Source organism: Helicobacter cappadocius, from assembly GCF_030688855.1.
Lineage (GTDB): Bacteria > Campylobacterota > Campylobacteria > Campylobacterales > Helicobacteraceae > Helicobacter_J > Helicobacter_J cappadocius.
This window is the reverse complement of record NZ_JAUYZK010000004.1, coordinates 57393-151782: the sequence shown is the minus strand read 5'-3', so window position 1 is coordinate 151782 and position 94390 is coordinate 57393. Positions and strand designations below refer to the sequence as shown.

General features: G+C 34.1%; 81 protein-coding genes (1 of these 81 running past the window's edge). 42 read left to right on the top strand and 39 right to left on the bottom strand.

All coding sequences use genetic code 11. The annotated features are described in order from the left end of the window. The 3 genes from Q5I06_RS04110 to Q5I06_RS04100 all read left to right on the top strand — a co-directional run. Positions 1–570, top strand: a 570-nt coding sequence (locus Q5I06_RS04110; protein WP_305516759.1) for an amidohydrolase family protein, incomplete at its 5' end; no start/stop codon positions are given. A 25-nt stretch (positions 571–595) separates the two neighbouring features. Then, positions 596–1714, top strand: coding sequence for an alanine dehydrogenase (locus Q5I06_RS04105; RefSeq protein WP_305516758.1), 1119 nt, complete (start codon positions 596–598; stop codon positions 1712–1714). Positions 1715–2026: 312 nt separating this feature from the next. Then, positions 2027–8413 (top strand): autotransporter outer membrane beta-barrel domain-containing protein, encoded by a 6387-nt coding sequence (locus Q5I06_RS04100; protein WP_305520913.1) that lies wholly within the window; start codon positions 2027–2029, stop codon positions 8411–8413. A 174-nt stretch (positions 8414–8587) separates the two neighbouring features. Here Q5I06_RS04100 and Q5I06_RS04095 read toward each other — a convergent pair whose 3' ends face one another. Genes Q5I06_RS04095 through ureA form a run of 7 tightly spaced genes read right to left on the bottom strand, consistent with a single transcriptional unit; the run spans position 8588 to position 14155 of the window. Continuing rightward, positions 8588–9352 (bottom strand): urease accessory protein UreD, encoded by a 765-nt coding sequence (locus Q5I06_RS04095; RefSeq protein ID WP_305516756.1) that lies wholly within the window; start codon positions 9350–9352, stop codon positions 8588–8590. A 1-nt stretch (position 9353) separates the two neighbouring features. Further along, positions 9354–9953, bottom strand: coding sequence for an urease accessory protein UreG (gene ureG / locus Q5I06_RS04090; RefSeq protein WP_305516755.1), 600 nt, complete (start codon positions 9951–9953; stop codon positions 9354–9356). A 21-nt stretch (positions 9954–9974) separates the two neighbouring features. Next, on the bottom strand, positions 9975–10658 hold the full coding sequence (locus tag Q5I06_RS04085; protein WP_305516754.1) for an urease accessory protein UreF: 684 nt from the start codon (positions 10656–10658) through the stop codon (positions 9975–9977). Then, the gene (ureE, locus tag Q5I06_RS04080; protein ID WP_305516753.1) at positions 10655–11179 is read right to left on the bottom strand and encodes an urease accessory protein UreE; all 525 of its coding nucleotides are present in this window, start codon (positions 11177–11179) and stop codon (positions 10655–10657) included. The genes Q5I06_RS04085 and ureE overlap by 4 nt, the downstream gene beginning before the upstream one ends. 11 nt (positions 11180–11190) lie before the next feature. Beyond that, on the bottom strand, positions 11191–11703 hold the full coding sequence (locus Q5I06_RS04075; protein ID WP_305516752.1) for an AmiS/UreI family transporter: 513 nt from the start codon (positions 11701–11703) through the stop codon (positions 11191–11193). Between the two features lie 55 nt (positions 11704–11758). Continuing rightward, positions 11759–13468: an urease subunit beta gene (gene ureB, locus Q5I06_RS04070; RefSeq protein ID WP_305516751.1), complete on the bottom strand. Its 1710-nt coding sequence runs from the start codon at positions 13466–13468 to the stop codon at positions 11759–11761. Between the two features lie 9 nt (positions 13469–13477). Continuing rightward, on the bottom strand, positions 13478–14155 hold the full coding sequence (ureA, locus tag Q5I06_RS04065) for an urease subunit alpha (RefSeq protein WP_305516750.1): 678 nt from the start codon (positions 14153–14155) through the stop codon (positions 13478–13480). Positions 14156–14476: 321 nt separating this feature from the next. Here ureA and htpG point away from each other — a divergent pair, with 321 nt between their 5' ends. The 10 genes from htpG to Q5I06_RS04015 all read left to right on the top strand — a co-directional run bounded on the left by htpG (position 14477) and on the right by Q5I06_RS04015 (position 27019). Next, entirely contained in the window at positions 14477–16339 is a 1863-nt protein-coding gene (htpG, locus tag Q5I06_RS04060) for a molecular chaperone HtpG (protein ID WP_305516749.1), read from the top strand. A gap of 202 nt (positions 16340–16541) precedes the next feature. Beyond that, positions 16542–17825, top strand: a complete 1284-nt coding sequence (locus tag Q5I06_RS04055; RefSeq protein ID WP_305516748.1) for an MFS transporter — start codon at positions 16542–16544, stop codon at positions 17823–17825. Positions 17826–17834: 9 nt separating this feature from the next. Then, a complete protein-coding gene (locus Q5I06_RS04050; protein WP_305516747.1) occupies positions 17835–18815 on the top strand; it encodes an asparaginase in 981 nt (326 codons plus the stop codon). 92 nt (positions 18816–18907) lie between these two features. Further along, positions 18908–19501: a hypothetical protein gene (locus tag Q5I06_RS04045; RefSeq protein ID WP_305516746.1), complete on the top strand. Its 594-nt coding sequence runs from the start codon at positions 18908–18910 to the stop codon at positions 19499–19501. A 51-nt stretch (positions 19502–19552) separates the two neighbouring features. After that, a complete protein-coding gene (gene pgsA, locus Q5I06_RS04040) occupies positions 19553–20095 on the top strand; it encodes a CDP-diacylglycerol--glycerol-3-phosphate 3-phosphatidyltransferase (RefSeq protein WP_305516745.1) in 543 nt (180 codons plus the stop codon). Continuing rightward, on the top strand, positions 20095–21153 hold the full coding sequence (gene rseP, locus Q5I06_RS04035; RefSeq protein WP_305516744.1) for an RIP metalloprotease RseP: 1059 nt from the start codon (positions 20095–20097) through the stop codon (positions 21151–21153). Before pgsA ends, rseP begins: the two co-directional genes overlap by 1 nt. Before the next feature lie 2 nt (positions 21154–21155). Continuing rightward, positions 21156–22436, top strand: a complete 1281-nt coding sequence (gene xseA / locus Q5I06_RS04030) for an exodeoxyribonuclease VII large subunit (RefSeq protein WP_305516743.1) — start codon at positions 21156–21158, stop codon at positions 22434–22436. Continuing rightward, positions 22429–23001, top strand: coding sequence for a site-specific DNA-methyltransferase (locus tag Q5I06_RS04025; protein WP_305520912.1), 573 nt, complete (start codon positions 22429–22431; stop codon positions 22999–23001). Before xseA ends, Q5I06_RS04025 begins: the two co-directional genes overlap by 8 nt. Then, positions 22983–24434, top strand: a complete 1452-nt coding sequence (locus Q5I06_RS04020) for a site-specific DNA-methyltransferase (RefSeq protein WP_370692173.1) — start codon at positions 22983–22985, stop codon at positions 24432–24434. The genes Q5I06_RS04025 and Q5I06_RS04020 overlap by 19 nt, the downstream gene beginning before the upstream one ends. After that, complete coding sequence (locus Q5I06_RS04015) at positions 24434–27019, top strand: DEAD/DEAH box helicase family protein (RefSeq protein ID WP_305516742.1); 2586 nt, start codon at positions 24434–24436, stop codon at positions 27017–27019. The genes Q5I06_RS04020 and Q5I06_RS04015 overlap by 1 nt, the downstream gene beginning before the upstream one ends. A 1-nt stretch (position 27020) precedes the next feature. Here the strand turns inward: Q5I06_RS04015 and Q5I06_RS04010 are convergent, their stop codons facing one another. The 5 genes from Q5I06_RS04010 to purH form a co-directional block, all read right to left on the bottom strand. Continuing rightward, on the bottom strand, positions 27021–27488 hold the full coding sequence (locus Q5I06_RS04010; protein ID WP_305516741.1) for a hypothetical protein: 468 nt from the start codon (positions 27486–27488) through the stop codon (positions 27021–27023). Further along, positions 27488–27766, bottom strand: a complete 279-nt coding sequence (locus Q5I06_RS04005) for an AtpZ/AtpI family protein (RefSeq protein ID WP_305516740.1) — start codon at positions 27764–27766, stop codon at positions 27488–27490. Before Q5I06_RS04005 ends, Q5I06_RS04010 begins: the two co-directional genes overlap by 1 nt. Further along, positions 27766–29061 carry a glutamate-1-semialdehyde 2,1-aminomutase gene (gene hemL / locus Q5I06_RS04000; protein ID WP_305516739.1) on the bottom strand — a complete coding sequence of 432 codons (1296 nt, stop codon included), beginning with the start codon at positions 29059–29061 and terminating at the stop codon, positions 27766–27768. Before hemL ends, Q5I06_RS04005 begins: the two co-directional genes overlap by 1 nt. 112 nt (positions 29062–29173) lie before the next feature. Then, complete coding sequence (locus Q5I06_RS03995; RefSeq protein WP_305516738.1) at positions 29174–29734, bottom strand: YceI family protein; 561 nt, start codon at positions 29732–29734, stop codon at positions 29174–29176. A gap of 86 nt (positions 29735–29820) precedes the next feature. After that, on the bottom strand, positions 29821–31353 hold the full coding sequence (purH, locus tag Q5I06_RS03990; RefSeq protein WP_305516737.1) for a bifunctional phosphoribosylaminoimidazolecarboxamide formyltransferase/IMP cyclohydrolase: 1533 nt from the start codon (positions 31351–31353) through the stop codon (positions 29821–29823). Positions 31354–31532: 179 nt separating this feature from the next. Here purH and Q5I06_RS03985 point away from each other — a divergent pair, with 179 nt between their 5' ends. Beyond that, positions 31533–32504, top strand: a complete 972-nt coding sequence (locus Q5I06_RS03985; RefSeq protein WP_305516736.1) for an SLAC1 anion channel family protein — start codon at positions 31533–31535, stop codon at positions 32502–32504. A 17-nt stretch (positions 32505–32521) separates the two neighbouring features. Here the strand turns inward: Q5I06_RS03985 and Q5I06_RS03980 are convergent, their stop codons facing one another. From Q5I06_RS03980 to tig, 16 genes are all read right to left on the bottom strand, one after another. Further along, entirely contained in the window at positions 32522–33109 is a 588-nt protein-coding gene (locus Q5I06_RS03980) for a hypothetical protein (protein WP_305516735.1), read from the bottom strand. Between the two features lie 49 nt (positions 33110–33158). Next, positions 33159–33776 (bottom strand): hypothetical protein, encoded by a 618-nt coding sequence (locus Q5I06_RS03975; RefSeq protein WP_305516734.1) that lies wholly within the window; start codon positions 33774–33776, stop codon positions 33159–33161. 34 nt (positions 33777–33810) lie between these two features. Further along, positions 33811–34707, bottom strand: coding sequence for a tRNA (adenosine(37)-N6)-dimethylallyltransferase MiaA (gene miaA, locus Q5I06_RS03970; RefSeq protein WP_305516733.1), 897 nt, complete (start codon positions 34705–34707; stop codon positions 33811–33813). A gap of 2 nt (positions 34708–34709) precedes the next feature. Continuing rightward, a complete protein-coding gene (fdhD, locus tag Q5I06_RS03965; RefSeq protein WP_305516732.1) occupies positions 34710–35507 on the bottom strand; it encodes a formate dehydrogenase accessory sulfurtransferase FdhD in 798 nt (265 codons plus the stop codon). Further along, on the bottom strand, positions 35497–36555 hold the full coding sequence (locus Q5I06_RS03960) for a formate dehydrogenase subunit gamma (protein WP_305516731.1): 1059 nt from the start codon (positions 36553–36555) through the stop codon (positions 35497–35499). The genes fdhD and Q5I06_RS03960 overlap by 11 nt, the downstream gene beginning before the upstream one ends. A gap of 1 nt (position 36556) precedes the next feature. Next, positions 36557–37210 (bottom strand): formate dehydrogenase FDH3 subunit beta, encoded by a 654-nt coding sequence (gene fdh3B / locus Q5I06_RS03955; protein ID WP_305516730.1) that lies wholly within the window; start codon positions 37208–37210, stop codon positions 36557–36559. Positions 37211–37219: 9 nt separating this feature from the next. After that, entirely contained in the window at positions 37220–40039 is a 2820-nt protein-coding gene (locus tag Q5I06_RS03950; protein ID WP_305516729.1) for a molybdopterin-dependent oxidoreductase, read from the bottom strand. A gap of 16 nt (positions 40040–40055) precedes the next feature. Next, entirely contained in the window at positions 40056–40259 is a 204-nt protein-coding gene (locus tag Q5I06_RS03945) for a twin-arginine translocation signal domain-containing protein (RefSeq protein WP_305516728.1), read from the bottom strand. 62 nt (positions 40260–40321) lie between these two features. Beyond that, on the bottom strand, positions 40322–40948 hold the full coding sequence (locus tag Q5I06_RS03940) for a molecular chaperone TorD family protein (RefSeq protein ID WP_305516727.1): 627 nt from the start codon (positions 40946–40948) through the stop codon (positions 40322–40324). After that, positions 40945–42549, bottom strand: a complete 1605-nt coding sequence (locus Q5I06_RS03935) for a 4Fe-4S binding protein (RefSeq protein WP_305516726.1) — start codon at positions 42547–42549, stop codon at positions 40945–40947. Before Q5I06_RS03935 ends, Q5I06_RS03940 begins: the two co-directional genes overlap by 4 nt. Before the next feature lie 137 nt (positions 42550–42686). Further along, on the bottom strand, positions 42687–44738 hold the full coding sequence (locus Q5I06_RS03930) for a heavy metal translocating P-type ATPase (RefSeq protein WP_305516725.1): 2052 nt from the start codon (positions 44736–44738) through the stop codon (positions 42687–42689). Between the two features lie 54 nt (positions 44739–44792). Continuing rightward, positions 44793–46304: a YifB family Mg chelatase-like AAA ATPase gene (locus tag Q5I06_RS03925; protein ID WP_305516724.1), complete on the bottom strand. Its 1512-nt coding sequence runs from the start codon at positions 46302–46304 to the stop codon at positions 44793–44795. A 29-nt stretch (positions 46305–46333) separates the two neighbouring features. Beyond that, positions 46334–46849 (bottom strand): peptide deformylase, encoded by a 516-nt coding sequence (gene def, locus Q5I06_RS03920; RefSeq protein ID WP_305516723.1) that lies wholly within the window; start codon positions 46847–46849, stop codon positions 46334–46336. After that, entirely contained in the window at positions 46849–47919 is a 1071-nt protein-coding gene (locus tag Q5I06_RS03915) for a GGDEF domain-containing protein (RefSeq protein WP_305516722.1), read from the bottom strand. The genes def and Q5I06_RS03915 overlap by 1 nt, the downstream gene beginning before the upstream one ends. Positions 47920–47930: 11 nt before the next feature. Further along, the gene (gene clpP / locus Q5I06_RS03910) at positions 47931–48518 is read right to left on the bottom strand and encodes an ATP-dependent Clp endopeptidase proteolytic subunit ClpP (protein WP_305516721.1); all 588 of its coding nucleotides are present in this window, start codon (positions 48516–48518) and stop codon (positions 47931–47933) included. After that, positions 48518–49879: a trigger factor gene (gene tig, locus Q5I06_RS03905; RefSeq protein ID WP_305516720.1), complete on the bottom strand. Its 1362-nt coding sequence runs from the start codon at positions 49877–49879 to the stop codon at positions 48518–48520. Before tig ends, clpP begins: the two co-directional genes overlap by 1 nt. A gap of 82 nt (positions 49880–49961) precedes the next feature. Here tig and fliI point away from each other — a divergent pair, with 82 nt between their 5' ends. The 3 genes from fliI to Q5I06_RS03890 all read left to right on the top strand — a co-directional run bounded on the left by fliI (position 49962) and on the right by Q5I06_RS03890 (position 53579). Beyond that, positions 49962–51263 carry a flagellar protein export ATPase FliI gene (gene fliI / locus Q5I06_RS03900; RefSeq protein WP_305516719.1) on the top strand — a complete coding sequence of 434 codons (1302 nt, stop codon included), beginning with the start codon at positions 49962–49964 and terminating at the stop codon, positions 51261–51263. 131 nt (positions 51264–51394) lie between these two features. Next, positions 51395–52564 carry a NifS family cysteine desulfurase gene (locus tag Q5I06_RS03895; RefSeq protein ID WP_305516718.1) on the top strand — a complete coding sequence of 390 codons (1170 nt, stop codon included), beginning with the start codon at positions 51395–51397 and terminating at the stop codon, positions 52562–52564. 34 nt (positions 52565–52598) lie between these two features. Then, positions 52599–53579, top strand: a complete 981-nt coding sequence (locus Q5I06_RS03890; RefSeq protein ID WP_305516717.1) for an iron-sulfur cluster assembly scaffold protein — start codon at positions 52599–52601, stop codon at positions 53577–53579. A 15-nt stretch (positions 53580–53594) separates the two neighbouring features. Here Q5I06_RS03890 and Q5I06_RS03885 read toward each other — a convergent pair whose 3' ends face one another. After that, a complete protein-coding gene (locus Q5I06_RS03885; RefSeq protein ID WP_305516716.1) occupies positions 53595–54437 on the bottom strand; it encodes a hypothetical protein in 843 nt (280 codons plus the stop codon). A 131-nt stretch (positions 54438–54568) separates the two neighbouring features. On the opposite strand from Q5I06_RS03885, the gene phoA reads away from it, so the two are divergent. Next, complete coding sequence (phoA, locus tag Q5I06_RS03880) at positions 54569–55960, top strand: alkaline phosphatase (protein WP_305516715.1); 1392 nt, start codon at positions 54569–54571, stop codon at positions 55958–55960. Between the two features lie 44 nt (positions 55961–56004). On the opposite strand, the gene Q5I06_RS03875 is transcribed toward phoA, so the two are convergent. Genes Q5I06_RS03875 through pyrG form a run of 3 tightly spaced genes read right to left on the bottom strand, consistent with a single transcriptional unit; the run spans position 56005 to position 60091 of the window. Further along, positions 56005–56904, bottom strand: coding sequence for a pseudouridine synthase family protein (locus Q5I06_RS03875; protein WP_370690912.1), 900 nt, complete (start codon positions 56902–56904; stop codon positions 56005–56007). Then, positions 56892–58463, bottom strand: coding sequence for a single-stranded-DNA-specific exonuclease RecJ (gene recJ / locus Q5I06_RS03870; RefSeq protein ID WP_305516713.1), 1572 nt, complete (start codon positions 58461–58463; stop codon positions 56892–56894). The genes Q5I06_RS03875 and recJ overlap by 13 nt, the downstream gene beginning before the upstream one ends. Next, positions 58460–60091 (bottom strand): glutamine hydrolyzing CTP synthase, encoded by a 1632-nt coding sequence (gene pyrG, locus Q5I06_RS03865; protein ID WP_370690916.1) that lies wholly within the window; start codon positions 60089–60091, stop codon positions 58460–58462. Before pyrG ends, recJ begins: the two co-directional genes overlap by 4 nt. Before the next feature lie 130 nt (positions 60092–60221). On the opposite strand from pyrG, the gene Q5I06_RS03860 reads away from it, so the two are divergent. Both Q5I06_RS03860 and Q5I06_RS03855 read left to right on the top strand, forming a co-directional pair. After that, positions 60222–61436 carry a M48 family metallopeptidase gene (locus Q5I06_RS03860; protein WP_305516711.1) on the top strand — a complete coding sequence of 405 codons (1215 nt, stop codon included), beginning with the start codon at positions 60222–60224 and terminating at the stop codon, positions 61434–61436. 1 nt (position 61437) lies between these two features. Continuing rightward, positions 61438–62289 carry a N5-glutamine methyltransferase family protein gene (locus Q5I06_RS03855; protein WP_305516710.1) on the top strand — a complete coding sequence of 284 codons (852 nt, stop codon included), beginning with the start codon at positions 61438–61440 and terminating at the stop codon, positions 62287–62289. 344 nt (positions 62290–62633) lie between these two features. Here Q5I06_RS03855 and murI read toward each other — a convergent pair whose 3' ends face one another. The 5 genes from murI to Q5I06_RS03830 form a co-directional block, all read right to left on the bottom strand. Further along, positions 62634–63401, bottom strand: coding sequence for a glutamate racemase (gene murI / locus Q5I06_RS03850; RefSeq protein WP_305516762.1), 768 nt, complete (start codon positions 63399–63401; stop codon positions 62634–62636). 7 nt (positions 63402–63408) lie between these two features. Next, on the bottom strand, positions 63409–64722 hold the full coding sequence (rho, locus tag Q5I06_RS03845; protein ID WP_305516709.1) for a transcription termination factor Rho: 1314 nt from the start codon (positions 64720–64722) through the stop codon (positions 63409–63411). Between the two features lie 124 nt (positions 64723–64846). Beyond that, complete coding sequence (locus Q5I06_RS03840; protein WP_305516708.1) at positions 64847–65512, bottom strand: response regulator; 666 nt, start codon at positions 65510–65512, stop codon at positions 64847–64849. Further along, positions 65499–67076, bottom strand: a complete 1578-nt coding sequence (locus Q5I06_RS03835) for a sensor histidine kinase (protein WP_305516707.1) — start codon at positions 67074–67076, stop codon at positions 65499–65501. Before Q5I06_RS03835 ends, Q5I06_RS03840 begins: the two co-directional genes overlap by 14 nt. Next, complete coding sequence (locus Q5I06_RS03830; RefSeq protein ID WP_305516706.1) at positions 67066–68574, bottom strand: coiled-coil domain-containing protein; 1509 nt, start codon at positions 68572–68574, stop codon at positions 67066–67068. The genes Q5I06_RS03835 and Q5I06_RS03830 overlap by 11 nt, the downstream gene beginning before the upstream one ends. A 142-nt stretch (positions 68575–68716) precedes the next feature. Here Q5I06_RS03830 and Q5I06_RS03825 point away from each other — a divergent pair, with 142 nt between their 5' ends. The 11 genes from Q5I06_RS03825 to rpsR all read left to right on the top strand — a co-directional run bounded on the left by Q5I06_RS03825 (position 68717) and on the right by rpsR (position 79527). Then, positions 68717–70363, top strand: coding sequence for a cation:proton antiporter domain-containing protein (locus Q5I06_RS03825; protein WP_394358141.1), 1647 nt, complete (start codon positions 68717–68719; stop codon positions 70361–70363). Positions 70364–70372: 9 nt separating this feature from the next. Further along, the gene (locus Q5I06_RS03815) at positions 70373–72118 is read left to right on the top strand and encodes a M3 family oligoendopeptidase (RefSeq protein ID WP_305516705.1); all 1746 of its coding nucleotides are present in this window, start codon (positions 70373–70375) and stop codon (positions 72116–72118) included. Next, positions 72102–72584, top strand: coding sequence for a hypothetical protein (locus Q5I06_RS03810; protein ID WP_305516704.1), 483 nt, complete (start codon positions 72102–72104; stop codon positions 72582–72584). The genes Q5I06_RS03815 and Q5I06_RS03810 overlap by 17 nt, the downstream gene beginning before the upstream one ends. A gap of 90 nt (positions 72585–72674) precedes the next feature. Next, positions 72675–73670: a phosphoribosylformylglycinamidine cyclo-ligase gene (gene purM, locus Q5I06_RS03805; RefSeq protein WP_305516703.1), complete on the top strand. Its 996-nt coding sequence runs from the start codon at positions 72675–72677 to the stop codon at positions 73668–73670. Positions 73671–73694: 24 nt separating this feature from the next. Further along, the gene (locus tag Q5I06_RS03800) at positions 73695–74465 is read left to right on the top strand and encodes an SH3 domain-containing protein (protein WP_305516702.1); all 771 of its coding nucleotides are present in this window, start codon (positions 73695–73697) and stop codon (positions 74463–74465) included. Continuing rightward, on the top strand, positions 74462–75256 hold the full coding sequence (locus Q5I06_RS03795) for a shikimate dehydrogenase (protein WP_305516701.1): 795 nt from the start codon (positions 74462–74464) through the stop codon (positions 75254–75256). The genes Q5I06_RS03800 and Q5I06_RS03795 overlap by 4 nt, the downstream gene beginning before the upstream one ends. Further along, positions 75257–77245, top strand: a complete 1989-nt coding sequence (locus tag Q5I06_RS03790) for an RNB domain-containing ribonuclease (RefSeq protein WP_305516700.1) — start codon at positions 75257–75259, stop codon at positions 77243–77245. Continuing rightward, a complete protein-coding gene (gene holA / locus Q5I06_RS03785; protein ID WP_305516699.1) occupies positions 77238–78227 on the top strand; it encodes a DNA polymerase III subunit delta in 990 nt (329 codons plus the stop codon). Before Q5I06_RS03790 ends, holA begins: the two co-directional genes overlap by 8 nt. An 89-nt stretch (positions 78228–78316) precedes the next feature. Beyond that, entirely contained in the window at positions 78317–78730 is a 414-nt protein-coding gene (gene rpsF, locus Q5I06_RS03780) for a 30S ribosomal protein S6 (protein ID WP_305516698.1), read from the top strand. 29 nt (positions 78731–78759) lie between these two features. Further along, positions 78760–79263: a single-stranded DNA-binding protein gene (locus Q5I06_RS03775; protein WP_305516697.1), complete on the top strand. Its 504-nt coding sequence runs from the start codon at positions 78760–78762 to the stop codon at positions 79261–79263. Positions 79264–79272: 9 nt separating this feature from the next. Next, the gene (gene rpsR, locus Q5I06_RS03770) at positions 79273–79527 is read left to right on the top strand and encodes a 30S ribosomal protein S18 (RefSeq protein ID WP_305516696.1); all 255 of its coding nucleotides are present in this window, start codon (positions 79273–79275) and stop codon (positions 79525–79527) included. Between the two features lie 62 nt (positions 79528–79589). Here the strand turns inward: rpsR and Q5I06_RS03765 are convergent, their stop codons facing one another. Further along, positions 79590–80909: a M99 family carboxypeptidase catalytic domain-containing protein gene (locus tag Q5I06_RS03765; protein WP_305516695.1), complete on the bottom strand. Its 1320-nt coding sequence runs from the start codon at positions 80907–80909 to the stop codon at positions 79590–79592. Positions 80910–81005: 96 nt separating this feature from the next. Between Q5I06_RS03765 and Q5I06_RS03760 the strand changes: the two genes are divergently transcribed. From Q5I06_RS03760 to Q5I06_RS03715, 10 genes are all read left to right on the top strand, one after another. Further along, a complete protein-coding gene (locus Q5I06_RS03760) occupies positions 81006–81575 on the top strand; it encodes a flagellar FLiS export co-chaperone (protein ID WP_305516694.1) in 570 nt (189 codons plus the stop codon). A 50-nt stretch (positions 81576–81625) separates the two neighbouring features. Beyond that, positions 81626–82975, top strand: a complete 1350-nt coding sequence (gltX, locus tag Q5I06_RS03755) for a glutamate--tRNA ligase (RefSeq protein WP_305516693.1) — start codon at positions 81626–81628, stop codon at positions 82973–82975. Beyond that, positions 82953–83252, top strand: a complete 300-nt coding sequence (locus Q5I06_RS03750; RefSeq protein ID WP_305516692.1) for a YggT family protein — start codon at positions 82953–82955, stop codon at positions 83250–83252. Before gltX ends, Q5I06_RS03750 begins: the two co-directional genes overlap by 23 nt. Next, the gene (locus tag Q5I06_RS03745) at positions 83249–84895 is read left to right on the top strand and encodes a transglycosylase SLT domain-containing protein (protein WP_305516691.1); all 1647 of its coding nucleotides are present in this window, start codon (positions 83249–83251) and stop codon (positions 84893–84895) included. The genes Q5I06_RS03750 and Q5I06_RS03745 overlap by 4 nt, the downstream gene beginning before the upstream one ends. Continuing rightward, complete coding sequence (gene galU, locus Q5I06_RS03740) at positions 84892–85716, top strand: UTP--glucose-1-phosphate uridylyltransferase GalU (RefSeq protein WP_305516690.1); 825 nt, start codon at positions 84892–84894, stop codon at positions 85714–85716. The genes Q5I06_RS03745 and galU overlap by 4 nt, the downstream gene beginning before the upstream one ends. Positions 85717–85727: 11 nt before the next feature. Then, positions 85728–86126, top strand: coding sequence for a hypothetical protein (locus Q5I06_RS03735; RefSeq protein WP_305516689.1), 399 nt, complete (start codon positions 85728–85730; stop codon positions 86124–86126). A 3-nt stretch (positions 86127–86129) separates the two neighbouring features. Beyond that, complete coding sequence (gene murA, locus Q5I06_RS03730) at positions 86130–87398, top strand: UDP-N-acetylglucosamine 1-carboxyvinyltransferase (RefSeq protein ID WP_305516688.1); 1269 nt, start codon at positions 86130–86132, stop codon at positions 87396–87398. A gap of 74 nt (positions 87399–87472) precedes the next feature. Next, positions 87473–88885, top strand: coding sequence for an aspartate ammonia-lyase (gene aspA / locus Q5I06_RS03725; protein WP_305516687.1), 1413 nt, complete (start codon positions 87473–87475; stop codon positions 88883–88885). A gap of 18 nt (positions 88886–88903) precedes the next feature. After that, the gene (locus Q5I06_RS03720) at positions 88904–89542 is read left to right on the top strand and encodes a uracil-DNA glycosylase family protein (protein WP_305516686.1); all 639 of its coding nucleotides are present in this window, start codon (positions 88904–88906) and stop codon (positions 89540–89542) included. After that, the gene (locus Q5I06_RS03715) at positions 89539–90774 is read left to right on the top strand and encodes a hypothetical protein (RefSeq protein WP_305516685.1); all 1236 of its coding nucleotides are present in this window, start codon (positions 89539–89541) and stop codon (positions 90772–90774) included. The genes Q5I06_RS03720 and Q5I06_RS03715 overlap by 4 nt, the downstream gene beginning before the upstream one ends. Before the next feature lie 74 nt (positions 90775–90848). On the opposite strand, the gene Q5I06_RS03710 is transcribed toward Q5I06_RS03715, so the two are convergent. Beyond that, the gene (locus Q5I06_RS03710; RefSeq protein WP_305516684.1) at positions 90849–91907 is read right to left on the bottom strand and encodes a cytochrome-c peroxidase; all 1059 of its coding nucleotides are present in this window, start codon (positions 91905–91907) and stop codon (positions 90849–90851) included. Positions 91908–92139: 232 nt separating this feature from the next. Here Q5I06_RS03710 and dnaE point away from each other — a divergent pair, with 232 nt between their 5' ends. Next, positions 92140–94390, top strand: the 5' portion of a protein-coding gene (gene dnaE, locus Q5I06_RS03705; protein WP_305516683.1) for a DNA polymerase III subunit alpha. The gene runs 1373 nt beyond the window's last position; the window shows 2251 of its 3624 coding nt (coding positions 1–2251); its start codon is at positions 92140–92142; the stop codon falls past the right edge of the window.

Sequence of the window (94390 nt, the reverse complement as noted above, 5' to 3'; positions counted from 1 at the left end):
GTATGTTCCCATGTATATAGCGATGCAGGGGTGAATCGTGCCATTGATGGAGGGGTGAAGTCTATTGAGCATGGACATTTTGCAACCGAAAAAACTATCAAAAGAATGGCAGATGAAGGCATATGGCTTAGCATTCAACCTTTTGAAGCTAATAAATATTTTCCAAAAGCTCCTCCAGGATCAAAAGGTGCGATCTTAGATGGTGCTTGGAGAAAAACACTTGGATATGCTGCGAAAAACAAGTGTAATTATGCTTTTGGGACAGATATATTATTCAGTGCTTTTTATGCAAGTGGTCAAAACTATATGCTTTATTTGTTCTCAGAAGTATTAGGACCTTTGGCAACCTTAAGAGTGGCTACTTCAGGAAATGCAAAATTAATGGCAATGAGCGGAGAGAGAAATCCTTATATACAAGCACCATTAGGAGTTATTAAACCCGGAGCTTGGGCTGATGTAGTTTTGGTAGATGGTAACCCACTCAAGGATTTTAAACTCATCTATCAGTATGAAGACAAATTCAATCTCATCATCAAAGATGGTGATATAATCAAAAATACAATCGCGTAAATTTTAAAGAAAACAAGGAGTTAGAATGATTATAGGTATTCCAAAAGAAACGATGAACCACGAACATAGAGTTGGGCTTATCCCTTCAGATGTAGCAAGACTCAAACAGTCCAATCCAAAACACCAAATATTAGTACAGAAAAGCTTGGGCGAAGAGATAGGTTTTACAGATGAAATGTATGCACAAGCAGGAGCAGAGGTGCTTGCAAATGCAAGTACTGTATGGGAAAAATCCGAATTATTAGTAAAATGTAAAGAGCCACTTGAAGATGAATACAAATATTTGCGTAAAGATATGGTGCTTTATAGCTTTCTTGATTTGGCATATTCAAAAGAATTAGCTCAAGCTCTTGTGGATTCCAAAGTTACTTCTATATGCGGAGAAACTATTCCTGGACCTAAGGGTAATTATCCTGTGCTTTTTCCAATGAGTGAAGTTGCAGGAAAACTCGCAGCACAGCTTGTAGCAGAGTATTTCTGCACTAATCGTGGTGGTAGAGGCATACTCATAGGTGGTTGTGCTGGAGTGCCTCCTGCTAGAGTTGTGGTAGTAGGCGGAGGTGTTGTAGGGATGAATGCTGCAAAAACACTAGTTGGTATGGGTGCTGATGTATGGGTGCTAGATATTGATGTTCATCGAGTAGCTACACATCCTCTTGTGATAGAAAATAAGGTCAAGCTTTTGTATGCTACACAAGAAGGTATTCAAACTGCCCTAAAAGGTGCTGATGCTATTGTAGGAGCAGTTTTGGTAACTGCTACAGCTACACCAAAAGTTATCAAAAGAGAACATCTAAAACTCATGAACAAAGGTGGAGTGATTGTGGATGTAGCTTGTGATCTAGGTGGATGTATTGAAACGATTCATCAGACAAATCATGATGATCCCACTTATTATGTAGATGGCATATTGCACTATGGCGTTCCCAATATGCCAGGTGTTGTGGCAAAAACAGCGAGTATCTGCTATTCAAATGAATCGATGCCTTATGTTCTAACTATCGCAAATTCTGGTTGGAAAGAAATGCTTAAAATGCCTGGTGCTTTGATGGGATTGAATGCTTATGATGGCAAGATAGGTCTTAAGACTGTTGCTGATGCTTTCAAACTTCCTTATGTAGATGCAGCGACATTGATAAAATAACCTTGAATAGATCTCAAAATTTGAGATCTATTTTTTTTTAACTGAGCATTTTGTCACCCCAAAATATCACTCCAAAATTTGATTTAAAAGCAAGTTTCAAAACCATAAAATATTCTTAAAAATGCCTAAAAATGATAATTCTTCGACCATCAATAAGTAATTTTAATTTTTTTAAAAAAAATTATTAATAGATAAATTATATAAATTAATCAATTAGAGATTATTTTGTTAAAATAAATTTTAAGCCATTTTTAATAAATAAGTTATAGAATCATAGATAATTTTATCACCTAAACATGCTGAGGAGAAATAATGCCTAGATTACCTTTAGATTCGCTGTTTGACACTGATAGCCAATCCAATAAAAGAACACAAAAATACTCTTTAGATTACATTCCTACTCTAGTAGCGGGGGGGGGGGGGCGTATTTTGAAAGCCCTACCTTTTTTTCTTCTTTTGCTAGGAGGTGCGTATGCTGCCGAGCCAATCTCTAATGCATCTTGCACAGCATCAACGGATTTTTGTGCTTCTGAATGGGATTTTAAAGAATCTAAAAGTGTCTACACCACTCCTGATCATCAAAATGTTCAACTCAACATTCACAATCCAAGCAACCCAGGTGATACTAAGAATATGTATCTTCAAGCCTATGGAAAAGATGCTAACAATCGCATTAATGTCAATGGTGATATTTATCTAAATGTGCCATACAAACCAAATCCTGCAAATCCTAACAAATCACTGAGTCAAAAATCCGAACTTGGGATTGATTTTAAATATGCCAACTATTATGGAAATATTAACTTTATAAAAGATATTAAAGATGGACTTAGTTATAATTCTCCTCTAACTAACTTAAAAATGTCATTTGATACTGTCAATTTTAATGGAAACATCAATCTAGCTAACTATAAATTGAACGAAAATAGTAATGCAATCACTTTTAAAAACTCCACTCTTAATGGCAATCTTTATATAAAAGCCTATTCCACTACGGGGCTGGACTTTGATCACAGTGTTTTTAATGGCAATATTACCTTTTATTTTGATCGCGATGCTGCTTTTACTGGCCAGTATTTTACTTTCAATGGCTCTACGTTTAATAATTCTAAAATAACATTAGGTTTTTTGCCAGGACTTGAAGTAAGTAATTTTAATACATCTGTGCTTGGTTACTACCCCACTATCAATAACAATGTGTTTAATAATACAACTTTGGATTTTGAATTTCCTAAGGGGAATATTATTTTTAAAAATAACACATTCAATGGCGGGACTATTATATTAAACAACAAAGCTCCAAGTTCAATTCCAGGTAACACTAATAACTCTTTTGATTCTAAGGGATCTGATATTAGGGCAAATATTATCGTCAATGGTGATGGAACGCAGGTTACAAAAACTACGATGACATATACTGAAAAAACCGATCCAAATCCTCAATATCACGATGAAACAACAATTAGTGCTACCGGGGTTGACATTTATTGGGATCAAAAGCCAACTAATTGTCCAGGTGGAGATACGAAAGGAAGCTGTTGGACAGAACATACTCCTGGTACTTCTACTTTGCGTGTAGATAGCACTGGTAAAACCATGACTGGTAATGTTGTAAAAACAACTAAAGTATATACTCCTAGAAGCTATGATACCTATAAAACCTTCCATCTTGGGATGGATTTTACCTTTGAATCACTTGCATCAACCGATTCAGATAATGCTTCAGGAGTGGATAAAACCTCTTCTTTTCAGGGAAATATTTCTTTATCTGGAGGAGGAAATAACTTCACCATCAAAGACAAAACCAAGATGAAACAAGGCACTCTTTCTATTAATGGTGGAACAAACACTTTTAACATATCTGATAATTCAAGTTTTGATCATTTTAATATTGAAATAAGTCGATTACTCAAAGACTACTCTCAGATCCCTGATGATGACCGGACTAATTGGGAGAATTGCACTGAAGGATCTCTTTGTTATCAAGATCCTACAAATACATTCAACATCACTAATAGCAGCTTTACTAATAGTTCTTTTACGATTATTGGAGGGAAAAGCAACACTTTTAACTTCTCTAGTTCATCTTTTACAGATGGAGATATTAGAATATTAGGAGGAAAGAAAAATACTTTGAATTTCAAAGATACTCCAAAAATAGGTGGAGATATTCTTATTTCTGGAGGCAGTGAAAATACTCTTAGTTTTAGTAATACAACCCTTTCTGAAAGCACAAAAAAGCTTATCTCTGCAAATCCTTCAACATCATCTCTATCTAGCAGTGGAAATCCATTTGATCCAGCCAGTATGACTATAGTAAAATCTGCAATTATTACAGGCAAGATGACTCCTGATTTTATCTCTATGCTCAATAATACCCCTGCTGATTTATTTAAGGGCAATCTAACATTGGGCTCTTCTTCGGCTTCTGATACGATGAATTCTATTAGTTTTCAAAATGGTGCTATTTTGGGAGATATTCTGATTGAAAATGGCAATGCTTTGAATATCAAAAAGGTGACTAGTAGCATATCTATGGATACCAATTTATTTTTAGGTGATATCAAATCCAATGGGAATGGAATGACCACTCAAACCACTCTAAAAAATTCGGCTATGGTTGGTAATATAGAGACTTTTCAAGGTATTAATTACACATCATTGGATAATTCTGAACTTTATGGAAATATCACAACACAAGGTGGGACAAACATCACTCAAATAAAAAATGGCTCTGTGTTTGCCGGATCGATGAATACTTATGATGGAATGAATTTTGTGGATTTGAACATGTCTTTATACACTAATCAAAATGGCGAAATCTCCAGAATCAACACTTATGGAGGAGAGAGTAATATCACACTTTCTATTAATGCTGCGATTGCTCAAGTGCTAACAAGTCAAAAAATATATCCTGTATTTCATATTGGTAACTACAATGGAGGTAAGGCAAATATTGCAGTAGAAGGTCCAGTGAGTGGAACTGCTCAGGTTGATTATAGTGGCGGAACTGCCAATATAATTTTTGCAGATGGTTTTGATAGTAGTGTGAAAAATGATTTTTTTGCTAATGGCACTGAATGTGCAACTATAACTGATGCTTGTATTAAAAGTGGAGAGGCACTCATTGATCCTAAAAATCCTACAAAACAAGTATTCAAAATCAATGGCTATACCTATCAAGATGGACTTGCAATTACCCTTGATGCTGCCAAAGCTGATAGAATCCTTAGCCCTTTTAGAAATATTTATGAGAAAAATTACGCTTCGATATTCTTAGATAAGTCAGGAGTATCTCCAAGTGGGGTTAAAGACAACATTTATAGAATGAAAATTAATGGTGTTATCGTGGGAGCTGAATACAACCTACCTTCAAGTAGCGACAAACAATATGAGGTTACTTTTGGCGAGAACTCTGCATTTATTGGGGAGATGTTTGCCAAAACAGATAATACTAATTTTATTCTTTCGCAAGGAAGCAAACTTGTTTTAGATGGAGGGTCAAATTCTGTCATCTCCAAGCTCTCTTCAAACCAAAATTTTACCGCTGATATTGATACAATGTTTGAAGCAACTTTGGGTCAAAAAAATAATACCATTATCGATCTCGCTACTAGTGGAGAGCAGGTTACCCGTGCTTTTCAGAAAAATACTTTTTCTACAATGCATATTTTAGAGATGGATAATTTTAATAATGCTATTTTTAGAGTAGGGATTGATGCAAGTAAAACAGATAGCACACTTAATATCAATAAGATTCCAAATAATACCGATCGTATTATTATTTCAGATGTCGCTACAGGACAACATTTGAGTGATTATTTACAAGTTTATCAAGATTACAATCATCTTATTACAGGGGATTTGAGTGATAAAAACATACTCGTAGCTGTGATAGAAAATAGTCCTAAACCTAATACCTCTATGGTTTTTGATACATCTGCTTCTAATGTTCAGCAAGGGTATGATCAGGTGAGTACGATTTTGACAACCAAGCCTGTAAAAGTGGATAGAAAAGCAGATGGAAGTGGAACTGGAAGTATTGATATTAACCCAGATGCCAAAGATGCTAATGCTATGGGGTATTTTATCCAATCAGCAGCCACGCAAGTAGATCCAAGAAGTTTGGCTGATACAAATAGCGCTATTACTTCAAACTATAGTATTTTTCTAGCCAATATCAATAATCTTAACAAAAGAATGGGTGAGCTTAGGGATAATTCATATGCACAAGGTGCTTGGTCTAGGGTATTTAGTGGTCTTAATAGTAGTGCTAGAGGAGATGATTCTAAGATTTATTCAAACAACATTCAGTTTGGTTATGATTATGGTTGGAACACCAATGTTGGAGAGCAATTTTTAGGAGGAGCATTTACTTATGGATATGACTCTATCAAAGGAAATGCTTATAATGGAAGTGCAAATGTGCTTGAGTTTGCAGGGTATTATTCTTGGGTAGGTACTCAAGGGTTTTTTACTGATACGATTGTAAAATATACTTATATCCGAAATAGGATTTCTCTAAAAGATAATGCTAATTACAATGTGCCATTGAATTCCAATGGAGGAAGTATTGGGCAGGAACTAGGATATCGCTATTATACAAATAAAGATAAAACTCTTTATATAGAGCCTTCAGGAGAAGTTATTTTGGGGCTGATGAATGGCGGAGTTATCAATCAAGTCTCTCAAAGCGGTCTTATGCAAAATAACGATTTTGTTGCTACGCTTAATACAGATCTGAACTATATTTTCAACTTTAGAGGAAAAGTGGGGGCAAATCTTGGCTATCGATTAAAAACTGATAAAAATCAAACCGATTTTAGGATTGGCGCATTTTATGTTGCAGATATTGTTAATGGTGGAGTCATCAATTATAAGACAAATTATTCTTCAGCTCAAACATTAATTGAACCCAATCAACAGTTGATGATAAATCTGGGATTGAATTCTATTGTGTCTGAAAACTGGAGAGTGTATGCAGATATAGATAGCGGCTTTTTGGGGACTTATTTTAATCAAAATTATCTTGTTTCTGTTGGCTTGAGATACGAATTTGGTCATGCACTCAACCCATTGGCTGCAAAACTAGCAGAAGAAAAAAGAATCAAAAATATCAAACTTTACACACAAAGGCTTGATGAGGGTATCGCTAGAGTCAAACTCAAACAAGACAGAATCAGACAATCTGAGATTTTTGAGAAAGAAAAGGCAGATGTTATTGCAACTGCACAGGCAAAACAAGAAGCTAATATTGCGATTAGAAAAAAAGAACGCACTTTAGATACTGCAAAATTTAAGACTTTGACACTTGCTATTGCCAAAGTTATCAATGAGGCTCTTCCTGATAGTGAATTGCAGAAGTTCCAAGCTCAAGAGATAAAAGTATTAGAAGATGCTAAAAACAGAGTTAACAAAAACATAGAAGGTGATGCAGAACTTAATAGAAAAAATAATGAAACTCAACATAGTAAGCAGATAAAAGAGCTTCAAACAAGGCAACCTCAACAACTCAAAGAGCTAGAAGAAAAACAAGCCAAAAATAAAAAAGATATGCTTGATGCACAAGCTCAAACTAAGCAAAACTATGTGGAAAAACAAGCCAAAGAAAAACAAGATTTGATAGCTAAAAATGCCCAAGAACTTAAGGATGTCAAAGCACAGGATAAGGCAAAAATTCAAGCCAAACAGCAACAACAACTCAAAGAGCTAGAAGAAAAACAAGCCAAGGACATGAAGGTGTTTTCTGATAGAGCATCTAAGGACATCAAAGAGCTAGAAGAAAAACAAGCCAAAGCTATCGCAAATCTAAAAAATAAGCAACTTCAAGAGGCACAAGAACTAAAAGCTAGACAAGAGAAAGAAAATAAAATCGTAGAAGATTTTATTGCTAAGCAAGAAAAAGAGAGTTCAGCATATTTACAAAAAATAGAGCAAGAACTAAAAGCTAGACAAATAAGAGATAAAAAAGCTCTCGAAGAAGCACAAAAAAAAGCTCTTTCATTGCAGATAAAAAAAGCTATGGATGATGGAGTTTCTGACGCTGAATTTCAGAAGCTTCAAGATCAAGAATCTGCAGAGTTTCAATCTAATAAATTAAATGCTACTGAAGATATTCAAAATAGGGCGAACGAAAATACAAAACAACTAAAAAACAAACATGCCCAGCAGCTTAAAGATTTTGAAAAAAATCAATCCGAACAATTTAAGGAGTTTTCTGACAAACAAGCTAAAGAAAAGAAAGATTTGCTAGATAAACAAAGTAAAACTAAAGAAGAGTTTGTAAAATCACAGGAACGAGAGATTAAAAAAGCTGATACAAAAACTAAAGCAAAACTTCAAACAAGTCAAAATAAAGCATTGCAAAATTTTAATGCAAAACAAGCCAAAGAGATTAAAGATTTACAGACATCTCAGACAAAGGCATTGAACGATTTTAGGGCAAAACAAGCCAAAGAAAAGAAAGACTTGCTAGATAAACAAAGCAAAGAAACTAAAAATTTGCAAACTAGCATCGCCAAAGAGAAAAAAGACAATGAAGAGTACTGGAAAAATGCCACTAAAGCCCTAGAGGCAAAGCAAAATAAAGATAAAAAAGATATTCAAAGGATGCAAAAGAATTCCCAAAATAAAGTTTCAAAGGAACTAAAATCTGCCAATAAGACTAAAAAAGAAATTCCACAGAAGAAAAAGAAATGATACAAAGATAAGGGTCGATAAGAGACTCTTATCTTTGTTGTGATTTATGGGCATTACAGAGATTTAGAGATTTTATCCTGGTTTACGCACTTTGCTCTAGCAAAAAATAATGAGGCAAAACAAGGTAAATATGATATTAACCAGGTAAAAAGCTTCTCTTTATTGATAAGCTAACTATAAGGAGACTTTTTCTCTTAGCTTGATGAGTTCCTCAGATCCTTTGCAGAGTGCCTTTAGACACAGCCCCCCACTTGATAATTCGCTCACAGCACCATTAAGCTTCATTTCTTCAAGTAACTCTTTAAGATACTCAATACTAATAGAAGAATCGAAGATAAGAAGATTGAGATAGTGTGTGAATTCATCAAACATGCACATATTTTGAAGATTTAATTTTTCTGGTTGCAAAATAGTATTGTCAAAAAAAATGGCTTTGTTGTCCCTATAGATTTTGAGTACAGAAGTGAAATTTTTAAAATTAAATATTTCATCCCTACTGATTCTTCCAGCACAAATGATTTCACTATAGATAAGCTTGGAGTTAGAGTGCATATGGATTGTAGTGCTTGCTCTAAAATCAGAATTTCCAAATGGAATAATAGGCAATGGAGAAAAATCAAATGCCGCATTTTCGCCAATGCTAATATCTGTATCCCTTGAGGCATAGCCATCTTCGGTATTGTGGATTTTTTCGAAGCTTTGCGAACTAAGTTTTACTCTGCAGTTTTCTCCAATTTCTAGGTTTAGCTTTTGGCAATCACCCTTTAAAAGACCCGCACTTACAGATATAAGCATAATGTTTGCTATATCGTCATCTTCATAAAATGGAGACATTAGCTTTAATGGAGGAGTGAAAAATGCATCCTCGATAATGGTTTTGCCATTTTGCCCAACTTTTGTTTTGAGTTTTAAGCTGGTTTCTTGAGCGTAGCTTGTCATTCTAGTCCTCTAGCAATGCATTTTTTTTGATCCAAGAGATGATTTTATCCACGCCTTCTTTAGATCTTATATTGGTAAAAATAAATGGTTTTTCGCCACGCATTTTTTTAGAGTCTCGCTCCATCACTCCAAGATCAGCTCCCACATAGGGGGCCAAATCGATCTTGTTGATGATAAGCAGATCTGATCTTGTGATGCCAGGCCCACCTTTTCGAGGGATTTTATCCCCTTCAGCAACATCAATAACAAAAATAGTAAAATCTGCTAGTTCTGGACTGAAAGTAGCCGAAAGATTGTCTCCGCCACTTTCTATGAGCATTATTTCAATATCAGGGAATCTTGAATACATTTCTTCTACTGCTTCAAGGTTCATAGAAGCATCTTCTCGGATTGCTGTGTGTGGGCAACCCCCTGTTTCTACCCCCATAATCCTTTCTTTTGGCATCACAGAGTTTTTACTCATAAATTCTGCATCTTCTTTGGTGTAGATATCATTAGTGATAACTCCCATACTGTATTTATCTGCCATCATTCTTGTCAATGCCTCTATTAGGGCTGTTTTTCCACTTCCTACTGGACCGCAAACACCGATTTTTACCATATTTTTCCTTTTTTGTTGAGATTAAGACATATAAAGTCTAGAATACAATGTTTCATGCTGCATTGCTTTAATATCATTGTGAATACTGGAAGAACAAAGATGGGTTTCTTCTAGTTTTTCTAGCTCTTGCAATACTTTTTCAAAAGTATTATGAAGTCTTAAAAGTATCTTTTGTCCATCATTTTGAGATAGAGGGATTGTTTTTACGCAATTTGTAACGGTATTTGAACATTGTGCATACAGATAATGCCTGATACTTACAGATAGTTCTAGTCCCATACATGCACAAAATACTGCATATGCACTTGAGTGTGTAGGGGTTTTGGTAGATTGCAAATAGACTTGAAAAAAATCTTTTGCAGACAACTCCATTATTTTGATGGTTTTGAGAAATCTTGCTCCAAGTTTTTGATTTGCAAAACGTAGTTCCATAGGAGAACTTGAGATACACACAAGCTCTTCAATCTCCAGTATTTTTTGTAGATTTTCTTCAATGGCGTATTTATAGATAAGCTTTATCGCTAAAAGCTCGTTATACAAAAAAGCAGTGTGAAGATTGGATTGGATATATTCTAAGGCACTTGAGCTATCTTTGACTTTGCCCATTTGGATATAGCTTTCTAGTCCAAAAGAGTGTGTATAGCTCCCGATAGGAAAAAGTGCATCGTTGATTTGTAGAAGTAAGAAATCTTTATTTAGAATCAATTTTTTTCTCCCGAAATGGTTATTTTAAGATCAGGACTTGCCTTGACCTTGAAAACAGGCTCAGAATGAGCCATGCTTACAGAAATTCTATAAGCTGAATCAAGTATTGAATTTAAGATATCATTTTTTATATCTAGTTTGTCAAATAAAACTTTCAGTGGTTTTTCAAATGGCGTCTTAAATTCAAATTCGTTATCTCCAAAAAACAGACTCGCGTGACGATTTCCTATTTCATAGCAAATTTTTGCTATTTCTGCAGGAGAGGTTGCAATAAGTCTTAAAACAAGTGTAGGCAAAATATTAATAGCAATGATTTCATTCTCATTTTGATGCAAAATATCACCTTGTGAGAAGCCCATCTTGGGTGGATTTGATAATCTTACAGAGATTTCTTTGCCATTTCGAGTTTTCCATCTAGCTATTTTTTTTCTACTATCGTACCATTCAAGATCGACATAGTCAATCTTGAAGGCAGAAAAATCCCTATCTTTTAGGTTACCTTCTAAATGTTCAATAAGCATTCAAACTGCTCTTAGTACCAAACACCGGTAATGATAAGCCAAGCAGGAATCCAAGCAGTAGCGATACCTTCGAAAATAGCCAAATAAGGAACAAATGGCAAATCTTTTTTAAGCACAGTTTCGATCCATCCAGTGAGCCATAAGATACCCCATAGTATCCAAATTATAGCAAACCAAAAGCCTTCATCTGTTCCTTGAGTATAGCTCAAATAAGCTGCTGGGATTGCATTAATAGCTACAAAAAGACTATACCATCCATAAGGTCTTTGGTCAAGTTTGTAGATATTATTCACAGCTACAAATAGATAAGTAAATCCAAATAACAATCCTGTAGCAGCAGCGTATAGATCTTGTATATTGTTTTCAAAATCCCCATGTACCATTACAATAATATTTGCGATTACTGATAAAAGTCCCGCAAATACATTCATTACCGCCGTAGCTTTTCCATCTGCTTTCATTAATCTGCACAAGCCATTGTTCATTAAAACAATTGCCACATACATCAATACAAGTCCTAACATAATTAAATCCTTTTTTATAAATTTGATAGCTTCCCTTTGATGGGAAGCTTAAAAATTAAAACAAGTTATAAAGCTGAGCAAGGCTGAGCTTGTCAGCTGGTTTTGAAGTGACTTTTTTGCCATCGACCTTTACGACATAAGTTTCAGGATCTACTTCAATATGAGCAGTAACATCGTTATTTTTCATATCTTTTTTGGTGATATTTCTGCAGTTTTTCACCGGTAATACTACTCTTTCTAAGCCTAATTTTTCTTTGATACCATCTTCATAAGCTGCTTTTGAAACAAATGTAATACTTGTATCAAATTTCGCTTTTCCATGATGTCCAAACATTTCGCGATAGATTACTGGCTCAGGAGTAGGGATAGATGCGTTTGGATCACCCATTCTAGCAGCTACGATCATACCACCTTTGAGAATCATTTCAGGCTTTATACCAAAGAAAGCAGGTTGCCAAATAACAAGATCAGCAAATTTTCCAACTTCCACAGAACCTACATACTCAGAAATCCCGTGTGCAATTGCTGGATTGATAGTGTATTTTGAAATATAACGTTTAATTCTGAAGTTGTCATTATCGCCTTTTTCTTCTTTGAGTTTTCCAAATTCTTTTTTATTCTTATCTGCTGTTTGCCAAGTTCTTGTGATAACTTCGCCCACTCTTCCCATTGCTTGTGAGTCAGAGCTTGTAATAGAAAAGATTCCCATATCATGCAATGTATCTTCAGCTGCTATGGTTTCAGGTCTGATTCGCGAATCTGCAAAAGCTACATCTTCTTTGATTTTTTTATCTAAGTGGTGGCAAACCATCAACATATCAAGATGCTCATCGGCAGTGTTTTTTGTAAAAGGAATAGTTGGGTTTGTTGAAGCTGGTAGGATATTGGGTTCGCCAGCGATTTTGATAATATCTGGAGCGTGACCACCTCCAGCACCTTCAGTATGGAAAGTGTGTATTGTTCTTCCACCGATAGCTTTGATAGTATCTTCTACGCAACCTGCTTCATTGAGAGTATCTGTGTGGATAGCGATTTGAACATCGTATTGTTCAGCAACATTTAAAGCGTGGTTGATAACAGCAGGAGTAGAGCCCCAATCTTCGTGAATTTTTAGTCCCAAAGCCCCAGCTTTAATTTGTTCAGCAAGTGCCCCTTCATTTGAAGAGTTTCCTTTTCCAAAAAATCCTAAATTCATAGTGTACTCTTCTGCAGCTCGAAGCATTTCTTTGAGATTCCATCTACCTGGAGTACAAGTGGTGGCATTAGTTCCATCAGCAGGACCTGTTCCTCCTCCTATCATTGTGGTAATGCCACTATATAAAGCTGTGGGTATTTGTTGTGGAGAGATGAAGTGAATATGTGTATCAATTCCTCCAGCAGTTACAATAAGCCCTTCTCCGGCAAGTGCTTCAGTACTTGTACCTACAGGTAGATTGTCGCATACACCATCTTGCATATCTTTATTACCAGCCTTGCCAATACCTGCGATTTTTCCATTTTTGATACCAATATCAGCTTTATAAATTCCTGTATGATCAATAATCATTGCATTGGTAATAACAAGATCAAGCTCATTTTCGTCATTGCTTACGCACTGACCCATACCATCACGGATTGTTTTGCCTCCCCCGAATTTGATTTCTTCGCCATAAGTGGTGTAGTCTTTTTCAATTTCAGCGAAAAGTTCAGTGTCTCCTAGTCGAACTTTGTCTCCGACAGTTGGTCCAAACATTGAAACATATTGTTTTCTTGATATTTTTGTCATAATTGCTCCTTATTTAGAAAAGCCCTTGGCTTTAGCATTTTGCATTGCTTGTTTTTTGTTGTCTTCATTGACCTGAGAGTTTGCTAAATCATTAAATCCAAACACTCTCTTATGTCCGCCTATTTCAATAAGTGAAACCGTTTTACTCTCACCTGGTTCAAAACGAACAGAAGTTCCAGAAGCGATATCAAGTCTTTTGCCATATGCTTTTTCTCTATCAAATTCAAGAAGTTTATTGACTTCAAAGAAGTGAAAATGAGATCCAACTTGAACAGCTCTATCGCCTTTGTTGGTGATTTTGAGCTCAATAGCTTTTTTACCTTTATTGAGTTCAATATCTTCTGACTTCAATATATATTCACCCGGAGTTAATTTACCATTATCTTCAATAGGAGTATGCACAGTGACAAGTTTAGTTCCATCAGGGAATCCAACCTCTACGCCCACTTCGTGTATCATACTAGCTACACCATCCATCACATCACTAGCTTTTAGGATTTGTTTTCCATAGCTCATAAGATCGGCAACAGATTTTTTACCCTCTCTGGCAGCTTCCATAATCTCAGCACTTATCAAAGCAACCGCTTCGACATAGTTGAGTTTTATTCCTCGTTCTTTGCGCTTTCTTGCTAATTCTCCAGCGTAGTGGAGCATTAGCTTTTCTAGCTCTTTTGGATTGAGTCTCATAGTGTCTCCTTGTAAAATTTTATGAAGTAGCTTCGTGCTATATCATCGGGTATGATTCTAAAACCATTTTGTTAATACTTGTCCAAATCTTGATAAAAAATTCATAATTAAATCTTTTTTTAACTTATTTTTAATACAAAAAGTAACATTATTATTTATTTAGTAATAATAGGAATACTTTGAGAATTTTGATACACTGCTTTTGCACTAATGAAACTTTATATAGATAGACTAAATAATATTAATATTATTATTATAAATATTATGCAAATTGACTATTCTTATGCTATAATTGCTAAAAAATAACACAAGGAGTTTGTAATGAGTAAGAAACACACTTTCCAGACAGAAATCAATCAGCTATTAGATCTAATGATACATTCTTTATATTCTAATAAGGAGATTTTCTTGCGTGAGTTGATTTCAAATGCTTCTGATGCTTTAGATAAGCTCAATTATCTTTCTTTGAGTGATGAAAAACTCAAGGGGTTGAAATTTGATCCTTGTATTGATCTGAAATTTGATGAAACAAAAAAAACCCTCACCATTGAAGATAATGGAATAGGAATGAGCGAAGAAGAGTTGATCGCTAATCTAGGCACGATAGCAAAATCAGGCACTAAAAGTTTTTTGTCTTCTTTGAGCGGAGATAAGAAAAAAGACTCTGCACTTATAGGTCAGTTTGGCGTTGGATTTTATTCTGCTTTTATGGTTGCTGATAAGGTGATCGTTCAGAGTAAAAAAGCAGGAGAGGCTAAGGCTTTTGCTTGGATGAGTGATGGTAAGGGAGAATATGAAATATCTACTTGTACCAAAGATTCGCAAGGAACTCAAATCACTCTTTATCTCAAAGATGAAGATAAAAATTTTGCTAGTAGATGGGAAATAGAAAATATTGTCAAAAAATACTCCGAACATATACCATTTCCAATATATTTGAATTATACTGAAAGCAAGTTTGAAGGAGAGGGAGAAAATAAGAAAGAAACAAAAGAAGATAAAAGAGAGCAAATTAACACTGCTAAGGCTATTTGGAAAATGAGCAAAAATGAACTCAAAGATGAGGATTACAAGGAGTTTTATAAGAGTTTTGCTCATGATAATACAGAGCCTATGAGATGGGTTCATACGAAGGTAGAGGGAACTTTGGAGTACTCAACCTTGTTTTTTATTCCTCAGGTGGCACCTTTTGATATGTATCGTGTGGATTATAAATCTGGTGTAAAACTCTATGTTAAACGAGTTTTTATCACCGATGATGACAAAGAACTTTTACCACAATATTTGCGTTTTGTAAAAGGAGTTATTGATAGCGAAGATTTACCGCTAAATGTGAGCAGAGAAATATTGCAACAAAATAAGATTTTGGCCAATATCAAATCAGCTTCTGCTAAAAAAATCTTGAGTGAGATTGAAAATATTGCCAAAGACAAAGAGGCTTATGATAAATTTTATAAACAATTTGGAAAAGTTCTAAAAGAAGGTCTTTATGGAGATTTTGAAAACAAAGATAAGATATTAGATCTTTTGAGATTTACTTCTTCAAAGAACGAAGAAAGCGTCTCTTTGAAAGAATATAAAGCCAAGATGCCAAAGGATCAAAAAAGCATTTATTATATGATAGGGGAAAATCTCGATATTTTAAAAGCTTCTCCAATCTTGGAAAAATATATCCAAAAGGGCTATGAAGTTTTGTTGATGGCAGATGAGGTGGATTCTTTTGTGATTCCTAGTGTGGGTGAGTATGACAAAATAGCTCTCAAAGATGCAACATCAAGTGAAACGCTTAAAGAATTAGGCGAAGAAGAGATAGCAGAAGAAGTCAAAAAATCATTTGAGGGGATTGTTAAATCTTTCAAAGAAGCACTTGGAGATGAAATCAAAGACATCACTCTTTCAAGTTCTCTTGCCTCGCCAGTGGCACTCGTAGGTGAGGAACAAAATGCAATGATGGCAAATCTAATGCGACAAATGGGGCAGGAAATGCCACCACAAAAGAAAACAATGGAGTTAAATATTCATCATCCTATTTTAGAAAAACTCAAAAATATCAAAGATAAAGATGTGCTTACAGATACAGCTCATCTACTCTTTAGTTGTGCAAAACTTTTGGAATCTGGAAGCATTGAAAATGCAAAGGATTTTGCAAATAGGCTTAATAACACGATTTTAAAAACTCTCTAATGTATTCAAAATGCCTTTTTAAGGCGTTTTGAATAATACAATATAGCAAATAATCTTTCCATAGAACCGAACTCCATGCTTAATAACTACATTTTAAAAAACAAATAAGAACAAAATTTTTTTTGAATTTTATGATATTTTTAGAGTACATTTCTAAAATATATCTAAGAAGGATTCATATCAGATAAAAAAAGGGGGTCACATGTGGAAGACAAACTATCGGTACAATATTTTCTTTTTGATACTTTTACTCGCGTTGATTAATTATATTGATAGAGGAGCATTATCTTATTCTGGAGAATTTATTATCAATGAATATGGATTAAATAAAGAACAATGGGGAAATGTACTTGGATTTTTTGGCTATGGATATATGTTTGGGGCATTATTTGGAGGGCTGCTCTCTGATAAATTTGGTCCCAAAAAAGTTTGGCTCATTGCAGGAATTTCTTGGTCGATTTTTGAGTCACTCACTGCTTTTGCTGGAAATATTGGTATGATGTTTTTTGGAGGATCGGTTTTGGCAGGGTTTGCGTTGATGAGGATTTTATTTGGCCTGACTGAGGGTCCTGTGTATTGCGTTATCAACAAAACCATCAGCAGTTGGGCTGCTCCTAAAGAAAGAGGTTTTGTGGTTTCAATGGGATTGCTCAGTACCCCACTAGGAGCATTATTGACCGCTCCAGTAGCTGTTTTTTTGCTAAGTTACTCTGGTAGCTGGAGGGTTACTTTTATTGTTCTTGGAATGCTTGGAATTATTGTTTTATATTTTTTGATGCGTATTATGACTGATCACCCTTGTGAAAATCCAAAAGTAAGCAAAGAAGAACTAGCTATTATCAGCCAAAAAGAAATCATTGAAGAAAAATCTCAATCTGGTATTCACTATCATTGGTGGCATTTTTTCAGAAGTAGAACTTTGATGTTAAATACGGCGGGATATTTCGCTTTTAATTATGTGAATTTTTTGCTTTTGACTTGGACGCCAAAATATCTTCAAGATGTTTTTGGTTATAATCTTTTTTCTCTGTGGTATATGGGGATGATACCTTGGATAGGTGCATGTATTACGATCCTTTTAGGTGGTAAAATATCAGATTTGTTACTCAAAAAAACAGGTAGTGCTAGAATTGCTAGAGGTTATTTTGCAGCTGGATTATTGCTGCTTACAACACTTAGTTTTTTGTGCGTAGGATTTAGCTCTTCTGTGATAGTAGCTATTGTAATGATAGCAGTTGGAAACGCACTAAACTCATTTGCCAACACGGTTTATTGGACAGTTGTTATTGATACTTCTCCTAAACAAAAAGTAGGAACATTTAGCGGTATGATGCATTTTTTTGGAAATATTGCTTCTATTCTCGCTCCTTCTATTACTGGTGTTTTGGTTAGTTCAAATGGCTATAATGCAATGTTTGTTGTAGCAAGTGTGGTTACTTGTATTGGGATGATTTGTATGTTGCTTGTGAAGCCAGGTAAATTTTAGGAGTAAAAAATGAAACCAAAAATATCTATAGGTTCTTTGGGTGGAACTATTTCGATGACTTCAAGCAAGTCAAATCAAGGCATTGCACCAAAACTATCGGCAAAAGATTTTATTGAATTGCTTCCAGATATTGAAAAAATCGCCTCCATAGATGCAGAGAGCTTATTTGCTTTACCTAGCGGACATTTGAAATTTGAAATGCTATTAGAGGCACTCAGATGGGCAAAAAAACAAGTAGAGCTTGGAAGTAATGGTGTAATACTCACACAAGGGACAGATACCCTTGAAGAAAGTGCCTTTTTTTGTGATTTATTTTGGGATAAATCTGAGCCTTTGATATTAATGGGTGCGATGCGATCCCCAGAGATGCTTGGAGCAGAAGGTATTAGAAATCTATACAACTCAATTTTGAGTGCGTCTAGTCCTAATAGTAGAAATAGAGGAGTGATGGTTGTGATGAATGATGCTATTCATGTTCCTAGATGGATGAGAAAATCTCACAGCCTTGCGGTGGAGACTTTTTGTTCAGATGGGAAAACTCATGGATTTGTCGCTGAAGGGAGAGTGGAATATTTTTGCCCACCTCTTCAGAGAGTTGTCTTGCCACTCCCATCTTGCTTGTGTAAAAAAATATTTTTATGGGAACAAACTTTAGATGTTGATATAGGGGTTTTAGATTGGGTTAAAGCTTCTGTAGATGGTCTTGTTATCTCAGGATTTGGTGCAGGGCATGTCAGCTTGGAGACAGCGCAGAGGCTAAAAGAGATTATTGAATGTATGCCTGTAATTATAGCCACCAGAACGACCGAAGGACCAACGGCTTATAGCACTTATGGATATATAGGATCTGAAATTGATTGTATCAAACAAGGAGCCATGATGGCGGGATATTTGAGCGCAAAGAAAGCTAGGATATTATTATGGGCAATCTTGAATAACAACTTAGGCATGAAATATTTTCAAGATTATTTGGACAAGATGATATATTGATTTTTTGGCTTTTTGATTTATAAGTTTTTTTGATTATTTTTAGTACAATATATCTAGATATTGAACTCAAAAACAAATACACAAGGATATTGATGTCTGTACCTGCAACCTTGCACATTCAAGATACCCCAGAATTAAAAATAGCGAAAAATTTCTTGATTTTAGGCATACTTGTAAATGCACTTGTATATCCTTTTTTTCTTTTACCTGTTGTTTCTTTGATTTTATCAATTATGAGTTTTGGATTTACTACAGCTGGGCTTTATAAGCTTTCAAAACTAGCTAGAAATCAAGTGTTATTCAAATATTACACATTTTCTGTGATTGATGGTATTTTAATAGTTGTTATTATGAGTGCTATGAATTTGAAACAAATGCCATTATCTCCTAATTTTTGGTTTTTTACAGGTATTTTGGCTGTGATTGTTTGCGGAGGATTTTATTTTTATTTTTTTTATAAAATATGTCTAGAGCTTGGCAAAATTACCACTCTTGGATTTTTTGTTCTTGCATTCAAGGGGATGGCAGCAGGTATTATTATCTTCCTCTTTGCATGTTTATTTTTTTCTATGAAGGAAGTATTTTATTTTCTCACGATGTTGTCATTGGTTGCTTTTTTGATGAGCGGGATTGTCTTTATTGTGGGGATTTTTAGCATAAAAAAGGTTGTTTGTGAAGCATATTAGCACCTTATCATTGGAAATTTGGCTTACTAGTACAATCAATAAGGTCATCTTTTGAAAAATTTACCCAATATTTTGACTATTTCTAGAATATTTTTATCCATATTTTTGTTGATATTTATTTTGTATGGAGATGCCCTTTTACCTACTTGGGCGGATAAGAGTTGGATAAATTACTTTTCTTGTTTGATTTTTTGTTTGGCTTCTTTGACGGATTTTTTTGATGGTTATATTGCTAGGAATTATAATTCAAAATCTACTTTTGGTGAAGTATTTGATCCATTGGCTGATAAAATGTTGATTTTATCAGCTTTTGTTGGGCTTTTGGTTGCTCATAGGGCGAATGCTTGGGCGGTGTATATTATACTTAGTCGAGAGTTTTTTATTACAGGACTTCGAGTTATCGTCGCTAGTAGTGGCAAAAAAGTCGCCGCAAATATGTTAGGAAAATACAAAACAGGTTTTCAAATATTGGCCATTGCATTTTTGCTTGCAGACTTTTTCCCCGGTGGAGAAATATTGCTTTGGATAGCTACCTTCGCCACTTTGTATTCAGGGGGTGATTATGCGATACGATATTACAAGAGTATGAAATAATGTGGATAATTTTATCACTTTTAATCCTTTCATTTTTGGTTTTTTTTCATGAATTGGGACATTTTTTGGTTGCCAAACTTTTTGGCGTTTCTGTTGAGGTTTTTAGCATTGGTTTTGGAAAAAAAATATTCAAAAAAACCTACAAGGGAACACAATACGCCTTATCAGCGATTCCTCTTGGTGGATATGTAAAATTAAAAGGTCAAGATGATACAAATCCTCTAGCTACAAGTGATGATATAGACAGCTATAGCAACAAAAACCATTTCCAAAAAATCGCTATTTTACTTGCTGGACCATTTTTTAACTTTATTTTAGCCTTTTTGATCTATATCGTTGTTGCTTTGATGGGACAGAAGGTTATTTTACCTATCGTTGGAGAACTTCAAGCTGGTATGCCCGCATCTATTAGTGGGCTTATGAGCGGAGATTATATTCGCTATATTAATGGCAAAGAAGTTAAAAGCTGGAAAGAACTCAACATGGCTATTATGGATGCAAAGGGTGAAGTGAAGGTGATTTTTCAGAGAGATGGAGTGTTGAAGGAGACCTCTATCATTCCCAAAATAATGGAATCCAAAAATATTTTTGGAGAAAAGATACAGAGGAATTTTATAGGAATCATTTCAAAAGGCGAAATAGGTGTGGTTAAATATAGTTTTTTGAGTTCGTTATCTTATGCTTATGAACAAACTTTTCAAGCGAGTAAAATGATACTTCAAGGGGTTGAAAAGATGATTTCTGGCATCGTGCCTATCAATCAGGTTGGAGGGGTGATTTCTATCGTGGATTTTATATCTCAAGCCTCCCAGAGTGGGTGGGTTGTGCTATTGACTTTGGTGGCTCTGATATCTGTGAATTTAGGAGTTATGAATCTTTTGCCCATTCCCGCACTTGATGGGGGGCAGATATTATTCAACCTATATGAGATGGTTTCACGAAGAAAAATGTCAGAGAACAGCTTGTATTATCTCACGATTTTAGGTTGGGTGCTTTTGATTGGCTTGATGGCACTAGGAGTTTATAATGATATTCACCGCTTGGTTTTTCATGGGTAATAATGAATTCACAAATTTTATCAGTTAGTCAGATCAATACCCAAATAAAATCCCTTGTAGAGACTACTTTTTTGAATGTGAGCGTTGAAGGTGAGATTAGTAACCTTACCAAACATAGCAGTGGGCATATTTATTTTAGTATCAAAGATGAAACCTCTTCTATTAGATGTGTGATGTTCAAGGGAAATACCATAAATTTGAGGTTTGAGCTAACAAGTGGTCAGAAGGTCATCATCTATGGGGGGCTTAGTGTATATGTGCCACGAGGAGAATATCAGATTATCTGCAAAAATATAGAACCAAGCGGAGAAGGTGCTTTAAGCCTAGCATATGAGCAACTCAAAATCAAACTTCAAGCAAAAGGTTATTTTGATACAGATAGGAAGAAAAAAATCCCTCTTTTCCCAAAAAAAATCGCCCTCATCACTTCAAGCACAGGAGCAGCTCTCCAAGATATGCTAAGAGTAGCACAAAATCGCTGGAATCTTACCCAAATAGTAGCTATCAATACTTTGGTGCAAGGTGAGGGAGCAAAATTTGATATTGTAAAAAATATTCAATATATAGATAGTTTTTTTGGCACAAAAGATGCCTTTGATGTGATTGTGATTGGCAGAGGTGGTGGAAGCAGAGAGGATTTGTGGGCGTTCAATGAAGAAATACTCGCAGATAGTATTTTTGCAGCTAAAACCCCCATTGTTTCTGCAGTTGGGCACGAGATAGATTTCCTCATCAGTGATTTTGTCGCAGACCTCAGAGCCCCTACGCCTTCAGCGTGTATGGAAATGATACTTCCTGATAAGCAAGAGTGGCTTTTGAGACTTGATGAGATAAAGGCCTCTTATGATGGAATGTTAGAAAATCTTTTGCAGATAAAAGAGCAAAAAATCATCTCTTTAGCTGAAGATTTTAAACATGTAAGCGTGGAAGCAAAGCTTAAAAGAGACACTGATAGCATCTATGAACTCAAAAACTACCTGAACAAGGCTTTTGAAAATCTACTTTATATAAAATCTAGCTCTTTATCTTCGCTTGATATAAATCCGTCTATGGAGTATTTTTTGTTAGGCAAGACTAGAGAAATAGAGGATTTGAAAATGGGACTTGAAGCCAAAAATCCCAAAAATTTCATTCAAAGTGGCTATGCACAAGTGATAAAAGAAGGTAAGATTATTTCATTAAAAAACCTTCAAAAAAATGATGAAATAGAGCTGGTAGATACTGATACGCAGCTTAAAGTCAGGGTTTTGGATAAGATAAAATTAGGAGAAGAATATGAATAAAGTCGAAGAAAAAATACTTGAAAAAAACCTAACCAAATACATATTGCAAGTAGAAAATGGATATAGAATCAATCTAAATTTACTCAAAAGGGATGCTAGAGATCTAAATATTGAGCTTTTGGAGTTTTTATTTGATGAATTCAAGGACGAATATTTCAAAATGCCAAAAGAGGGCGTATGGGTGTTTGAAAGAGAGAAATTTTTGGATTTTATCAGTTATAAGAATTTCTTGAGTGATTCTTATACGCGTTTTGCTAATAAAATCGCCCTGTGTGATACAGAAGGAAATAGCATAGCCCAAAATACAGATGTAGTGCTAGATTTTCCTTTTAAAGATTGTGTTTTAGAAGGAGGAGCAAGTAAAGATAGCGATAAGAAAAAAGAAATCTTTTTCAATCAAACCCTAGCAAATGAGGAAATCGACAGGCTATTTTCACCAAAAGTACTGCACAACTTCAGCTATATCACGCAAGAAAATACCGATTTGTCTGTGCAAAGTGATATTTCTAAAATCCCAGCATTTATTCAAAGTGATGACCTTTCTGTATCCCCCCCCCCCCATTAGGTTTTCCTAACTTACTGCTAAAAGGCAATAACCTCCAAGCCCTATATACCCTAAAATCTATACCTTCTATCTATGGAAATGTAAAACTCATCTATATCGATCCGCCCTATAACACAGGCAATGATAGCTTCAACTACAACGATAATTTCAACCATTCCTCTTGGCTGACTTTTATGAAAAACCGCCTAGAAATCGCAAGGGAGTTTCTAAGAGATGATGGGGTGATATTTATCCAATGTGATGATAATGAACAAGCCTATCTGAAGGTGTTGTGCGATGAAATCTTCGGGAGAGAGAATTTTGTTAATAGTGTTGCGGTTAAGACAAGTGAGACGAGTGGAGTTAAAATGGCACATATTGAAACTAAATTACCCAAAATAAAAGAGTTTCTTTTGCTCTATAAAAAGAATAATTTGCAAATCAAACCAATTAAAATTTCAAAGATAGATAATGATAGTTTTAATAAGTATTCCAAATATTATTCAAATATTATAGAAAATTTTAATGATGAAGTAAAAAATTGGAAAATTACCCCACTAAATGAGTATTTAATAAATAATAATCTTAATTTAGATGAAAAACAGGTAGTAGATTTCAAAATTAAAAATGCACATAGAATGATTTATAGGACAAATAATAAGAGTTTTGAAAAATATCAAATTGAAACTAACTTAGCGGAAATAACAAGTTCAACAGGATTAAAGTATGTATGGTGGGAAGGGAAACAAATGTTATTTTTAAGTGATTATTTAACAGAAACATTGGGTGATTTATGGATTGATATAAGTACGATAAATTTAAACAAGGAAGGAGAATGTGACTTTACTAATGCGAAAAAGCCTGAAGCGTTGATTCAACGCATCATCGAAATCTCCACCCAAAAAGGCGATCTAGTGATGGACTTTTTTGCCGGATCTGGCACGACTCTTGCGGTCGCTCACAAGATGGGGCGTAGATGGGTAGGAATAGAACAGATGGACTATATAGAGAGTATCACAAAAGAGCGTCTATGTAAAGTTGTGCTAGGAGAGCAGGGCGGGGTTAGCAAAGCTGTATCTTGGAATCCTATGCAAAAGAACCTCCTAGAAGAAGATAGTCTTCCTAATAGCTTTGTTTATGCTGAGCTGATGCCTTTAAATGAGACTTATAAGAAGCTCATCTTAGAAGCTACTGAAGCAAATATCTCTGAAGTTATTGAGAAGATGCGTGAAAATGCCTTTTTGGATTATCGGGTAGATTTTGTGAAGATAGCAAAAGATAGTGATTTTAATGCTCTAAGTTTAGAAGATAAAAAGAGGATTTTGTTTTCTTGCTTAGATAGCAACCTCTCTTATATCCCATTTTCTGAGATAGAGGATAGTGATTTTAAAATCCCAGAATCTCTACTACAAGCAAATAAAGCTTTCTATAGAATAAACAAAGGGATAAAGTGATGAAGCTGTGCGAAAGAATAGGCATACATCTTGATGATGGACTAGACATAGAAATACCTCTGCATATTTTAGAAAATCTGAATTCTAATATCGAGCTTAGAGAATATCAAATCAATGCGTTGAAATACTATCTCATCAGCCAACAAAAGCAAAAACTCAATCGCTCACATTTGATGTTCCATATGGCTACAGGAAGTGGGAAGACAGTTATCATGGCGTCTTTGATATTGGACTGTTTTGCTAGGGGGTATGAGAATTTTGTATTTTTTGTGAATTCTACAGCAATATTAGAAAAAACCAAGCAAAATTTTTCCAATCCCAAGAGCTCAAAATATCTTTTTGCTAAAAATATCACCATAAATACTAAAAATATTTCTATTAATGTTTGTGAAAATCTCAATACCTGCAAAAAAGGTCAAATCAATATCATTTTTACCACCGTTCAAGCTCTATTTTCGCTTCTAACTTTAGAGAGAGAAAACGCTCTGACAATATCAGATTTTCAAGATCAAAAAATTGTGATGTTAGCTGATGAAGCCCATCACATCAACGCTGAAACCAAAAAATCCAAAAGTCAATCTCAAGCCCAAGATTTGCAGAGCTGGGAAGGAGTGATTAAAGCTATCTATGGTGCAAATAAAGAAAATCTGATGTTTGAATTCTCTGCCACACTCCCAAAAGATAAAAGTGTGCAGCAAAAATATGAAGATAAGATTATTTTTGAATACACTCTCAAAGACTTTAGGAATGATAAATACTCTAAAGACATCAAACTTCTAAAATATGAAGGTTTGGAGCGGATTGAGCGCATTTGTGGAGCGGTGATTTGTTCGCTTTATCGCCAAGAATTAGCAGCTTTAAATCATATTGTCTTAAAACCTGTAATTTTATTCAAAAGCAAAACGATTAAGGAGAGCAAAGAAAATGAAGAGCTTTTTTTACAATGGATTTATGATCTAAGGGTGGAAGATATTGAAAGATTTTTTAACAATATCAAAGAAGATTCAGGGATTTTGTATGATGCGAAAGTTTTCTTTCAAGATAGGGATATGCAAGAGTTATTAAGGCAGATAAGACGGGAGTTTGAAAAACATTTTTTAATCAATATCAATGATACAAATGAACTACAAACCAATCAAATCCTCATCAATACACTAGAAGATCAGGGTAATAAAATACGCGTGATTTTCGCGGTCGATAAACTCAATGAAGGTTGGGATGTGCTTAATTTATTTGATATTGTTAGGCTTATTGAAGGATCAATCAATGATACGCCAAAAGAGGCACAGCTTATTGGTAGAGGAGCGAGGTATTTTCCTTTTGAGGCATCTATAGATGGCAGAGTGATTGGCAAATCAAATCAACGCAAATTCGATGATATTAATTCACCTCTAAAGGCATTAGAAACACTTAGTTATCACGGAGCAAGTGAAAATGAGTTTATCGCAAGACTTCAAAAAGAGCTTGTGGAAATTGGATTAAAAGATGATGAGAAAGAAATCATATTGCTATCTCTAAAAGAAGAGTTTAAAGAAAGTGAAATATACCAAAAATGTTATTTTGCCACTAATAGCGTGATGAGAATCAAAGATGAGGTAAAAAATTCCAAAAATAAGAGTGGGTATTTTACGCTTGAAAGTATACAAAAGCTACCAATTTGTCAAAATCGCATAAAAATTCCTCTCATAGATGCACACAATATACAAGAAGAAGATATGATAAAAGCTATCGATGAAGCCCCTGAAGTGCAGACCACAGAAATACGAAAGGATTTTGAATTCAAAGATTTAGATAAAGCTGTTATTTATAAGGCGATGAACAAGAGTGGAGAATTTTATACATTTGAAAATCTAAAGCTTTTATTTAAAGACATCAAGAGTAGGCAAGATTTCATTGATAAATATTTGAGCATTATCAAACTTACCATACACGAAAAACAAAACATCTCTAATCCCAAGACAAGACTGAAGATCGCCCTTTTGGTTTGTGAGAATTTCAAAAATCAAATGGAGAAAAAACTTCAAAATTTTGAAGTAAAAGCATGGTATCTCACTCCGCTTAAGCTCATAGGGGATAAATTTATCACAAGAACAAAAGGTGCAGTTGTGCATCGAGATATGCAAAGTAGTGCTCAATTTGCATTCAAAAACTTCGTAGGCACAGACTTGGAGTTGGAATTTGTTGACTTTGTGCAAAGAAATGCTACAAAGCTAGATGAAAATTTTTCACAATGGTGGCTAGTTAGAAATGAACGCAATTCACAGATGGCGATTTATACACAAGATAATGAGGAAGAAAATAAGGTCAAAAGATTTGAGCCAGATTTTTATTTTTTTGCTAAGCCAAAAGAGAAGAAAAATTTTGAAATCTTGCAATGCTTTATAGAACCAAAAGGAGGGCATATTGAAGCTATGGATAGATGGAAGGAGGAGTTTTTAAAAACTCTTCTTGAAATCCCGAAAATTGTCGAAAATGATGAGAATGGCTATTATAGACAAAAAGTGCAGGTGATGGGAATGCCATTTTTTGCACAAGACAAGCAGAATGAATTTGAAAAAAGCTTTGTGCGGCTTTTGCAGATTTGATTTATAGACTATTTTGATGTTTATCTGATAAATATTTTAACCCTACTACGCTCATTAAAGAGATTATAATTCCTAGTATATAAGGAATAACTATAAAAATATTTTTGCCCATTAAGATCGTGATTGCTAAAACCAATATTACATAAGCAAATATTCTTAAAATTCCCATAGAAAGCTGCATTCCTAATAGCAGGGTTGAGAAGTTAAAACGGGTTTTGGGTTTTTTTTGTTCCATCTCTTCTTGTGATCTATTATCAGATGATATTTCTAACTCTATTTCAGTCTCTTTGAGTTCCTTTTTTAGTTTTTTTTGTAAGCTTAGATAAGTGCTATAAATCACTAATAGAAAACTAAAAAATCCTATTTCAAAGTTTATTGTCCCATTTGTTCCCCATAATATTGCAGTTCCTATGCCAAAAATAGCATTGATTGCCAACAAAATAATCAAACAGCGATATTTGCATCCCATCATTTTTCTTCAGAAGTTTTTGGTTTGTAAGTGTATTTTGGATCTTTTGCCATCTCATCAAGTCCTTTTTTTACCCTTTTGTAAGCTTTGTAAATATTCAAAATAGCAGCTCCTATCCCCCAAGCAACGCCCAACCAAAATAGCCAAGCGATTCCTGTAAATCTTTGTAATGCCCATCCAACCCCTATACCTAGCAAGATAGCTATGACTATTGAGATTCCTAGGCTCAGATCATTTGCTCCTAGTATGAGTTTTTTGAATTTTGGCTCTTCTTGCATTATATGCCTCTATTAATCTCATCAAATGATGATCTGCAGGCCTCTATAGCCTCATCTATGATGGTTTCATTCATCGCCGTGCAAATAAATCCTGTTTCAAACTGCGAACAAGCTAGATAAATTCCTTTTGAAAGCATTTTTTGATGAAATTTTGCGAACATTTCTACATCACTTTTTTGAGCATCTTCAAAATTGTGGATTTCATTTGGATTAAAAAAGAATCCAAACATGCTTCCTCTTACGCAGGTTTGAAGAGGAATAGAATATCGCATAGCATTTTTTGAAAAGCCCTCCATTAGTCTTTTTGACAAAGCTTCAAGGGTTGTATAAATATGCGGATTTTTTTTGATTTTACAAACAGAGGTCAGCCCGGCACTCACGGCGATGGGATTACCGCTAAGTGTTCCAGCTTGATAAACTCCTCCTAGTGGAGAGAGTAAATTCATAATCTCATCTTTTCCGCCAAATGCAGCCAATGGCATCCCCCCACCGATAACTTTGCCAAAAGTAACCATATCAGGGACAACATCACAATATCCTTGAACACCCTTTATAGAGGCTCGAAAACCACTCATTACTTCATCAAATATCAGCACAGCACCATAGCTATCACAAAGCTTCCGGAGTTCCTTTAGAAATTCTATTTTTGCAGGTACTAAACCCATATTACCTGCAATAGGTTCAATGATTACACAGCCCACATTGCGACTATTTTTAAAGCAAGATTTTACAGATTCTATATCATTGTATCTAGCAACTAAAGTATGTTTGCTAAAATCCTCTGGAACACCTGGAGATGATGGAGAACCAAATGTTGCACAGCCACTCCCTGCACTCACTAAGAGTGAATCGCTATGTCCATGATAATTACCTTCAAATTTTATAATATCATCTTTTTTGCTATAACCTCTAGCAAGTCTTATTGCACTCATTGTCGCTTCTGTACCACTATTTACAAGGCGGATTTTTTCTATCCCTTCATAAAGACTAATGATTTCTTTGCACAACGCGGTTTCTAACTCTGTTGGAGCACCAAAACTCAAGCCATTTTTTATAGCCTTACTCACATTTTCTGTAATATCGCTATCACAATGTCCAAATATTAGTGGTCCCCAACTTTGAACAAAATCAATATAGCGGTTTCCATCTACATCAAAAAGATAGCAACCCTCACCTTTTGAAATAAAAGGCGGAGTTCCTCCTACGCTTTTAAAAGCCCTGACGGGGGAATTTACCCCACCTGGAATAACTTGCTTGGCTTCGTTGAAATCGTTGATACTATGTAATAGATTCAAGACATTCTCCTGTTTTTTCTTTCAGGGATATTATAGCTAGAATTGAGTTAAGTTGTTGGGGTGAAATTTATATAAAGAGAAAACTACGGAATATCCGTAGTTTTTATGATGTTTATTTGATAGGTGCAGAGAAGTTGATAGTTACTTGAGACCAAGTCATTCCCTCGTGCAAATCATGGCAACCTGTAGCTAGTTTTTTGAAAGCATCATTGAGACCAAATTCCATAATATCAAGCAAACCAGTGGCGACGAATTTTCCATCAGTGATAGTGTAAGTCATAGGAACTTTAACGGTTTTTTCATTCATTCTTACCATTGCTAAAATAGTGCCTTGATCTTTTCCTTCCATCACATTTTTGAAAGTAACTTTGATGCCACCTTTTTTAAATCCAGAAAAGAAAAAATTCTTTACATTTTTGTTTTTAGTAGCATCTTTTAGATCTACTTTCATTGGATCAATTGTTGCTGTCGCACCTTCTAGTGTTGAAGCGATACTATCAGATTTTTTTCCAAACTTATATTTAATATCATTAAATGTGCCACCTACGGCTACTTTTGTTGGTGTTTTATAAGCTGTCCAAGTTGTTTGAACCTTGCTAGTGTCGATAGTAGTTGCATTTGCAACGATTCCAAACAATGCGATCGCTAAAATACCCGCGATTGACTTTTTCATTCTAACTCCTTTAATTGTTGTGTTTATCAAACAAGTTATTACTTTAACAAATTAGTATTAATGAATAAGATTTTTTATTTGATATGTTAATGCAAAAAATGTCTTATACCAGTGAAATATAACGCGATATTGTGTTCGTTTGCACTTTGGATTACCTCTTCATCTCGAATACTTCCTCCGGGCTGGATAATAGCCCTAATTCCTGCTGCTGCTGCCATATCAACACTGTCTCTAAAAGGAAAAAATGCTTCAGAAGCTAAAACCGCTCCTTGTGTGGATAATCCCATATCGTTTGCTTTTGCTAAAGCTGCTTTTGCTGCATCTACACGGCTTGTCATACCCATTCCAATAGCTATAAGCGTGGAATCTTTGACATAAACCACACAATTTGATTTTGTCAGAGCAGAGATTTTATAAGCGATTTTTAGGTCATTGTGTTCTTTTTGAGTAGCCTTTGTGTTGCTTACTAGTTTGGCATTTTTGATCTCTTCTTCTGTTATAAAATCGGCTTGTTGATATACAAATCCCCCCTCAATATGTTTGAAATCGATTTTATCTGTGGGAAATTGAAGTTTTGCCCCTCCACAAGCGAAAATTTTCATTCGTTTTTTATTTTCAAAAACTTTCAAAGCTTGGGGGGTTATATCTGCAGCGACTAATACCTCAATAAAGGTTTGATTGATTTCTTTTGCTAATGGCTCATCAATAACTCCATTGACAGCCACTACCCCGCCATAGCTGCTAACAGGATCGCATTTGAGTGCTTGTTTGTAGCTTTCAAGTAGGTTTTCTTTTATCGCAAATCCGCAAGGATTGCCATGTTTGACAATACAAACTGCAGGGGAGTTTTCAAAACTTGTAGCGATTTTTACTGCGGAGTTTATATCGGTAAAGTTATTAAAACTCGCTTCGCCTTTGATAGTTTGAAATGTATTTTTGTAAAAATCTTCAAATTCATACAAAGCTCCTTTTTGATGGGGGTTTTCTCCATAACGGGTTTGAGAAACTTTTGATCCTGAGATGAAAACCTTTTCACCCATCCCTTGATGAAAAACTCCATTCATGTAATTAGCAATAAAACAATCATACTCTGCTGTGTGCTCAAATGCCTTTATCATCATCTCTTGGCGAAATTCTAGGGTGTTAGCGTTATTTTTGAGTTTATTTATCACTAGAGGATAATCTTCAGGCTTTGTGATTACAAGTACATCTTGGAAATTTTTTGCCGCAGCCCTTATCATAGAAGGTCCGCCAATATCTATATTTTCTATAATTTCCTCAAAATTCTTGGTTTTTTGTGTAGTGGCTTTGAATGGATAGAGATTTACACAGACAATATCAATAGCTCTGATATTATGATTTTTGGCTGTTTTGATATCTTCAGAGTTATTTCTTCGATGGAGAATACCGCCGTGAATTTTAGGATGAAGGGTTTTGACCCTACCATCAAAAAGTTCAGGACTTTGCGTGTATGTGCTGACATCTGTAGCAGGGATAGAATTTTCTAATAAAATCTTAAGCGTTCCACCTGTACTTAATATCTCATAGCCTAAAGAGTGAAGAGTTTTTGCAAAATCTACAATATCTTCTTTGTCGCTTACGCTAAGTAATGCTTGCATAGTATTCCTTTTTTTTGATAGATAGAGTTTGTTAAAGTATAGCAAAAGCACTATAAATTTTACAGACTTTGAAATCGTGGATTTTTGAATATTCTTATGATTCATCTTAACTGGAATATATTTATTGTATTATGGATAATATTTATTTGAAGAAATACAAAATCGTATCAAGGAAAAAAATGCAAGAAAAAAACAAAACAGCTTTTGCCTATGTACCTGCGAGTTTGTTTGGGAGTGTGATGGGACTAACGGGTCTAGCTATAGCTTGGGAGTTGGCATCTAATTTATACGAAGTTCCTTTTGTGATTTCACAAATCATCACATTTATCGCCATTTTCATTTTTGTGGTTCTAGTTATTGCCTATGCTTTGAAGATGATTTTAGAATTTGAGAGTTTTTCTTTGGAATTTAAAAGTCCCTTATCGAGAAGTTTTTTTGGAACTTTTATTATTTCTATTTTATTGTTGCCAATTGTGATTTATCACTATGTGCCTATTATGGCTTTTGTGATGTGGGGAATAGGGGTGGTGCTCATGCTAGTATTTGCATGGCATATGGTTAGTTTTTGGATTTGTTCTAAACAGGAGATTGAAAATGTAACTCCTGCGTGGATAATCCCAGTAGTTGGGACTTTGGATATTCCACTAGCATCAAATCTTTTTGGACAGGGTGGTGGATTTGACTATTTGAATGTTTTATCATTAGCAATAGGGTTATTTTTTGCCGTGCCTATTATTACTCTGATTTTATTGAGAGTTTTGATCTCTAGCAAACTTCCAGATAAATTAATGCCCACTTTGATGATTTTAATCGCACCTTTTTCCGTAGGTTTTTCAGCTTATGTAAGCGTAAATACAGAAGTCGATATGTTTGCTTTAGGGTTGTTTTTTCTAGGTGTGTTCGTATTTTTGACTCTTCTGCCGCAAACTATTGCATCAATTAGATGTTGCCCATTTCGTGTGACTTGGTGGGCAGTAAGTTTTCCTATGAGTGCCATGCTAGTATCTATGCTCAAAGTCGCTCAAGCTTTTGATAATGTGTATTTTCATGCTTTAGCTTTAGCGTTCTTGGCTTTTGTGAGTTTGGGTATTTTGTGGCTTTTGATCCGAACCATCAAAGGATTGCTTCAAGGAGAATTGAAGAGTTTTTGATGGTCTTATTGAGATGTTTATTTTGGATTTGATTCCTCTTTGTTTTTTATATCTTTTGGTTTATCTTGCTTTTCTTCAATTTCTACCTGTTCGCTAAGAACTAGATTTTTTGGAATGCTAAGGCGTAGAACTTTTTTATCTGGGGTTGTTAGCTCTATGTAGTATTCATCGCCTATATTGGAGAGGATTTTTGGTTTTTTGAGAGTATTGTTGGAGTCTAGGAAATTTGCTGGAATGATAGCCTTTGCCTTCTCATCCAAGATAAGAACATCAGGGGTGTAGTTACCCAAGTGGAGTGTTTTGATCATATCTGATGATGTTATTATCCAAATAATAATTATAAATATAAAATATATGGCATAAAGCATTAATTCTGCGTATTTTTCATAAATAACAGATAAGGCTAGAAATACATAGACCAATAAAATTATGAGTGCAGTTAAATATTGATGTTCAAGGAGATATTTAAGGAGTCCAGCTTCAGATATAAAGGATATAAAAAAGCTCAATAAAATAACAGCTATAATACTATAGATTGATATTCTAAAACGATTAATATCATTGCTAGAAATTTTATTTGCTACAACAACTATGAAAAATATCATTACTAAAATTACTATTATTTTTATAATATCATTTTGATCCGCAAAAATATCAAATATACCTGATATTATTAAAATAAATATTATAAATAATATTTTTTTTATTTTTATTAATATATTGTATATTAAATATTTTTAAGAATATTTTTTGCACTATAATAGGAATAAATAGAAATAAAAAGGTATATAATATACCAATACTAGATAAAAGAAATAGAAAATATATAAAACTTTCCTTGTTGAGGGTTGGAAAATAACCTATTTCTAGAAAATATATACTGAATACAAATCCACCGATAAGAAAAAATATAAAGGTACTGATAAACTGATGATTGATACCCAAATTGATAATATCTGCAAACTTTAATTTATTATCTTTTGCTGTTAATTTTTGAAGAGTAGGATTGAATTTTCCGCATCTAAGACCAGTGATTTTGTTTCTCAGTATATTTGAAGATATATAGATTTTTTCATTAATAATTTCTAATTTTTTAACTACATCCTGATAATTTTCTACATTCAAACTTACCAATAGGTCTTTTTTGCAATGCAGAAAATATTTTAAATTCTTGGTTTCATCTAGATCGTTAAGGTCATCCAAAGACATTATTAAGTCTCTGTATTCATGAATTTGTCTATCCCTACTCTCAATAATATTTTTTAAATCCATATTCAACTCCTAAAAATAAATAAAATTATAATGATTATTTTAAAATATATAAAATATTTTCATATATTTCTTTAGAAGATAATTGAGAGATATTTTTAAATTGTGTTCTATTAAAAGTAATTTGTCTTTTGGCTAATTGAGATGTATGTGTTGAAATTAGAGGAGCTATTTCTGCATAATTGATATGACCTTCTAAATATGAAATACATTCTTTTGCCCCAATAGCTTTGAAGGGTTGGGAATCTTTAGGATATTTTTGAACCAAAGAAGCTATCTCTTCCACGATACCTTCGGTTATCATTTGATCTGTTCTTTGGGCGATTCTAGCTCTTAGGGTTTCACGTTCAATTTCTATCTCATAGAGTTTAATGGAATAGGGAAAGGGAATTTTAGGATGAGATCTAAAATATTCACTTGGCTTGATTTGGGTATTGAAAAATATTTCTAAAGCCTTGTGTGTTCGATAGGTATCATTTGGTTTAATGCAATTTGCATAGCTTAGATCTATTTGTTGCAGGAATTCATAAGGGTTTTTTATAGAAGTGATATGAGCGTTGATTTCTTCTTTTTGAGCAGATGAAATAGTAGGAATAGGACTCAACCCTTCAATAATGGATTTGAGATAAAAACTACTTCCACCCACGATTAGAAGAGTTTGTTTTTGTGTAGTTTTGATGGTATCCTCTAGGAGGTTTTTGAAAACCATTGCATTGTTGGCTTCGGTGATGTTAAGTTCATCAATTCCATAATGTTTGACTGCCTCAAGCTCTATTTTTTTTGGTTTTGCAGAGGCGATGTCTATTTCTCTGTAAATACTCAAAGAATCTAGCGAGAATATTTCTGCGTCTATGGCCTTTGCGATCTCCAGTGCAAGAGCAGATTTTCCACTTGCTGTAGGTCCTAAAATGGCGATAAGATTGATATTTTTCATTTTTATTCTAATGCAATCCTAGCAGGATGAGTATAGATATTTAGTTTATCATTTCTAGCAAATCCTATAAGCGTAATGCCTAGCATTTGAGCAGTTTTGATTCCAAGTTGCGTACTTGCAGCTCGTGAGATAATGATAGGGATATCGTGCATAGCTGCTTTGATAATCATTTCCATAGACAAGCGTCCGCTTACTAGGAGTATGGCAGTTGATGTATCCAAGCCAGATAGCTTTGCTTTACCTACGACTTTGTCTATTGCATTGTGGCGACCTACGTCTTGAGAGATTACACATTCATTATTTTCTAAAGCTAATATGGCCTGATGAACGCAACCTGTGAGCTTGAAAAGCTCGTTATTAGAGTCAAATTCTTCTAAGAGTTTCCAAATCCTTTTTAGAGATACTTTCATATGTGAGGAAATAAATTTTTCTATGATTTTTCCTTCAAAATTCCCCGTAACACCAACACAACATCCAGAGGTCAAAGTCTTTTCGTGGTAGAGATTTGAAATATTTTCTTCATTGATTTTTGAGTCAATAAACACACTCAACCCATCATCAGATATAAAAATATTTGTTATATCCTCTATTTTTTCAATCACTCCTTCAGATAGTAAAAACCCTACTGCATGAGCGTCTTGATCTATGGGTATGCTCATTGTGGAGATGATTTTTTTGCCATTTAGATATAAAGCAATACGTTCTTCTGTGATAACTGTATCTTTTGTGGTGCTAGTTTTACAGGAATCTTTATAAACTATAACGCAAGGAATCTCTGCGATGAAAGTCTCAGCTTTCATTCATTAGTTCCTTGTAATAAAAACTATGCATAATAGCTAATTCTTCTTCTCCCATTTCTCCATTTAAAATAGATTCTAACGCCCCTTCAATGGCAAATACAGACATATAAATATGGGTGATAAGCATTGCTATAACGCCAAATCCAAGCACATTATGAATAATAGCACTTAGACGCAAAAAATTAATATCTCCATAAAAATAATGCATAACAAGACCCGTTGCACCCATTAAAAATCCACCGATTGTGGCTATCCAAAACCACATTTTTTGACCAGCATTAAATTTTCCAGCAGGAATAGAATTTTGATTTTTTGAGAGGTATCCTCCCATGATCTTGAACCACTCTATATCATAGAGTTTAAACATAGAGGCTCTAACCCACATTAAAAACATCAAAACACCAAATACAAGAAATACAAAAGTGGCAAAAAAATGGATATTTTTAGCGACTCTTATAGGTGTTCCTCCGCCGAGTTTATCTCCAAAAACCATAGCTAAGCCGGTGAGACAAATTATGATAAAGGGAATAGCACTTCCCCAATGCACAATAATATTGTATTTTGAAAATACCTTGAATTTTTTGCTATGATGATCAAACTTTAGAGACCCTATGATTTTGTGATGCCCAAAAAATACAGCGATGGTTAAAATAATCACTGCTAAAAAAATCGGAGCAAAAAACCTATGTTGCAAGATAGTAAAACTTTCACCAAGTCCTTTTATTCCACGAATTCCTGTGATTTTTTCTCCATTATTAAGTACGCTGATATTTAATCCATTCATTTGTGTAACTGGACCACTGACTACACCAGAAGTGGGGGAATGAAGACCCCAATTTTTGATAGCCTCTATCTGATTGGTGCCATAAATTTTTTTGTTATAGTTAAAATCTAGGGATTTTTGAGTGTTGTGTGAGGCTTCAGCTCCTAGAACATTTTTTGCAGGGAATAATAAAAATGCCAATATGAATACAACACCAAAATAGCTTCTAGCAAAATAGCAAAAATAATTTGATATGTCATTGAGTGGAGATTTTGTTTTGATCATTTTATTCTCCATAAGCTTTGCTCCAAATATATGGAGCTTGTACGGTTTCGTGTCCACGTGCAAAAGTTCGTGTTCGGATAATAGAACTGACTTCTTTAGAGCTTCCAGCTAGGAGTGCTTTGGTAGAGCACATGGCTGCACAAGCAGGTACTTTTCCTTCTGCGATCCGGTTTTGTCCATATAGTCTGTATTCTTTCTCGCTATGTGTGGGGGCAGGACCTCCTGCACAGAAGGTGCATTTATCCATCGAACCCCTAGAACCAAAGACATCACTAGTAGGGAACTGTGGAGCACCAAAAGGACACGCATATAGACAATATCCACAACCAATACAGGTTTCTTTGTTGTGTAGCACGATTCCATCAGCTCTTATATAAAAACAATCCACAGGGCATACTTTTGCACAAGGAGCGTCTGAACAATGCATACAAGCGATAGATAAAGACCTTTCTTTTCCTACAATACCTTCGTTGATGGTGACCACTCTTCTACGATTGACTCCTACAGGGAGATGATGAGCTTCCTTGCAAGCAACATCACAGCCGTGGCAGTCAATACAGCGATTGTCATCGCAATAAAATTTAATCCTAGAGTGATCTTGCAAGGTAAAACCCCCAGAATCTAGGTTTGGATTATTTGTGTTTGTAGCGTTCATATTCTCTCCTTATGCTTTTTCTATACGACATAAACCGCATTTGGTTTCAGGACAGGCAGTATTGTAGTCAAAACCATAGCTTGTTATCATGGAGGCTGCCTCTCCTATTGCATAGGGCCTAGTTCCTTCAGGATATCTATCAATAAGATTTTTGCCTTCATAGATACCAGAGAAATTTTGGGGCAAAAATACACTGCCTTCATCTACACGATAAGAATATTTTGCTTTTACAAGGATTTTGGTTCCACTTGTGCCATATACCCAAACATCATCCCCATCATTAATATTCAGATTTAGGGCGGTATTTGGATGGATTTCTACAAACATCTCATGATATATTTCTGCTAGATATTTTGCACTCCTTGTTTCAGTTCCCGTACCCATATGTGCGACAAGTCTTCCTGTGAGCATATTGAGAGGGTATTCTTTTTTCCAATCCTTTTCCTTCTGTCTTGAGATATATTTAAGATTAGCTCTGAAATTATTTTTTTTATCAGGAAAAGTTGGGTATTTCTGTATTAAATCAGGGCGATAGCTATGTAAGGGTTCTCGATGAATTGGGATTTTATCATACCAATCCCATACAATCATCCTAGCTTTTCCGTTTCCATAAGGGCATACCCCTGCCTGAAGGGATTTTTCTACCAGGATATTTGTCGTACCAGTTGAAAATGAAGTCCCCTTGACACTTGCTTTTTCTTTTTCTGTAAGTTTGATACCTAAAACTTCCTCGATATTATCACTTGTAATCGCAGGGTGACCAGCTATTTTTGAATTTGGTAATTTCCTAGGGCTTAATAGATTTGTGCCATCAGGGGCTTTCACTCCCCAATTCACTCTAAAGCCCATTCCACCTTGCATTACGGGAATAGAGTCGTTATACATCACAGGAGTGCCAGGATGTTTTTCGCTCCAACAAGGCCAAGGTAACCCATAGTATTGATTTTTCATAGGCCCCATCCCTGCTAGAGTAACTTTATCAAACATATGCCAATTATCACAATGCTCTTTTAAACGTTTTGCACTCATACCCTGTAATCCTATGCTACGAATACTTTGAGCCATTTCTGTGGTAGCATCATCTGGCCATATAAACTCTTTTCGACCTTCTTTTTTTGCGATGTTATATAGAGACTTTTGGAATTCTTCTTTAAATCCAAGCCTTTGGGCAAGATCAAATAAAATTTCGTGGTCTTCTCTGCATTCAAACATCGGCTTCATCACTTGATATCGCCACTGATATCCTCTATTTGTTGCTGCTACAGAACCGCTTGATTCCATTTGAGAAGCCGCAGGAAGTAAAAATAGATTATCTGTTCTATCTGTAATTACGGCTACATCATTGACATAAGGATCGATAAATACCACCAAATCAAGCTTGTCAAGAGCGGCTTTTGTTTTATCTAGTAGCGAAGTTGTTGAAATGCCATTTCCGATAACTACAAGTGCTTTGATAGGAGTATTGTCGTTGTTAGCAAAATTTTCTTCATCTAAAACTCCAAATCTCCAAGTCGAAAGAGCATAGCCTGTTTTTTGCATCATCTCTTTAGAGGCAAATCGTTTTTGCATCCATTCATAATCCACATCCCAGTGAGTGCAAAAATGCTTCCAAGATCCTTCGCCTAGTCCATAATAACCTGGAAGACTATCAGAGAGATTTCCCATATCCGAAGCTCCTTGAACATTATCATGCCCTCTTAGGATATTTACACCCCCACCATTTTTGCCAATATTGCCTAAGACTAGTTGTAAAATTGGCATTATGCGTGTATTGTTTGTTCCTACGGTGTGTTGCGTGAGCCCTTGATTCCAAATTAGCGATGCTGGTTTGGCTTGTGCCATTTCTCTAGCTACTTTTTTGATCGTATCTACAGGTATTCCAGTGATATTTGCCACCTCATCTAATGGATATTTTTGAGCTTCTCTGAAGATTTCCTCATAGCCATATACTCGCTCTTTGAGATATTTTTCATCGTAGAGTTTTTGAGTATAAATATAATTGAGCATTCCATATACAAATGCCACATCTGTTCCACTTCTGATTCGAACATATTCATCGGCTTTTGCAGCTGTTTTGCTAAAATGTGGATCAACACATACAATATGTGCTCCAGCTTCTTTTGCTCGTAATATATGTACCATTCCCACAGGGTGATTTACGGCAGGATTTGCACCAATAATTAAGATGAATTTGGAAAATTGCATATCTCCTAAGTGATTTGTCATTCCACCATACCCGAATGTATTCGCCACACCGGCGACTGTTGGGCTGTGTCAGATTCTGGCTTGGTGATCTATATTGTTTGTTCCAAAAAATGCAGCAAATTTTCGGATGTAATAACTTTGTTCGTTGCTAACTTTTGCAGATCCAATAAACATCACACTATCAGGACCATTTTTCTCTCGAATATCACTTAATTGAGTGGCAATTTTATCCATTGCAGAATCCCAATCAGTTCTCTCCCATTTACCATTAACTTTTTCAATAGGATAACGCAAACGTGTTTCGCTTCTAGCACGATCTATCATATCAGCACCCTTGCAACAGTGTCCTCCTTGAGAAATAGGATGATCTTGTGCTACTTCTTGTCTTACCCATACACCATCTTTTACTTCTGCAATAATCCCACATCCCACAGAGCAGTGTGTGCAGATAGTTTTTATTTTTACAGAACCTGGATATGCCTCGCTTAATTCTTGTTTGTTTGCTTGTTTGAGAATATCTTTTGTATCATTCCCTAAAGCTTGAGACAAACCAGCCACACCAGCTAATGCGGACATTTTCATAAAAGTACGACGCGATTGTGTCTTGTTGTTGATTTCGCTCATTTTTCTTCCTTTTTGTTTATTTGGCCACTGAATAATATGTTTTCCAGTATTTTGTATTCCCTTGATAGAGGATTTCTTCTTTGTTGGATTTGCCCACTATAACTCCACTTTGTTTGACTTCATTGTTACTACAACTATTGATTACTAGTCCCCCTACAGCAGCTATTGCACCAACCTTTGTAGTATTTTTTAGAAATTTCCGCCGAGAATTTTCTTTCATTTTGCCTCCTTGAAAGTTTTTGGGATAACCCCATAAAAATGCCATTTAGCACTTTTATGCGATTATTCCAGCCATATCTTTTTTTCTAGTTCTAAGAACTCTACAAAGATATTATTGATATGCCCATATAGCATACAATCTTTGCGTTTTGAAATGCCTTGTGTGATGGGCTGCATCATAGGGGCTATACATTTATTAAAAAGTTTATTGGCATTATCATCTTTATTTTGAAGCAAATGTTCCATTGTAAGTAAAAGAACACCTAGATTTTCTTCAGTTTCTTTTAAAAATGTGGAGTTTAGATAAAAGCTTGATGATTTGAGAATATCTTTTGCCATTGAGAGACTTTTGCCCCCAATACAACCTTCTAGGTAATATGAAAGATAGAGATAGACAGGAGAGAGTGGTTGTGCTGAGCGATTATTTGGCACAAAGGGAAGCGAAAATAATGCTGTGAATTCTTGAATAAAAGCACCGATTCCATTTGTATTTAATTCTTTTTCGATTATCCTAAAATCCTCTACATTGCCATCAGTAAAAGCGAAATCTTTGAGAATCTTGATTTGTTTTTTTAAAATCTCAGCGCGATTTTTTAAAAGCTCAAATAAAAATAGACCCGTAAAAAAATCATAATATAATATTCTCGCTTGGATGATTTCTTCCCCAATGTTTTTTTTGTGTTCCATCATATAAATGCCTCAAAATTTTTTTCAAACATTACTTTTACCTTGCAATCAGGGCAACATTCTAAGGATCTGATTTTTGCCTCATCATTCTGGAATACAGGAAGCATAATAGACTTTATTTTTTGAATAGATTTTGTTGTGGCAAAAGGTTTATTACACTCTATACATTCAAACATTTTATCTTGAGCTAATGTTTTGTTTTCAAACCAGCTTGGGTTGAGCGAAATACCAGATAGTTCTAAAGATATTGCATTTTCAGGGCAGGAATCCACGCAATATCCACAAGATGTGCAACTAGATGGGTTGAATTGTAAGGAAAAGTTTGAAGCATTAGCACTTAAACTTCTGACATTACAAGCTCCCACACAACTCATGCATAATGTGCAGGCATCTTGATTTAGTATTATTTCTCCATATGTGCTTGTTTTGGTATTTTTGATTTTTCCATAATCATTGTTTTTTATTAAAAACATCAAACGTTGTGCAAAAATATTTCTCAAAGGTTCTCTCTGGTTTTGGGCATAGGTGTAAAATAGTTCGTTATTGGGCTTAATGGTATTACATAGATGAATTAGAGATTTTGTTTCTTTGACGATATGAACGGTCTGTAAGGAAGCAATAGAGTTATAGATATTATTGATTAGCTTAGCACTTTCAATCAAGTTTTCAGAAGGATTTTTTGTAAAAATGATGATTTGCGAACCACTCTCTTGAATTAAGGTCATCAGATACATTTCATTTAAAAAATTCACTTGGGGGAGTAGCAATGGAACACAATTGCAAAAATCAAAATTTTTTAAAGTTGTAAAAGTTTCAAAATCCATCACAACAGGAGTTTTATTTTTATAAAGCTTAGCGATTTCAAATAAAGCTTCTTTATCATATCCATCTCGTTCTAGTGCACCACTTGGGCAGACGCTTACACAGTTTCCACAACCAATGCAATCAATTTTGGAAAAAACAAGTTCCATTAATGAATCATCTTTTCCAACTCCAAATGTTGGGCAGATATCGGCACATTTATGACAATACCCTTGTTGATGTTTGTTTGGTCTGCGATGGAGATATTGACAATAATCAGGGTTGTAATTGATTTTTTTTTCATATCTATATTCCCCTATACGGGAATCTAAAGCTTGTAAGAGCTCAAGAGCATCATTATAATCATTTGCTTTTTCTATACCCATAAAGCGAGTGAGATAATCATCTTCATAAAAAATAACTGCCTGTGAAAATTCAACTTTTCCAATCTGTGGTTCTAGTGTGCTTTCTGTATTGGAAATTTTGATTTTGGCTTCAAATTCACCTAGATTTCCTGAAATTGAAATAATATCTTTTGCATTTAAAAGACCGACCTGATAAGGGATTTTTGGATAGGATTTAACGGTATCTAAAAATTTTTTAGCTTCCTTTCCTTCACCTATTAGAAGCAAGGTGGGTTGAACTTGCACGGAATAATAATTTAAAAAATCTGAATAGTCTTTTGAAGTTTCAATACTTTGAGAAATAATAGATTTCGCGTCATAATCAAACATAAAATCATCTAAAAAGACTTCACTATGGAGTGTTGAATTACCGAGATCTTTTTGTATATTCTCAGGCATTGGGTTTTCCTATGGTTGTAGTTTGTTATTAAGATTCTAGTTTAAAACCTTAAAAAGTAGGCTTAATGAGTAGTTATTTTTGAGATTTTTTATAGAAATTGGTAATTTGGTAATAAAAATTCTTATAAGATTATTTGTCAAATACGCATTGTTCGCATGGCATTAGCTAGTGCAATAAGAGCTACCCCCACATCTCCAAAAACTGCTTCCCATAAGGTTGCAATTCCAAATAAACCCAGTATAATGAAAATTGTTTTGATCACAAGTGCAAAGACAATATTCTGCCAAATAATTATCTTTGTTTTTTTTGCAATCTTGAAGGCTTTGGAAATACTAAGAATAGAATTATTTGTGATGATGATATCGGCACTTTCTTTGCTTAAATCACTTGCTCCACCCATACTAATACCAACATCAGCAATCGCTAGTGTTGGAGCATCATTAATCCCATCGCCTATAAAGGCACTTTTAAAATTTGTGGAAGTTTTAAGTTCTTCAAATATTTTTGCCTTATCCTCAGGTAAAAGATTTGCAAAATACTTACATCCAATAGCATTGGCTACCTTTTGGGTAGCATAGGCATTGTCTCCACTTAAAATAGTGATATTTTCTATCCCCAAAGATTTAAGCTCTTTAATTCCTGCAATCGCATCTGTTTTTAATTCATCAGATATGATGATATATCCGATATATTCTCCATTTTTTGCTATGTGAGCAACCGTACCTTCAACACTGCAATTATCATGAGGGATGTTATATTTGTGTAGAATCTTATCATTTCCTGCGAGTATTAGATTTGAATTGCAAACCACCCTGATCCCATATCCACTGATTTCTTCAAATTCCTCAATTTGATGTGTATGATTTTCATCATTGTAAGCTTGTTTGATAGAGATGGCAATAGGGTGGTTGGAGAGATTTTGAGCACAAGATGCGTATCTGAGGACATCATTTTTGCTATAGCCATTATAAGCAACTACTTCGGTAACTTTGAATACACCTTTTGTAAGTGTTCCTGTTTTGTCAAAGGCTATATTTTTCACTAGACTTAATGTTTCAAGATCATTAGCTCCTTTGATTAAAATACCATTTTTACTTGCTGCCCCAATCCCTCCGAAATAGCCCAAAGGGATAGATATTACAAGTGCACAAGGACAACTTACCATCAAGGCTACTAATCCTCTATATATCCAATCTTGAAAGCTTCCTAATCCCATTATTGGCGGAACAAAAGCTACACATAAAGCGATAAAAAATACAATAGGTGTGTAGTATCTAGCAAAAACAGTGATGAATTTTTCGGTTTTTGATTTTCTGCTAGCGGCATTTTGAACCAATTCGATGATTTTAGCAACAGAAGAATCTTCATATAGTTTATCAACTTGTATTTCTATGGAACCTTCTAGATTGATACTGCCCCCAAGTACTTTTTCCCCACTTCTCACACTAATAGGCACAGACTCGCCTGTAAGTGCTTTTTGATCTATACTGCTTTCACCTTTGATAACTGTGCCATCAGTGGGGATTTTTTCACCAGGTTTGATAATGATGACATCGCCTATGCACAATTTTTGCGGAATAACTTGGATGATTTGGTTATTTTTTTTCACATACGCGATATTTGGAGCAAGATCAAGTAGGGATTTTATAGAAGATTTGGACTTAGATACGGCTAAATCTTGTAAAAATTCTCCTGTTGCAAAAAACAACATGACAGATACAGCTTCTTGATATGCACCGATAAAAAAAGCAGCAATGGTGGCAGTGAGCATCAACACATTTTCATCAAAAAATTGTTTCTTTTTAAAATTTTCATAAGCACCGATAAATACGCTTTTCCCCGATATGAGATAAACCAATCCTAGTAAAATATAGCTGATGACATTGATCCATTGGGTTTCAAAAAAGTGTAATAACAATAGAGAAATAAAAAAAATCCCGATCAACCCGGCAATGATTTCCCACCGAGGTTTTTCTTCGTTATTCTCAAAATCCTCATTAACGCTAACTTTAGGCTCTATTTTTTTGATAATTTCGCGAAGTTTTTCAATATTCATATTAGGAGCATAAAGAGTGTTGGTCGCAAAAGAAACTGTGCATTCAGAAAAACCATCAATTTCACGAAGTTTGTTTTCTAGTTTATTTGCACAATCTGCACAGTCTAAATTTTGAATGTTATACTTCTGCATTTTTTACTCTCTTAATAATAACGATTATTATAATAATATATTATAAAAACAAGCTTATATTCTACGATAACTCAAAGCTTCTAGTAAATGTGGTTTCTCAATGTGATCGCTTCCCTCTAAATCAGCAATAGTGCGTGAAATTTTTTTGATTTTATGAATAGAACGTTCAGAGAGTGAAAATCTATTGATGGCTTGATCTAGTAGATTTCTAGTATCTTCGTCTAAGACACAAAACCTATCAATTTCTTTTTCATTGAGCTTTCCATTTAGGTGCGTCTGCCCTCTTAAGATTTGCATTTTGAATGCCTTGAAGACTTCTTCTTGCATTTGTTTTGAGCTGATGCTTGATTTTGAATTTTCTTTGGTTTCGCTCATTTGCACAAACAGATCAATTCTATCCATAAAAGGTTCGCTGAGTTTATTTTTATAGGTTTTGATTTCTTTATCTTGACAACGGCAAGTTTTTGTTAGGCTCAAAAGATTTCCACAAGGGCAAGGATTTTGTGCTCCTATAAACAAAAATGAAGTATCATATTCTATTTTGCTTTGCACTCTAGAAACTACAAGCTGATTGTTTTCTAATGGCTCACGCAAAGATTCTAAGATCTCTTTTTTAAAAAGGGGTAATTCATCAAAAAATAAAATCCCATTATGAGCTAAGGCGATTTCTCCAGGCTTGGGTTCATTTTGTGTAGCAGAGCCTAAAATACTTGATTTTGAGGCACTTTGATGAGGGTTTCTAAAACTTCTAAGAGGTGTATAAAAGGCTGAATGATTTCCAAGTGTTTGGATTTTTACAGTTTCTATCATTTCTTTGAGGGTTAGGGGCGGTAAGATGTACTTAAGACGTTTGGCAATCATGCTTTTGCCACATCCAGGACTTCCCTCAAGAATAAGATTGTGAAATCCACTAGCAGCAATCAAAGCAGCACGTTTGGCAATATCTTGACCTTTGACTTCAGAAAAATCAAGTTCAAATTCATTGTGATAATAATATGTTTCATCATTGATTTTAAAAGAAGGAAATTTTAATTCTTCTGCGTAAGTTTCAGGAGTAGGAGATTCTTGTTTGATAAATTCTAAAGCTTCATTAATATCATCAGCATAAAAAAAGTTTAGGTTAGGAATAGGACTAAAAAGTTTTTTCCCTCCTTTGGGGACAATAACATTTGCTTGAGGGCACAGTAATGCTATATCTAGTAGCAAGGGGTAGATATTGTCATTATGCCGTATTTTACCATCAAGTCCTAATTCCCCGAATGCAAACCATTTTTGAGGAGTAAAATTTTCTTTTTGCAATACAATCAAAAGTGCAATAGGCAAATCAAAATGACTACCGCTTTTTGGAAGATCTGATGGAGAGAGATTGACGACGATTTTCAGGGGTGGAAAAGTGAAGTTATTGTTTTGGAGTGCAGAATGTATTCTTTGTTTTGCTTCTTGTATGGAGTTATTTGCAAGTCCTGATATAATAAATGCTGGTAATGCACGAGCGAAGGTAACTTCAACCTCGACAATTTTGGCAGAAGTCCCTGATCTTGTCGCACAAAATATCTTATTTACCATTTCTCAAAACATCTCCTAAGTTTTAAATTCTATTGTTTTTGGGCTTTTTTGAGCTCTTTTTCAAATTTTTTACGTTTTAAAATCGGAAGTTTATCTACAAATAAAACACCATTTAAATGATCCATTTCGTGCTGGATAGCAATAGCTAAAAATCCAGTTGCTTGAAGAATTTTTTTCTCTCCAAAGCGATCATAATAAGCAAGTGTGATTTCTTCAAACCTATCGACTTCTTCATAAAATTCAGGCACAGATAAACAACCCTCATTCCACTTCGTGCTACCTTCTTTTTTTAAGAAAACAGGATTGATGATTTCTAGCAAATCTTCTTTATATTGTTGATTATCTTCTTCTCTTGGAATATTTATTAACAGCACACGTTGATCAACTCCTACCTGAATAGCAGCGATTCCAACCCCCTGTTTTTCATGCATTGTTTCATACATATTATCTAAAAGCGTATGCAAGGCATCATCAAAATTTTGGACATCTTTTGAGATTTTTCTAAGTGTCCTGTTGGGATATTTTAAAATCTCTAAAACAGCCATTACGATTGGTCTTGGGGGTAAATATTGAGTTCCAAATTTTCTTCAAGTGCTGTTTTTAATGCCGAAAGTGCTGCTTCTAAGGAATCTTCAGCATTTCTTTCTGGAACTATTTTTGCGATACCTACTGAAACATTAAGTGAAATATCTCGCTCCCCTAAAAATATATTGGTAGTTTTGACAGAATGAATAAATCTTTCAGCGGCTTTTGTTGCACTAGGTATATCTGAATATTTGAGTCCAATTCCAAAAACTCCATCTCCTAAATACCCTATAATATCGCTTCTTCTGGAGGTTTTTAACAAAAGCTTAGCAATACTTTTTAGCAAAATCATTAGTGTTGATTTATCTTGAATGCTTTCTTGAATATCTTTGGTTAATTGCATAGTAAGAATGCTTGATGAATGGGTGAATTCCTCCATCAATTTATTTTCTTTTTCTATCAGACTCATAAAATAACGTTTATTGTAGATTCCAAAACGAGAATCATAGATAGTATTTTTATTGATATCAGAGATAACTTTAGCAGTCTTTTGATAGAGCTCTTTAATTTGGTTGAGCTGGGTTGATGTAACATCATTGACCTTATCAATATCTTTTAAAAATACAGAAATTGCATTGGAAAGAACAATCTTGTTATCAATTTTTTCCATACTTTTCATGTGTTTTTCTGTAACGGTTTGCACAAGTTGCAAATTTTTGTAAAGCACAGCAATAAAATCTAGGATTTGTTTGATATTTTTAAAACCTTCTTTGACGCTTTTTTCAAAAGCTACAGCTCTGTCTTCTCCCATAGATTGAAGGTCCATGACGCTTTGGATTTTTTGTTTAAATGAAGTTTCCTCTTTTTCAAGAAGTCTTTCAAAATAAAGTTGATAGTTTGCAGGAAAGGCAGGAAGACCTTCTTCTTCAAGTTGTTTGACTGTATTTTGTGCGACCACACTAACTTTCCCTGCTACTTGATCTTCTAAAACAAATTCATCATTTTTTTCAGGATCTGGTAGATCTGGATCTAGTTTTCCAAAAAATATATTACTGCCAAAATCAGATATTTCTTCTTCTTTGTTTGCCATTTCGTGCCTCTTTATTTTAAGCTTTTTTCAAGTATTTTATCAATGATACCATAATCTTTAGCTTCTTTTGCACTCATAAAAAAATCTCTTTCTGTATCTTGAGATATTTTTTTGAGGGTTTGCGAAGTATTTTTTGCCATAATAGAATTTAGAATGCTTTTTAGGCGAAGAATCTCTTTGGCTTGAATTTCGATATCTGTTGCCTGTCCTTGAGCACCTCCTAATGGTTGGTGAATCATAATTCTTGAATTTGGAAGAGAATATCTTTTGCCCTTGCTTCCGCAACTGAGCAAAAATGCACCAGCTGAAGCTGCTTGTCCGATACAAATAGTGCAAATATCAGGTCTGATGTAGTTCATCGTGTCATAAATACTGAAAGCACTTGTAATGACACCACCAGGAGAATTGATATAAAGATTGATATCTTTTTCAGGATCTTCAGCTTCTAAAAATAACAACTGAGCAACTATGGAGGAGGCAACAGAATCGTTTATTTCCCCACTTAAAAGAATAATACGATCTTTGAGCAACCTAGAATAAATATCATAACTTCGTTCGCCCCTTCCAGTCTTTTCTATTACATAGGGAATATAGTTCATTATTTTTCCTCAGTTTTTGATTTCTTAAGAAGCTTTTCTTCTTTTGGCTTTTCTGATTTTGTATTTTTACCAAGTTTTTTGTCCAATAAATGTACAAGAATCTTGTCTTCTATCATCGCCATTTTTAAGGCGGGGAAAAGGTTGTTTTTCTTGTAATACTCTATCATATCTTTTGGGTTTTGTCCGCTCATCATTGATTCATAATAGACAGTTTGGAGAACTTCATTGTCTTCTACAGATATATTTTCTTGTTTGGAGAGAAGATCTACAATGAAAGTTATTTTAACGCTTTTTTGTGCTTCTTCTTTGAAGCTATTACGTTTTTCTTGAGCTTTTTTTGGATCAGATTTTAAACTTTCTAGTTCTTTTGGGTCAAGTATATTTAAAGAATTTCTAAAAAGTAAATCCATTTCTTGTTCTACAATAAGATCAGGAAGATCAAAATCAATACCTTTATTGAGATTTTCAATCAATTTTTCTTTCAATTCTTCATTGTATAGTTTTGTTTTGCTTTCGAGTTCAAGTTGCTCTCTTATCTTTTCTTTCAAGATCACTAAAGAAGGTTCTTTTTCTTCAGGCAGTAAAGATTTGGCAAGTTCATCATCAATTTTTGGTTGATCTTTGACTTGGATTTTGTTTAGTTTGACTTTAAAGACAGCTGCTTTTCCTGCGAGATTTGGAGCTTGATAATTTTCTGGAAAACTCACATCAATATCTTTCTCTTCCCCTACTTTGAGTCCAACAAGTGCATCTTCAAAACCGGGTATAAATTGACCGCTTCCAATATTTAAGTCAAATCCCTTAGCTTCCCCTCCTTCAAACGCTTTATCATCTATAAAACCCTTGAAATCTATGTTTGCTGTATCTCCCTTATCTAGTTTTTTATCTTTCTTTGCTTCAATCAAGGGAGCTTTATTTTTCGCAATATCATTGAGTCTATCCTCGATTTGTTTATTTGTAATTTGCTTTAGTTTTACATCTGGAACATAGGAATCGATGTTGTCTAGCTTGAAATCTGGCTTCAAACTTATCTTGATTGTAGTAGAAATAAAGGTGTCTTTTTTATCGAATTCTGTAATAATAGGATCCCCGATAACATCTTTGGCATCAATTTGCAATTCTTTGAGCCCAAGTTGGAGCATTTCCTCTACAGCTTCTTTTTGCGCATCTTGTTCGATATTTTCTTTGTATCTAGATTTTACGACATTTAAAGGAACTTTTCCTTTTCTAAAACCATCCATTTTGACGGTTTTACTTATTTTTGTAGCTATTTTGTTGAGCTTTTTTTCTAGGTCTTCAAGAAGGATTTCTCCACTCACTGACGCATTCGCACTATTGATTTTTTTTGTCTGTAAATTCATAGAATTCCTTAGCAATATTAAAGTATAATTTCGTATTCTAACAAAAAAATCTTTAATAAAAGCAAAATCATAAGGTTACCTAATGTCGCTTAAAGAGCTTAAGGTCAAACTACAACAAAATATCAATCTTTCTCCTCAATATGGGACAATAAAGAAAATTTCTTCAAGTATTGTATATGCCGATGGCATTACTCCTTCAGTTGGGGATATTGTCAGAATCAAACGAGCTGATGATTTTGAATCTTTGGGAATGGTTACTGTGAGTGAAGATGATAAATTTGCATTCACTCCTTTCTCTTTTATAGAAGGGTATAAAACTGGAGATAAGGTTTTATTGGAAAAAAGTGGTTTGATGTTTCCTGTGGGCGAGGGAGTTTTGGGGAGAGTCCTTGATCCATTAGGAAATCCTATGGATGATAAGGGGGCTTTAGAGAATATCTCTTTTGCCCCTACTATTACCCCACCTATTAGAGCGATGAAAAGAGGGATTATAAATGAAGTTTTTAGCGTGGGAGTAAAAAGCATCGATGGACTTCTGACTTGTGGCAAGGGTCAAAAAATGGGTATTTTTGCTGGAAGTGGGGTGGGTAAATCTACTCTGATGGGAATGATTGTTAAAGGATGTTCAGCACCTATTAAGGTTATTGCACTCATTGGTGAACGTGGTAGAGAAGTTCCTGAGTTTATTCAAAAAAATCTCAATGGAGATTTGAGCAACACTGTTTTGATCGTTGCAACTAGTGATGATTCTGCATTAATGAGAAAATATGGCGCATTTTCAGCTATGGCAGTGGCAGAGTATTTTAAGAATGAAGGTAAAGATGTGTTGTTTATGATGGATTCTGTAACGCGTTTTGCAATGGCACAAAGAGAAATCGGCTTAGCGCAAGGAGAGCCACCTACTAGCAAAGGTTACCCTCCATCAGTGCTTTCTTTGTTGCCCCAACTAATGGAGAGGGCAGGAAAAGAAGATGGCAAAGGATCAATTACAGCCTTTTTTACTGTTTTGGTTGAAGGAGATGATCTCTCAGATCCTATTGCCGATCAAACCCGCAGTATTCTTGATGGACATATTGTTCTTAATCGTGAAATGACTGATTATGGAGTTTTTCCACCTGTTGGCATACTTAATTCTGCTTCTAGGCTAAGCAATGAAATCGTTTCTCCTGAACACAAAGAAGCAGCAAGAAAATTTCGAAGACTTTATGCTTTACTCAAGGAAAATGAAATATTGATACGGATTGGTTCTTATCAAAAAGGAAACGATAGTGAGCTTGATGAAGCAATCGATAAAAAATCCGCTATGGAGGACTTTCTTAAACAAAATGAGAGCGAAAAAATTCCTTATAAAGAGAGTGTGGAAAGATTAATAAATATGATGTAAAATTACCTCTCATTTTTAAAATTTAAACATTTTGTAAGTTTTTTATTGTAGATTTCGCTTGACAAAACACTATTAATTACATCCATAAAAATTTAGTTTTGTCGATCGAAAATGTCTTATTAGGAGAAGAAATGCAAAAGCGAATATATTTAGACAACAATGCAACAACTATGGTTGATCCAAAAGTAAAGGAATTGATGGAACCATTTTTTTGTGAGCATTATGGAAATCCAAATTCATTACACAAATTTGGTACAGAAATCCACCCTGCTATAAGTGATGCCTTCAATAAACTTTATGAGGGAATCAATGCACAAAATGAAGACGATGTTATCATTACTTCTTGTGCGACCGAAAGCAACAATTGGGTTTTGAAGGGCGTATATTTTGACAAAATTTATACAGGAGAAAAAAATCATATCATCACTACAGAGGTTGAGCATCCTGCCGTTGGTGCAACTTGTAGATTTTTGGAAACTTTGGGTGTGAAAGTCACCTATCTTCCCATCAACAAAGAAGGGACTATTTCTGCCCAACAGGTAAGAGAAGCTATTACTCCAAAAACTGCTTTGGTTAGCATTATGTGGGCAAATAATGAAACAGGGCTGATTTTTCCTATTGAAGAGATTGGTGCTATTTGCAAAGAAGCTGGAATTCTGTTTCACACCGATGCTGTACAAGCAATCGGTAAGATTCCTGTGGATGTAGTGAAAGCAAATGTAGATTTTTTATCTTTCTCTGCACATAAATTTCATGGACCTAAAGGTATAGGAGCATTATATATTAGAAAAGGTGTAGAGCTAACGCCATTATTGCATGGGGGAGAACATATGCGTGGACGGCGTAGCGGGACACTCAATGTTCCCTACATTATAGGGATGGGCGAGGCAATGAAATTAGCTTCGCAAGGATTAGACTATGAATACAAGGTTGTAGCAAAGTTGCGCGATAAGCTAGAAGATGCGTTGCTAAAAATTGATGATGTGTTTGTCATTGGAGATAGAGCACATAGAGTTCCAAACACTACGCTTATAAGCGTGAGAGGTATCGAGGGAGAAGCGATGCTTTGGGATTTGAATAAATCAGGCATTGCAGCTTCAACAGGCAGTGCTTGTGCGAGTGAAGATCTTGAAGCTAATCCTGTGATGGTTGCTATAGGTGCGGATAAGGAACTTGCTCATACTGCAATAAGACTTTCTTTAAGTCGTTTTAATACCGAAGAAGAGATTGATTACACGATTGATGTATTCAAAAAGGCGATTGAACGTTTGAGGAATATTTCTAGCTCTTATAGGGCTTAGTTTAATAATTAATGTATATAAATAAGGAAGAAAAATGGCAAAGAATGATTTAATAGGAGGCGCCCTTTGGGATGCTTATTCAAAAAAAGTTAGTGATAGAATGGATAACCCTACACATTTAGGGGTTCTTACGGAGGAAGATGCAAAAGCTAAAGATGCTAAGCTTATTGTAGCTGACTATGGTGCTGAAGCTTGTGGTGATGCTGTGAGATTGTATTGGTTAGTAGACAAAAATGATGTGATTATCAGTGCTAAATTCAAAAGTTTTGGTTGTGGAACGGCTATTGCGAGTTCAGATATGATGTCAGAGCTTTGCTTGGGAAAGACTGTTCAAGAGGCTGTGAAGATTACAAATCTTGATGTTGAACACGCACTCAGAGATGATCCTGATACCCCTGCTGTGCCGGGTCAAAAAATGCATTGTTCGGTGATGGCATATGATGTTATTAAAAAAGCAGCAGGAATTTATCTAGGCAAGAATGCAGAAGATTTCGAAGAAGAAATTATTGTATGCGAATGTGCTAGAGTGAGTCTTAGCACGATCAGAGAAGTTATCAAAATCAATGATCTCAAAACAGTAGAAGAAATTACAAACTATACTAAAGCAGGTGCTTTTTGTAAGAGCTGTATTAAGCCTGGAGGTCATGAAGAGAGGAAATATCACCTTGTAGATATTTTAGAGGATGTTCGATCGGAGATGGAAGCTCAAAAACTCAAAGAAAATGCAGCAAAATCTGCTAATGGTCAGTTATCTTTCAAAGAAATGACAATGGTGCAAAAAGTTCGAGCAGTAGAAAAAACCATTGATGACACGATTAGGCCTATGTTGATGATGGATGGAGGAGATATGGAAATCATTGATATTAAAGATACTAGCGATGATCATATTGATGTTTATATTCGCTATATGGGAGCTTGTAATGGGTGTGCAAGTGCATCTACAGGAACGCTTTTTGCCATAGAGGATGTTTTGCAACAAAATCTTGATAAAAATATTCGTGTGATGCCTATTTAATTTAATAAAAACGTTCTACTTGAACGTTTTTATTTTGATGAATTTTCCTTTTTGCACATCAAAAATTTTTCCATTATTCAAATTTATTCTATAAATCTCTCTTAATACATTTCCTAAAAAACCTAATTCAACAATTGAGATCGTGTCAATTTTTGTGATAATGGGCGTTTCAAATTCTTTATTTAAACTTCTTTGTAATTCTTTCATAGAATCAGAAAGGGTTTTATTTAGTGGAGTTTGGGAATATGAAAGTGTCATATGTGGTCTATAATATTCTTCTTTTTTCCCATTTTTGATTCTATTGAGAGAATTTGAACCCAACTCTAAGATTTGTGATTTGTTATCTGCTGAAAGATCTTCGTAGATATATCCGCTCAAACGAGGCAGAGGAGAAGATCTTAATGGAGCTATATTTTGAGTTACTTTGAAATTGTATTCAGAAATTATTTTGTAATCTAGGTTTTTGCCTACATTGATTTCAAGCCACCAAGGAAAACTTGCATTTGGACTTGCCTTGATAAAGCCATAGTGTTCTAAAGACAATGTGAATGGTTTGGGTGGCTTTGGGAGGGATTTTAAGATATTGTATGGAGTGTTGGGATCTGGATTATGGATGTGTATTACACTGATGTGCGGAATATTGTGGTATAAAGTTTCTTTTATGAGATTGTTTTGTAATAAAGCCTCCTGAATCTTTCCGCCAGAAATTTCTAATATTTTTGATACCGTTTCTTTTGGTACTAGAAACACTACCCCGTAAGTTCTTTGATGTTCGGAAATTTTTTTATCCACAGCTTTATTCTCAAGTGCTGTAGAGACATGAAAACAGAGTAAAACAAACAAAAGTATTTTTTTCATATGAAGCCTTTAATATTGAATTTGCATCAAGGATTGTAAGAATTGTAGATTTCAGATTGATTTCATTGTTGTTATCAAAAAGTTATTTCAAGTTTTTAATATCTCATCAAAATTTAAAACAAGGGAGAAATATGAAAAATATATTTTTAATCATAAGCGTGATTCTTTTTGGTTTTGTTTGCTTTGCTGCTGAAGCACCTTCTTACAACAGACACGCAAAAGGAGATATTACAAAATTTGGAGGTGCAAGAAGGATTACAGGAGATCAGACGCAGATACTAAAAACTTACATTTCAAATAGACCAGTTAAAAATGTTATTTTGCTAATAGGTGATGGTATGGGAGATTCAGAAATCACTATTGCTAGAAATTATTACAAAGGAGCAGGAGGCTTTTTGGATGGGATTGATGCCTTTCCTTTTAGTGGGCAATACACTCATTATTCTTTGGATAAAAAAACCCATAAGCCAAATTATGTTACTGATTCTGCCGCTTCAGCCACCGCTTGGAGCACAGGGGTAAAAACATATAATGGTGCATTGGGGATTGATGTGTATGGAAAACCACATAAGAGTTTAATAGAATTGGCAAAATCTTTAAATAAGGCTACTGGAAACATCACTACTGCAGAAATACAAGACGCCACTCCTGCTGCACAGATGTCGCATATTTCTTCGCGTAAATGTTACGGGGTAGTAGAAACTAGAAGTATTTGTCCAGAATATTCTAGCGAAAATAATGGAGCAGGTTCAATTACTGAGCAGATATTAAAAACTCGTCCAGATATTGTTATGGGCGGAGGTCTTCAAACTTTTTTTCAGAAAGATATTCAAAACAAAACGTTGATGCAGGAAGCCTTGGATCAAAACTACCAAGTGGTCAAAAATCTCAAAGAGCTTGAAAAGATCAAGGTTGCCAATGATAAAAAGCCACTTTTAGGTTTGTTTGCACAGGGGAATATGCCCACTTTATATACAGGTCCTAAAGCGATTTATCACGGAAATATTGATGAGCCACCTATCAGATGCCAGATCAATCCTGATAGAAAAGACTCTATACCCACTCTAGCACAGATGACACAAAAAGCTATTGAACTTTTATCTAAAAATAAAAATGGATTTTTTCTACAGATTGAGGGAGCGAGTATTGACAAACAAAATCACCTTGCAAATCCATGTGGTCAAATAGGCGAGAGCATTGACTTGGATGAGGCAGTTCAGGTTGCACTAAAATTTGCTCGTGAAAATCCTGATACTTTAGTAATACTAACAGCTGACCATGGTCATTCATCTCAAATTATAAGCAATGATGCTAAAGCACCTGGTTTGACTAGATCGCTTATTACCGAAGATGGCTCTATAATGACTGTTAGTTATGGAAATTCTGAAACACAATCGCAAGGGCATACGGGCACACAATTAAGGATCGCAGCATTTGGACCAATGGCATTAAATTTCACAGGGCTTTTAGATCAAACTGATCTATTTTTTATCATCAGCGATGCACTTGGATTGAATAAATAAATCAAGACCGATTTTATATAAACCCAACTATGAGGGAGGGGTGATTAAGATTGGATTTTGCTATTTTGGCAGTTAGTGGCATGAAAATTCATGCAGCTTGTGATGTGATAAAAAATATTTTTATACTCAAAACTCAGGTTTTGTGCGTGTAACATTAGCCGATGAGAGGGGGTGGAAAATTTCTTATCCAAGTAATTTCTAGCATTTTGATTATCTACCCCATAAAGAGGCTCACCCATAATTTTATGACCAATTTCTGAAAGATGCAAACGTATTTGATGGGTTCTGCCAGTGATTGGAATAATCTTCAATAGAGTGAGGTTTTTTTGTTCGTCATAATATATGGGAAATATTTTTGTGATAGAGGGTTTTCCATTTTTAGAAATTTGGCACTTGATGCCAAGATCTGTGAATTTACTTTGTTTGGTAGGGACGAAAATGGGTAAGTCTATGGTTTGAGGAAATTCTATTTCGCCTTCTACAAATGCAAGGTAGGTTTTAGAAATTTTTTTAGTTTCAAAAAGGCTTTTTAGCTCTGGTTCAAATTTTTTATTTTTGCTCACCATGATTAATCCACTTGTTTCATAATCAAGTCTGTGAACAGGGTTAGCTTCCTTGCCAAAACGGACTTTGATGTCATCACATAAGCTCAAATGTTCAAAATATCCCTTAGGATGCACTAAAAGATTTGGCGGCTTGTCATAGATAGCAAAATATGGAGTGATGAAAATAGGTTCTATATTTAAAGAGCTAGGTTGAAAATAGGTTAGAGACACTTTTCCAATAATGGTTTGTGATTTATGAATAGGGATATTATTTTGTTTAAGTCTATTTTTGTCAAGATGTTTTTGAGCTTGTTTTTGGGAACATCCTAAAGTATTCATAATAAATAGAAAAGCTTTTTGTGAATTTGGTAAATTGAAGGTTTTGGTTATAAATGGCATTTTTGAATAGTTTTTAATATCATCATCGCTTCATTGCTGAAATTGTCTTTTTGTAAGCTAAAACTAATATTTACATATTCGTTTGGGGAATAAAACTTCTCTGTAAAAAAAATTATTGCTTTTTTTGTAGTCGTATTTGAAGCTAACTCAAAGCTTTGATGCAATGATTTAATAGTTTTGCTTGAAGAAATTTTGAGGTTTTCGCAAATAAAATTAGGAGGAGGATTGCCTTGCCCATAAGGTTCGAATTCTTCTAATATTTCAAGAAGTTCATTATCTACATCTTTGATATCAATTACCCCCAATATTTCTGCATTTTCTTCTTCTGCACATTGAGGCATTTTAGATACACTGAGTGCTTGAAAAAATTTTTCAAGATTTTCTTCTTTGATCTTTAGCCCCACTGCTTTGGTATGTCCTCCAAATTCTAGTAAAAAATCACTATGTGCTTGCAGAGCTTCTATGAGATTGATATTTCCATAACTCCTTGCACTTCCTTTTAGAACATCTCCTTTTTTGCTCAAGATAATAGCAGGTCTTTTGTGATTTTTTGCTAGATTTGCCGCTACAATCCCCAAAACTCCCTCATGCCAATTTTCTCCATAAGCGATAATACAGTTATCGCAGATAAGAGAGGTATTTTGAGTATAGGTTAATATTTCTTGAGCGATGGCTTTTCTGTCTTTGTTGAGCTTATTGAGTTCGTAAAATAATTTTTGTGCATTGAATGTATCTTCAGAGAGAAGAAAATCTGCAGCTATTTTCCCATCACCCATTCTTCCTGCGCTATTTATTAAAGGAGCGATATAAAATGATATATCTTGTGAAGTTATAGGGCTTTTTTTTGGAAGGGTTTTTAGTAGAATATTGCAAGGAGAATGAGAATTTTGAAATTTTTTTAGACCAACTCTTACAAGAAGTTTATTGATCTGAAATAATGGCATCATATCAGCGATAGTCGCAATAGCTACTAAATCGAGCAGATCTGCAAGTGGAATATTTGTTCCCATTTCTAGTTTGATAGCATTACATAAATACCAACTCACAGCTGCTCCACAAATTTCTTTTTGAGGAAATAAGCAGTCTTTTTGTTGAGGATTGATAATTGCATTTGCTTGAGGAAGTTTTTCTTTTATGATATGATGATCTGTAATGATAAGGGTAATACCCATTTTTGCACAATATTCCCCACAATCAAATGCACTTATTCCATTATCGACAGTGATAATTATATCCGCGGGATTTTTCTCAATGATGGATTTATTGATTCCATAGCCATCGCTGAAACGATTAGGGATGACATAATTCACATTTTTATATCCAATCATTTTAAAAAATTTCATCATTATCACGCTTGAGGTAATTCCATCTACATCATAATCCCCAACAATAAGGATTTTTTGGTTTCTTTTTATTCCTTCTGCGATAAGTTTGGCGGCGTGTTCGCAATGTTTGAGTTTTCCAGGATGGGGGAGTTGTTTAACAGATATGTAAGAATCATCTTTGAATCTGCATTCCAAGAGATTTCTTATTTTCTGTTTGTTGAGCACAGAAGTCATTTTTCTTTAGACTCCAAGCTTTTTTTGACAAACTCTAATATAATTGGATTGGGGCTTTGAAGCCTTGAGGTGAATTCTGGGTGAAATTGCACTCCTACAAAAAAAGGATGGTTTTTGATTTCTACAGCTTCAATAAGTCCATTAGAAGATTCTCCATTTACAATCATTCCATTTTCTTCCAAAGAGGATCTATATTTTGGATTTGCCTCATAACGGTGACGATGTCTTTCTTTGATGGTTAGATTATTGTTGTACGCTTTTGCAAGTTGGCTATCTTTTTTGATCTTGCATTCATATTCTCCAAGTCTCATTGTTCCACCCATAGGCGATTGATGAGTGCGAATTTGTTCATTTCCTTGTTGGTCAATAAAATCTTCAATCAAATAAATCAAAGGATTTTTTGTTTCTGGATCAAATTCAGTTGAGTTAGCGTCTTTGATATTCAAAATATTTCTGGCAAATTCAACAATACATAGCTGCATTCCTAGACAAATTCCCAAAAAAGGAATTTTATTTTCTCGAGCGTATTTTATAGCTTGTATTTTGCCTTCTATCCCCCTTTCTCCAAAACCACCTGGAATAAGTATTCCATCGACATCTTCAAGATCGTAGAGAGTATTGTTATCTAAATTTTCGCTATCTATCCATTTGATATTCACACGTGTATCTGTATTCGCTCCAGCGTGGGTGAGGGCTTCAGTGAGTGACTTGTAAGATTCTTTTAGGCTTAAATATTTGCCTACAAACCCTATTGTGATAGAGTTTTTTGGAGAAATGATTTTCTTTACTAGCATATCCCATTCATCCATTTTTGGTTTGAGTTCATCGATCTTAAAGCGTCTAGCGATAGGTGTTAGAATACCTTCTTTTAAAAAGTTAATCGGACATTTATAGATGCTTTCCGCATCTTCTGCAACGATCACGCTATCATCATCGACATCACAACTTAAAGCCAATTTTTTCTTTAATTCCTTGCTTAGAGGCTTTTCGCAACGAGCCAAAACAATTTGTGGAGAAATTCCGATACGACGAAGCTCTTGTACAGAGTGTTGTGTAGGCTTGGTCTTTAGTTCTCCAATAGCTCTTATTAGTGGAATCAATGTTACATGAATGCTAATAACACAATCGCTACCTAGTTCGTGTTTCATCTGTCTCATTGCTTCTAAATATGGCATACCTTCGATGTCTCCAACAGTTCCCCCAAGTTCTACAACCAAGAAATCACTATTTTTTCCGGCATTCTTGATTCTGTGCTTGATTTCATCAACAATATGAGGAACAATCTGAATGGTTTTGCCTAGATATTTGCCTTGTCTTTCATTTTCAATAACAGAAAGATAGATTTGCCCAGTTGTAAAATTGTTTTGTTTAGAAAAATTGGTATTGAGAAATCTTTCATAATGTCCAATATCAAGATCTGTCTCAGCACCATCGAAAGTTACAAATACTTCCCCGTGCTCTAGTGGACTCATCGTTCCAGGATCGACATTGATATAGGGGTCAATTTTTACAATAGAGACATCATATCCTGAATGTTTGAGGAGTGTTGCGATTGAAGAAGATGAAATCCCTTTTCCAAGAGAGCTCAAGACTCCTCCTGTTACAAAGATATATTTAGTTTGTTTCATTTTTTTCATAGCTGACCCTTAGAATTTTTTTTATTATATTAATGAATTAGGGGTTAAAAGTGATTTAATTTCATAAGGATTTATGCTTTTAGTGTAGAATTTTCTAAATCTTACAAAACGAAAGGTTTCTATGCTCTATTTTTTAGGGTTTATTTATATATTTTTCTACACCATTCCAAATATTATTCTGAATTATCTACAGTCAAAACACATAAAGCTTAGTCTTGCAAGGGAGACTGTTATTTTATCTCCTAATGATTGGAAAGATGCAGCCGAATATTCTTTGGAAAAACTTAGAATTTCTAATATCTCTAGCGTTATTGATGCTTTGATGTTTCTGTTATGGATTGGTGTGGGTTTGTATTGGCTTGAAGATGCTTCTAGTAGTTGGGGTCAAAGTCAGAATATAGTCTATTTAATTTATGTTATGGCATTTCTATTGGTTGGCTTTATAGTTTCTTTGCCATTGGGTTATTACACACAGATGGTGTTAGATAAAAAATATGGCTTTAATAAAAGTAGCTTTAGCCTGTATTTGAAAGATTTATTGAAGAGCTTTGTTATGCTTATGCTTTTTGGAGGTATTATTGTATTTTTTATCATAGAGATCATGCAAAATTTTTCTTATTGGTGGCTCTATGGGTTCTTTTTGATTTTTGCGATTGCAATTTTAGCAAATGTTTTATACCCCACGCTTATTGCACCTATTTTTAATAAATTTACACCATTAAATGATGATGTTTTGAGCAAAAAAATAGAATCAATGATGGTAAAAGTAGGCTTTAAAAGTAGTGGTATTTTTGTAATGGATGCAAGCAAACGAGATGGACGTTTGAATGCTTATTTTGGAGGATTGGGAAGATCTAAACGTGTGGTGCTGTTTGATACATTGCTTCAAAAGGTCAGTCAAGATGGGTTACTTGCTATTTTAGGGCATGAACTCGGTCATTTTAAACATAAAGATATTCTTAAAAATATCACTATTATGGGAATCCTTCTGTTTGTGCTGTTTTTTATTGCAGGGAATATCCCCATCTATATTTTTGATAATTCTAATATTGTTCCAAATCCAGGGATTAAAATCGTATTTTTACTTCTTATTGCTCCAATTATTTCTTTTTGGGCGATGCCTATCATTGGCTATTTTAGCAGAAGGGCAGAATATGGTGCAGATGAATATGGGGCAATGCTTACAAGTAAAAGATGTCTTGCTGAGGCATTGATACGATTGGTTAATGAAAATAAATCTTTCCCTTGTTCTCATCCTGCTTATATATTTTTTTATTACACTCATCCACCCTTACTTGAGCGTCTCAAAGCTTTAGATTATCATATGGAGAAATAAATTGAATGTTTTTGAAGCTCTCTCATATGCTAAAAGAGAATTTCTTAACAAAGGGTGTGATGGAAGCACCCGTGTAGGACTTGAGTCAGAGCTACTTCTGAGTTTTGCTATGGACTGCACAAGAGAGTGGTTGCATACTTGGGGGGATAGAGAGATTGAAGCTTGTGAGCTTGATATTTTTATGGATTGTATTTCTCGTAGAAATTCAGGTGAGCCTATTGAATATATTACCCAGAGTGCAAATTTTTATGGACATAGCTTTTATGTAGATAAGAGGGTTTTAATTCCAAGACCTGAGACAGAAATCCTTATAGAAAAAGTTACACCACTGATCATTGAGCATCGTGTTAGAAATATCGCAGAAATCGGGGTTGGAAGCGGTATTATTTCCATTGTTTTAGGAATGCTTTGTTCTGATGTCGATATCGTAGCCACAGATATTTCTCCTCTAGCCATTGAAGTTGCTCAAACCAACATAGATTTTTTTACTAATCGTACAAATAGGCTTGAAGAACGTATAAAGCTTGTTAATACCAGTTTTCTTGATGGAATTGAAGAAGATTTTGAGTTTTTAGTTTCCAATCCTCCTTATATTGCAAAAGATTATCCTTTAGAGAAAAATGTGCTTTATGAGCCAGAAAACGCATTATTTGGAGGGATTGTCGGGGATGAGTTGTTAAAATCTATTATCAAACTCTCCAGAGAGAGAAAAATAAGATTTTTGGCTTGTGAGATGGGCTATAATCAGAAAAATTCTTTACACTCATGTCTTAGAGACCATGGGTATGAACCTATTTTCTATAAAGATTTAAGTGGATTTGATAGAGGTTTTATTGCTGAGCTTAAATCTTAAGCATATATTTATCTCTGCTTGTTTTTAAACAGAATAAAAAACTTTTGATAAATATATTCATCTACCATTTCAATAGGCGTTTTTTTGATTTTGAAAATTAACCAAAGTAGTAATATAACGATAAGATAAATAATCTCTACAAGGAAATATATTGCTATGATTATAATACCTAGATTGTTAAACATGTCATTATCTGGAATTAGCAGAAATCCAACCCCAACAAACATACCTAAAATTAAAATAGATTTAATCATTGTATTATCTTTAAAATAAAATTTTTAAATTTTATCATAAAAATACCAATTATCCGAAGTAAAATGCATAAATTAATATACATTATAAAATTAATAAAGATTTTCAGTTTTATTCAACCATTTTTTTGCAATCAATTGTAATGATGATGGGCTAGATGAGGCGTAGAGTTTTAAGGTCGTTCTTCCTGAAATTGTATTTTTTGGGATTTGGTGATGTTTGTATAGATAATCAGTGATTGCTTCGCCAGAGTGAATAAGAATGCTTTGATGTCCAAAGTACTCATCAATAGATGATGCAATCAATGGAAAGTGTGTACAACCCAATATAATGGCTTTTGGCGGAATCAAAATATTAGAAAAATAATATTTCATCGTAGCGCTTAAAACCTCACCATTTTCTATACCTTCTTCAACTATAGGAACAAAAAGACCGGTAGCAAGTCCTTGCACACAGCTATAACCACTAGTTTTAAGTTTGTCTTGGTATTCTCCAGAGGCAATAGTGGCTTTAGTAGCAATAACTAAAATAGAGGCATCTTTTTGAGTTATTTTATTTTGTAATGCCCAAATACCAGGATCTATAACCCCAACAACAGGCACAGAACTAACATTTTGCATTGCCTCTAGAGCATAAGCACTCACAGTGTTGCAAGCGACAATGAGGATATCTATTTGATGAGAGGAAAAAAAATCAAGAGCTTCAAGAGAAAAATTAACAATTGTCTCTCTATCTTTTACCCCGTAAGGAACTCTAGCAGTATCTCCATAATAAATAATTTCATCGAACATTTTGGCCTCTAATATGCTCTTAAGAACACTTAATCCGCCTACTCCGCTATCAAATATACCTGCTTTCAAAAGAATATCACTCTTTTTCATTCATCATGTTGAGAAATTCTTCATTGTCTTTTGTTTTGTGCATTTTTGAATAGATAAAGGTGAGGGCTTCTATATCATCCATTTGCTGCATTACATTTCTCAACATCCAAATCTTTGTGAGTTTATCTTTGCCTAGTAGAAGTTCGTCTTTTCTTGTACCAGATTTGAGAATATCAAACGCGGGATAAATTCTTCTATCAGCGATATTTCTAGCTAAAACAATCTCGCTATTGCCTGTACCCTTGAATTCTTCGAAAATAACTTCATCCATTCTCGAACCTGTTTCTATGAGTGCGGTTGCAATAATTGTGAGGCTTCCACCTTGTTCAATATTTCTGGCTGCTCCAAAAAATCTCTTTGGTTTATGCAAGGCATTGGCATCTACGCCTCCACTAAGTACTTTTCCACTAGAGGGAGTGACCGCATTATAAGCTCTAGCCAAACGAGTGATAGAATCCAATAAAATGACCACATCTTTCCCCATTTCAATTCTACGTTTGGCTCTTTCTAGTGCAAGTTCGGCAACTCGAATATGATTATTTGAGGGTAAATCAAAAGTCGAACTGAATACTTGCCCTTTCACACTTCTTTGCATATCTGTGACTTCTTCTGGACGCTCATCAACGAGCAAAACAATCAGTTCTATCTCTGGATGATTGTAAGTGATACCGTGTGCAAGTTCTTTCATTAGTTCAGTTTTCCCTGTTCGTGGAGGAGCAACGATGAGAGCTCTTTGCCCTTTTCCAATAGGGCTAAAAAGATCTAACATTCTGCCAGTGACTTTGATGGGTTCATACTCTAACTTGATTTGTTCTGTTGGAAAAAGAGGTGTGAGGTTGTCAAATAGAGGGCGATTTTTTATTTCTTCTAAAGATAAATAATTGATAGCTTCTATTTTGAGCAACGCATAATATCTCTCTTGATCTTTTGGAGAACGTACCTGACCAGTTACAATATCTCCATTTCTAAGTGCAAAGCGTCTGATTTGGGATTGGCTTACATAAGTATCGTTTTGACTGTCTGTAAAATTTTCATCAATACCCCTTAGAAATCCATAACCTTCGTTGGTTGTTTCTAAAATCCCTGTGAAAAGTATATATCCGCCTTGCCTGACTTGGGTTTTTAGTATTTCAAACATCAAATCTTGACGTTTGTATTCTTGAGGGTTTTCTATTTCAAGTTTATTAGCTATATCAATGAGAGTTTCCATAGGCTTGGTGCGAAGCTCTTCTATTCTATAGCCATCTACTGGGGTGTGAGTTCGATTTTTAGAAGTGTTGGAGTTTTGTTCTGTGGTCATTTATTTCCTTGAAAGTTTCCTTTAATCAAATGCGTAGCAATTAGATTTAGGATGTTTGAAGTTGTATGATGCAAGATCTGTATTTTATACAAACCTTGCAGATAAAGTCAAGACTCTTAGGTAATTAGCTTTCTTTGATAGTAACATCAGGGTGAATTTTATAAACCTTATTTTTAATTTTGATAAGAAGACCTACTTCAATAAGCTGTTTAAAAGTTTTTACAATAGTTGGCTTGGAGACATTTAAATGAGAAATAATGTCTTCATAAGAACCATAATAAACATGATCTTTATCGCAATTATCGAGCAAAAACTTGATAATTTCTATTTTTTTACCGCCGATAAATGCAGAAATTGCATTAATAAGGAGGTTTTTAGATTCTAGCTCAAGTGCTTGAAGTTTAGGCAATATTGCTTTTTGTAGAGTTGTCAAAAGTTCATCTACATCTAGAGGTTTTAGAATATAACCATCTACTTTTAGACTAATAGCATCTAATAGATAGGGAACTTCGGTATGTGCTGTTGTGATAATCACAGGGCAGTGAGGATTGGTTTTACCTTTCCTAATAGCTTTGATTAGCTCAATACCATTTAGCTTTGGCATAAGGATATCAGTCAAGATCATATCGATGTTGTGAGTATCAAAAATATTCAGGGCTTCTTGACCATTTTTGGCAAGTATCAATCTACCTACATAGTCCTCAAGAACAATTGATGTGATGCGTTGTGTATCTTCATCATCCTCCACATAAAGAACGGTGAGATTTTTGAGATTGCTATATTTGTCCATGTTTATCCTTTTGTTGATTTTGTTTTATAGGTAATTTTATCAAAAAAATAGCCCCATAGTAACTTTTTGCAGAAAATTTGCTTACCCAATTTGAATTTGAGACTGAAATTGTGCCGTACATTTGTTTCTCTATTATCTCTTTGGTCATATAAAGTCCGATTCCAGTTCCTACTGATTTGTGCTTGGTTGTAAAATAAGGTTCAAAAACCTTATCAATAAACTCGTTTTTTATTCCTACTGCATTGTCTTTCATCTGAAAATACAGGTACGATTCTTTAATTTCTGATGAGATTTCACACTCACCATTTTCGATTTTTTGATCAGATATTGCATCATGAGAGTTTTTTATTAGATTTGCAAAAATTTGTGCAAGTGAATTTTCATGCCCATAAAATATTACATCTTCAGGAATGTCAATATGAACATAAATATTTCTTTGTTCTAAAACAGGACTGAGTATTTTTATAGTGTCTTCTATGGTTTTTTTGATTGAAAAATCGTTGCTATTTTTGTTTGGGCGGAAAAAATTTCTAAAATTTTCTATCGTAGCAGACATATTTTTGGCGATTCGTATCCCATCTTCTGTCTGCTCTTCAATGAATTTTTTATCGAGTTTACCATTGTAGAATTTTATTTTGAAGGTTTGTATGAGGATAATCATCGAATTCAGAGGTTGTCTCCACTGATGAGCGATATTTTGTATCATTTCCCCCATGGACGCAAGACGAGCCTGTTGATACATAATTTGATCTTTTTTACGAGATTGTTCAACTTCATGCTTGATGGCTCTTTGAAGATTTTTATTGATTTCTTTGAGTTCTTTTGTTTTCTCATTTACGGTTTCTTGAAGACCTTCATTGATATTTTTTATATACTTTAATACAAGATTAGATAAAAATAAAACCATAAAAATAACCACAAACATAAAAATAACCAAAAGCACCAAAGTCATTTTGTAGATAACATTTGTAGATGAGTTTTTGAGCATTATAATTTTCAAATGCAACGCGATGACGTTTGAGATGAGCTGATTGATTTGGATACTTTGACCTATGAGAATTTTAATATCTGTTTCGTAATTTTTAGATTCTTTGTTATAAAGTCTAGTAAATAAAGCGTCCGTATTTTTTATAATATCATCTACTTTTTGCACTTCTTGTTTTTCCAATTCGGTGCATTGGCGTACTTTAAGATAGTTTTCTTGTGAGAACACTTTACGATAAATTTTTTTAAAATAATCAAAAAAATTCACTTTGGGTTTGTGTTGTTTTTTGTATTGATTCCATAAGAGCAACATTTGATTTCTGTTTGAAGAAATGTCTGTTTTATGATTGATATAGTTCATAATATCAATAATAAAAAAATCTTGAATATTTTTAAGTTTTTGCACCTCTTTAATAGGGCCTGGAAAATTCGTCTCATAGTCATATTTTAAGCCACTTATAGCCAAAAATGAGGTAATACAGATAAGGAAAAATCCAATTGTAATAACCGCAATAAGCATTTTAGTTTGAAGTTGAATGTTTTGTTTGTTAGAAGATGAGTTACGTTCTTTAGTATTCAAGTTTTACTCCCCCTATTGCTCCAGATAAAGCACTCACTAGCATATCGTATTGGATAAATTTGATTTGATTTTCCTCAACTTGAGTTTCTATAGCATCTTGGATATTTTTTTGTTCTTGAGCACATTCGAGTTTTTTTTGCTTTTTTTGATTTATTTGCAAGTTGAGTTCTTCAATTTGCGTTAAGATGGTCTTTTTTTCTTCCAAGTATTTTCCTAGCCCAAGACTAATAGTCTCTTTTTGGATATTTTTATCATTTTCTTTTATATTGTGAATTTGTTTTTTCTTACCTTCATATATAGAATCGATTTTTTCTATGAGTTTATTTTTTTCATCTATTTCTGTCTGTATTTTAGAAATACCTTTTTCTATAAAACTAATGACCTCATTGATTTTTTTCTGATTTTCTTTTAGAGAGTCTATTTTAGCTTGAATTTGATGTTTTTGCGTCAGGGTATTTTCTATTTTTTCTAGACTCCAACGCTCACCTTTAGCATCTGTTATTGGCGGAATAATAATTTCTCTCCCCTCATTTTGAACTGTTTGTCCATTATAAAACGCGATAAAATCCCTCGCACTGCTAGAGCCATTATAGACCATTTGCAGTACAAAATTGGCAACTTTATCAAAAATAATATTTTTGTAGGATCGGATTTTTTCTTCCACAAAGCAAGTTTGGAGTATGCTTGGTATTTTTCCATCCAAAATTTTTTCTAAATGGCTTCTAAAATCCTGAGCGACAAAAAATAAGAAATTTTTTGTAAAGCTTATATTTGACATTCCCTCTAAGTGGGTTTTGGTATTTAGGACATAATCAATGCTATCAATAATCATCTTATCAACATCATATTTTTTTAAATAAGCATTGATTTTAAGTCTATCTCCATCATCAAGAAGCCGTGCAGAATTCAGCTTCTGAACACTTCGAATTTCGTTGCTAAGTTTTACAAATTTAAAATCAAAAATTTTAAAATATGCTCCAAGAGGAGTAAAAAATAACCCATCTCTTGAATTTAGATTAAAAGTCTTGCGAATTGCATTCCTCACAATATCTCGGAAAAGCAGATCATTGTTAAAATCTACACACATTTTTGCATATTCTATAATCATATTGAATTCTTCTTGAGAGAGGGTTTCGTTTGTATCCCCTGTTTTGGATCGAAATTTTTTTTTGTTTTCTTCTAGCCATCGACTTAAAAACATAACACAAAGATTATTTTGAGGATCTTTTACAACAGTAGAAACCTCGATATTTTTATCTTTGTCAAAACGTATGAATGTTCCCATTCCATTTTTGCGATAAAAATCAGCAATAGCTTTTCTGACATGCTCTTTACAATCCTTCTCATTGCTAGTTAAAGAATGTTCCTGGAGGATTTTTTTAAGTTCAGAAGATAGATTTGCAATTATGTTTTGATTGAATTCAATCATATTTCTTGACTGTATGAAGCCTTGTTCAAGCTTATCAAGTGTGATTGCATACAGTAAAGAACAGTCCATTTCACTCCTTTTGAATATAAAATTGCCTTGATTTGGTAATATTATAGCAAAAAAGTAAAGTTCTGATTCTTACTTAAGCAAGGAGATAACCATAGAAGAGACATTTTATATCATTGTCGTAGGTCTTGGAATCTCCATATTAATGAATTTGATACTTAAAAAAATTGACATACCTGTGATTATTGGTTACATACTTACAGGGATTGTTATTGTGTATCTTTTTGGCATAGAAGGTTCTAGGACGCTTTCAGACATTGCAGAATTTGGGATTGTATTTTTGATGTTTATGATAGGACTTGAATTTAGTTTTGATAGGCTCCGTGCCATGAAACAGGAAGTTCTTATATTTGGAATTTTGCAAGTTGTGCTCACTAGCTTATTGTTTTTTGTGCTAAGTTATTATATTTTTGGCCTCTCTTCGGTGCTTTCTCTTGTTATCGCAATGGCGCTTTCACTTTCATCTACGGCCATTGTATTGAAATATTTCGAGGAAAATAAACAACTCAACACCGTTGCAGGAAGAAGCGTAGTGGGTATTTTGATTATGCAAGATATTGCTGTGATACCTATATTGCTTATTTTAGCATTGTTAAGCAATAAGGATGTAAGTCTAGGAGCTATGTTACTCAAGACATTCGTATCAGGGGTTATTGTATTGGCAATTCTTTTGCTTCCTGGTAGGCAATTTGCTACAAGAATTTTAAATCTTGCTGCAAATGCTCGATTGCACGAGTTATTTATGGGTACTGTTTTGCTTATTGTTTTTGGAGCAGCAGCTATTAGTCATTATTTTGGGTTTTCGATGTCTTTGGGTGCATTTATTGGAGGAATGGTAATCTCAAAGTCACGTTATAAATATCAAGTTCAAGCAGATTTGGAACATTTTAGGGACATATTTTTGGGATTATTTTTTGTAACTGTTGGTATGCAGGTGCATTTAGATTTTTTATTCAGCCAATTTTTTGCCATCGTCCTTTTATTATTCTTTGTTATGGGGCTTAAGGTGGGCTTAATTTATTGGGTGCTTAAATTTTTTAGAAGTTCCCAAAGTTCGATTAAAACAGCTCTTTCTCTCTCTCAAATTGGAGAATTTTCTTTCGCAGTATTTTTGAATGCAAATTCTAATAATCTTTTTATTTTTGATGGTACAAGTGGTATTTTGGGATATTTACAGACTAAAGGGATTATTAATATTACTCCTAGTGGCATCCATCAGTTTTTGATTTTAATGGTTATTTTTTCGATGATGATAACACCTTTTATTTTAAAATATCTCAATCCTATTTCAAGCTATTTATTGAAAAAAAACATCAACTATGGACTTAAAAAAGACCAGGCAGTTTATATTCCCATTCCTTTGGAAAATCATATTGTTGTGGTTGGTTATGGCACTTATGGGGTGGAGGTAGTTAATATACTCAAACAAAACAAAGCTAGATATGTTGCACTTGATTATAATATTACGCAAGTTGAAAAGGGCGAAAAAGCCAATGATAATGTAATTTTTGGCAATATTACCCAAGAGAATTTTTTGGAAAAGCTCAAACTAGATCTTGCCAAATGCGTTATTATAACCGTAGATAATACAAGCATTATCAAAGTGATTTGTGATAGAATTTTAGATATTGCACCCAATGCGAATATTATTGCCAAGGTTGATTCTAAGGCAGAGGAAGAAGAGTTAGAAAAACTTAAAATAAATAGTATTAATAGTAAAACAGAAATTGCTGTTTTACTCGCTTCTTACGCATTTTCTGATTTTTCAAAGCCTTGTCATATCAAAAAATAAGGATAAAAAATGAGTCATACTCTTGAACATAAATGGGATCTAAGCTCACTTTTTAAGAGCGAAAAAGATATTCAAGACTACATTCCTAAACTTAAAAAAAGAGCAAAAGATTATGAAAAAAAATATCTCAATACTTTAGAATCGCTCAAAGCGACAGAATTTCAGAGTGCCATAACCGAATATGAGAGTATTATTGAAGGTATTTCAGGGGTAATGACCTATGCTTTTTTAGTATTTGCTACAGATACTAAAAGGGGTGATTTTTATGCTAAATATGAACTTTTGGCTAATGAAATTGAAGAAAGTATAGTGTTTTTTGAAATAGAGTTTTGTCAGCTAGAAGAAAAAAAACAAAAAGAATTTATAAAATACTCTCAAAAATACGCACATTATCTTCAAGGTCTTTTGGATAAAAAAGCACATCAACTAACTTTGGCAGAAGAAAAAATACTTTTAAATACCTCTCCTGTAGGAGTTGGAGCTTTTTCTAGACTATTTGATGAGCATCTTGCTTCGCTGAAAATTCGCTATGAAGATAAGGTTTTGAATGAAGAAGAAATTTTGGCACTTTTGCATCATAACGATAGAGATATTAGGAAAAAAGCTCAAAAATGTTTTAGCAAAGAGTTGCAAAAATCTAGTTTTTTACTCACATATATTTTGAACATGGTGCGAAAAGATCTAGGAATTCAGACCAAACTCAGATCATATGACAAAAAAGAATCTTTTAGACATATTGATAATCAGATTACTCAAAAAAGCGTGGATAGTATGATAGATACTGTGAATGCAAACTTTTCATTTGTGCATCGATACTATAGAGTCAAATCTAAGATTTTAGATTTGACTCTAAGGGATTATGATAGATACGCTCCTATTATGAGTGATGGAGAAAATATTCAATATGAAGAGGCTGTACAATCTGTTCTTAAGGCATTTAAAAATTTTTCCCCAAAATTTTATGAGATTGCCAAAAATGCTCTAAAAAATGGTTGGGTTGATTCCCATCCAAAAGATGGAAAACGTGGAGGAGCTTTTAGTCATGGGTGTATTCCTAGTGCCCATCCTTATGTGCTGCTAAATTTCACAGGCAATAGGCGCGATGCATTTACCATCGCCCATGAATTTGGGCATATGATCCATCAGGAATTGAGCAAAAAAGTAGGTTATCTGAATATGGATACGCCTTTAACTACTGCGGAAACTGCCTCAGTTTTTGCCGAGATGCTTTTATTTGATGATTTAAAAAATAGTCTCTGTGCAGATGAACTTTTTGGTATCTATGCAGGGAAAATAGAAGATATTTTTTCAACCCTTTTTAGGCAAGTGGTGATGACAAATTTTGAGCGAAGAATCCATGATATAGAAGGTGAGCTTAAGGATAAAGATTTTGACAAGATTTGGCGTGAAGAAAATGAAAAAATGTTTGATACATCTTTGAAATTGACGAAAAACTATGATAGATGGTGGAGCTATATTCCTCATTTTATTCATTCACCGTTTTATTGTTATTCTTATAGCTATGGGCAATTGCTGGTTTTAGCATTGTTTGGGTTATACAAAAGTGGCAAAAATAAAGATTTTGTCAATATATATATAGATTTTTTAAGTCGTGGAGGGAGTGAAAGTCCAAAGGAATTGGTTGCAAGGTTTGGTTTTGATATAGAAAGTAAGGATTTTTGGAAGATTGGTATAGGAGAGATCAAAAAAATGCTAGAAGAATTTGAAAGGATATACAATGAACGTATTAAATAAATACAATCAGCTAAACAATAGACATTGTGTTGAAAATATTAAATTCTTAATCGAAAATAAGGTTAATTTTTCTATATTTTGCGAACTTTCTAAAGTAAGTTTCACCCCCGCCTTGCCTGAAGAGATTTTTTCAAAATTTGGACCTTTTGTGTTGTTTGTTCTAGCTGGTTATAGCTTCAGTAGTCTTGTGGTCACAGCTTCAAGTGTAGAGTTTGAAGCTGGATTTGGAAGGGATAATATTGGAAGTTTTGTGAATGTAAAAATAGATGGCATTATTCAACTCATCGTGAAAGATAAAAAAGATGACAATGTTGTGCTGTTTTCGCGAAATGAAGTGAATGAGATTTTTTCTGAGAAAGAAGACAAAAAAGACTCTCTTGAGAGCTCAGCAGCAGCAATTTTTTCTGATCCTCAAAATCAAAAAATTCTCAAGAAGATTCAAAAAATAAAGCCCGGAGGCAAATAGATCGTTTTTGGTTTTTTTGTTGTAATTTGCTTAAAGATTCTTTTTGTGATAAAATTCATGAAGCTACCCTAAATGATAACAAGGAAATAAATGCAATCAATTAGCTACAAAGATTCTGGAGTTGATATTGATGAGGGAAATGCCTTTGTAGAGGGTATCAAACCATATGTAAAGGCAACATTTGACAAGAATGTTATCGGAGGGATTGGATCTTTTGCTGGAGCTTATGAGCTTCCAGGTGGATTTAAAGAACCTGTTATCTTAGCTGCCACTGATGGTGTGGGGACAAAACTTCGTTTGGCTATTGATTCTGATAGACTTGAGGGTGTTGGCATTGATTTGGTTGCCATGTGTGTGAATGATTTGATTTGCAATTTTGCTACTCCAATGTTTTTTTTGGACTATTATGCTAGTGCAAAGTTAGACAAATATAGGGCAATTAGGGTTGTTCAGGGTATTGCTAAGGGTTGTGAAATTGCACAGTGTTCGCTCATTGGTGGAGAAACCGCAGAAATGCCTGGAATGTATCAGCATAAAGATTTTGATCTTGCAGGTTTTGCAGTAGGGATTGCAGAGAAATCAGATTTGCAAAGACAATCCAATATCAAACAAGGCGATGTTTTAATAGCACTTCAAAGTTCAGGAATACATAGCAATGGTTACTCTCTTGTTCGTAAGCTTTTATTTGAAGAATTAAAGATGAAATTTGAAGATCAAATTTGTGGTAAAACTTTGATTGAAACTTTGCTAACACCTACTAGAATTTATGTGGATGATTATAAAAAAATAAAGAATCACATCAATGCTCTCGCCCATATTACTGGGGGCGGAATAGTGGAAAATTTACCTAGAGTTTTACCTAAAGATTTAAGAGCACAGATAGATACAAAACTCATAAAAACATTGCCAATTTTTGATATACTAAAACTAAATCTTGACGAAGATGAGGTTTATAGAGTGTTTAATATGGGTGTTGGAATGATAATTGTTGCTCCTAGGACAAATCTCGATTATATCCTTAAAAACACTGATGGATATGAGATAGGAGAGATAATAACAGCTCCTTGTGGTGTAGATTTAATTTGAAGTTAGATGGGAGTGGGCGAATAAATGAATATCAAATCGTTATTTAAACTATATACAATCCCTATTTTAGCTTTATTTTTTGGGTTTGGTCTTTATTATGTTGTATTTGTGGGTACTAATAAGCAAAAAGAAGACTCAATACCAGAGAGTTTTAATCCCGCTGTTTTGTCCCAACCTGAGATGAATTATAAAGAAGAGGAAAATAAACTTGAGCAGTCCTCAGTTTCTGCTAGTTTAGATAACGGTGAGAATTTTTCTACTGATAAAAAATCAAATCCAGATAAAAAAATTTCAAGTGAGAATTTTAATGTCTCATCACCCATTTATTCATCTGATGTACCCATTGCGACAAATGCCACACAAACTCCTCAGAATTTAGATCATTCTGGTATTTATGTTGCTTTGGGCAAAATACTCAATATCCGAAAATCTCCAAATGTTACTTCTGAAATTGTAGGTAAATTGAGATATAACCAGAAAATAGAAGTTGAAATGATACAAGGAGATTGGGCGAGGCTTAAAAATGGTTGGGTTTATGCTAGATTACTAAAGCCTGTTGAATCAAAACCACAACCTAGTAAAAACACCGCTGAAAAACCTCTCATAGGGTTTTATAAGTCTTTAAAAGTCGTTAATATTCGTCTTGAACCTACGGTATCATCAAAAATTGTTGGAAAGCTCGTTCCAAATCAAATCATTGAGGTCAAAGACATCCGAGATGGTTGGGGAAAAATACAGAATGGTTGGGTCTTGCTTGATTTACTAAGTAAGCAAGGTGATAATTCTAGTTTATGAAACAGTTTTGTGTTTTTGGAAATCCTATTTTTCATTCTAAGTCTCCATTGATACATAATGCTGTATTTTCTGAATTTGGCGATGAGATTGGTTTTTCTGGGTATTATGGACGATATTTGTTACAAGATGGAATGAATTTGAGAAAAACTTTCTTTGAGTTGGGACTTTATGGAGCTAATATTACAATTCCCTTCAAGGAAGATGCATTCAATCAAAGTGATGAAAATAGAGGCATAGCTTCTGTTGTAAAATCTGTCAATACCCTTGTGCTTGAGGGTAAAAAAATAATTGGTTACAATACCGATGCAGAAGGATTCTATCGTACTATTAGTGTGAATGGATTTAAGTCTGCTGTTTTACTTGGTGCAGGTGGGAGTGCAAAGGCTGTTGCACATATTCTTAGAGAAAAGGGCATAGAGTTGCTTGTTTTGAACCGATCTAAAAAACGTTTGGATTCTTTTGTTTCAGATGGATTTAAATGTTCTTTGATGGAGGATTTTTCTCCCCAACCTTTTGATATTGTTATTAATGCAACCCCCGCAGGACTAAAAGATGAAAATTTTCCATTAGATGAAGATATACTCAAAAGAACTTTGAGTATATCAAAAATGGCTTATGACTTGATATATGGAGTTCAAACTCCATTTTTGAAATTAGCACAAAAATTAGGTATTGATTTTAAAGATGGAAAAGATATGTTGATTGAACAGGCAGTCTTGGCATTTGAACTCTTCTGTGATAAGAAGATTTCCGCTGATAAAATCAGAAAACAAATGAAGCTTGTTTTGTAAATGAAGGAGTTTTTATTCGGACTTGCTAATGGCATTAGAAATATCCCTAGAAAATATCAAAATATTTATGAAGAACTCAAAAATAAGGGATTTATACAAGAAAAACAAGGGAATTACCAGATAAAAGAAGGATTTGTTATTGGTAGTGTAGATATTTCTAGATCAGGTAGAGGGTTTTTGCGTAGTTTTTTATCTACAGATCACAAAGATCTTCTAATAGATGGGCTATCAAAATCTATTTCTCAAAACGATATTGTTTTGGTCAAACCCACCAGAATAAAAGGAAGGGTTAGAGCTAAAATTATTCTTTCCCTACATGCAGAAAATCCAGGTATCCTTTGCTATTTGGAAAAAGTAAAAGGTGAAATCATCGCATTTGAGCTTAAAAATCCACATGCCAAACCCATTAGACTTACCGTTTCTCAAAAATCATTACGCGAACTTCCTAGACATTGTTTGCTCAAAGTAGATATGCGTTCTAAAGAAATCAAAGAAGTGTTAGGAAGTATTGATGATCCTCAAATAGACGAAAATATTTCTTTAACACTCTATAATCGAGATGCTGATTTTACACCAGAAGCTTGTGTTTTAGCAGATAGTTTTGGCGAAGGAGTGGATGTTGATATGTATCATGATCGTAAAGATTTACGAACTTTTCCATTTTGTACAATTGATCCTAATGATGCAAAAGACCATGATGATGCAATTTACTTTCACACTCCTAGCAATACATTATATGTTGCTATCGCCGATGTAAGCGAATATGTAAGCTCTGAATCTGCTTTGGATGTACAAGCAAAAAACAGAGGTTTTAGTGTATATTTTCCACACAAAAGTTTTCCAATGCTCCCTAGAAATCTAAGTGAAAATATATGTTCTTTAAAAGAAGGAAAAGATAGGCTTGCTTTTGTATGGCGTTTAAGGCTTCATAGACGAACCTTTGAAGTGATTGATTCAGAACTTTTTGAAGCATTTATAAATAATCATCAAAATATTACTTATGCAGATGTGGATAAACTCTTGAGTGGTAAAAAAATATCCATAAATAAAGAAGTAAAAAGAAGTATTTTAGATTTTTATCCCATTGCAAAAAAACTTCGTTCAAAACGACTGAAAAAAGGCTATGAATTTTTTAATGATGAAATCAAAATGGAGCTAAATCAAGAAGGTTTGCTTACAGAAATAAAGATTGACTTGCAGAGTGACTCTCATATGATAGTTGAAGAAGCAATGTTATTGGCTAACAGAGAGTCAGCAAGATTTTTGAATCAACATTTGGGTGATAATGGCATCTACCGTGTACATAATGCCCCTACTCAAGATAGATTGAATGAACTTTTGTTTGAATGTAAGGCTTTGGGTTACACTCTTCCTTCTTTGCCATACAATCAAGAAAATCTTCATAGTATTATCAGCTCTATTCAAAAACAAGCCACAAAAAAAGATATGCGAAAGCAAATTGATAAAATGATTATCAGATCTCAATCTCAAGCGAGTTATTCCCCGTACAATATTGGGCATTTTGGCTTAGGATTTGACAAATACACCCATTTTACATCACCTATTCGAAGGTATAGCGATTTGCTTTTGCATAGGATTTTAAAACAGATAATTTCCAATTCTCCTCAGTCAGAAAAAAAACTATCCTATTTATTAAGTCATATAAAAACATCTTGTATGCTCTTAAGCGACCAAGAAAGACAAGTTTTTAAAATAGAAGTAGATTTTAAAGATCGTAAATATTCTCGCTGGGCATTAGACCATATAGGTACTGTGGTTACTGGAATTATTGCTGATGAGTCTTATCCTCCTTTAGCAAACGCAATTGATTGCATATATGGGGCTAGAATTACTTTAGATTGCTTGAGTGATGATGTTAAAAAATTTGATGAAGTTAAAATGCAGATTTTAGATGCACATATTCCTAGTGGCAAGATTTTTGCAAAAATTATTAATAAACCTATCAAAAAACGAGCAAAAGATGTATAAAAAAGATTTAGACAAGTTATTAGAAAAATCTTTCCCTAGAGCAACTTTACTCTATGGAGAATCAAATTTTTTGATTTCTTATTATTCTGAAAAAATTGCCAGAAAAATCACCGATAAATCCAATAAAACAACTTTTTATTATAGCGATTATGATTTTAGATCAGTTATGGATATATTGGGTCAGAGCTCTTTATTTGGTGATGAAAGTTTGGTGGTTTTAAAACTAGATAAAAAACTTCCCAAAAAAGACATTGACGGATTATTAAATGCTATTGCAGTAAATACGAATAATTCTTTAATTATTGAATTTTATCGTTCAGATTCTAAGACAAATGCTGAATATGCACAAGATTTCAGAACTTTTGCTTCGGCTTTTAAAGGGCAGGGAGTGATTGATGTAAGATTTTTCGCTCCAAATTTTTATGAATGTATTGCATTGCTAAGAGAACGTGCTAACGAGTTGAATTTAGATATACAAGATCGATTGCTTGGAGTGATTTTGAATTTGCAGAGCAATGATTTAAGCATTGCTCATAATGAGTTGGAAAAATTTACTATTTTTGACAGATCTATTTCAATTGAAGATATTCATAAGCTTTCTTATGGGCTAGGAAGTGTGAGTATTGATGAGCTTTACAATGCAATCTTTGAAAAAAAAGATGCTTTAGAGATATTGCATAAAATTCAAGAAGAAGGGCTTGATGATATTGAAATTTTAAGAGAAATGGAGAGATACTTTTACCAACTATTTTTATTTTTTGCCTATATTAAAAGCAATGGTACTCCAAATGCCAAGGATATACTTGGATTCAGTCCCCCACAAATAATTGTGGATAAACTTGCTTCTAGAGCGATCAAAATCAAAGAAGAAGGTTATCAGAAAATTTTTGAAATGTTTCGAAAATGGCGTAACGTAAGCATGAAGGGCGAAAAAAATTTTAGTCTGAGCGTTTTAATAAAATTACAAGCATATATTAGATAAAATATGGAGTCTTTTTATTCAAAAAAAGTAGCCTTGCTCTTTTTGTTCTAGATTAGATAGTAAAAGGGCGAAAACCATAAGGAGAAGAAATGAAACACTACGAAACGATGTTTATCGTTAAACCTACTTTAGTAGAAGAAGAAATAAAATCAAAGATTGATTTCTATAAAGAAGTCATCACTAAAAATGGCGGAGTCATTACGACTTGTATTGACATGGGAATGAGAAATCTTGCCTATGAGATTAAAAAAAACAATAGAGGATATTACTTTGTGATTTATTTTCAAGCTGATCCTTCTTTGATATTGGAACTTGAAAGATTGTATCGCATCAATGAAGATATCTTAAGATTTATTGTTATTAAATATGAAAGCAAAAAAGAACAAAAGACTTGGCAGGCATTGGTTGATAGAGCAAACAAGAAGCCTGAATCCAAATCAGATTCAAAACCTGCCAAAGAAAAACCTCAAACTGAGGCACATACAGAGTCTTCAGTCTCTTAAGATTGAGGATGCAATAAAAGGCGATTGTAATGTATAATAAAGTGATTATAATAGGAAATTTGACCCGTGATGTTGAGCTTAGGTATCTTCCTAGCGGTTCTGCACTTGCCACTATTGGACTTGCGAGTAATCGTAGATATAAAAAACAAGATGGCTCACAAGGCGAGGAAGTATGTTTTGTAGATGCGAAGCTTTTTGGTAGGGCTGCTGAAGTAGCAAATCAATACCTCAGAAAAGGATCAAAAATCCTTATTGAAGGCAGATTAACACTTGAGAGTTGGACAGATCAAACTGGGAGCAAGAAAAGCAAACATACTATTACAGCAGAATCAATGCAAATGCTTGATGGCAAATCTTCTAGTACGCAAGATGATGGATATCAAAATTATGAACCTTCGCATAACGAGTCAAATTCATCTTATGCACAAAATAATCACTTGCCAAAACAAGCCCCACAAGGTGGAATGAATGCACAAAAATATGAGCAAAACATTCCTGAGATTAATATAGATGATGATGAAATACCCTTCTAGGAGAAAAAAATGGAAAGAAAAAAATACTCAAAAAGATACTGCAAATATACAGAGGCAAAAATCGAATTTATCGATTATAAAGATATTGAAATGCTAAAACATTCTTTATCTGAGAGATATAAGATTATGCCAAGAAGACTCACTGGCAACACTAAAAAGTGGCAAGAACGTGTTGAAATTGCTATCAAAAGAGCTAGACATATGGCTTTGATTCCTTATATTGTAGATAGGAAAAAAGTCGTAGAAAGCCCTTTTAGATTTTGATTCTATTTTGATGAGGTGCATCAATAATGTACCTCAATTCTTTGTAATTCCTACTTCTATTTTTATAAAAACTTAATCAATATCATTCCGCTAAATTTATCACCTTTGTAAATTTCTGCTCTGAAAATTTTACCCGCTTTATCGATAGAGAATTTGGAGATACAATCTTTGTGATGTATTAGTATGCCTGTCTCATTTGGTTTTTTTGATTTATCATTGGGAATAACATAGCCGATAATATTGACACGGTATCCTTCGATAGGGAGTATTTCAAAATTTTCTTTGACTTCTACAATGCTAGGAACTTCTATGTTTTTCAACTCGCCATCAACTTTTATTTGGATGTTTTTTACAGAATGATCGAATTCTATATAGTCAGGATTGATTCGAGTCATTAATTTGTTTCCATATTTTAACCACACTTGATTGTTTCTAGGAAGAAGCCCAACAATATGGGCTTTTGAGCTTAGAGGAATGGTGGTGATTTGTGCATCTTTTGGCATTGGAAAATAATTCAATACAGGACGCAATCCATAAAGTGGCAAAATTATAGAATCATTGATTTTGACATCAAGAGTTTTGTCATTGATTAGGCGATAAATGTTATTTGGAGTGAGTTTAAAGTCTCTTTCATATTTTATTCCTACCTGATCTAAAATGCCTTCAATGGCTAACAAGTGATAATAAACTCTTTTTTCAAGTGAAAGCTCTTTACTTGCTTCATTTGCAAATGCGGGTTTTTTATTTCTGATTGCAAAATAAGTAAGGGCTTTTTCCATTTCTTTATCGCCTTTAGCTGTATGGGTGTCTCGAACATAATATTTGTGAATTGGCTCAAGGAGATTGTCATTAATATGAGAAGTCATTTTGTTTACAATAGTATTAAGATCTCCAAATTTTACATTTTCTAATTTTTTTTGATCAATAATAGAGCAATTTCCCCATCTATTTGGGTTCAGCAAAGGAGTTTCATATTTGGGACGATAAAATCCACTACCATCATGCAAATGCAATATAACATTTACTTCTTTATCAGTAATAAGATCCTCAATATGTTTGATGATAAAATATTCTGGATCAGAAGAAGAAAGGTTTTTGAATTTTCGGTTCATATCATCATAAAGACCGCGATGATTCATCAGCATTGAATGTTTATTTAGGACAGGCACTACCCATACATTCCCATCAATGATTTTATAGTGCATCAAAAACATGTTTGTAGCGTTAAAGCCACCAGGTTCATCGCCTTGTATTCCTCCCATTAATAAAAGAGTTGGCGATTTTGTATTTGTTTGTTCTTTGACAACATCAAAATCGATCGGAGCGAGAGGTTTGCTGAGTGCAAAAGTGAATAGTATGCTTAAAATGATGATTTTTTTCAAAAGCTTCCTTTTATGATTTTTGGCGATATTATACCTAAAAGCAATGGAACAAAATGTGCTTTTTATGTTCATAATTCTGCAACAAGGGGCAAAAAAATGTTTGATAAAGATTTATTGGCGACTTTTAAGAAGCATTTAGAGGGGATTGATGATTCCTGCAGGGTAAATGTATCAGAGAGTTGTTTTAACAAAGAGCGTAAAATACACAAATTTGGCGAGGATATGAAAAGTGCAAATGAGTTTATAGGAGCATTGCAAATCTTAGATAATGCACTAGCAAAACTGATTGTTCAAATACAGATAGTTCTAGTAGATGATCATTTTAAAGACAGCGATTTTAAATCTTTGGAAGGTATTGTGCTTAAAGAAATAAATGAAATTGTCCAAAAGTGTTCATTTATGGGGACATTATTATTTGGGAGTACTTTGAGTGTTTTTTCGGGTAAAGAAGAGATCATCGTTGAGGTTTTCAATCCATTGGATTTTTTTGACAATGGCGGGTATGAAAATGTTTGTGCATATCTTGAGGATAAAAGAGCAGAGCTTGATAATTGCCTCAAGCTTGTGAGCGCAAAAATATCAGGTCAACAGATTTTTGGTTCAGATTCTTCAGATGCGGTTAGTTATGATAATTTTAATGCCAAAGATTTCCTAAAAATGTTTTAACTTCATAGTATTTTGATAAAATCATACAAAAATAAACCAAAAGGTTCATGATGCTTCGTTTTGCTCCTTCTCCCACCGGAGATATGCATATTGGCAATCTTCGTGCAGCGGTATTTAATTATATTATCGCCAAACAAAAAGGTGAAAAATTTCTTGTTCGGATTGAGGATACTGATTTATCTAGGAATATTGAAGGAAAAGATAAAGAGATTTTAGCAATTTTAAATCTTTTTGGGCTTTTATGGGATGATTTGGTGTATCAAAGCCATAACTTTAAACATCATCATAGTTTTGCACAGCATTTGATAAAGGAAAATAAAGCATTTTATTGTTATTGCACCAAAGAATTTTTAGAGCAAAAAAAACAAGAGGCTATTGAAAACAAGGTCGCCTTTAGATATGATGACGCTTGGGCTGAGTTGGAAAAACAGTCTAATTTAAAGCCTGTTGTAAGACTTAAAGGAGCAAAAGAAAGCATAGAGTTTTATGATGAGATAAAAGGACATCTGCAGTTTGCTCCAGCAGAGATTGATAGCTTTGTGATTTTACGTGAAGATGGCGTACCTACTTATAATTTTGCTTGTGCATGTGATGATATGATTTATAATATTGATTTTATTGTTAGAGGAGAAGATCATGTCAGTAATACACCCAAACAAATATTAATACAAACCTCGCTAGGGTATGATAAAAAAATCGGTTATGCTCACTTGCCTATTATTTTAGGGGAGAGTGGTAGAAAAATGAGTAAAAGAGACAGTGCTTCAAGTGTTTCTTGGCTTTTAGAGCAAGGTTTTTTACCTCAAGCTATTATGAATTATCTCATTTCTATGGGGAATAAAACACCAACAGAAATTTTTACTTTGTCTGAGGCTATAGAGTGGTTTGATATTACTAACATAGCAAAATCTCCGGTAAAATTTGATATAAAACGTTTGCGTTATATTAATCGCGAACACCTCAAGCGACTAAATGAAGATGAATTTGCACTATTGCTGCAAAGCAAAGATACTACCATTGGTGCCATCGGAAAAATTTATTTAGAAGAGACAAGTACTCTTAATGAAATCAGAGAGAAAATTGAGATGATTTTTTCTCCAAAAGATATTAAAAAACTCTATGAAAATGAGAATTTTGAGTTTGAATGTATTGAATTGTTCAAAGTACTAGATCTTTTAATCATGCAAGAATCTAAAATACTTGATGATTACGACTCTTTTAAAAACGAAGCAATGAAGCTTAGCAATCTAAGAGGTAAAAAATTCTTCAAGCCACTTAGAATTTTACTTACAGGGGAATCGCACGGAGTTGATTTAAATATCCTTTATCCTTATATTAGATTTTATCTCAAAGATATTTTACGCATAAGGGGTGAAAATGATATTAGCCAACATATTTAATGCTATTGCAACTATTTTGCATACGCTTATTTTTATTTATACATGGGTGGTTATCATCGCTACTTTGATAACCTGGGTTCGTCCAGATCCCAACAATCCCATCGTCGTGATTTTATATAAACTCACAAATCCAGTTTTTACTAGAATTAAAAGCAAAATTCCACTCGTATATAGCGGGATTGATTTTACACCCGTGTTTGTTGTTCTTGTATTGCAATTTATTGATATGGCATTAGTGGATTCTTTGTCTGTATATGCTCAAAAGTTATTTCAATGACAAAAAGAATTCTTATTGGATTATTGCTGATATGCTCAGTTGGCATTGCAAAACATAATATAACATTGAAATTTTTAGAATCCAAGCCACAAGGAGTGGTAAGGGATTTCTATATCTGGCAGTTTATATCTAATGATAAAACCTCTATAAATGAGGCTATCAAAGCATACGACCTAGTCGCAAATAAAACCCCAAAAATCCAACAGGCAATGCAAAATAAGGGCATATCTACAGAAATGCCAAAGGATATTTTTTGCAAAAGTTTGACTTTTGATAAATTAAAAAACGAAGATGCCCAATGTATTTCCTATGGGCTTAAACTCTCTGATATACCAAAAATTTCAAATTCAGATGCTAAAATTATTATCGAAAAAATCTCTACTTCTTATCCAGATTTATTAATTCAGATAAAAGTTCTTTTGTCAAAAGATATTCTAAAGGCTATGTTTGAAGTTTCGGCGAAAAATTTTGGAGCTATTTTTAATGGTTTGAGCTATACCCAAAAACTTAAGATTTTTGATCATTCTATTTCTGTAAAGAAACTAGAAAAACTTGCCAATGAAAATAGCTTTGTTTTTAACAAAACTCTTCATAGTATCATATTAGATCCAAGGTTTGATGCATTTAAAAAGGCATTAGCAAAAGCAGATATCAAAAACTCAGATGCAAATACATTTTTTCTTTTAGGGATCAATGAGATTTTACAAAAAAAAGAAAAAAAAGCTCTTATATATTTTGCACGTTCTAAAAATGCAGCCATTGATCCATTTATGAGGGATAGGGCTTTATTTTGGCAGTATTTGTTGAGCGAAAACAAACTCTTTTTGGAGGAACTCTCTCAAAGTAATTTTGTAGATATTTTTTCTATTTATGCAAATCAAAAGTTGGGCTCTGTTCCAAAATACAATATAATTTCAGACTTTAAAGATATTAGTAAAAAAAATCCAGGATTTGATATTTCTGATCCTTTTGAGTGGCAAATACTTAAAGAAAATATTTTTGCTATTTCAGATGATGAGCAATACAAAAAAATTTTGGAATATTTTAAATATGAAAAAACTCTTCCTCATTTGGTCTATTTCTTGAATCGTCTAAACAAATACAAAATGAATTATTTTATCAGACCCTATGAAGGTCTTATTGGCTGGAAAGATGATAATGAAAAAGCAATGGTATATGCTATTGCTAGACAAGAAAGTCATCTGCTTCCAGCACTAATTTCACGATCTTATGCATTAGGAATTATGCAGATTATGCCTTTTAATGTTCTTCCTTTTGCAAAAGAGATGAATATTAAGGATATTAGCTTGTTTAATATGTTTGATCCTAAGACTTCTTTGAATTTTGGGAAGTATTATCTCAATCATCTCAAAGAAGAATTTGTTCATCCTCTTTTTGTGTCATATGCCTATAATGGAGGACCTGGCTTTTTGAGGAGATTGTTAGATAAAAAAGAACTGTTTTTGAAGGGCAGAAAATATGAACCTTGGATAAGTATGGAGCTTATCCCTTATGAAGAGTCTCGATTTTATGGAATGAAGGTTTTAGCAAACTATGTGATTTATCAAGAACTTTTAGGTCATAAAATAGATTTGGAGAAATTCCTCAAACAGACAATTATTTATACAAAGGAGAAAAAATGATTACTAAATGCCTTTTCCCTGCCGCAGGATATGGAACCAGATTTTTACCTGCTACAAAAGCAATGCCAAAAGAAATGCTCCCGATTGTAAATAAACCTTTAATTCAATATGGAGTGCAAGAGGCGTTAGATGCAGGTTGCCATACTATGTCTATTGTCACAGGGCGAGGAAAGAGAAGCATTGAAGATCATTTTGATATCAGTTATGAATTAGAACATCAAATACAAGGTACAGATAAAGAATCTCAACTAGAGGAAATAAGATCAATTATTAAAAAATGTACCTTTTCTTATACTCGTCAGAATGAAATGAAGGGTCTTGGACACGCTATACTTACCGGAGAGACACTGATAGGAAAAGAGGCATTTGCAGTTATTCTTGCGGATGATTTATGTTTTAATCCAAATGGCAAAAGTGTGCTTGCCCAAATGATGGATATTTATCAAAAATATCAATGTTCTATTATTGCAATTGAAGAAGTTGATTTTGAAGAAGTTGATAAATATGGAATTATGCAGGGCGAGGAGATTGAGGAGGGGATTTATAGAGTTTTTGATATGATTGAAAAACCAAATAAAGATCAAGCACCTTCTAATCTTGCAATTATTGGAAGGTATATTTTGACGCCAGATATTTTTGATATTTTGAGGGTTACTAAGCCAGGCAAAAAAGGTGAGATACAAATTACTGACGCATTGTTGCAACAAGCTAAGATGGGCAAGGTGATTGCATATAAATTTAAGGGAAAACGTTATGATTGTGGAAGTATCGGTGGTTTTATCAAGGCAACCAATGATTTTTATCAATCTTTGTATTCTTGAGGAATTATAAAATGTATGATATTTGGTTCTATGCTTTTTTTTGGCTAATCGGAATGTTTTTTGCCTTTCCTATTTGTTTGATCGGAATTATTTGGCTATTCTTTCAAAGACCTCCTGCAAATGAAAAGCTTACACTGCAAAGCATTCAAATCATTCTTAATACAATCAAAACCAAGGAAAATTTTCAAGTATTTTTAAGAAAGTTTTTGAAAAATTTCGTAGTGATTCCTCAAGATGAAAAAGATTCTAAGCTTTGGTTTGCTTTGGTTGAAAAAATAGCTTATTGTAAGCTTCTTGACATTGATGAGGTAGCTATATTTAGACAAGAGCTTGAAAATGCAAATGCTGGGAGTGAAAAACAAATCGTAGATTTGATAAGTAATGTTTTAAAAACTAGAAAGAAAGGTTGAAAAATGGATTATTTAGAGATTGTAGGGGGAGGATCTTTGAGTGGTGAGGTTGAGATATCTGGAGCAAAAAATTCAGCACTGCCTATTTTAGCAAGTGCTTTATTGTGCAAGAATCCATTAAGAATAAAAAATCTTCCTGATGTTGCAGATGTAAAAACTTTAGCAAAATTGCTAGAACATTTGGGATCAGAAATGCAATGGGTTTCCCCCAATGAGCTTTTGATCGCATCTGATAGAATTATACATACTAAAGCTGTTTATGATATTGTACGTAAGATGAGGGCTTCTATTTTAGTGTTAGGACCGCTCCTGAGTAGATTTGGAAAATGCGAAGTAAGTTTGCCTGGAGGTTGTGCAATTGGTGCTAGACCAGTAGATTTGCATATTAAAGCAATGGAGAAAATGGGAGCAGAAATTTCCATAGAAGGAGGCTATATAATCGCAAAGGCATCTTCAGGACTTAAAGGTAGTGATATTGTCTTTGATAAGATAACTGTTACAGGAACTGAAAATGTTTTAATGGCTGCAGCTTTAGCTAAAGGCGTTACTCGCATCGTAAATGCTGCCAAAGAACCTGAGGTTATACAGCTTTGTGAGATTTTACAAAAAGCAGGAGTTGAAATAGAGGGGATTGGAAGTAATGAGCTTTGTGTGAGGGGAACCAATGGAGAATTGTTAGACTTTAAAGAAATCAATGTGATTGCAGATCGTATTGAGGCAGGGACATATTTGTGTGCAGGGGCGATAACCAATTCATCTATTACACTTAAAAATGTATCACCACATCATCTTGAGGCTGTGGTAGGAAAGCTCCAAGAGATAGGTTTTACAATAGAAACAACCTCAAATACATTGAAAATTTTACCTAGTCATAAACGTAATGCTTTTGAGATTATTACAACTGAATATCCTGGATTTCCAACAGATATGCAAGCGCAATTTATGGCTTTAGCGTCTCAATGCGAGGGGAGTAGTTTTATCGAAGAGAGATTATTTGAGAATCGTTTTATGCATGTGAGTGAATTGCAACGTTTGGGTGCAAATATTTCTTTGCGTGGAAATGTTGCCAAAATCACAGGAGGGGAGAGACTTATTGGAGCTGATGTAATGGCAACAGACCTGCGAGCATCTTCAGCTTTGATTTTAGCCGGGCTTGTTGCAGAAGGTAACACTCAAGTTCATAGAATATACCATCTTGATAGGGGATATGAGCGATTAGAAGAAAAATTCTCTACATTGGGTGCTCAGATTAGAAGATTAAAAGAAAAATAAAATTTTTAGTTAAATTTGTTTGACTATAATCTATGATATTTTAAAAATCAAAATTTTAAATATTAGGAGAAAAAATGGCTACAAGAAAAGAACACGACTTCATTGGAGAGTTGGAAATTGATGATGATGTTTATTATGGAGTGCAAACCTTTAGGGCGATGGAAAATTTCCATATCACCAACGAGAGGCTTTCTGATTTCCCTGTTTTTGTAAATGCACTTGCACAGGTGAAAAAAGCTGCTGCTTTAGCAAATCATGAGTTGGGTTTATTGGATACAAATATAAAAGATGCTATTTGCAAGGCTTGTGATGCTATTCTTGCTGGAGAATATCATGATCAGTTTGTGGTGGATATGATTCAAGGAGGTGCAGGAACAAGCACGAATATGAATGCTAATGAAGTTATTGCAAATATTGCGCTTGAATTGATGGGGCATAAAAAGGGTGAGTATGAATATTGTCATCCAAATGATCATGTAAATTTGTCTCAATCTACCAACGATGCTTATCCTACAGCACTTAGAATAGCTCTTTATGAAAGATTGAGTGGTTTGACAGAGTCAATGCGCATTCTCAAGGAGTCATATGCCAAAAAAGCTGAAGAGTTTCAAGATATACTCAAAATGGGAAGAACGCAATTACAGGATGCTGTGCCAATGACATTAGGACAAGAGTTTAAAACTTTTGAGTTGATGATCAATAAAGACATTGAACGTGTTTTGGATGCTAGAAATTTGGTACGTATTATCAATCTAGGTGGTACGGCTATTGGGACAGGTATAAATTCACATCCTGATTATAAAAGAATCGTAGAGGAAAAGATCCAAGAAGTTACGGGCAGACCTTTTATCACAGCAACTGATTTGATAGAGGCTACACAGAGTACAGGTGCATATGTTCAGATCAGTGGAGTTCTTAAAAGAGTCTCTGTAAAATTATCCAAAGTGTGTAATGATCTGAGACTCTTAAGCTCAGGACCAAGAGCGGGATTAAATGAAATCAATCTGCCTAAAATGCAGCCGGGAAGTTCTATTATGCCAGGTAAGGTCAATCCTGTTATTCCTGAAGTGGTTAATCAAGTTTGTTTTGCTGTTATTGGAAATGATATTACCGTTACTATGGCAGCAGAAGGGGGGCAATTGCAATTGAATGTGTTTGAACCAGTGATTGCCTATAGTTTGTTTAATTCTATTGTCATGCTAAATCGTGCAATGATTACTCTTGCTCATAAATGCATAGATGGAATCACCGCAAATGAAGATGTATGTAAAAATTTTGTTTTAAATAGTGTGGGAATTGTCACTGCACTTAATCCTTATATTGGATACGAAAACTCTGCTTCAATTGCGAAAGAATGCCTCAATACTGGTAAAAGTGTTTATGATATCACTTTAGAAAGAGGATTGCTTAGCAAAGAGCAGCTTGATGAAATATTCAAGCCACAAAATATGATAAATCCTCATATGCACAACAAGAATAAAAACTAGAGGGAGTATCGGGTTTTAATGTCTCAAATTCAAAAAATTCTCCATCTCAGGCTTTTGTATTATCAAAAGATGTTTGGAGAAAGATATATAGACAATATAAATACCCAGCCATCTAATGTTGAGGTTAGTGTCCCAATGCTTTCTCTTGAGGACACTATCGCTCATTGTGCTCTATGCGAACGAAGTAAAACTTCCAAACCAAGCTTTGGTATTTTGCCTCCAAAGGCAAAAATAGTATTTATTTCCGGACTTCCTTTAGTAGATGCATTTAATCACTTTGTAGAAAATAGAAGTTCAAAAATGTTACAAGATATTATTTCTAATGTTTTCAAGCTAAGAGCACCAGAATATGGAGTTTTATCCTTGGTTAAATGCAATGAAAACGATTTGAATGTTCCAACAGATAGCGATGCTTTGATATGTAGGCAATATTTAAATCAACAGATGACATTAGCCCCTATTAAAATTACTATTTTGATGGGTGATTTTGTTTTGAGGCATTTGCTTGGAGTTGATTTTAATCAACATAAAGGTAGAATTTTCTCTGAAGATGGGAGGAATTATTTAGCTACTTATTCTTTAAACCAATTGCTTAAAAACCCATCTTTAAAAAAAGAAGCAATGAAACATTTTTTACTTGCAAAAGGAATTTTATGAAAAAATGGACAGCTTTATGTATGTTTCTTGTATTGGGTAGTTGTAGTATTTTTGCTAAGAGCTATATCATTTCTCCATTGCCATTGCCAAAACAAGAGGTAGTGGATATTACTATTGATAAGTGTAATGAAAAATGTTTGGAAAAACTCTATTCTGAAGGAAAGATATTTTCATTTGTTGCAAAGTTTAAAAATGACACGCATAATATACAGCTGAGAGCAAATCTCGCTGTAGCTTTATCTGAAATCGATTCTTTTATGCAGAGTTCAATGTATCAGGATATAAAGAACTCCCAGATAAAAATAGCATTACTGATACCGAAAAAAATTGTTGGACGTTATTCTGTAGCGAGCATTGATACGATATTGGCATATCTCATGACGCGCGGAGGAGACTTTAATTTTAAGGTTTTTGATAGTGGGGGAGAAAGTCCTTCTGATTTGAGCGAGGCTTATAGCAGAATTGAACAGGAAAAATATGAGTTTGTGATTGCACTGCTCACTCAAGCAGGGGTAGAAAATTTTATTGAAAGCACTTATGTGAGCATTCCCACTTATATCCCCACTATTAACAAAAATCAACTTATCAATCCATCTAGATTGCCATCTAAGCTGTATTTTGGGGGGATTGATTACAAAGCACAAATGCAGACAATAGTTACTCTTGCAGGGAGTAATCCAATCGTCGAATATGATGATGATAGTCCAGTAGGATTGAGTTTGAGCGAGACTTTAGATGAGATGGATTCAAATATTGCCTATAAAAGCACAATTTCTTCTCAAGAAGCAGCTACTTTTGCAAAAAACCTAAGTTTTCAAGAAGATTTTTTGCAAGATAGTGTGATTGTTTTAAACACCCCTGTTGTTAAGAGTGGGCTGATGCTTTCACAATTAGGATTCTCAAAGAAAAAACCACTCAAGATACTATCGACTCAAATCAATTATAATCCTTCTTTATTGATGCTTGTTTTACCTAAGGATAGACAAAATCTTTATATTATCAATGCTATTGGGAATACAAATCAAAAACTTATAGAGTATGGTTCTTTGTTGAGTAGTGATTTGAGATATGATTGGGTAAATTATTCTACCGCTATTGGCGTAGAAATGTTTTTTAATCTTAAAGATCCTAAGATTAATAAGTTTTTCTCCGAACTTATTAATGATAATCAAGTCCAATATAATAATACTATTTATCGGACAAGAGGATCAATATTTGAACCAATTGAGTAAAAAATATAATTGTAAAAACTTAGAGGAAATAAAGACTCCAATGAAATGGAGTCAAATAAATTTAGAATATGTTTTTAGAATACAGGCTTTGGCGTCTTGTTTGTAACTGGGGCTAAAACAGGGTAGATAACAAGAGGTTTTTTCCCAGTTAGCGAACCAAAGAATGTTTCTATTTTTTTAGCTTCTGCATCTGTGATACTAATACCTAGTTGGATAGCTCCCATTTCTTTGATGGCATCTTTGACATCCCAATATTGACCATTGTGAAAATAGGGCATTGTCTCAGCTATATTTCTAAGAGTAGGTACTTTTACCATACCATTAGCATCGCCTTTAAAGTCGCCCACATCTGCAAATTCATAAGGCTTGACTACGCCAAATGGTTGCATTGTTCCTCCAAGATTGATTCCATTGTGACAAGCTATACACCCTTTATCAATAAAAATATCTAATCCTTCCTGCTCTCCTTTACTTAAAGCTTTTGGATTGCCATTTAGAAAATCATCATAGCGACTTGGAGTTACTAAAGTTGTTTCATACATTGCGATTGTATCTGCGATAAGTTTGAAATCGATTTTAACCTTATTCCCATAAGCTTTTTTGAATTCATCAACATAAGCAGGAATAGAAGTAATCTTTTCAACAACAAGATTGGGTTTTGCACCCATTTCTACGGGATTTTGAATAGGTCCTTGTGCTTGATCTCCAAGATGATGGGCTCTACCGTCCCAAAATTGAACTGAGTTAAAAACGGAGTTAAACACAGTAGGAGAATTTAGATGATGAGGGTTTTTTTGCCATTTTTCACCAATTGCTACAGGTACAACATCCACTCCACCAAGTGCTAGATTGTGGCAAGTGTTACAAGAAATCAAGTTTGAGCTTGAAATTCTAGGATCAAAATAAAGTTTTTTCCCAAGCTCTATTTGAGCATCTGTTAGCTTTGGATTATATCCAGTAGCTAAATCAATTTCTTTAACCTTTTTGAGTTGATAGTCTCTAAGTTCTTTTCCGCTTGGAATAGGCTCTAATCCAGCTTCTTTAGCTTTTTTGATAAGTTCTTGATTCTCTGCTGCAAATGTATTGATAGCAAAAAATGCTATCACACTACCTAAAAGTGCTATTTTTTTCATTCTTTCTCCTGTTTGATTTATCGTGATTTATTTTCTTATTATACCTTCTAAATGATAAATTTTAATTAATAAATTATTCTAAATGATATTTTTTATAAATTGATGTTGGTAGTTGGGGCATGATTAGGTTGTCAGAAGCTATATAGATTCTATCAGGTAGAATAAATGAAAATAGAAGTATAATTTTGTATAAAAAATTTTGTTATTTATAGGCTTGAAATAAGGGAAAAATATGAGTTATACACACTTACATTTACATACAGAATATTCGTTATTAGATGGGGCTAATAAAATCAAAAAACTTGCTGAAAAAATCAAAGAACTGGGGATGAAAAGCGTAAGTATGACCGATCATGGGAATATGTTTGGAGCGATTGACTTTTATAAGACAATGAAAGAAAAAGGCATTAAGCCAATTATTGGAATTGAAGCTTATCTGCATAATGGCGATGATTTAAACGACAAGCAATCCAAACAACGTTTTCATCTTTGTTTGTATGCAAAAAATCAAGAGGGTTATAAAAACTTGATGTATTTAAGCTCGATGGCTTTTATTGAGGGCTTTTATTATTATCCTAGAATCAATAAAAAAATATTACGCGAACATTCACAAGGACTTATTTGCTCTTCGGCATGTCTGCAAGGAGAAGTGAGTTGGCAACTCAATACGAATAATCCTAGAAATATAAAATTTGGTGCTAAGGGCTATGAAGTTGCTAGAGAGGTTGCATTAGAGTATCAAGATATTTTTGGAGATGATTTTTATATTGAGATTATGAGGCATGGAATTGCTGATCAAGCATTCATTGATGAGGCGTTGATAAAAATATCTCTAGAAACAGGTATCAAGCTTATCGCCACCAATGATACCCATTATACTAACCAAGAGGATGCTAGTGCCCAAGAGGTGGCAATGTGTGTGGCAATGGGTAAAACTCTAGATGACAAAGACAGACTCAAGCATTCAGTCAAGGAATTTTATGTCAAATCCCCCCAAGAGATGGAAAGACTGTTCGCTGATATTCCAGAAGCCTTGCAAAATACGCAAGAAATAGCAGATAAATGCAATCTTGAAATAGATCTTAAAGATGACAAAACCAATCCCCCTACACCTCCTAGATTTAAATTCACGCAAGAGTATGCTGCTTTAGAAGGGCTTGATATGTCAGATGATGCGAGTTATTTTGCTCATAAATCTAGGAAAGGATTGCAAGAGAGGCTTAAGATCATTCCTGAAGAAAAACATCAGATGTACAAGGATAGATTAGAAAGAGAAATAAAAGTTATCAATGACATGAAGTTTCCAGGCTATATGCTGATTGTTTGGGATTTTATCAAACATGCAAAAGAAAATGGGATTCCCGTAGGACCTGGAAGAGGGAGTGCTGCTGGGAGTTTGGTTGCTTTTTGTTTGAAAATCACTGATATTGATCCATTGAAATATGATCTGCTTTTTGAGCGATTTTTAAATCCAGAACGCGTTTCAATGCCTGATATTGATACGGATTTTTGCCAAAGACGTAGAGGCGAAATCATTGAATATATGATAAGCAAATATGGAAAATATAATGTGGCACAAGTCATTACCTTTGGTAAAATGCTTGCAAAAGGTGTTGTTAGAGATGTTGCAAGGGTATTAAATATGCCTTATAAAGAGGCCGATGAGATGGCAAAACTTATTCCAGCTGAGATAGGCATCACGCTTTCAGGATATGAAAAAGATGGAAAACATATTGATGGTGCTTGGGATATGGAGCCTAAGATACGAGAACTCACTGAAAATAATCCTCTTGCAAAAAAAGTTTGGGATTTTTCTTTGATGTTAGAAGGGCTCAATCGCAATGCCGGGAAACACGCAGCTGCACTCGTGGTAGATAGCGATGCAGAGCTTTGGAATAAAGTGCCTTTATATACTAGTGACAAAATGGATGGAGCAATCGTTACGCAGTATTCAATGAAATATCTTGAACCAGTAGATTTGATAAAATTTGATTTTTTGGGCCTAAAAACCCTGACTGTGATAGATGATGCACTTAAGCTTATTACTAAAAGATACAATAAAAAAATAGATTTTTTGAGCATTGATGAAAATGATCCAGAAGTTTATAAAACTATCCAAAGCGGGAATACATTAGGAGTATTCCAAATAGAATCTGGAATGTTCCAAGGTCTAAATAAAAGACTTCAGCCTTCTTCTTTTGAGGATATTGTTGCGATTATTGCATTAGGTCGTCCAGGTCCTATGGAGTCGGGAATGGTCGATGATTTTGCAAATCGAAAACACGGTCTAGAACCCATAAGTTATATGTTTCCTGAACTAGAGCCTATTTTGAAACCCACTTATGGAACAATCGTCTATCAAGAACAGGTAATGCAGATTGTCCAGACTATTGGAGGATTCTCACTTGGAGAGGCAGATTTGATTCGTCGAGCGATGGGTAAAAAAGATGCTCAAATCATGACAGACAATAAAATAAAATTTG

Excerpts from the sequence above, each read along its gene's own strand:
- Q5I06_RS03985 (WP_305516736.1), top strand. The coding sequence starts at position 31,533 with ATGCAAGAAAAAAACAAAACAGCTTTTGCCTATGTACCTGCGAGTTTG.
- Q5I06_RS04105 (WP_305516758.1), top strand. The coding sequence starts at position 596 with ATGATTATAGGTATTCCAAAAGAAACGATGAACCACGAACATAGAGTT.
- Q5I06_RS03830 (WP_305516706.1), bottom strand. The coding sequence starts at position 68,574 with ATGGACTGTTCTTTACTGTATGCAATCACACTTGATAAGCTTGAACAA.
- recJ (WP_305516713.1), bottom strand. The coding sequence starts at position 58,463 with ATGACTTCTGTGCTCAACAAACAGAAAATAAGAAATCTCTTGGAATGC.
- rpsF (WP_305516698.1), top strand. The coding sequence starts at position 78,317 with ATGAAACACTACGAAACGATGTTTATCGTTAAACCTACTTTAGTAGAA.
- fdh3B (WP_305516730.1), bottom strand. The coding sequence starts at position 37,210 with ATGAACGCTACAAACACAAATAATCCAAACCTAGATTCTGGGGGTTTT.
- Q5I06_RS03815 (WP_305516705.1), top strand. The coding sequence starts at position 70,373 with ATGAGTCATACTCTTGAACATAAATGGGATCTAAGCTCACTTTTTAAG.
- rho (WP_305516709.1), bottom strand. The coding sequence starts at position 64,722 with ATGACCACAGAACAAAACTCCAACACTTCTAAAAATCGAACTCACACC.
- Q5I06_RS03735 (WP_305516689.1), top strand. The coding sequence starts at position 85,728 with ATGTATGATATTTGGTTCTATGCTTTTTTTTGGCTAATCGGAATGTTT.
- Q5I06_RS04010 (WP_305516741.1), bottom strand. The coding sequence starts at position 27,488 with ATGGGATGCAAATATCGCTGTTTGATTATTTTGTTGGCAATCAATGCT.
- galU (WP_305516690.1), top strand. The coding sequence starts at position 84,892 with ATGATTACTAAATGCCTTTTCCCTGCCGCAGGATATGGAACCAGATTT.
- Q5I06_RS04015 (WP_305516742.1), top strand. The coding sequence starts at position 24,434 with ATGAAGCTGTGCGAAAGAATAGGCATACATCTTGATGATGGACTAGAC.
- fliI (WP_305516719.1), top strand. The coding sequence starts at position 49,962 with ATGTCGCTTAAAGAGCTTAAGGTCAAACTACAACAAAATATCAATCTT.
- murA (WP_305516688.1), top strand. The coding sequence starts at position 86,130 with ATGGATTATTTAGAGATTGTAGGGGGAGGATCTTTGAGTGGTGAGGTT.
- Q5I06_RS03775 (WP_305516697.1), top strand. The coding sequence starts at position 78,760 with ATGTATAATAAAGTGATTATAATAGGAAATTTGACCCGTGATGTTGAG.
- Q5I06_RS03810 (WP_305516704.1), top strand. The coding sequence starts at position 72,102 with ATGAACGTATTAAATAAATACAATCAGCTAAACAATAGACATTGTGTT.
- Q5I06_RS03980 (WP_305516735.1), bottom strand. The coding sequence starts at position 33,109 with ATGATATTTTTCATAGTTGTTGTAGCAAATAAAATTTCTAGCAATGAT.
- def (WP_305516723.1), bottom strand. The coding sequence starts at position 46,849 with ATGGCTGTTTTAGAGATTTTAAAATATCCCAACAGGACACTTAGAAAA.
- pyrG (WP_370690916.1), bottom strand. The coding sequence starts at position 60,091 with ATGAAACAAACTAAATATATCTTTGTAACAGGAGGAGTCTTGAGCTCT.
- Q5I06_RS03935 (WP_305516726.1), bottom strand. The coding sequence starts at position 42,549 with ATGCCTGAGAATATACAAAAAGATCTCGGTAATTCAACACTCCATAGT.
- Q5I06_RS04095 (WP_305516756.1), bottom strand. The coding sequence starts at position 9,352 with ATGACAAGCTACGCTCAAGAAACCAGCTTAAAACTCAAAACAAAAGTT.
- Q5I06_RS03975 (WP_305516734.1), bottom strand. The coding sequence starts at position 33,776 with ATGGATTTAAAAAATATTATTGAGAGTAGGGATAGACAAATTCATGAA.
- miaA (WP_305516733.1), bottom strand. The coding sequence starts at position 34,707 with ATGAAAAATATCAATCTTATCGCCATTTTAGGACCTACAGCAAGTGGA.
- Q5I06_RS03945 (WP_305516728.1), bottom strand. The coding sequence starts at position 40,259 with ATGAAAGAAAATTCTCGGCGGAAATTTCTAAAAAATACTACAAAGGTT.
- Q5I06_RS03995 (WP_305516738.1), bottom strand. The coding sequence starts at position 29,734 with ATGAAAAAGTCAATCGCGGGTATTTTAGCGATCGCATTGTTTGGAATC.
- phoA (WP_305516715.1), top strand. The coding sequence starts at position 54,569 with ATGAAAAATATATTTTTAATCATAAGCGTGATTCTTTTTGGTTTTGTT.
- Q5I06_RS03795 (WP_305516701.1), top strand. The coding sequence starts at position 74,462 with ATGAAACAGTTTTGTGTTTTTGGAAATCCTATTTTTCATTCTAAGTCT.
- Q5I06_RS04045 (WP_305516746.1), top strand. The coding sequence starts at position 18,908 with ATGTCTGTACCTGCAACCTTGCACATTCAAGATACCCCAGAATTAAAA.
- Q5I06_RS04050 (WP_305516747.1), top strand. The coding sequence starts at position 17,835 with ATGAAACCAAAAATATCTATAGGTTCTTTGGGTGGAACTATTTCGATG.
- Q5I06_RS04055 (WP_305516748.1), top strand. The coding sequence starts at position 16,542 with ATGTGGAAGACAAACTATCGGTACAATATTTTCTTTTTGATACTTTTA.
- Q5I06_RS04005 (WP_305516740.1), bottom strand. The coding sequence starts at position 27,766 with ATGCAAGAAGAGCCAAAATTCAAAAAACTCATACTAGGAGCAAATGAT.
- Q5I06_RS04025 (WP_305520912.1), top strand. The coding sequence starts at position 22,429 with ATGAATAAAGTCGAAGAAAAAATACTTGAAAAAAACCTAACCAAATAC.
- Q5I06_RS03825 (WP_394358141.1), top strand. The coding sequence starts at position 68,717 with ATGAATTTGATACTTAAAAAAATTGACATACCTGTGATTATTGGTTAC.
- Q5I06_RS04075 (WP_305516752.1), bottom strand. The coding sequence starts at position 11,703 with ATGTTAGGACTTGTATTGATGTATGTGGCAATTGTTTTAATGAACAAT.
- Q5I06_RS03790 (WP_305516700.1), top strand. The coding sequence starts at position 75,257 with ATGAAGGAGTTTTTATTCGGACTTGCTAATGGCATTAGAAATATCCCT.
- Q5I06_RS03895 (WP_305516718.1), top strand. The coding sequence starts at position 51,395 with ATGCAAAAGCGAATATATTTAGACAACAATGCAACAACTATGGTTGAT.
- ureE (WP_305516753.1), bottom strand. The coding sequence starts at position 11,179 with ATGCTTATTGAACATTTAGAAGGTAACCTAAAAGATAGGGATTTTTCT.
- Q5I06_RS03890 (WP_305516717.1), top strand. The coding sequence starts at position 52,599 with ATGGCAAAGAATGATTTAATAGGAGGCGCCCTTTGGGATGCTTATTCA.
- ureA (WP_305516750.1), bottom strand. The coding sequence starts at position 14,155 with ATGAGACTCAATCCAAAAGAGCTAGAAAAGCTAATGCTCCACTACGCT.
- Q5I06_RS03885 (WP_305516716.1), bottom strand. The coding sequence starts at position 54,437 with ATGAAAAAAATACTTTTGTTTGTTTTACTCTGTTTTCATGTCTCTACA.
- ureB (WP_305516751.1), bottom strand. The coding sequence starts at position 13,468 with ATGACAAAAATATCAAGAAAACAATATGTTTCAATGTTTGGACCAACT.
- rpsR (WP_305516696.1), top strand. The coding sequence starts at position 79,273 with ATGGAAAGAAAAAAATACTCAAAAAGATACTGCAAATATACAGAGGCA.
- purM (WP_305516703.1), top strand. The coding sequence starts at position 72,675 with ATGCAATCAATTAGCTACAAAGATTCTGGAGTTGATATTGATGAGGGA.
- Q5I06_RS03930 (WP_305516725.1), bottom strand. The coding sequence starts at position 44,738 with ATGCAGAAGTATAACATTCAAAATTTAGACTGTGCAGATTGTGCAAAT.
- Q5I06_RS03760 (WP_305516694.1), top strand. The coding sequence starts at position 81,006 with ATGTTTGATAAAGATTTATTGGCGACTTTTAAGAAGCATTTAGAGGGG.
- Q5I06_RS03750 (WP_305516692.1), top strand. The coding sequence starts at position 82,953 with ATGATATTAGCCAACATATTTAATGCTATTGCAACTATTTTGCATACG.
- Q5I06_RS03940 (WP_305516727.1), bottom strand. The coding sequence starts at position 40,948 with ATGATGGAACACAAAAAAAACATTGGGGAAGAAATCATCCAAGCGAGA.
- xseA (WP_305516743.1), top strand. The coding sequence starts at position 21,156 with ATGAATTCACAAATTTTATCAGTTAGTCAGATCAATACCCAAATAAAA.
- htpG (WP_305516749.1), top strand. The coding sequence starts at position 14,477 with ATGAGTAAGAAACACACTTTCCAGACAGAAATCAATCAGCTATTAGAT.
- holA (WP_305516699.1), top strand. The coding sequence starts at position 77,238 with ATGTATAAAAAAGATTTAGACAAGTTATTAGAAAAATCTTTCCCTAGA.
- Q5I06_RS03915 (WP_305516722.1), bottom strand. The coding sequence starts at position 47,919 with ATGGCAAACAAAGAAGAAGAAATATCTGATTTTGGCAGTAATATATTT.
- Q5I06_RS03800 (WP_305516702.1), top strand. The coding sequence starts at position 73,695 with ATGAATATCAAATCGTTATTTAAACTATATACAATCCCTATTTTAGCT.
- ureG (WP_305516755.1), bottom strand. The coding sequence starts at position 9,953 with ATGGTAAAAATCGGTGTTTGCGGTCCAGTAGGAAGTGGAAAAACAGCC.
- Q5I06_RS03925 (WP_305516724.1), bottom strand. The coding sequence starts at position 46,304 with ATGGTAAATAAGATATTTTGTGCGACAAGATCAGGGACTTCTGCCAAA.
- Q5I06_RS03860 (WP_305516711.1), top strand. The coding sequence starts at position 60,222 with ATGCTCTATTTTTTAGGGTTTATTTATATATTTTTCTACACCATTCCA.
- fdhD (WP_305516732.1), bottom strand. The coding sequence starts at position 35,507 with ATGAAAGCTGAGACTTTCATCGCAGAGATTCCTTGCGTTATAGTTTAT.
- Q5I06_RS03710 (WP_305516684.1), bottom strand. The coding sequence starts at position 91,907 with ATGAAAAAAATAGCACTTTTAGGTAGTGTGATAGCATTTTTTGCTATC.
- clpP (WP_305516721.1), bottom strand. The coding sequence starts at position 48,518 with ATGAACTATATTCCCTATGTAATAGAAAAGACTGGAAGGGGCGAACGA.
- gltX (WP_305516693.1), top strand. The coding sequence starts at position 81,626 with ATGCTTCGTTTTGCTCCTTCTCCCACCGGAGATATGCATATTGGCAAT.
- tig (WP_305516720.1), bottom strand. The coding sequence starts at position 49,879 with ATGAATTTACAGACAAAAAAAATCAATAGTGCGAATGCGTCAGTGAGT.
- rseP (WP_305516744.1), top strand. The coding sequence starts at position 20,095 with ATGTGGATAATTTTATCACTTTTAATCCTTTCATTTTTGGTTTTTTTT.
- Q5I06_RS03745 (WP_305516691.1), top strand. The coding sequence starts at position 83,249 with ATGACAAAAAGAATTCTTATTGGATTATTGCTGATATGCTCAGTTGGC.
- purH (WP_305516737.1), bottom strand. The coding sequence starts at position 31,353 with ATGCAAGCATTACTTAGCGTAAGCGACAAAGAAGATATTGTAGATTTT.
- Q5I06_RS04100 (WP_305520913.1), top strand. The coding sequence starts at position 2,027 with ATGCCTAGATTACCTTTAGATTCGCTGTTTGACACTGATAGCCAATCC.
- Q5I06_RS03715 (WP_305516685.1), top strand. The coding sequence starts at position 89,539 with ATGAAAAAATGGACAGCTTTATGTATGTTTCTTGTATTGGGTAGTTGT.
- Q5I06_RS03720 (WP_305516686.1), top strand. The coding sequence starts at position 88,904 with ATGTCTCAAATTCAAAAAATTCTCCATCTCAGGCTTTTGTATTATCAA.
- Q5I06_RS03960 (WP_305516731.1), bottom strand. The coding sequence starts at position 36,555 with ATGATCAAAACAAAATCTCCACTCAATGACATATCAAATTATTTTTGC.
- Q5I06_RS03875 (WP_370690912.1), bottom strand. The coding sequence starts at position 56,904 with ATGCCATTTATAACCAAAACCTTCAATTTACCAAATTCACAAAAAGCT.
- Q5I06_RS03840 (WP_305516708.1), bottom strand. The coding sequence starts at position 65,512 with ATGGACAAATATAGCAATCTCAAAAATCTCACCGTTCTTTATGTGGAG.
- aspA (WP_305516687.1), top strand. The coding sequence starts at position 87,473 with ATGGCTACAAGAAAAGAACACGACTTCATTGGAGAGTTGGAAATTGAT.